General features: G+C 61.9%; 77 protein-coding genes and 1 riboswitch (1 of these 78 only partly in view). Of the genes, 38 read left to right on the top strand and 39 right to left on the bottom strand.

The window, feature by feature from the left end; all coding sequences use genetic code 11:
* Window positions 1–575 precede the first annotated feature (575 nt).
* Window positions 576–1,862 (bottom strand): type II toxin-antitoxin system HipA family toxin, encoded by a 1,287-nt coding sequence (locus tag HX851_RS02545; protein ID WP_177056960.1) that lies wholly within the window; start codon window positions 1,860–1,862, stop codon window positions 576–578.
* Window positions 1,855–2,172 (bottom strand): helix-turn-helix domain-containing protein, encoded by a 318-nt coding sequence (locus HX851_RS02540; protein ID WP_057008794.1) that lies wholly within the window; start codon window positions 2,170–2,172, stop codon window positions 1,855–1,857. Before HX851_RS02540 ends, HX851_RS02545 begins: the two co-directional genes overlap by 8 nt.
* Window positions 2,173–2,810: 638 nt before the next feature.
* On the opposite strand from HX851_RS02540, the gene HX851_RS02535 reads away from it, so the two are divergent.
* Window positions 2,811–3,434 carry an HAD family hydrolase gene (locus tag HX851_RS02535; RefSeq protein ID WP_177064858.1) on the top strand — a complete coding sequence of 208 codons (624 nt, stop codon included), beginning with the start codon at window positions 2,811–2,813 and terminating at the stop codon, window positions 3,432–3,434.
* Window positions 3,435–3,450: 16 nt separating this feature from the next.
* On the opposite strand, the gene gltS is transcribed toward HX851_RS02535, so the two are convergent.
* Window positions 3,451–4,662: a sodium/glutamate symporter gene (gene gltS, locus HX851_RS02530; protein WP_177064856.1), complete on the bottom strand. Its 1,212-nt coding sequence runs from the start codon at window positions 4,660–4,662 to the stop codon at window positions 3,451–3,453.
* Window positions 4,663–5,064: 402 nt separating this feature from the next.
* Here gltS and mexE point away from each other — a divergent pair, with 402 nt between their 5' ends.
* The 8 genes from mexE (at window position 5,065) to HX851_RS02490 (ending at window position 18,796) form a co-directional block, all read left to right on the top strand.
* Entirely contained in the window at window positions 5,065–6,321 is a 1,257-nt protein-coding gene (mexE, locus tag HX851_RS02525) for a multidrug efflux RND transporter periplasmic adaptor subunit MexE (protein WP_177056963.1), read from the top strand.
* A 12-nt stretch (window positions 6,322–6,333) separates the two neighbouring features.
* Entirely contained in the window at window positions 6,334–9,513 is a 3,180-nt protein-coding gene (locus tag HX851_RS02520; protein ID WP_177056964.1) for an efflux RND transporter permease subunit, read from the top strand.
* Complete coding sequence (locus HX851_RS02515; RefSeq protein WP_177056965.1) at window positions 9,510–10,934, top strand: efflux transporter outer membrane subunit; 1,425 nt, start codon at window positions 9,510–9,512, stop codon at window positions 10,932–10,934. The genes HX851_RS02520 and HX851_RS02515 overlap by 4 nt, the downstream gene beginning before the upstream one ends.
* Window positions 10,935–11,181: 247 nt before the next feature.
* Window positions 11,182–13,287, top strand: a complete 2,106-nt coding sequence (locus HX851_RS02510; protein WP_177056966.1) for an EAL domain-containing protein — start codon at window positions 11,182–11,184, stop codon at window positions 13,285–13,287.
* Window positions 13,288–13,402: 115 nt separating this feature from the next.
* Complete coding sequence (locus HX851_RS02505; RefSeq protein ID WP_177064854.1) at window positions 13,403–14,302, top strand: bestrophin family protein; 900 nt, start codon at window positions 13,403–13,405, stop codon at window positions 14,300–14,302.
* Window positions 14,303–14,378: 76 nt separating this feature from the next.
* The gene (locus tag HX851_RS02500; protein WP_177056968.1) at window positions 14,379–15,434 is read left to right on the top strand and encodes a HEAT repeat domain-containing protein; all 1,056 of its coding nucleotides are present in this window, start codon (window positions 14,379–14,381) and stop codon (window positions 15,432–15,434) included.
* A gap of 189 nt (window positions 15,435–15,623) precedes the next feature.
* Entirely contained in the window at window positions 15,624–17,126 is a 1,503-nt protein-coding gene (locus HX851_RS02495; RefSeq protein ID WP_177056969.1) for an ATPase domain-containing protein, read from the top strand.
* A complete protein-coding gene (locus HX851_RS02490; RefSeq protein WP_177064852.1) occupies window positions 17,123–18,796 on the top strand; it encodes an ATP-binding protein in 1,674 nt (557 codons plus the stop codon). The genes HX851_RS02495 and HX851_RS02490 overlap by 4 nt, the downstream gene beginning before the upstream one ends.
* A 21-nt stretch (window positions 18,797–18,817) precedes the next feature.
* On the opposite strand, the gene HX851_RS02485 is transcribed toward HX851_RS02490, so the two are convergent.
* From HX851_RS02485 to HX851_RS02465, 5 genes are all read right to left on the bottom strand, one after another.
* Window positions 18,818–19,195 (bottom strand): response regulator, encoded by a 378-nt coding sequence (locus tag HX851_RS02485; protein ID WP_177064850.1) that lies wholly within the window; start codon window positions 19,193–19,195, stop codon window positions 18,818–18,820.
* A 65-nt stretch (window positions 19,196–19,260) separates the two neighbouring features.
* Complete coding sequence (locus tag HX851_RS02480) at window positions 19,261–20,454, bottom strand: hybrid sensor histidine kinase/response regulator (RefSeq protein WP_177064848.1); 1,194 nt, start codon at window positions 20,452–20,454, stop codon at window positions 19,261–19,263.
* Entirely contained in the window at window positions 20,448–21,053 is a 606-nt protein-coding gene (locus tag HX851_RS02475; protein ID WP_177056973.1) for a chemotaxis protein CheB, read from the bottom strand. Before HX851_RS02475 ends, HX851_RS02480 begins: the two co-directional genes overlap by 7 nt.
* The gene (locus HX851_RS02470) at window positions 21,050–21,865 is read right to left on the bottom strand and encodes a CheR family methyltransferase (protein WP_177056974.1); all 816 of its coding nucleotides are present in this window, start codon (window positions 21,863–21,865) and stop codon (window positions 21,050–21,052) included. The genes HX851_RS02475 and HX851_RS02470 overlap by 4 nt, the downstream gene beginning before the upstream one ends.
* Window positions 21,865–25,356, bottom strand: a complete 3,492-nt coding sequence (locus HX851_RS02465; protein WP_177056975.1) for a response regulator — start codon at window positions 25,354–25,356, stop codon at window positions 21,865–21,867. The genes HX851_RS02470 and HX851_RS02465 overlap by 1 nt, the downstream gene beginning before the upstream one ends.
* Before the next feature lie 257 nt (window positions 25,357–25,613).
* Here HX851_RS02465 and HX851_RS02460 point away from each other — a divergent pair, with 257 nt between their 5' ends.
* From HX851_RS02460 to HX851_RS02435, 6 genes are all read left to right on the top strand, one after another.
* A complete protein-coding gene (locus HX851_RS02460) occupies window positions 25,614–25,970 on the top strand; it encodes a response regulator (protein WP_177057186.1) in 357 nt (118 codons plus the stop codon).
* Between the two features lie 140 nt (window positions 25,971–26,110).
* A riboswitch (cobalamin riboswitch) is annotated at window positions 26,111–26,335 on the top strand.
* Between the two features lie 98 nt (window positions 26,336–26,433).
* Window positions 26,434–26,619 (top strand): CbtB domain-containing protein, encoded by a 186-nt coding sequence (locus HX851_RS02455; RefSeq protein ID WP_177056976.1) that lies wholly within the window; start codon window positions 26,434–26,436, stop codon window positions 26,617–26,619.
* Window positions 26,620–26,648: 29 nt separating this feature from the next.
* Window positions 26,649–27,350, top strand: a complete 702-nt coding sequence (locus HX851_RS02450) for a CbtA family protein (protein WP_177056977.1) — start codon at window positions 26,649–26,651, stop codon at window positions 27,348–27,350.
* Window positions 27,347–27,790, top strand: coding sequence for a cobalamin biosynthesis protein (locus tag HX851_RS02445; protein ID WP_177056978.1), 444 nt, complete (start codon window positions 27,347–27,349; stop codon window positions 27,788–27,790). Before HX851_RS02450 ends, HX851_RS02445 begins: the two co-directional genes overlap by 4 nt.
* Window positions 27,791–27,835: 45 nt before the next feature.
* A complete protein-coding gene (gene cobM / locus HX851_RS02440; protein WP_177064846.1) occupies window positions 27,836–28,582 on the top strand; it encodes a precorrin-4 C(11)-methyltransferase in 747 nt (248 codons plus the stop codon).
* A gap of 14 nt (window positions 28,583–28,596) precedes the next feature.
* Entirely contained in the window at window positions 28,597–29,028 is a 432-nt protein-coding gene (locus HX851_RS02435) for an NUDIX hydrolase (protein WP_177056980.1), read from the top strand.
* A gap of 188 nt (window positions 29,029–29,216) precedes the next feature.
* On the opposite strand, the gene nfuA is transcribed toward HX851_RS02435, so the two are convergent.
* Complete coding sequence (nfuA, locus tag HX851_RS02430) at window positions 29,217–29,801, bottom strand: Fe-S biogenesis protein NfuA (RefSeq protein WP_177056981.1); 585 nt, start codon at window positions 29,799–29,801, stop codon at window positions 29,217–29,219.
* Window positions 29,802–29,934: 133 nt separating this feature from the next.
* Window positions 29,935–32,226, bottom strand: coding sequence for a fatty acid cis/trans isomerase (locus HX851_RS02425; protein WP_177064844.1), 2,292 nt, complete (start codon window positions 32,224–32,226; stop codon window positions 29,935–29,937).
* Window positions 32,227–32,378: 152 nt separating this feature from the next.
* Here HX851_RS02425 and metH point away from each other — a divergent pair, with 152 nt between their 5' ends.
* Window positions 32,379–36,089, top strand: a complete 3,711-nt coding sequence (gene metH / locus HX851_RS02420; protein WP_177064842.1) for a methionine synthase — start codon at window positions 32,379–32,381, stop codon at window positions 36,087–36,089.
* 189 nt (window positions 36,090–36,278) lie between these two features.
* Window positions 36,279–36,497: a DUF2970 domain-containing protein gene (locus HX851_RS02415; RefSeq protein WP_177056984.1), complete on the top strand. Its 219-nt coding sequence runs from the start codon at window positions 36,279–36,281 to the stop codon at window positions 36,495–36,497.
* Window positions 36,498–36,542: 45 nt separating this feature from the next.
* On the opposite strand, the gene HX851_RS02410 is transcribed toward HX851_RS02415, so the two are convergent.
* Window positions 36,543–37,616: an ABC transporter substrate-binding protein gene (locus tag HX851_RS02410; protein ID WP_177056985.1), complete on the bottom strand. Its 1,074-nt coding sequence runs from the start codon at window positions 37,614–37,616 to the stop codon at window positions 36,543–36,545.
* A 681-nt stretch (window positions 37,617–38,297) separates the two neighbouring features.
* Here HX851_RS02410 and HX851_RS02405 point away from each other — a divergent pair.
* Both HX851_RS02405 and HX851_RS02400 read left to right on the top strand, forming a co-directional pair.
* A complete protein-coding gene (locus HX851_RS02405) occupies window positions 38,298–39,956 on the top strand; it encodes a nitrite/sulfite reductase (RefSeq protein ID WP_177064840.1) in 1,659 nt (552 codons plus the stop codon).
* The gene (locus tag HX851_RS02400; protein WP_177056987.1) at window positions 39,940–40,434 is read left to right on the top strand and encodes a DUF934 domain-containing protein; all 495 of its coding nucleotides are present in this window, start codon (window positions 39,940–39,942) and stop codon (window positions 40,432–40,434) included. The genes HX851_RS02405 and HX851_RS02400 overlap by 17 nt, the downstream gene beginning before the upstream one ends.
* Window positions 40,435–40,474: 40 nt before the next feature.
* Here the strand turns inward: HX851_RS02400 and HX851_RS02395 are convergent, their stop codons facing one another.
* Together HX851_RS02395 and sohB are read right to left on the bottom strand one after the other, a co-directional pair.
* The gene (locus tag HX851_RS02395) at window positions 40,475–45,328 is read right to left on the bottom strand and encodes an NEL-type E3 ubiquitin ligase domain-containing protein (protein WP_256262737.1); all 4,854 of its coding nucleotides are present in this window, start codon (window positions 45,326–45,328) and stop codon (window positions 40,475–40,477) included.
* A 140-nt stretch (window positions 45,329–45,468) separates the two neighbouring features.
* The gene (gene sohB / locus HX851_RS02390) at window positions 45,469–46,491 is read right to left on the bottom strand and encodes a protease SohB (RefSeq protein WP_177056989.1); all 1,023 of its coding nucleotides are present in this window, start codon (window positions 46,489–46,491) and stop codon (window positions 45,469–45,471) included.
* A gap of 206 nt (window positions 46,492–46,697) precedes the next feature.
* On the opposite strand from sohB, the gene HX851_RS02385 reads away from it, so the two are divergent.
* Complete coding sequence (locus HX851_RS02385) at window positions 46,698–47,408, top strand: histidine phosphatase family protein (protein WP_177056990.1); 711 nt, start codon at window positions 46,698–46,700, stop codon at window positions 47,406–47,408.
* 57 nt (window positions 47,409–47,465) lie between these two features.
* Window positions 47,466–47,780: an SCP2 sterol-binding domain-containing protein gene (locus tag HX851_RS02380; RefSeq protein WP_019409572.1), complete on the top strand. Its 315-nt coding sequence runs from the start codon at window positions 47,466–47,468 to the stop codon at window positions 47,778–47,780.
* 121 nt (window positions 47,781–47,901) lie between these two features.
* Here the strand turns inward: HX851_RS02380 and HX851_RS02375 are convergent, their stop codons facing one another.
* Genes HX851_RS02375 through HX851_RS02350 form a run of 6 tightly spaced genes read right to left on the bottom strand, consistent with a single transcriptional unit; the run spans window position 47,902 to window position 54,118 of the window.
* Entirely contained in the window at window positions 47,902–49,437 is a 1,536-nt protein-coding gene (locus tag HX851_RS02375) for an ABC transporter substrate-binding protein (RefSeq protein WP_177064836.1), read from the bottom strand.
* Window positions 49,434–50,447: an ABC transporter ATP-binding protein gene (locus HX851_RS02370; RefSeq protein WP_177064834.1), complete on the bottom strand. Its 1,014-nt coding sequence runs from the start codon at window positions 50,445–50,447 to the stop codon at window positions 49,434–49,436. Before HX851_RS02370 ends, HX851_RS02375 begins: the two co-directional genes overlap by 4 nt.
* Window positions 50,444–51,430 carry an ABC transporter ATP-binding protein gene (locus HX851_RS02365; RefSeq protein WP_177064832.1) on the bottom strand — a complete coding sequence of 329 codons (987 nt, stop codon included), beginning with the start codon at window positions 51,428–51,430 and terminating at the stop codon, window positions 50,444–50,446. The genes HX851_RS02370 and HX851_RS02365 overlap by 4 nt, the downstream gene beginning before the upstream one ends.
* Entirely contained in the window at window positions 51,427–52,284 is an 858-nt protein-coding gene (locus HX851_RS02360; RefSeq protein WP_177064830.1) for an ABC transporter permease, read from the bottom strand. Before HX851_RS02360 ends, HX851_RS02365 begins: the two co-directional genes overlap by 4 nt.
* Window positions 52,281–53,228: an ABC transporter permease gene (locus HX851_RS02355; RefSeq protein ID WP_177064829.1), complete on the bottom strand. Its 948-nt coding sequence runs from the start codon at window positions 53,226–53,228 to the stop codon at window positions 52,281–52,283. The genes HX851_RS02360 and HX851_RS02355 overlap by 4 nt, the downstream gene beginning before the upstream one ends.
* Window positions 53,225–54,118 carry a proline iminopeptidase-family hydrolase gene (locus HX851_RS02350; protein ID WP_177056996.1) on the bottom strand — a complete coding sequence of 298 codons (894 nt, stop codon included), beginning with the start codon at window positions 54,116–54,118 and terminating at the stop codon, window positions 53,225–53,227. The genes HX851_RS02355 and HX851_RS02350 overlap by 4 nt, the downstream gene beginning before the upstream one ends.
* 170 nt (window positions 54,119–54,288) lie before the next feature.
* Between HX851_RS02350 and HX851_RS02345 the strand changes: the two genes are divergently transcribed.
* The 5 genes from HX851_RS02345 to HX851_RS02325 all read left to right on the top strand — a co-directional run bounded on the left by HX851_RS02345 (window position 54,289) and on the right by HX851_RS02325 (window position 59,443).
* Entirely contained in the window at window positions 54,289–55,053 is a 765-nt protein-coding gene (locus tag HX851_RS02345) for a LuxR family transcriptional regulator (RefSeq protein ID WP_177056997.1), read from the top strand.
* Between the two features lie 90 nt (window positions 55,054–55,143).
* Window positions 55,144–56,043, top strand: coding sequence for a proline iminopeptidase-family hydrolase (locus HX851_RS02340; protein ID WP_177056998.1), 900 nt, complete (start codon window positions 55,144–55,146; stop codon window positions 56,041–56,043).
* Between the two features lie 268 nt (window positions 56,044–56,311).
* Window positions 56,312–57,379 carry a phosphotransferase family protein gene (locus HX851_RS02335; RefSeq protein ID WP_177056999.1) on the top strand — a complete coding sequence of 356 codons (1,068 nt, stop codon included), beginning with the start codon at window positions 56,312–56,314 and terminating at the stop codon, window positions 57,377–57,379.
* A gap of 25 nt (window positions 57,380–57,404) precedes the next feature.
* Window positions 57,405–58,172, top strand: a complete 768-nt coding sequence (locus tag HX851_RS02330) for an SDR family oxidoreductase (protein ID WP_177057000.1) — start codon at window positions 57,405–57,407, stop codon at window positions 58,170–58,172.
* A gap of 155 nt (window positions 58,173–58,327) precedes the next feature.
* Entirely contained in the window at window positions 58,328–59,443 is a 1,116-nt protein-coding gene (locus HX851_RS02325; RefSeq protein ID WP_177064827.1) for a Gfo/Idh/MocA family protein, read from the top strand.
* A gap of 181 nt (window positions 59,444–59,624) precedes the next feature.
* Here the strand turns inward: HX851_RS02325 and HX851_RS02320 are convergent, their stop codons facing one another.
* The gene (locus tag HX851_RS02320) at window positions 59,625–60,638 is read right to left on the bottom strand and encodes an ABC transporter substrate-binding protein (protein WP_177057002.1); all 1,014 of its coding nucleotides are present in this window, start codon (window positions 60,636–60,638) and stop codon (window positions 59,625–59,627) included.
* Window positions 60,639–60,804: 166 nt separating this feature from the next.
* Window positions 60,805–61,272, bottom strand: a complete 468-nt coding sequence (locus HX851_RS02315; protein WP_177057003.1) for a hypothetical protein — start codon at window positions 61,270–61,272, stop codon at window positions 60,805–60,807.
* Window positions 61,273–61,879: 607 nt separating this feature from the next.
* On the opposite strand from HX851_RS02315, the gene HX851_RS02310 reads away from it, so the two are divergent.
* Together HX851_RS02310 and HX851_RS02305 are read left to right on the top strand one after the other, a co-directional pair.
* Window positions 61,880–62,110: a hypothetical protein gene (locus tag HX851_RS02310; RefSeq protein WP_177057004.1), complete on the top strand. Its 231-nt coding sequence runs from the start codon at window positions 61,880–61,882 to the stop codon at window positions 62,108–62,110.
* Between the two features lie 81 nt (window positions 62,111–62,191).
* Window positions 62,192–62,605: a hypothetical protein gene (locus HX851_RS02305; protein ID WP_177057005.1), complete on the top strand. Its 414-nt coding sequence runs from the start codon at window positions 62,192–62,194 to the stop codon at window positions 62,603–62,605.
* Between the two features lie 65 nt (window positions 62,606–62,670).
* Here the strand turns inward: HX851_RS02305 and HX851_RS02300 are convergent, their stop codons facing one another.
* The 16 genes from HX851_RS02300 to HX851_RS02225 form a co-directional block, all read right to left on the bottom strand.
* The gene (locus tag HX851_RS02300) at window positions 62,671–63,912 is read right to left on the bottom strand and encodes a methyl-accepting chemotaxis protein (protein WP_439899212.1); all 1,242 of its coding nucleotides are present in this window, start codon (window positions 63,910–63,912) and stop codon (window positions 62,671–62,673) included.
* A gap of 653 nt (window positions 63,913–64,565) precedes the next feature.
* Window positions 64,566–64,970 carry a TraR/DksA family transcriptional regulator gene (locus HX851_RS02295; protein ID WP_177057007.1) on the bottom strand — a complete coding sequence of 135 codons (405 nt, stop codon included), beginning with the start codon at window positions 64,968–64,970 and terminating at the stop codon, window positions 64,566–64,568.
* A 436-nt stretch (window positions 64,971–65,406) separates the two neighbouring features.
* A complete protein-coding gene (locus HX851_RS02290) occupies window positions 65,407–66,444 on the bottom strand; it encodes an ABC transporter permease (RefSeq protein WP_017127302.1) in 1,038 nt (345 codons plus the stop codon).
* A gap of 60 nt (window positions 66,445–66,504) precedes the next feature.
* On the bottom strand, window positions 66,505–68,076 hold the full coding sequence (locus HX851_RS02285; RefSeq protein WP_177064825.1) for a sugar ABC transporter ATP-binding protein: 1,572 nt from the start codon (window positions 68,074–68,076) through the stop codon (window positions 66,505–66,507).
* 78 nt (window positions 68,077–68,154) lie between these two features.
* The gene (locus HX851_RS02280; RefSeq protein WP_177057009.1) at window positions 68,155–69,093 is read right to left on the bottom strand and encodes a sugar ABC transporter substrate-binding protein; all 939 of its coding nucleotides are present in this window, start codon (window positions 69,091–69,093) and stop codon (window positions 68,155–68,157) included.
* A gap of 89 nt (window positions 69,094–69,182) precedes the next feature.
* Window positions 69,183–69,368 (bottom strand): hypothetical protein, encoded by a 186-nt coding sequence (locus tag HX851_RS02275; RefSeq protein ID WP_177057010.1) that lies wholly within the window; start codon window positions 69,366–69,368, stop codon window positions 69,183–69,185.
* A 302-nt stretch (window positions 69,369–69,670) separates the two neighbouring features.
* Complete coding sequence (locus HX851_RS02270; RefSeq protein WP_177057011.1) at window positions 69,671–71,377, bottom strand: AMP-binding protein; 1,707 nt, start codon at window positions 71,375–71,377, stop codon at window positions 69,671–69,673.
* A 23-nt stretch (window positions 71,378–71,400) separates the two neighbouring features.
* A complete protein-coding gene (locus HX851_RS02265; RefSeq protein ID WP_177064824.1) occupies window positions 71,401–72,699 on the bottom strand; it encodes an acetyl-CoA C-acetyltransferase in 1,299 nt (432 codons plus the stop codon).
* Entirely contained in the window at window positions 72,696–73,601 is a 906-nt protein-coding gene (locus HX851_RS02260; protein ID WP_177057013.1) for a MaoC family dehydratase, read from the bottom strand. The genes HX851_RS02265 and HX851_RS02260 overlap by 4 nt, the downstream gene beginning before the upstream one ends.
* A 3-nt stretch (window positions 73,602–73,604) precedes the next feature.
* Window positions 73,605–74,957, bottom strand: coding sequence for a 3-oxoacyl-ACP reductase (locus HX851_RS02255; protein WP_177057014.1), 1,353 nt, complete (start codon window positions 74,955–74,957; stop codon window positions 73,605–73,607).
* A gap of 30 nt (window positions 74,958–74,987) precedes the next feature.
* The gene (locus HX851_RS02250; protein ID WP_177064823.1) at window positions 74,988–77,549 is read right to left on the bottom strand and encodes an acyl-CoA dehydrogenase; all 2,562 of its coding nucleotides are present in this window, start codon (window positions 77,547–77,549) and stop codon (window positions 74,988–74,990) included.
* 317 nt (window positions 77,550–77,866) lie between these two features.
* Window positions 77,867–79,324 carry an outer membrane protein transport protein gene (locus HX851_RS02245; RefSeq protein ID WP_177064822.1) on the bottom strand — a complete coding sequence of 486 codons (1,458 nt, stop codon included), beginning with the start codon at window positions 79,322–79,324 and terminating at the stop codon, window positions 77,867–77,869.
* A 122-nt stretch (window positions 79,325–79,446) separates the two neighbouring features.
* On the bottom strand, window positions 79,447–79,971 hold the full coding sequence (gene praB, locus HX851_RS02240; RefSeq protein WP_177064821.1) for an alkane oxidation protein activator PraB: 525 nt from the start codon (window positions 79,969–79,971) through the stop codon (window positions 79,447–79,449).
* Between the two features lie 143 nt (window positions 79,972–80,114).
* A complete protein-coding gene (gene praA / locus HX851_RS02235) occupies window positions 80,115–80,606 on the bottom strand; it encodes an alkane oxidation protein activator PraA (protein ID WP_177064819.1) in 492 nt (163 codons plus the stop codon).
* A gap of 135 nt (window positions 80,607–80,741) precedes the next feature.
* Complete coding sequence (locus HX851_RS02230; protein WP_177064817.1) at window positions 80,742–82,019, bottom strand: alkane 1-monooxygenase; 1,278 nt, start codon at window positions 82,017–82,019, stop codon at window positions 80,742–80,744.
* Between the two features lie 274 nt (window positions 82,020–82,293).
* On the bottom strand, window positions 82,294–83,289 hold the full coding sequence (locus HX851_RS02225; protein ID WP_177064816.1) for an alpha/beta fold hydrolase: 996 nt from the start codon (window positions 83,287–83,289) through the stop codon (window positions 82,294–82,296).
* A gap of 259 nt (window positions 83,290–83,548) precedes the next feature.
* Here HX851_RS02225 and HX851_RS02220 point away from each other — a divergent pair, with 259 nt between their 5' ends.
* Genes HX851_RS02220 through HX851_RS02210 form a run of 3 tightly spaced genes read left to right on the top strand, consistent with a single transcriptional unit; the run spans window position 83,549 to window position 86,876 of the window.
* Window positions 83,549–85,111, top strand: coding sequence for a flavin-containing monooxygenase (locus HX851_RS02220; RefSeq protein ID WP_177057021.1), 1,563 nt, complete (start codon window positions 83,549–83,551; stop codon window positions 85,109–85,111).
* Window positions 85,108–86,010, top strand: a complete 903-nt coding sequence (locus tag HX851_RS02215) for an SDR family NAD(P)-dependent oxidoreductase (protein WP_177057022.1) — start codon at window positions 85,108–85,110, stop codon at window positions 86,008–86,010. The genes HX851_RS02220 and HX851_RS02215 overlap by 4 nt, the downstream gene beginning before the upstream one ends.
* Window positions 86,011–86,045: 35 nt before the next feature.
* Window positions 86,046–86,876: a metal-dependent hydrolase gene (locus HX851_RS02210; RefSeq protein ID WP_177057023.1), complete on the top strand. Its 831-nt coding sequence runs from the start codon at window positions 86,046–86,048 to the stop codon at window positions 86,874–86,876.
* A gap of 74 nt (window positions 86,877–86,950) precedes the next feature.
* On the opposite strand, the gene HX851_RS02205 is transcribed toward HX851_RS02210, so the two are convergent.
* Window positions 86,951–88,102 (bottom strand): HlyD family secretion protein, encoded by a 1,152-nt coding sequence (locus HX851_RS02205; RefSeq protein WP_177064815.1) that lies wholly within the window; start codon window positions 88,100–88,102, stop codon window positions 86,951–86,953.
* Window positions 88,099–89,760, bottom strand: coding sequence for an MFS transporter (locus HX851_RS02200; RefSeq protein ID WP_177064870.1), 1,662 nt, complete (start codon window positions 89,758–89,760; stop codon window positions 88,099–88,101). The genes HX851_RS02205 and HX851_RS02200 overlap by 4 nt, the downstream gene beginning before the upstream one ends.
* A gap of 344 nt (window positions 89,761–90,104) precedes the next feature.
* Between HX851_RS02200 and arnC the strand changes: the two genes are divergently transcribed.
* The 7 genes in view from arnC to HX851_RS02165 are tightly spaced (each overlapping or abutting the next) and all read left to right on the top strand, a layout consistent with a single transcriptional unit that may run on beyond the window.
* Window positions 90,105–91,118 carry an undecaprenyl-phosphate 4-deoxy-4-formamido-L-arabinose transferase gene (gene arnC / locus HX851_RS02195; protein ID WP_177057025.1) on the top strand — a complete coding sequence of 338 codons (1,014 nt, stop codon included), beginning with the start codon at window positions 90,105–90,107 and terminating at the stop codon, window positions 91,116–91,118.
* On the top strand, window positions 91,115–93,106 hold the full coding sequence (gene arnA, locus HX851_RS02190; RefSeq protein ID WP_177064814.1) for a bifunctional UDP-4-amino-4-deoxy-L-arabinose formyltransferase/UDP-glucuronic acid oxidase ArnA: 1,992 nt from the start codon (window positions 91,115–91,117) through the stop codon (window positions 93,104–93,106). The genes arnC and arnA overlap by 4 nt, the downstream gene beginning before the upstream one ends.
* A complete protein-coding gene (gene arnD, locus HX851_RS02185; protein WP_177057027.1) occupies window positions 93,106–93,990 on the top strand; it encodes a 4-deoxy-4-formamido-L-arabinose-phosphoundecaprenol deformylase in 885 nt (294 codons plus the stop codon). Before arnA ends, arnD begins: the two co-directional genes overlap by 1 nt.
* Window positions 93,987–95,636 (top strand): lipid IV(A) 4-amino-4-deoxy-L-arabinosyltransferase, encoded by a 1,650-nt coding sequence (arnT, locus tag HX851_RS02180; protein WP_177057028.1) that lies wholly within the window; start codon window positions 93,987–93,989, stop codon window positions 95,634–95,636. Before arnD ends, arnT begins: the two co-directional genes overlap by 4 nt.
* A complete protein-coding gene (gene arnE, locus HX851_RS02175) occupies window positions 95,633–95,977 on the top strand; it encodes a 4-amino-4-deoxy-L-arabinose-phosphoundecaprenol flippase subunit ArnE (RefSeq protein ID WP_177064813.1) in 345 nt (114 codons plus the stop codon). Before arnT ends, arnE begins: the two co-directional genes overlap by 4 nt.
* Entirely contained in the window at window positions 95,974–96,381 is a 408-nt protein-coding gene (arnF, locus tag HX851_RS02170) for a 4-amino-4-deoxy-L-arabinose-phosphoundecaprenol flippase subunit ArnF (RefSeq protein ID WP_017127326.1), read from the top strand. Before arnE ends, arnF begins: the two co-directional genes overlap by 4 nt.
* On the top strand, window positions 96,378–97,372 hold the 5' portion of the coding sequence (locus tag HX851_RS02165) for a UDP-glucose dehydrogenase family protein (protein WP_177057030.1). 373 nt of this gene lie beyond the right edge of the window; 995 of the gene's 1,368 nt are visible here — the first part of the coding sequence; it begins with the start codon at window positions 96,378–96,380; its stop codon lies beyond the right edge, outside the window. The genes arnF and HX851_RS02165 overlap by 4 nt, the downstream gene beginning before the upstream one ends.

Raw genomic sequence — 97,372 nt, 5'->3', positions numbered from 1 at the left:
GTTTGGTAGGGGCAAGTCCACCCACACACACAGTGGAGTGAAGGTAGGCCGATGAGATGCTCTCCTCGGCAGAGATAGATGAGCACTAGGCTGGCGCCAAATTAAGCGCACAGAAATAGGCAGCGTGTCGCGGCCATCCCTGCGCCGGCATCGAGTGATAGCTAAATAATGCCAATGCGCACAGATAAGGGCAACAAGTCAGTACAAAATTGTATTATTTTTGACAAATGGTCAGCGCCGCTGATTGGCACATTGGGATACCCACCCTAGCGTGGCTACCCAAAGATGCAGGAACATACTATGTCGCAAAGGCGTGTTTGAGGTTCGCTTCCGATCCAACATTCGTGACTTCGGATCAGAGCTGGTGTTTGCCAAGGAATGAAGCGTCAACGGTAGCGGCCACGCTCACTGTGTGTACCAAGGCGATATCCCAACTCAATCAGGTGAGTTTAAGGCTCAAATCAATACCAGGCCTTGGTCATCCGGCAAGACCCACGTCTTCGGCGGCACAGGGCCCTACGTGCTTGAGGCACACGGCAGCATTGATTATGAGAGTCGCCCGCTCCTCCCGATCTTCAGCGGCGACCGCTGCCCGCATGACCGCTGTGTAACCGAGCTACGTTCTGATCGATGCGGCCTTGGATCGTGCGCAAGGTGTCTTGAGTAATAACCTGTGGGCATAGGTTCTCGGCGATGCTTGCAAACCGGCTCGCCACATCGCAAATGCCGTCAATCATTCTGCCGGCAACGTCCGGGGGCACCTCGGCTTCCTCGGCAAGCCGAAGCATTTGCGTGCGGGAAATCGACAGGGCTTCCCCCATCACATCCATCTGGTGATATCCACTTGGCCCCTCGCAGAAGGTCACGTCGTAAGCCGGCGACAGTCTCCACTGACCGTCTTGCGACATGATGTAGGCAAAGTTCTTGGGATGATCGTCTCTGTTGTTGAACGCAACGTTGAAGACGGCACGTTCGAAGGCCACCGCCATCTCTCGCACGTCGTTGGTACACATCTGTGTTGCCCGCAAGAAGTTGACGTAGTCCAACACCCCCGGAGACCGGTAATTTGCCCCCGTAAAGGCCGCTAGGCTTTGCATGGGTACGCGCAGACCATCCCGACGGTCAAATCGCTTACTGGCAAACGCTGCCAACCCATTAGGCAGACTGAAGTACTGCGTGTCAGGGGTCTCGATGCCGCACATGCGCAGGCACTCGGCGTAGACCATTTCGATAGCGCACACCTCGGCATGCTCTTCTTTCGCCGGGAACTTGACCAACCAAGCTTCAAAGCCCGCCGTAACGGCAGTGGTAAAACGGCCAGTTTCTGGATCGCGATAGACGAGGGCCTTAGGCCTTGCACCTTGAGGCGAGCCACCCACCAGCAGCAACGTCTGCAGGAACTCGCCACCGTCTCCATGGAGCACTTCCTGCACTTCGGCGGCAAGCTGCTCCAGCGGGATATGGACTTCAGACTCCTGCCCTTCTGGTGCCACGGGCTCAAACGTTATGGCCCCCATTGCATTGCTACCGATGTAGGCTAGCCGTTCCAGTGAGCCGATGCGCGCCGTGGTGAGCCCGCGGCGCCTGAACATACGGTCCATCAGTAACATGCCCCACCCATCGGGCAAGGAGTCGTAAACAGGCCCTGGCAAGTACAGTTGGTGGTCTGGAAAATCTTGGCGCAACTGAGCCCCCACCAACGGGAGCGTGTAGGAGGACAGTTCCAAGCCCCTTTGCCTGGCTTCATTGCTGTACTCGAACACGATCAGCGGGCGACCGGTCAAGGCGGTCGTGGAGACCAGCGTCCCCCATTGCCATCGCTCACCCCAGCCCTCGTAGAAGACGTTCACCTGCTCAAGCATTGCCGGACTTCCTCTTTGAACGGAGACGATTGGCGCTGTTTTCGTAGCGCCGAATATCCTCGATGCTGTCCAGCTTTGGCAGGAACAGGCCTTCAAGTTCCTTGGTTCGACCAAGAGCCATCGCCACACGAACGACGTTTTCGAATCCGACATTGCGCCCTGCTTCAAGGTTGGACACCGTGTTTGTGCCGATGCCGGCACGTCCGGCCAAGTCGGCTTGTGTCATGTCCAGCGCCAAGCGCTCTGTGCGCAAGCGATCGCAGAGGCGCTTGACGACTTCGCTCGGCTTGCTGAAGCTTAAATCCAACATAGTGTGTACCTAGCCCATTCTGTGCCAGTTAGTTCCCAAAATTATAGAATTAACGCATAGCCCTATCAAGCAACTTAATTCACTAAATCTGTGCCTTATCGCTTAATTTCTAGCTTTAGCCACAATTTAATGGACTTATCTACCATAAAGCGAAAGGGCCGGGAGAACTATTTGGGCCTGCTCAGAACCGTATTTTGGATGAAGGTTTGCCTTCCGCCTGAGCCCGGTGAGCGTTGGGGGCAAAAATGGGGGCAAGCTAGAAATTTCTCGACCTGAAACCACCGTCCCAGAGCCAAGTCAAAATGTTTTTTGGGGATCTGGCCCGCAGCCCTCTCCTCCCGAAATTTCCGGTGAAAAGCCAAGTTGCTCCCATTTTCTACTGCCCGCATGTGCTCGGCCCATCGGGTCTGCCAGCGTCGCTTGGTAATACCTACATAGAAGAAGCCGTCATCAGGGTAAGAGTTTCCCATTCCGAAAATATGCTGGTATAGAGCGTAGGCCTTATCCGGCCATTGCCTGGGCGCGAGCAGGTAATGAGCTGGAATGGAGAATAAGGTACTAGGGAAAGTCCAAATGTTCTGCGGGGATCCGGATAGTCTCTGACGATAAGGTGCTCGCCCCCCCCATGGAGGATACGCATGACGATTCGCGCAGTGGTTTTCGATTTCGGCGGTGTCTTGTTCGACTGGAGTCCGCAGCACCTGTACCGCCAGCTGATCGCCGATGAACAGGAAAGGCAGTGGTTCCTGGACAATATCTGCACCCAGGAATGGAATACCGAGCAGGACGCCGGCCGCACGCTGGCCGAAGCTACCCGGACCCTGATTGCCCGACACCCGCGACATGAACCCCTGATCCGCGCCTATTACGACCGCTGGCACGAAATGTTGCGTGGGCCGCTTCCCGGTGGGGTGGCCATCCTGGAAGCCTTGCATGAAGCCCGCATGCCGTTATTCGGCTTGACCAACTGGTCGGCCGAAACCTTTCCCTATGCCCGGGCCAACTATGCCTTCCTGCAGCGCTTTCGCGACATCGTGGTGTCCGGCGAGGTGAAGCAGATCAAACCCGACGCGCAGATCTACCACCTGAGCCTGAGCCAGGTTCGTACACACCTGCCGGATATCCAGCCGAACGAGCTGGTGTTTATCGATGATGTCTTGACCAACGTGGAAGCGGCCGTCGCCCTCGGCTGGCAGGGCATTCACCATGTGTCCGCAGACGCTACGCAACGGCGTCTGCGTGAACTGGGCGTGCACTTCTGACGCGGGCCCCGGCCCGTCAGGCCACGCTACCCACAAACGGCAATGCCAGGTACAGCTTGATCACGATGGCATTGGCGATATCGATAAAAAACGCCCCGACCATGGGCACCACCAGGAAGGCGATCCGCGACGGGCCGTAGCGCTGGGTCACCGCCTGCATGTTGGCGATCGCCGTGGGCGTTGCCCCCAGGCCAAAGCCACAATGCCCGGCGGCCAGGGCCACGGCATCGTAGTTGCGGCCCATCACGCGGAAGGTGACGAAGATGGCGAACAGCGCCATCAGCACCGCCTGGGCCGTCAGCAGGATAAAGATCGGCAAGGCCAGTGCCGCCAGGTCCCAGAGTTTCAGCGACATCAGCGCAATGGCCAGGAACAACGACAGGCTGACATTGCCCAGCACCGATACCTCACGCTCGAACACCTCGTGCCAGCCCAGCGCCGACAAACCATTGCGCAGCACCACGCCGACAAACAGCACACAGACGAAGGTCGGCAGCTCGAGCGCCGTACCCTTGATCAGTTCGCTGAGGAAGTTGCCGGCCAACAGGCTGATGGCAATCAATGCCAGTGTCTCTATAAAGGACCCTGGCGTGATCATCCGCTCGCGCTCTGGCTGTTCGAAGCCCTTCGGCATGCTCGGGACTTCATTGACCACCCCCTGGGTCTTCACGCGCTTGAGCAGCAACCTGGCCACCGGCCCGCCGATCAGGCCACCCAGCACCAGGCCGAAGGTCGCCGAGGCCATGGCCAGCTCCGCCGCGGACATCACCCGATATTGCTCGGTGAACACCGAACTCCACGCGGCACCGGTACCGTGACCGCCCGACAGGGTGATGGAGCCGGCCAGCAGGCCCATCAGCGGATCCAGGCCCAGCGCGGCGGCCAGAGAGACACCGAGGGCGTTCTGCACCACCAGCAAACCGACCACCACCAGCAGGAAAGTCCCCAGCACCCGCCCGCCTTTCTTCAGGCTGGTGAAGTCGGCGTTCAGGCCGATGGTGGCGAAGAAAGCCAGCATCAGCGGGGTCTGCAGGGAAGTATCGAAGCCCACCTTGAAGTCGAAGAATACCCGCAGGAGCAGTAGCACCAGCGCCACCACCAGGCCGCCGGCAACGGGTTCGGGAATATTGTAGATGCGCAGGAAACCGACGCGGGCACAGAGTCCACGGCCAAGCAGCAGCACCAGGGAAGCCGCTACCAGCGTGCCGTAGAAGTCGAGTTGAACCATAGGGAGAATCCTCGGTAATTATTTTTGTCTGACAAAGTTCCGGGCAAAGTCGAGCCATCCTGGCAAGTTGCGTGTCAGGGTCTGAATCGGCATTTTCGTGTCGCTGAATTGTACTGACCCGTCTCGCCAGCGATGTAGGCCTTGTTCCCATCCCGCATCGGATAATTCTGAATATTCGAATCGACCGGCGTAGGATCGTCTCCGCCAGGGGCTGTTGCATTCCTGGCAACAGTGATTTGCGCTTTCTGTAATGGATAGGTTGCTAACGGAAGGTGCATGCTAGGGGGCTGGATTCGGTTTGATATCATTCCGGATGATAGTTACCTTCGCTTCATTCGATTCGTGTGCGATCAACGCCCACAGCATGATCCGCCCATCTCAATAGATTGGCGGACTCCCCCCATGGAACAGTCACTTAAACTTTTGCGCTTCCCCCTGGCTGCCCTGGCAGTCGTCGTGATGAGCGCCTGCGGTAAAGCGCCCGTGGCGGCAGGTGGTGCGATGCCGGCAACCAAGGTCAGCGTGGCCAAGGTCATCGAACAGCCCGTCAATGAATGGGACGAGTTCACCGGGCGTCTCGAAGCCCCGGAAACCGTGGAAATCCGCCCTCGGGTTTCCGGCCAGATCGACCAGGTGGCCTTCACCGAAGGCGCGCTGGTGAAGAAAGGCGACCTGCTGTTCCAGATCGACCCACGCCCTTACCAGGCCGAAGTCCATCGTCTCGAAGCCCAACTGCAGCAGACCCGTGCCACCGCCAGTCGCACCGCCAACGAAGCCGAGCGTGGCAAGCGCCTGTTGACCAGCAACGCGATCTCCGCGGAACTGGCCGACACCCGCACCAGCACCGCGCAGGAATCCAAGGCCGCGGTCGATGCGACCCAGGCCCAACTGGACCTGGCCCGCCTGAACCTGAGCTTCACCCGTGTCACCGCGCCGATCAGCGGCCGTGTCAGCCGTGCCGAAATCACCGCCGGCAACATCGTCACCGCCGATGTCACGCCGTTGACCAGCGTGGTTTCCACCGACAAGGTCTACGCCTACTTCGACGCCGACGAGCGGGTCTACCTCAAGTACACCCAGCTGGCGCGCCAGGGCAAACGCGGTGCGACTACCCCGGTCTACCTCGGCCTGTCCAACGAAACCGGCAACCCGCACCTGGGCCAGATGAACTTCGTCGACAACCAGGTCAACCCACGCACCGGCACCATCCGCGGTCGCGCCGTGTTCGACAACAGCGATGGCAGCTTCACCCCTGGCCTGTATGCGCGCCTGAAGCTGGTCGGCAGCGGCACCTACGCCGCCGTGCTGATCAACGACGAAGCGGTCGGAACCGACCTGGGCAAGAAGTTCGTGCTGGTGATGGACGCCGACAAGAAGACCGCCTACCGCTCGGTCGAGCTGGGCCCGAAAATCGAAGGTCTGCGGATCGTGCGCAGCGGCCTGAACAAGGATGACACCGTCATCGTCAAGGGCCTGCAACGCGTCCGTCCGGGCTCGCCGGTGGATCCTGAAGTGATCCCGATGGCCAGCAAGGAAACCCTCGCCGCTCTGGCAGAACAACGACAAACCCTGGAAGCCAGCAACCTGCAGCAGGTTGCGCCGGCCAAAGGCGCAGCGGCCCCGGCTAACAAGCTGGCCGCAGCGACTCCACGCGGTTAAGGGATACACACGATGAATTTTTCCCAGTTCTTCATATCAAGACCGATCTTCGCGGCGGTACTGTCGCTGCTGATCCTGATCGCCGGTGCGATCTCGCTGTTCCAGTTGCCGATCAGCGAATACCCGGAAGTGGTACCACCGACCGTGGTGGTCCGTGCCAACTTCCCGGGCGCCAACCCCAAGGTCATCGGTGAAACCGTGGCCGCGCCCCTGGAACAGGCCATCACCGGTGTCGAGAACATGCTCTATATGTCCTCGCAGTCCACCGCCGACGGCAAGCTGACCCTGACCATCACCTTCGCCCTGGGCACCGACCTGGACAACGCGCAGGTACAGGTGCAGAACCGCGTGACCCGTACCGAGCCGAAACTGCCGGTCGAAGTGACCCGTATCGGTATCACCGTCGACAAGGCTTCGCCCGACCTGACCATGGTTGTGCACTTGACCTCGCCGGACAAGCGCTACGACATGCTCTACCTGTCCAACTACGCCTTGCTCAATATCAAGGATGAGTTGGCCCGCCTGGGTGGTGTCGGTGACGTGCAACTGTTCGGCATGGGCGACTATTCCCTGCGGGTATGGCTCGATCCGAACAAAACCGCATCGCGCAACCTGACCGCCACCGATGTGGTCAACGCCATTCGCGAGCAGAACCGCCAGGTCGCGGCCGGTCAGTTGGGCGCGCCTCCCGCCCCAACCGCCACCAGCTTCCAGATGTCGATCAACGCCCAGGGCCGCCTGGTTTCCGAGGAAGAGTTCGAGAACATCGTGATCCGTGTCGGTGACGATGGCGAAATTACCCGTCTCAAGGACATCGCCCGTGTCGAACTCGGCTCCAGCCAGTACGCCCTGCGCTCGCTGCTGAACAACCAGCCGGCGGTGGCGATCCCGATCTTCCAGCGTCCAGGCTCCAACGCCATCGAGATTTCCAACGAAGTTCGCGCCAAGATGGCCGAGCTGAAGAAGGACTTCCCCGAAGGCATGGACTTCAGCATCGTCTACGACCCGACCATCTTCGTGCGCGGCTCCATCGAAGCGGTGGTGCACACCCTGTTCGAAGCGCTGATCCTCGTGGTCCTGGTAGTGATCCTGTTCCTGCAGACCTGGCGTGCCTCGATCATTCCGCTGGTCGCCGTGCCGGTGTCGCTGATCGGTACCTTCGCGATCATGCACATGTTCGGCTTCTCGCTTAACGCGTTGTCGCTGTTTGGCCTCGTACTGGCGATCGGTATCGTGGTGGACGACGCCATCGTTGTGGTGGAGAACGTCGAACGTAATATCGGCCTGGGCCTCAGTCCGATCGAAGCCACCAAGCGCGCCATGCGCGAAGTGACCGGCCCCATCATCGCCACGGCGCTGGTGCTCTGCGCGGTGTTTATTCCGGCGGCCTTCATTTCCGGCCTGACCGGTCAGTTCTACAAGCAGTTCGCCCTGACCATCGCCATCTCGACCGTGATCTCGGCGTTCAACTCCCTGACCCTGTCGCCGGCCCTGGCCGCGGTGCTGCTCAAGGATCACCACGCCCCGAAAGACCGCTTCTCGAAGGTCCTCGACGCGCTGCTGGGTGGCTGGCTGTTCCGTCCGTTCAACCGCTTCTTCGACAAGGCCAGCCATGGTTATGTCGGTACCGTGACCCGTGTCATCCGCGTCAGCGGCGTGGCCCTGGTGCTGTATGCCGGCCTGATGGTCCTGACCTGGCTCGGTTTCTCCAGTACGCCGACCGGTTTCGTGCCCGGCCAGGACAAGCAGTACCTGGTGGCCTTCGCCCAACTGCCGGACGCCGCCAGCCTGGACCGCACCGAAGACGTGATCAAGCGCATGTCCGACCTGGCCCTGAAACAGCCTGGCGTGGAAAGTGCGGTGGCCTTCCCTGGCCTGTCGATCAACGGTTTCACCAACAGCCCGAACGCCGGCATCGTGTTCGTGACCCTCAAGCCGTTCGACGAGCGCAAGGACCCGAGTGAATCGGCCGGCGCCATCGCCGGGGCCTTGAACGGCAAGTTCGCCGGGATCCAGGAAGCCTACATGGCGATCTTCCCGCCACCACCGGTACAAGGCCTGGGCACCATCGGTGGGTTCCGACTGCAGATCGAAGACCGGGGCAACCTGGGCTATGAAGAGCTGTACAAGGAAACGATGAACATCATCACCAAGAGCCGCAGCGTGCCGGAGCTGGCCGGGTTGTTCACCAGCTACACCGTCAATGTGCCGCAGGTGGATGCCGCCATCGACCGCGAGAAGGCCAAGACCCACGGCGTGGCCGTCAGCGACATCTTCGATACCCTGCAGGTCTACCTGGGTTCGCTGTATGCCAACGACTTCAACCGTTTCGGTCGCACTTATCAGGTCAACGTCCAGGCCGAACAGCAGTTCCGTCTCGAATCCGACCAGATCGGCCAGTTGAAAGTACGCAACAACAAGGGCGAGATGATCCCGCTGGCGACCTTCATCAAGGTCAGCGACACCTCCGGACCGGATCGCGTGATGCACTACAACGGCTTTATCACCGCCGAAATCAACGGTGCCGCGGCACCGGGCTACAGCTCCGGCCAGGCCCAGGCAGCGATCGAGAAACTGCTGAAAGACGAACTGCCCAACGGCATGACCTACGAGTGGACCGACCTGACCTATCAGCAGATCCTCTCGGGCAATACCGCACTGCTGGTGTTCCCGCTCTGCGTACTGTTGGCGTTCCTGGTCCTGGCGGCACTGTATGAAAGCTGGAGCCTGCCACTGGCGGTGATCCTGATCGTACCGATGACCCTGTTGTCGGCGATTGCCGGGGTGATTGCCTCCGGTGGCGACAACAACATCTTCACCCAGATCGGCTTGATCGTACTGGTGGGCCTGGCGTGCAAGAACGCGATCCTGATCGTCGAGTTCGCCAAGGACAAGCAGGAAGAAGGCCTCGATCCGCTGAGCGCGGTACTGGAAGCCTGCCGCCTGCGTCTGCGGCCGATCCTGATGACCTCCGTGGCGTTCATCATGGGTGTGGTCCCCCTGGTGTTCTCCAGCGGTGCCGGTGCCGAGATGCGTCATGCCATGGGTGTGGCGGTGTTCTCCGGGATGCTCGGCGTGACCTTCTTCGGTCTGCTGCTGACCCCTGTGTTCTATGTATTGATCCGCCGCTCCGTCGAGCGCAGCGAAGCTCGCAAGGCGGCCAAGGCCCTCAAGCTGGAGGCGCAACAATGAGCAGTATGAAGGCCTTTCTCCCGAGCCTGCTGGTACTGGCGCTGAGCGCCTGTGCCGTCGGCCCGGACTACAAGACCCCTGACACGGCGGCGGCGAACATCACCGCCGCCACCGATGGCAGCGCCGGCCAGAAGAATTTCGACCGCGCGCGCTTCGAAGGTATCTGGTGGCAACAGTTCGACGATCCGACCCTCAACCAGTTGGTGACCCAGTCCCTGGCCGGCAACCGTGAGTTGCGCGTCGCCTTCGCCCGCCTCAAAGCGGCGCGGGCGATCCGCGATGACGTCAGCGATGACGCCATGCCGACCATCACCAGCCGTGCCAGCGCCGATCTGGGCAAGGGCCAGGTACCGGGCCAGACCGAGAGCCGGGTCACCAACGAGCGCTATGACCTGGGCCTGGACATGGCCTGGGAGGTCGACCTGTTCGGCCGCATCCAGCGCAGCCTGGAAGCCGCCGACGCCGACCAGCAGTCGGCCGAAGCCGATCTGTACCAGTTGCAGGTGACCATGATTGCCGAGCTGGTGGATGCCTACGGGCAACTGCGCGGCGCGCAATTGCGGGAAAAGATCGCCCTGGCCAACCTGAAGAACCAGCAGGAATCCAAGGGCATCACCGAAAGCCTGCGTGATGCCGGTGTCGGCGACCAGCTCGATGTGGTCCGTGCCGATGCCCGCCTGGCGGCGGTCGAGGCCAGCGTGCCGCAACTGCAGGCCGAACAGGTCCGCGATCGCAACCGCATCGCGACCCTGCTTGGCGAGCGCCCGGACACCCTGTCGGTGGACTTGGGTCCAAAGGACCTGCCGGCGATCTCCAAGGCCCTGGCCATCGGCAATCCGGGTGAGCTGCTGCAACGCCGTCCGGACATCCTCAGCGCCGAACGCAAGCTGGCCGCCGCCACCGCGCGGATCGGCGTGGCCAAGGCCGACCTGTTCCCACGGGTCAGCCTCAGCGGCTTCCTCGGTTTTACCGCCGGACGTGGTTCGCAGATCGGCTCGTCGGCCGCCAATGCCTGGGCCCTCGGCCCGAGCATCACCTGGCCGGCGTTCAACCTGGGTAGCGTGCGGGCCCGTCTGCGCGGTGCCAATGCCGAAGCCGAGGGCGCCCTGGCGACTTACGAGCAGCAAGTACTGTTGGCCCTGGAAGAATCGCAGAATGCCTTCAGCGACTACGGCAAGCGTCAGCAACGCCTGATCTCGCTGATCCGCCAGAGCGAGTCGAGCCGCACCGCCGCCGACCTGGCCGCGATCCGCTACCGCGAAGGCACCGTGGACTTCCTGGTGCTGCTCGATGCCCAGCGTGAACGCCTGGCCGCCGAAGACAGCCAGGCCCAGGCCGAAACCGACCTGTATCGCGGCATTGTCGCGATCTACAAGGCCCTGGGTGGCGGCTACGCGCCGCAGACCGTCGCCAGCAACTGATTCAAACTCTCCCGGTTGGATGCCCCTCCAACCGCTTCGGCCCCGTAGCCCATTGGTCGCGGGGCTTTTTTTCGTCCATGGAAAATCGTGGCAACCACCTCGGGTGCCGGCCGTCCGGGCCCCTTGACCTCAACGCATTTTAAACCGGCGATTTGGCCTTTTCGGGCCATCTCGCGATATGCTCGCCTCCGGGGTCGCTGCTGGCCATGTGCCCCGACAGGACTGAAGGTCTTAAAGGGGTGGGGCAATGTCGCAGTCAGTCTTCAAGTTGTTTCTGACCAATCGCCTGGCGGCGCTGGCCGGCGCCGACTCGTTGCGGGCCATTCGCGAAGGCCTGCTCTGGCTGTTGCCGTGCCTCCTGGTCTCGGCGGCGTTCCTGGTGCTGTCGGTCTGCGCTCGGCTGCTGGGCGCTCCGGATGAACTGGTGAGGTTTCTCGCCGGGCTGCATGAAAAGATCAGCGGCACCCTGCCCTTGCTGGTCGCCGCCTCGATCGGCTACATGCTGGCGATCCGCTACCGCTTGCCGCAAGTGCCGGTGGCGTTCCTGTGCCTGATCCATGTGGTGATCGCGATCTACCTGCTGCAGGACTATCCCCGGGCCGCTGCAACCCTGGTGCTGTTTATCGCCATCGCCTCGCCGCTGGTGAATGTGCCGATCATTGCCTGGCTGTATCGCCGGCCATGGCTGCGCCTGGTTCGCGAGAACGTGGTCGGCTACAACGTTCGCGACAGCATCAACGTGGTGATTCCGGGTCTGCTGACCGCGACGATGCTGGCGATGGTGCTGTCGCTGCTGCTGGAAATCCCCAGTGTCGCGCAGATGCAGGTGCCCTTCGACCTGACGGCACTCGACCATCCCTATGGCTATGGCCTGCTGATCAGCGCGACCAACTCGATGCTGTGGTTCTTCGGCATCCACGGCGCCCATGCCATGCAGCCGCTGTTCAACGTCCTTGATCTGGCGGTGACGATCAACCAACTCAATGTCGCGGCCGGCGAGCCGGCCCGCTATATACTCAACAGCGGCTTGCTGGGCTGCTTCGCCTTCACCGGTGGCTCCGGCGCTTCGCTGTCGCTGATCGTCGCCATCCTGCTGTTTTCCCGCGACCGTTCCCTGCGCCTGCTGGCGCTGGCCGCGACACCGTTGTCGCTGTTCAACGTCAACGAGATCCTGCTGTTCGGGCTGCCGATCATTCTCAACCCCAGGCTGTTCCTGCCCTTCCTGCTCGCACCCATGCTCAATACCGTGCTGGCCGTGGCTGCCGTGCATGCCGGCTGGGTCGCGCCCGTGGTGACCGGCATGCCGCTGACTTCGCCGGTGCTGCTCAATGCCTACCTGAGCACCAACGGCGACTGGGCGGCGGTTGTCCTGCAAGCGGTACTCGTGGCTGTCGGCACCCTGGTGTACGCGCCGTATGTGATTGCCCTGCATCGCCAGCAGGACGAGGAACAGAACGTCTACATAAGGTCCTTCGATACCACCTTTCGCAGCCTCGAAGAAAAAGGCCGGCTGTTCGAACTCGACCCGGTGGTTGCCTCACACCGCAACGAGGCCCGGCGCGCCGAGGAACTGGAACGTATCCGACTCATCAGCGAATATGAATTCCACCTGGAATTCCAGCCGCAGATCTCCAAGGTGACCGGCCTGTGCACCGGCTGCGAGGCCTTGATGCGTGCCCGCGACAAGGAGGGACGCCCCCAGCAGCCCTGGGAATTTCTCAAGTGGCTGGCCCAGGCCAACCTGATGGCCGATGTCGACCTGTGGGTCGCCTCCCAGGCGCTGGAGCAATACCGGCGCTGGCAGAAAATCGGTTTCGAATTGCCGATGACCATCAACGTCACCGCCGCGACCCTGGGCATGCCCGAGCAAGGCGAACGCCTGCTGGAGATTCTTGCCCAGGCCCACGGGCGGATTTCCGTCGAGTTGACCGAGGATGCCCTGGTCGGCGACGTCCAGTTGATCCACAAGCTGATCGAGCGCCTGCACGGCTTCGGCGCCAAACTGTATATCGACGATTTCGGCACCGGCTATTCGGCCCTGAGCTACCTGCACCAGTTCAGGATCGACGGCATCAAGATCGACCGCAGCTTTGTCGTCGCCCATCGTCATCCCAACGGCGCACGGGTGCTGAGCGGCATGCTGCGGCTGTGTGAAACCCTCAACCTGGATATCATCGTCGAGGGTGTGGAAACCCGGGAGCAGTACGACGCCTTGCAGTCCTCCAGCGAACTGATGATCCAGGGCTGGTATTTCAGCAAGGCGATCGTTGCCGAACAGATGCCGGCCTTTGTACGGCAACGCCAGCAGCAGGCTGCCGGCGAACAACTGCTGATACTGCCGAACAGCGTATGATGTTGTCGATGATAGATGGCCTCGATCAAAGTGTCGGGCAGAGCGATTGGACAAGCAGGCCGCCGACTTCTAGTCTGGCTCGGCGTATCCCCCGCGCTGCTGCCAGTCCCTTCCCATGATCGTGCGTCCCAAGCCGAACCTGATCGGCATCCTGTTCTCCCTGAAAGGCTCGATTGCCAAGCGGATTGCCCTGCGCAGCCTGCTGGTGACCTTGCTGGCTTCGGTCATTGTACTGGTGGAAACCTGGCACCCGGCCTACTTTTCCAAGGTCAACGCCACCCCGTTCACCCTGCTCGGGCTGTCGCTGTCGATCTTCATGAGCTTTCGCAACAACGCCTGCTATGACCGCTGGTGGGAAGGCCGCAAGCAACTGGGACAGATGATCATCGAGGTGCGTTCGCTGATCCGCGAAAGCCAGGTGTTCACCGATGCTGTCGAGCGCCAGGCCCTGCTGCGCGATCTCTGCGGCTTTGCCCATGGCCTGATCGCCCGCCTGCGCCTGGAAGACGAACGGGCAGCCGTGGACCGGTGGGCTACGCAGCCGCCGTCACAGAATCATCCGAATGTCACCGACCACCTCTTGCAGCAAGTCGGCGCACGCTGCTCGCGTCTGGCGCAACAGGGCCTGCTCAGCGAATGGCGCTATACCGTGTTTGCCGCCCGTCTGGCCAGCCTGAGCCAGGTCCAGGCCAGTTGCGAGCGGATCAAGCACACCCCGCTGCCCTTCCCCTATACCCTGCTGCTGCACCGTACGATCTATCTGTTCTGCATCCTGTTGCCGTTCGCCATGGCCGAACCCCTGGGCTGGCTGACGCCGGTGTTCACCGCAATTGTCAGCTACACCTTCTTCGGCCTCGACGAGATCGGCGACGACCTTGAGGACCCGTTCGGTTTCGATGAGAACGACTTGCCGTGCAATGCGCTGCTGCGCACGATCGAACGGGAGATTCTCGCCAGCCTCGGCGAAACCGACCTGCCGCCGCAGCTGGAACCGATCGAGTACGTGCTCAACTGATCGCGGGTTTGACTCCGCAGCGCTCCTGACCGAAGCTGACAGCTTCAGGAAAAGCCTGCCAGCTCACGGACACTGCATGACGAAGCCCCGCCGTTACCTGCTCATCAGTCTGCTTGCACTACTGATCCTGGGCCTTGCCTGGCACTGGATGCGCAGTCCGACGGCGGTCCCCGCGAAAACCCCGCATGTCAATTACGGCCGTGCCCTGGAACAGGCCCACAACGGCCAGCCGGGCGCCGCGCGGGTGCTCTACCAACAGCTGGCGCGCACCGACCTGTCGGATATCCGCCGTGCGGCGCTGCATGCCGAGCTGCCCAACTATCCCAGTCCCCAGGCGTTGAAGCTGGCCGATGCGGATCTGCAGAACCCTTCCGCGCTGGTACGCGAGGCGGCGATCCAGAGCATTGTCGGCCTGGTGCCAGGCGCCCAGCGCAGCCTGTTGCTCGGGCCGGTGCTGGAGGACAGCGAGCAGGAGGTACGCTTTGCCGCGGCCAACGCCATGCTCGGCTTGTCGCCGGACGACCAGGGCCTGTATTTCGGCCCGCTGCAACAGGTGGTCGACGAATATGAGCGTACGCTCAAGGCCCAGCCGGAAAGTGCCGATGCGCAGTTCCAGCTGGCCCGGCTGTACCTGCATGAAGGGCAACTGGATGAGGCCCAGCAGTCGCTCGAACGGATTTCGCAGATGGAGCCGAACAACCTCAAGGCCGTGGTTGCCCAGGTCGAACTGCTGGACAAGCGCGGCCAGCCGGACCAGGCCCGGCAACTGCTGGCCAGACAACTGGAGGTGCAGCCGCAGTCGGCGTATCTGCAGCACGCCCTGGGTATCTGGCTGCTGCACCACGGCCAGACCGAATACGCCCTGCTCGGTCTGGCCAAGGCCGTGGAGCTGGAACCGGACAACACCGAATACCGTTACAAGCTCGCCACCACCCTGCATGACCTGCACCAGCTCGAAGCCGCGCAGCGCCAGCTCGAAGAACTGGTCCAGCGTCACCCGGCGAACCGCAAGGCCCGCGTGCTGCTGATCAACTACTGGAAGGAAAGCGGCCAGTTGCAGAACGTGCAGATCCTGCTGGCCCAGCTGGAACAGCAGAATCCCGACGATCCCGCCCTGCAACAGGGATTGTAGTGTGGGAACGGTGCTTGCCCGCGAAGATTTTAGCGCTCTCAAGCGCCTCTTCGCGGGCAAGCCCGACTCCTACGGGCCCGCGGTATATGAGAGATCGAGCTCAATCGGCTGATAGCACAAGTATTTTGAACCGCCATCAACGCCGAAGGTCCAGTACAAGACCACTCCTGGGTCACAAGAGGTCTGGACTTGACCACATCATTTGCATCCATCACGACCAAAGCCGCCACCGGTATCGAAGGCCTGGACGATATTCTGTCCGGCGGTCTGTCCCGCGGGCATGTGTTCCTGCTCGAAGGCGAGCCCGGCACCGGCAAGACCACGGTAGCCCTGCATTTCCTCCTGGCCGGTGCCCGTGCCGGAGAACGCTCGTTGTATATCACCCTCTCGGAAACCGAGCGCGAACTGCGCCAGGGCGCCCGCTCCCATGGCTGGACGCTGGACGAGCATATCGATATTTTCGAGCTGACGCCGCCGGAAAGCCTGCTCAACGCCGATCACCAGCAAAGCCTGCTGTACTCCTCGGACCTGGAGCTGGGCGAGGCCACCAGGCAGATATTCGAAGTGGTAGAACGGGTCAAGCCGACCCGCGTGGTGCTCGACAGCCTCTCCGAAATCCGCCTGCTGGCCCAGAGTTCGCTGCGTTACCGACGGCAGATCCTGGCGATCAAGCACTACTTCGTGCGGTATGACGCCACGGTCCTGCTGCTCGACGACCTGACCACCGAATCCCTGGACAAGACCGTGCACAGTGTCGCCCATGGCGTTATCCGTCTCGAGGAACTGACGCCCAACTACGGTGCCGAACGGCGCCGGGTGCGGGTGGTGAAATACCGGGGCCAGAAGTACCGCGGCGGCTACCACGACTTCACCATCAGTGGCGATGGCGTGCATGTGTTCCCGCGCCTGGTGGCGGCCGAACATCGCGGCCAATATGTACGCCAGCAACTCACCAGCGGCATCGCCGAGATGGATGCGCTGCTGGGCGGCGGTATCGAAACCGGCTCCAGCACCCTGATCCTGGGTCCTGCTGGCACCGGCAAATCGCTGATCGCGATGGTCTTTGCCGCGGCAGCCGTGGCCCGTGGGGAAAAGGCCGCGCTGTTCATTTTCGATGAAGAGCTGGGCCTGCTGTTCGAGCGCATGAGGAATATCGGTATCGATCTGCAGATATTGCAGGAAACCGGCAACCTGCTGATCGAACAGGTCGATGCCGCCGAGCTGTCCCCGGGCGAATTCTCCCATCGGGTCAGGCGTTGCGTGGATGAGCGCGGCATCAAAACCGTGGTGATCGACAGTATCAACGGCTACCAGGCGGCCATGCCGGAAGAAAACGCGCTGATCCTGCATATGCATGAACTGCTGCTGTACCTCAATCGCCAGGGCGCCGCGACCTTCATGACCGTCGCCCAGCACGGACTGGTCGGCGACATGCAGGCCCCGGTGGACATCACCTACCTGGCCGACACCGTGATCCTGCTGCGTTACTTCGAGGCCCTGGGCAAGGTGCGTCGGGCCATCTCGATCATCAAGAAGCGTACCGGCGCCCACGAATCGACCATTCGCGAGTACCGCATCAGTGGCCGTGGCATGACCATCGGCGAGCCCCTGGAAGCCTTCCAGGGCGTGCTGCGCGGCGTCCCCACCTATCTTGGTGAAGGCCTGCCGTTGCTCAAGGAAGGAGGCTTGTGACCCTGGCGGATGCGGTTTCCGAGCGGGCGATCATCCTGGCCCCGTGGGGTCGCGACGGCCAGATCGCGCGGATGATCCTCGATGAAGCCGGCTTCCCCGGGGTGATCGCCACGAACCTGACGGCCTTGTGCGGCGAGCTCGGGCGTGGCGCCGGCCTGCTGATCGTGGCGGCCGAAGCCCTGCACGAGACGGACCTGGAGCCTCTGCTGAAGCACCTGCAGGAGCAGCCGGCATGGTCGGACCTGCCCATTGTGCTGATGACCCACCACGGCGGTCCTGACCGACCGCCCTCTTCCCGGCTTGGCGCGCAACTGGGCAACGTCAGTTTCCTGGAACGGCCCTTTCACCCAGTGACACTGATCAGCCTGGTGACCTCGGCCATTCGTGGGCGACGCCGGCAGTACGAGGCCCGCGACCGTCTCATCGACCTGAGCCAGAGCGAGCGGCGCCTCAAGGACACCCTGGAAACCCTGGAACAGCAGGTCGAGGAACGCACCGCGCAACTGCGCCATAACGAAGAAGCACTGCGCCAGTCGCAGAAGATGGAGGCGGTCGGCCAGTTGACCGGTGGCATCGCCCACGACTTCAACAATATGCTGACCGGTATCATCGGCAGCCTCGAGTTGCTCAAGCGGCGCCTGGCACGCGGACGCCTGGAAGACCTCGACAGCCTGATCGACCTCGGCGTGACCTCGGCCAACCGCGCTGCCGGCCTGACCCATCGACTGCTGGCATTTTCCCGACGCCAGTCGCTGGATTCCAAGCCGGTGAACATGAACGACCTGGTCCGGTCCATGGGCGAGTTGCTGCATCGCAGCCTCAACGAAAGCATCGACCTGCAGATGATCCTCGGCGAACCGTTGTGGACCGCCGAGGCGGACCCCAATCAGCTGGAAAGCGCCCTGCTCAACCTGGTGCTCAACGCCCGCGACGCCATGCCCGATGGCGGGCACCTGCAGGTGGTCACCTTCAACCAGGCCCTGGGCCTGGCGCTCAGCGAAACCGAGGGCCACCTGGCGCCGGGTGACTACGTGGTACTGCAGGTCCGCGACAGCGGCTGCGGCATGCCGGAAAGCGTGATCAGCCGGGCATTCGACCCGTTCTTCACCACCAAGCCCATCGGTCAGGGCACCGGTCTCGGCTTATCGATGATCTACGGTTTCAGCAAACAATCCCACGGCCATGTCTCCATTGACAGCACCCCGGGCCAGGGCACCTCGGTCAACCTCTACCTGCCCCGCTACAAAGGCAGCGCGGCGACCCAGGATGACACGGTGCATCTGTTGCAGGCGCCGCACGCCGAAGACGGCGAAACCGTGCTGATCGTCGAAGACGATCCGGCGGTACGGGTATTGGTCTGCGAGGTATTGAGCGAGCTGGGCTACCGCTTCGTCGAGGCGGCAAATGCCGACGCCGCCATGCCGATTCTCGACTCCAACCAGCGTGTCGACCTGCTGATCAGCGATGTCGGCCTGCCGGGCATGAACGGCCGGCAACTCGCTGAAATCGGCCGGCAACTGCGGCCCGGGCTCAAGGTGCTGTTCATCACCGGTTATGCCGAGCACGCCGCGGTGCGTGGCGGATTTCTCGACCCGGGCATGCAGATGATCACCAAGCCCTTCACCTTCGACCTGCTGACGGCCCGGGTGCGGGAAATGATCAATGCCTGACGGGGCCTGCGCACGCGGGCCTCAGGACAGCAGGCGCTGGATCTGTTCCTGCAGCGTATCGAGGTCGAAAGGCTTGGCCAGGATCGGCGCGGTACGGGTGATCGGGCTGTCCGTCTCGAGAATCTCGGCCGGATAGCCGCTGATGAATATCACCTTCAGGTCCGGACGCAGCTTGATTGCCGGTTCCGCGATGTCGACCCCGGAAATCCCGCCGGGCAAGCGAAAATCCGTGACCATCAGGTCCAGATTCGGCTTGGTCGCGAGGATCTTGAAGGCCTCCTCGCCGTTTTCGGCCTGGAGGACCCGGTAGCCTTCACCGGCCAGATAGTGCGACAACACCAGCAGGATCGAGGCATCGTCTTCGACGATCAGGACGACGTCTTGTGCATCTTCACTCATGGAAAGCCTTCATTCTCAAGATTGCTGCCAATACGACCGTCCACTCGGCGAGAGGTTGCGTCGCTCTACGGGTTTTCCTGCAACGGCAGACAAACACAGAAGGTGGCGCCTTCGCCAAGGGCGCTCTCTAGCGTGATAGTGCCACCATGGGCACTGACAATCTGTTCGGAAATAAACAACCCCAACCCGAGTCCCGCAGCCACATGGCTGGCCGACACCCGTTCGAACTGCTGGAAGATGCGTTTCTGGTTGTCCTCGCTGATCCCGATGCCATGGTCGCGGACCTCCACCCGCGCCTCGCCATCCTGCGTGTAGACTCGTACATCGATCGGGCTTTTCGCGCCGTAGCGCACGGCATTGGTCAGCAGGTTGGAGATCACCTGCTCGATGCGGAATTCGTCCCAGTAGCCCACTATCGGCCCCGTGGCCTGGAAGTTGAGCGTCGACTCGGCGGCCTCCACCTGGGGGACGAAGCCCTCCAGCAACTTGGCCACCCGTTGCGAAAGATCGAATCGGCTCGGGCGGATCGACAGCTTGCCGGTGCGGATGCGCGAGACATCGAGCATGTCCTCGATCAGCCGGATCAGGCTCTTGATCTGCCGTTCATCGCGCTCGACCATCGCGTGCATCTTGTCCAGGGTGAACGCCGCGGCGTTGTCCTTGGCCAGGTGCATCTTGCGCAACTGGGTTTCAAGGATCAGGCCGTTGAGCGGCGTGCGCACCTCATGGGAAACGATCGACATGAAGTCGTCGCGCATGCGGATCGCGCGCTGCAGCTCTTCCTGGGTTGCCTGCAATTCCTTGAGCAGTGCCTCCTGTTCGCGGCGACTGTGCTCCAGGGCCTCGACCTGCTGCTTCATGGCCTTGCTCTGGCGGTAGAGATCGACGAAGACGTTGACCTTGCTCTTCACCGCCTGGGTGTCGAGGGGCTTGTAGAGAAAATCCACCGCACCGCTTTCATAGCCCTTGAAGGCATAGTTGAGCTCACGCCCGGCGGCACTGACAAAGACGATGGGAATGCTGCGGGTCTTCTCGGTGCCACGCATCAGCTCGGCCAGCTCGAAGCCGTTCATGCCCGGCATCTGCACGTCGAGAATGGCCATGGCGAACTCGTGCTGCAACAGCAGGGATAGCGCCTCATCGGCCGACAAGGCCTTGTAGACGGTGCGGTCCTCGCGCTTGATCAGCGCTTCCAGCGCCAGCAGATTTTCCGGCAGATCGTCGACGATCAGCAGTTTGGCCTGGATAGTACTTAGCATGCGATTCGTTCCAGCTCGACAAGCAGACGGCCGATGCCGCGCAGAGGGAGAATATAGTCAGGTTCGTGCAAGGCCAAGGCGGCTTCGGGCATGGTCGCCACCCGTGCCTCGTGCGGGTCCTGCACCACGGTCAGACCGCCCAGGGCCTTGACCAGGCTCAGCCCACGGGCGCCGTCATGATTGGCGCCGGTCAGCAACACCGCCATCAGCCGCGCGCCATAGGCATCGGCGCAGGACTCGAAGAGGTAATCGATGGAAGGACGTGAATGGTGCACACGCTCCTCGCGACTGAAAGAAAAGCTGCGGTCGCGCTCCACCGACAGATGATAACCGGGAGCCGCGAAATATACCGTCCCCGGACTCACCGGCTCCTTGTCGTCAGCCTCCTTGACCGGCAGCGACAGGCGCCGGGAGAACACCTCCGCCAGCTGGCTGCGGCGCTGTTCGGGCATATGCAGCACGACAATGATCGGCAGGCCGAAACCAACCGGCAGCTCGCTGAACACGGTCAGCAAGGCCTCGACACCGCCGGCCGAAGCGCCGACCGCAATGGCGTCGACACGCTGTCGCTGGGTGAACTCAAGGGCCAGTCTGCTCATAGCTTGCGATAGATCCGCTCTTGCTTGATCAGGGAGTCGAACTGCTTGCCAAAGGGCGAGAAGTCCAGGGTTTCCTTGCTGCCAAGCACCAGGAAACCACGATGGCAGAGCGATTCATGGAACAACCCAAAGGCACGATCTTGAAGTTTTTTATTGAAGTAAATCAATACATTACGACACGAAATTAATTGAGTTTCTGAGAATACGCTATCGGTTGCCAGGCTGTGGTCGGCAAAGGTCACGTTCTCCCGCAGCGTCTTGTCGAAAATCGCGTAGCCGTAGGCGGCCGTGTAGTATTCGGAGAACTCCCGCTGGCCACCGGCCTGCAGGTAATTCTGGGTATAGGCACGCACGTTTTCCAGGGAGAAAATGCCTTGCTTGGCCTTTTCCAGGGAGCTGGGGTTGATGTCGGTGGCGTAGATGATCGTGCGCTCCAGCAAGCCCTCCTCACGCAGCAGGATGGCCATCGAATAGACCTCCTCACCCGTACTGCAACCGGCGATCCAGATCTTGATCGACGGGTAGGTCTTGAGCAACGGCACCACTTCCTCGCGAATCGCCAGGAAGTGGCTGGGATCGCGAAACATCTCGCTGACCGGGATGGTCAGGAACTGCAGCAACTGCATGAACGCCGTCGGATCGTGCAGCACGCGCTCCTGCAGGGCCGAAACCGTCGCGCAGTCGAACTGGCGCAAGGCGTGATTGACCCGGCGCTTGATGGAGGCACCGGAGTAGTCGCGAAAGTCATAGCTGTACTTGAGGTAGATAGCCTCGATCAACAGACGCAGTTCAATGTCGAAATTTTGCTCCACTAGATCCTTTCCATTTTCGGCAGCCACACGCGGATCAGCGAGAACAGTCGATCCAGGTCGATGGGCTTGGCCAGGTAATCGTTGGAACCGGCCTGCAGGCAGCGCTCCTGATCATCCTTCATGGCCTTGGCCGTGATCGCGATGATCGGCAGCTTGCGCCAGCGTGGGTCCTTGCGAATCTCCACGGTGGCTTCGTAGCCATCCATCTCCGGCATCATCACATCCATCAGCACTAGGTCGATGTCATCGACTTCGTTGAGTTTTTCAATCGCCTCGCGGCCGTTACGGCCGATTTCGACAAGGGCGCCCTTGTGTTCCAGGGCGCTGGTCAGGGCGAAGATATTGCGCACATCGTCGTCCACCAGCAGGATCTTGCGGCCCTCGAAGACCTTGTCACGGCTGCGGGCGGTCTTGAGCATGCGTTGACGTTCATGGGACAACTGCGATTCGACTTTGTGCAGAAACAATGTCACTTCGTCGAGCAGGCGCTCCGGCGAGCGGGCGCCCTTGATGATGATCGAGCGCGAATATTTGCGCAGGTCGGCCTCTTCATCGCGGGTCAGGTTGCGGCCGGTATAGACGATCACCGGCGGAAAGGCGCGGATGTCTTCTGTAGACATGCGCTTGAGCAGTTCGTTGCCGAGCATGTCCGGCAGCTTGAGGTCGATGATCATGCAGTCGTAGACATTCCCGCGCAGCAGATCCAGGGCATCCTGGGCGAAACCGACGGCGGTGATCTCGATATCCTCGTCACCGATCAGCCGCGCGATGCTGTCACGTTGCAGATCATCGTCCTCGACCAGCAGTACCCGCTTGACCTTCTGGGTCAGCTTGGCTTCGAGCCGGGAGAAAATCTCCTTGAGCTCTTCGCGGGTGGTCGGCTTGACCGCATAACCCATGGCGCCCATGTGCATGGCCGCTTCGACGCGGTCTTCGACGGAAATCACGTGCACCGGGATATGCCGGGTCGCGGCCTGCTCCTTGAGGCGTTGCAGCACCGTCAGACCGGAATGATCGGGCAGGCGCATGTCCAGCAGGATGGCATCCGGGATGAACTGCGCCGCCAGGCCGAAACCTTCGTCGGCCGCATGGGCGACCAGACACTGGTAGCCCAGTTCATGGGCCAGGTCATAGAGAATCTGGGCAAAGCTCGGTTCGTCCTCGATCACCAGGATGCAACGCGTACCGAACGGCGCCTTGTCACGGTCGTCGGCAAACCGGGCAACCGGCGTCTCGATCGCCACGACAGGTTCGCTGCGCACGGTGGCGACCATGACGGACGGCACATGCGCCGGGACTGGAGCAACCGGGGCTCCTTCCTGGACTTCGACATAGCGTTCCGGCAGCGCCAGGGTGAACACACTGCCCTGGCCGGGCTCGCTGGCGACACTGATCGAACCGCCGAGCAAGGCGGCCAGGTCGCGGGAAATGGACAGGCCCAGGCCAGTCCCGCCGTAACGGCGATTGGTGGTGCCATCGGCCTGGCGGAACGCTTCGAAGATGCTTTCATGCTGCTCGCGGGCAATGCCGATCCCCGAATCGCGTACCGCAAAGGCCACCCCCACGCCCGGCCGGGCAGAGACACTCAGGCTGACCTGGCCTTTCTCGGTGAACTTCAGCGCATTCGACAGCAGGTTCTTCAGTACCTGTTCCAGGCGCTGGCGGTCGGTGAACAGCATCGCCGGCGCACCGTCCTGGATATCCACGGTGAACTCCAGTTGCTTGTCACCCGCCAACGGCAGGAACAGATCGCGCAGCCCCTCCACCAGCCGCGCCACACTGGTGTTCTCCGGGCGCACCTCGAGTTTGCCGGCTTCGACTTTGGAAATATCGAGGATGTCGTTGATCAGGTTCAACAGGTCATTGCCGGCGGAATAGATCGACTCGGCGAATTTGACCTGCTCGTCGGTGAGATTGTCCTGGGGGTTCTCCGCCAGCAGCTTGGCCAGGATCAACGAGCTGTTGAGCGGCGTGCGCAACTCATGAGACATGTTGGCGAGGAATTCGGACTTGTACTTGCTCGACCGCTGCAGTTCCTCGGCACGCTCTTCCAACTGGGACTGGGCCTGGTTCAACTCGCTGTTCTTGTGGTCCATGGCATCGCGCTGCTCGGCCAACGCCAGGGCCTGCTCGGCCAACTGTTCATTGGTCTGCTCCAGCTCGGTCTGCTGGGTCTCCAGATGAACCTGGGACTCCTTGAGCACCCGTGACTGTTCCTCCAGCTCTTCGTTGGCGGTCTTGAGCTCTTCCTGCTGGACCTGCAATTCTTCGTTCAACTGCTGGGTCTCGGCCAGGACCTCCTGCAGGCGCTGGCGATAACGGGCGGCTTCGATAGAGGTGCCGATATTGTCGGCAATCAGGTCGAGCAGCTCGATGTCGCGCTCGTTGAGCCCGCGCAGGAAGCCCAGTTCGATCACGCCGTTGACCCGGTCGTCATTGGTGGTCGGCACCACCAGCACGCTGCGCGGTGAACCATCGCCGAGACCGGAGCTGACCTTGAAGTAGTCGATCGGCACTTCGTCGAGGCGAATCAGTTGCCCCTGGGTCGCGGCCTGGCCGACAATGCCTTCGTCGGTAAAGATCGATTGCTCCTGCTGTTCCTGCTCGCGGGAAAAACCATAGCTGGCGACCCGCTTGAGGCCACCATGGTCTTCACGCACATAAAGCGCGGCCACCGAGCTGCCCAGGTACTGGGCGCAGAATTGCAGGATATTGCGCCCCAGCAGGTTGAGGCTGAGCTGGCCGAGGACCTGCTCGGCCAGCTCGGTCTGGCCGCTGCGCAGCCACGCCTGCTTCTCCAGTCGCTCCGCGCTCTTTAGTTGTGACGCGAGGTTTTTACTGTAACTATCTGAAAGACTTATTAAATCCTTTCGACCAATATAGGCCAGCAAAGCACTCAGCCCGAGCACAAAGACCAGGTAGAGAGCAATGGTCCAGATCGTCGTGCGGCTGACATCTTCGTTGCGCGCAAGGCGCAATTGCTGCTCGGTATCGACGGCATTCTCATACTCGGCGCGAATCTCGTCGCTCAGGCGCTTGCCACGTCCGGCCTTGACCGCACCGCGATAGTCGCCATTGGAGCGCTGCAGGTCGATCATCGATTGCGCGTACTCGGTCCAGGCCCCTTGCAGCGCCTCGATGCGCCGGAACCGGTCAACCTGCTGGGGATTGTCCGCCACCAACTGCTGCAACCCGCGCAACTCGGCAATGATCTTCGGCTTGGCGACCTCATAGGGGTCGAGGAAATGTTCATCGCCGGTGATCAGGAACCCGCGCATGCCGGTTTCCAGGTCGACGGACAGCTTCATCGCCTCGTTGGTACTGTTGATCACCCGGTCGGTGTGTTCGACCCACTGGATCACCGACAGCAGATAGGTGATCAACGAGACGAAAAACACCGCGCTGAGCACGCCGACACCCAGCGGCAGACTGACGTTGCGACTCAGGAGTTTGCGAAAGCTGTGCTCATCAACCGAAGACGGTGAATTCATTTCGGGCCCCGGACGAAGTGTTGAAAATAAAGGAGTTTGCCGTAATTCCGAGCAAAAGATCTATTTTTCTCACAGCGTAGAAGGCAATTTCAGACCCCGCACTGCCCTCCATCAAGGAGAACCGCTATCCTGCATGCTTTGTACAGCCGCGTTTTTTTGTACAACGACGGGAACTTGTGCCGATCGGCGGCTTACTGATGCTAGAGGCGGGCATTTTTCACCCTCCTGCCCATCTTCATTTTTCTGGGAAGTCCACTATGTGCGCAGCAGACGCCACCATCCTCGTTGTCGAAGACGACACCATTGTCCGCATGCTGATTGTCGATGTGCTGGAGGAACTGGAGTTCAACGTACTGGAAGCCAGCAGCAGCGATCTGGCATTGGCGTTCATCAACGACATCAGCAGGTCGATCGACCTGCTGATGACAGATGTCGGCCTGCCCGGAATGGATGGCCGTGAACTGGCAACAGCAGCGCGAAAGGTGCGACCAGGGTTGCCGATCCTGTTTGCCAGCGGTTACGCCGAAAGCATCGAGATACCGCCCGACATGCACCTGATCGGCAAGCCTTTTTCTATTGATCAACTAAGAAACAAGATCAAATCAATTATTTAACTCATTGATTTTGTTTATTTTTATATTCTAGAAATCACTTTAAGTTGCACTCTCGCCCGTCCCTCCGGCCGCCCGCCCGAGGCACCGCAATACGTAACCGGCATCCGCTTTTATTGACGCGCCGGGTAACCGCATGTTTTCCTAACCGCCTTGTTCTGGGTGCCCTTCACAGGGTGAAACGGGAAACCGGTGCGTCGGCCGATCTTTATCGAGCCTGGCAACTCCGGTGCTGCCCCCGCAACGGTAAGCGAGAGAAGCGTCAGATCCACTGTGCCGTTAGCGGCATGGGAAGGCGACGCTTGAAGGTCCGAGCCCTGCCCGGATCCCTCGCAAGCCCGGAGACCGGCCCGGAAATATCGAATAACAAACCTGCGGTGGGCAGGCGCTGTTGAAACCTCCGGGCACCCGCTCGCCGAGGTTTTTTCGCGCTTGGCCGCCTGCTGACATTTCAGAGGGAAGGGCCATGTCGATCACCACCACCAGCCACTCGAGCGCTGCCACCACCACCCGGAGCCAACGCATCGTCGCCGCCATCGGCGCCAGCGTACTCGGCGCACTGCTGGTCTATTTCGCCGGTTTCTCGCATATCGAAGCGGTCCACAACGCCGCCCACGATACCCGTCACAGCTCCGCCTTTCCGTGCCATTGAGCCCTGGCCTGACCATAGAGAATACCGACATGATCAAGCGTATAGCCCAAACAGCGGGTTTCACCGGCCTGCTGGCGGCATTGCTGCTGACCCTGCTGCAGAGCTTCTGGGTCGCCCCGCTGATTCTCCAGGCCGAGACCTACGAGAAAGCACCCGCCACCGAGGTACACGAACACGCCGATGCGGCCATGGCCGGTCACACTCATGATGAAGAAGCCTGGGAGCCGGAAGATGGCTGGCAGCGCGTGCTTTCCACTACCGGCGGCAACCTGGTGGTCGCGGTCGGCTTCGCCCTGATGCTGGCGGGCCTCTATACCCTGCGCACACCGAACCGCACTTCCCAGGGCCTGCTCTGGGGCCTGGCCGGTTATGCGACCTTCTGCCTGGCGCCGACCCTCGGCCTGCCGCCGGAGCTGCCCGGCACCGCCGCGGCGGACCTGCTGCAGCGGCAGATCTGGTGGGTCGGCACCGCGGCGTCCACCGCGGTTGCCATTGCCCTGGTGGTCTTCGGCAAGCATTGGGCGCTCAAGGTACTGGGCGTGGCGATTGTCGTGGTGCCCCACGTGATCGGCGCACCGCAACCGGAAGTTCACTCCAGCCTCGCGCCGGAGGAACTGGAAGCGCAGTTCAAGATCGCTTCGCAACTGACCAACGCGGCATTCTGGCTGGCCCTGGGCCTGATCAGCGCCTGGTTGTTCCGGCGCAAGGCCGACGATCATTACTCGGCATGAGTGAAACCCTGGCGACGCCAATCCTCGCGGTTGGCTTTGGCTGCCGGCAAGGTTGCAGCGCGGCGACCTTGCAGGCATTGCTTGAGCAATCGCTGCTGACCCATCAGATCGACCTCACGCAGATCAAGGGCTTGGCGAGTATTGATGGTAAACGGCAAGAGCCGGGGCTTCTCGAACTGGCGCAGCGCTTGAATCTGCCTTTGCTGTTCTTCAGTGCCGATGAACTGGCACCTTACGAACCGGGCCTGAGCCATCGATCCAGCCTGGCCTTCGAACGTACCGGCTGCCATGGTGTCGCCGAAAGTGCCGCGCTGGCTCTCGCCGAACGCCTGGGCCAAGCCTGCGCGAGCCTGCTTATTTCACGCCAGAAACATCCGTTGGCTACCTTTGCACTGGCCTGGACCGGGCAAAACCCTCGACAATCCCCTCCTCCTGCATGAACATTGTTCATGTAAAGCCTTGCGCAGACCCGTTCAGAGAGTGTCATGACCGTCTATTTCATCGGTGCCGGCCCCGGCGATCCGGAACTCATTACCGTCAAGGGCCAGCGCCTGATCCATCGTTGCCCGGTGATCATCTACGCCGGTTCGTTGGTACCTGAAGCGGTGCTGGAAGGCCATAGCGCGATGCAGGTGGTCAACAGCGCCGAACTGCACCTGGAACAGATCATCGACCTGATCAAGGCGGCCGACGCCCTGGGCCAGGATGTCGCGCGAGTGCACTCGGGAGACCCTTCGCTGTATGGCGCCATCGGCGAACAGATCCGCCACCTGCGCGAACTGGGCATTGCCTTTGAAATCGTCCCAGGGGTGACCGCGACCGCGGCCTGCGCGGCCTTGCTCGGTGTCGAACTGACGCTGCCGGATATTTCCCAGAGCGTGATCCTCACCCGCTATGCCGACAAGACCGCGATGCCGGCCGGCGAAGAACTGGGCAACCTGGCCCGGCACGGGGCGACCATGGCGATTCACCTCGGGGTCAATCACCTGGCCAGGATCATCGAGGAACTGCTACCCCATTACGGTGTGGATTGTCCGATCGCGGTGATCCATCGTGCGACCTGGCCCGATCAGGACTGGGCCCAGGGTACGCTTGCCGATATCCTGGCCAAGGTCGAGGCCAAGGGCTTTCGCCGCACGGCGCTGATCCTGGTGGGACGCGTACTGGGCAGTGACCACTTCAGCGAATCTTCGTTGTACCGTGCCGGCCATGCGCATCTTTATCGGCGTTGAACTGGAGAATCCCGATGTCCGAACAGCTGTTTTCCGGTGCCAAGCTGGCGCTGATCTGCGGTGACGAGCTACTGACCTATCTGCGCGACATGAAGGACAGCATCCCCTACCCCGGACACTGGGACTTTGCCGGTGGCGGTCGCGAAGGCGATGAAACGCCGAGCGAATGCGCACTGCGGGAGCTGGACGAAGAGTTTTCCCTGCAGATCGACGCCGAACGCATCGAATGGGCCCGGCGCTATCCCAGTGTCACCCAGCCCGACACCCATTCGTGGTTTCTGGTGGGGCAACTGGAGTTGGCGGAAATCGAGGCGATCAGCTTTGGTGACGAAGGCCAGTACTGGCGGATGATGTCGATTGCCGAGTACCTGGAGCACCCGCTGGGGGTGCCCTATTTGCAGGAGCGGTTGCGCCATTACCTTGAAGGTCGTGGATTGGTTTCGTAGTTTTGTGGGGATATCGGTGGCCTCTTCGCGGCCAAGCCCGGCTCCTGCAGGAACGGCGCCAGGCCTCAATACTCATGTGGCGGCGCGAATGCGGCGGAGCAGCCACAACCGATCCCGCATAAAAAAACGGTGCTCACGGGCACCGTTTTTTCATTCAACCGGACGCAGCGAACGCCCTGCTACCGGACTCAGTAGTAGGCGTTTTCTTTCTGCGTATGGTCGGTCACGTCACGTACGCCCTTGAGTTCGGGAATACGTTCGAGCAAGGTCCGCTCGATGCCTTCCTTCAAGGTCACGTCCGCCTGGCCGCAGCCCTGGCAACCACCACCGAACTGCAGCACGGCGATACCGTCCTCGACCACCTCGATCAGGCTGACCTGGCCGCCATGACTGGCCAGACCCGGGTTGATCTCGGTTTGCAGGTAGTAGTTGATACGCTCGTTGACCGGGCTGTCGGCGTTGACCATCGGCACTTTGGCGTTTGGCGCCTTGATGGTCAGTTGGCCGCCCATGCGGTCGGTGGCGTAGTCGACCACCGCATCGTCGAGAAAGGCTTCGCTGAAGGAATCGATCCACGCGGTGAAGCTTTTCAGCCCCAGCGCGGTGTCTTCAGGCTTTTCCTCGCCCGGTTTGCAGTAGGCAATGCAGGTTTCGGCGTACTGGGTACCCGGCTGGGTAATGAAAACGCGGATGCCGATCCCCGGGGTGTTCTGCTTCGACAGCAGATCAGCCAGATAATCGTGGGCGGCATCGGTAATGGTTATGGCGCTCATGGAATCTCCTCACAGACTTGACGCCAGTTTACGCCAATCGGGCCGCCGGACAAAGTCCTAGTATTTTTGTCGGAAAAGCGGCAGCCGCATGGGGGCACACATGAGCCCCGCTTCCCGGTGATGCCCGACTCCCTCAGAGGTTCTCGTAGCGATTCATGTCCAGCACTCCGGCATTGACCGGGTCGGTTTCCTGCAGGTAGGTCGTCAGGTCGTGGAAGTACTGCCAGAACTGCGGATGACTGCGGCGAATCCCCCAGCGCCGGACGATCTGCTCGAATCCGGCGGCATCCTTGACCTGCTCCATGGCATCGACAAACGCTGGCACCTGCTCGGCGGGGATATTGAACATGAAATTGGGATAGCTGGTGAGAATCCCCGGGTAGATAGTCACCGTATCCAAACCCGGCTGATAGCGGTAGGCCTCGCCGAGCATGAAGGCCACGTTGCTGTGGGCGCGATTGCGCAGCAGGCTGTAGATCTCACGCTTGCCGTCACGGGTCTCGATGCGCAGCATCGTCGCTTCCGGCAACTGGTCGATGACCTTGAGCCCGGCGGCCGGCCGCGAGGTCAGGCGACTCAGGGACTGTTCGGCCTCCTGCAAAGCCGGGGCGATATTCGGTCGTGAACAATAGGCACCCTCGCAACGATTGATCGGATCGGGATGGGCATTGAGATCGCCGTAGCGTGTCATCAACTGCCTGGCGAAATCGAGTTTCGGCTCCTTTTCATCGAGCTTCAGGGCACTTGGCTTGTCGTCGTCGATATTCTCGTAGTCCAGCCACATCTTCAGCTTGCCGCTGTTCTGGTACCAGTCATCGAGGTAGGCCTCCCGGGAATCCGCCGGCATCAGGCGCAGGAAGTTCTGTTCGGCGCCGTTGCGGATCAGGTCGAAGTACAGCCGGGTCTGCGCCTGGTGCGAGACATTGCCGAATACGTCGAAGTTGACCGCCAACTGGTAATAGGTGCGCTCCAGCAACGGATAGTCGAACAGCCACATGGTCTGCGGGACTTCGCCAATGAGCCCCTTGCTGACGGTAGCGCTGTCGAAGTGGCGGAAAATGCTCAGCAAGGCGTTGTCATTGCCGGCCCACAGGCTCGACCAACTGGGCGCCGGCACCCGCGCGTAGGCGTCCTTGCGCAGGGCTTCATACTCGTTGCGTTTGTCGCGATAGGCCAGCCACAGGCTCAGCACGCTGCCGACATCGTCGTTCTGCCCGGGCATCGCCAGCAACGGCGTGGCCGCGCCGCGATAACTCGGATCGGTGATATACAGGTCGTGCTCGGGCGCCTGGAACAACGCCCAGAAGTTGTCGCGAATCACATCGGTAGCAATCTGCCCACGACAGACCGGCCCACGGATAAAGGTGTCGACGAAGTACTCGGCGTTATCGAGCATGAACTGGTAGCGCGCCGCCGCCGGAATCGCCTCGAAGGTCTCGAACGGGTTGGCCCGACGCTGCGGGCCGTAGCCCGGCAAGGCGGTCACCTGCCAGTTGCCGCTGTAGAACAGGGTCTTGACCCGGGCCATCTTCGCCGCGCTGAGGGCGTAGGTGATATGAGTCTTGTGGACGATCACCCCCTGTACCGGCCATAGCCGGTAGTACACCTGGGTCCCCGGGTCATCGTTCGGCCGCCGGGTATTGATCAGATCGATCGGCTGGCCGCTCGGCGTGCGCGAACGCACCCACTGGAAAAAGTGACCCGGCTCGCCACCTTCAAAGTAGATATGCGCCAGGAACCAGTGCTCGTAGAGCCAGCGCCCCACCAGGCTTTCCCTTGCGCCCGGGGCATTGAGCAGGTTTTCCCATTGGGCGATCTGCAGTGACTCCCGGGCACTCGGCGCCAGGGCCTGGGCATCCATCGGCGCACCGGCGGCCAGCCAGCGCTGCAGTGTCTGGTATTGCTGGTCGGTCAGGCCGGTCACGGCCAGGGGCATGCCTTCTTTCGGGTGCGCACCGGCGTACGCGTCGAACTCGCCGGGCATTGGGCACATGTTCTCGCGGTTCAGGCCCAGCACGATGTCTTCCGGCAGCTTGGCATTGGGCTGCAACGGCGCCCGGTGCCCCAGTTCCAGCATGCGCGCCATCAGGGCCGCCTGGCTGCCCTGGGCATCCAGCACCGAATAGAACTTCTTCTGCTGCCATTGCCGCGGAGTCTGGGCGTCTATGTACAGCCGGGTCGGATGCGAGGCCTTGCTGCGGTCGCCGTTGTACACCGGGATCTTCGACGCGCCGCGCGCCGCGCCCTCGGCACTGCCCAGGTTGAGCTGGCAGGCCGCGTCATAGCAGGCATGGCAGGCCACGCATTTCTCGGTAAAGATCGGCTGGACATCACGGGTATAGGAGATCGTCGGGACCGGGCTCTGCGCCTGAGTGGCACTACTGAGCAACAGCAGTAGAAAAGCGCTGATAAAGCGGTACGACATAGCCCTGATCCTGAAAATAAAAACGCAATGATTCTACAGCGTCATCGCCTTTTAAACATGAGCGATATTCATGCAAAACCCGGACACACTCTAAAAGAGTACAGGTTTGCTATTATCGCGCCTCTTCTGTGTCCGTCTTTCCAGGTAGTCCCATGTCCGATCGCAGTGCTCGCCTACACGCTCTCCAGCAAGCCCTCAAAGAACGCATCCTGATTCTTGATGGCGGCATGGGCACGATGATCCAGAGCTACAAGCTTGAAGAGCAGGATTATCGCGGCAAACGCTTCGCTGACTGGCCAAGCGACGTCAAGGGCAACAACGACCTGCTGGTCATCACCCGCCCGGACGTGATCGGCGGCATTGAAAAAGCCTACCTGGATGCCGGTGCCGACATCCTGGAAACCAACACCTTCAACGCCACGCGCATCTCCATGGCCGACTACGGCATGGAAGAGCTGGCCTACGAATTGAACGTCGAAGGCGCACGACTGGCGCGCAAGATAGCCGACGCCAAGACCCTGGAGAACCCTGCCAAGCCGCGCTTCGTCGCGGGTGTACTCGGCCCGACCAGCCGCACCTGCTCGCTGTCGCCGGACGTGAACAACCCCGGCTACCGCAACGTCACCTTCGACGAGCTGGTGGAGAACTACACCGAGGCCACCAAAGGTCTGATCGAGGGCGGCGCGGACCTGATCCTGATCGAAACCATCTTCGACACCCTCAACGCCAAGGCGGCGATCTTCGCCGTGCAAGGGGTGTTCGAAGAGTTGGGCCTCGAACTGCCGATCATGATCTCCGGGACCATCACCGATGCCTCCGGCCGTACCCTGTCGGGCCAGACCACCGAAGCCTTCTGGAACTCGGTGGCGCACGCCAAGCCGATCTCGGTCGGTCTGAACTGCGCCCTCGGTGCCAGCGAACTGCGCCCGTACCTGGAAGAACTGTCGAACAAGGCCAGCACCCGTGTTTCCGCGCACCCGAACGCCGGCCTACCGAACGAGTTCGGCGAGTACGATGAACTACCGGAAGCAACCGCCAAGGTCATCGAAGAATTCGCCCAGAGCGGCTTCCTGAACATCGTCGGCGGTTGCTGCGGGACCACTCCCGGCCATATCGCGGCCATCGCCAAGGCGGTCGCCGGCTACGCGCCACGGGTCATCCCGGATATCCCCAAGGCCTGCCGCCTGTCCGGCCTGGAACCGTTCACCATTGATCGCCAGTCGTTGTTCGTCAACGTCGGCGAGCGGACCAACATCACCGGTTCCGCGCGCTTCGCCCGGCTGATCCGCGAAGACAACTACACCGAAGCCCTGGAAGTCGCCCTGCAGCAGGTGGAAGCCGGCGCCCAGGTAATCGACATCAACATGGACGAAGGGATGCTCGATTCGCAGAAGGCCATGGTGACCTTCCTCAATCTGATCGCCGGTGAGCCGGATATCTCCCGTGTGCCGATCATGATCGACTCCTCCAAGTGGGAAGTGATCGAAGCCGGCCTCAAGTGCATCCAGGGCAAGGGCATCGTCAACTCCATCAGCATGAAGGAAGGCGTCGAGCAGTTCATTCACCATGCCAAGCTGTGCAAGCGCTATGGCGCCGCCGTGGTGGTGATGGCCTTCGACGAAGCCGGCCAGGCCGACACCGAGGCGCGCAAGAAGGAAATCTGCAAGCGCTCCTACGACATCCTGGTCAACGAAGTCGGCTTCCCGCCGGAAGACATCATCTTCGACCCGAACATCTTCGCCGTGGCCACCGGCATCGAAGAGCACAACAACTACGCCGTCGACTTCATCAACGCCTGCGCCTATATCCGTGACGAGTTGCCCTATGCGCTGACCAGCGGCGGCGTGTCCAACGTGTCCTTCTCGTTCCGTGGCAACAACCCGGTGCGCGAGGCGATCCACTCGGTGTTCCTGCTGTACGCAATCCGCAACGGCCTGACCATGGGTATCGTCAACGCCGGCCAGCTGGAAATCTACGACCAGATCCCGGCCGAATTGCGTGACGCTGTCGAGGACGTGATCCTCAACCGCACCCCGGAAGGCACCGACGCCCTCCTCGCCATCGCCGACAAGTACAAGGGCGACGGCAGCGTCAAGGAAGCCGAGACCGAGGAATGGCGCGGCTGGCCCGTCAACAAGCGCCTGGAGCACGCGCTGGTCAAGGGCATCACCACGCATATCGTCGAGGATACCGAGGAATCGCGTCAGTCCTTCAAGCGCCCGATCGAAGTGATCGAAGGCCCGTTGATGTCCGGCATGAACATCGTCGGCGACCTGTTCGGCGCCGGGAAAATGTTCCTGCCCCAGGTGGTGAAATCCGCCCGAGTGATGAAACAGGCGGTGGCTCACCTGATTCCGTTCATCGAACTGGAGAAAGGCGACAAGCCGGAAGCCAAGGGCAAGATCCTCATGGCCACGGTCAAGGGCGATGTCCACGACATCGGCAAGAACATTGTCGGCGTGGTCCTCGGTTGCAATGGCTACGATATCGTCGACCTCGGCGTGATGGTGCCGGCGGAGAAGATCCTGCAGGTAGCCAAGGAGCAGAAGTGCGACATTATCGGCCTCTCCGGCCTGATCACTCCGTCACTGGATGAAATGGTCCACGTCGCCCGCGAAATGCAGCGCCAGGATTTCCACCTGCCACTGATGATCGGCGGCGCGACGACCTCCAAGGCCCACACGGCGGTGAAAATCGAGCCGAAGTACAGCAATGACGCGGTGATCTACGTTACCGACGCCTCCCGCGCCGTGGGCGTGGCGACGCAACTGCTGTCCAGGGAACTCAAGGCCGGTTTCGTCCAGAAGACCCGCGAGGAATACGTCGAAGTCCGCGAGCGCACCGCCAACCGCAGCGCCCGTACCGAACGCCTGAGCTACGCCGCGTCGATTGCCAAGAAACCGCAGTTCGACTGGAGCAGCTACCAGCCGGTCAAACCGACCTTCACCGGCGCCCGGGTGCTGGACAATATCGACCTCAAAGTCCTCGCCGAATACATCGACTGGACGCCGTTCTTCATCTCCTGGGACCTGGCCGGCAAGTTCCCGCGCATCCTCGAAGACGAAGTGGTCGGCGAAGCCGCTACCGCGCTGTATGCCGATGCCCGGGAAATGCTCGACAAACTGATCAACGAGAAGCTGATCAGTGCCCGCGCCGTGTTTGGCTTCTGGCCGGCCAACCAGGTGAAGGACGATGACCTCGAGGTCTATGGTGAAGACGGCCAGCCATTGGCCAAACTGCATCATCTGCGCCAGCAGATCATCAAGACCGATGGCAAGCCGAATTTCTCCCTGGCCGACTTCGTCGCACCGAAGGACAGCGGCATCACCGACTATGTGGGTGGTTTCATCACCACCGCCGGGATCGGCGCCGAGGAAGTGGCCAAGGCCTACCAGGACAAGGGCGACGACTACAACTCGATCATGGTCAAGGCCCTTGCCGACCGTCTGGCCGAGGCCTGTGCCGAATGGCTGCACCAGCAGGTCCGCAAGGACTACTGGGGTTATGCCAAGGAAGAGCAACTGGACAACGAAGCGCTGATCAAGGAGCAATACAGCGGTATCCGCCCTGCTCCCGGCTATCCAGCCTGCCCGGACCACACCGAGAAAGGTACGCTGTTCTCCCTGCTGGACCCGGACGCCAGCGAAGGCAAGGCCGGCAAGAGCGGCGTGTTCCTCACCGAGCACTATGCGATGTTCCCGGCAGCGGCGGTCAGTGGCTGGTACTTCGCCCACCCGCAGGCGCAGTATTTCGCCGTGGGCAAGGTCGACAAGGACCAGGTGGAAAGCTACACCGCACGCAAGGGCCAGGACCTGAGCGTCAGCGAGCGTTGGCTGGCGCCGAACCTCGGCTACGACAACTGAGTCCTTACTGATCGCTCCCACGCTCTGCGTGGGAATGCAGCCCGTGACGCTCCGCGTCACCGTGCAGAGCGGACGCGGAGCGTCCAGTGAGGCATTCCCACGCTGGAGCGTGGGAACGATCAGTGTGGGAACGATCTCGCGGCTGATAATTGTCTATGCTCTCCACACACAGACCTGTGTGGAGGGCTTATGAACGACCCGATCGACAACAAACCCCCGACCTTCTGGCAGATGCTGCACAGCGTGATGGCGGCTGCCTTCGGCGTGCAAAGCGGGAGAAACCGCGCCCGCGATTTCACCCACGGCAAACCTAGCCATTTCGTCATCCTGGGCATCCTGTTCACCGCCGTGTTCGCACTGGCGCTGTTCGGCATCGTGAAACTGGTGCTGCTGTTTGCCGGTGTCTGATATCCGCGGCACCTTGCTGCGTGACTGCGACCGGCAACGGTGTGTTCAGGGCAACACGGTTTTCAGCGAGAAGGGATAACGGTAACTGTCCGGTTGGCCGCGGGCACTCAGTTTCCTGAAGTTGACGTGATAATCATCCGTGCCGCCAAGGCTCAGCAGGCGTTTGGCCTGTGCCCTGTCGATCAGTTGAAGCACCGGTATCTGGCGTTCCCGGCCACCATGACGGGCGAAGTCGATGCCGTCGGCATCGTCACGCAGCAGCACCATCGCCCAGGCCCCCAGGGTGAAATGCCCGGCCAGCAACACGCTCAGGCGTCCGTCGATACGCGCCTGAAGAATCTGCGGGGAGCTATTGACCGCACTGAACAGCACATCCCGCCCCGGCTGGCGTCCCGCTTTTTCAACGGCGTCCATGACACCCAGGGCCATTTCGTCATTGGCGGCCCACACCAGCGTAGCCTGCGGGTAACGCCGAATCATCTGCTCGGCCTGATCGAAGGCCCGTTGGCGGCTCCACTCGCCATAGACCAGTTGTCGCAAGTGCACCTCGGGATGCTCGGCCAAGGCCCGGCGCAGACCTTTTTCGCGCAGTTGCGAGGCCGGCGTCAGCTTCATGCCGGCAAAGGCCAGCAGTTCGATGGGTTGGCCGGGCGCCTGCAAGGTACGCAGGCGGATCAGCTCCTGAAGCATCAGGTAACCGCCCTCCTCGTCGTTCTGCATCAAGCTGCCGAGCAGTTCGGGGGCCGCCCCCAGATGCTCGCTCTGATCGGCCGTCAGCGCATTGTTGACCAGGAACAGCTTCACCCCGCTACCCTGGGCCATCCGCAGGATCTGTGGAGCAATGTATTGTTCATTGACGAACAGCAGGTAGTCGGGCCGTTGCGCGGCCTGCAGGATGTCGTGGGCCTGGGCGATGCTGGTCTGCGGGTTGCGGTCGGCGTAACGCACTTCCAGTTGCAGGCCGAGATTGCGCGCCGCCGCCTGCATGAAGTCGCTGTAGCTGCGCCAGAAGGGCTCGGTGCAATAGCCGGGATTGAGAAACACCACGGTCGTGGCCTGGGCCACTGCCCAGAATGGCAGGCTCAGGATCAACAACCCTTTGCAGAGAGTCTTCAGCATGTCACCGCGCCCCGGAAAATAGCGGCGCATGATAGCAAGCAAAATACCCGGACACCGCGACAGATCATCGAAATTGTCCGACGATTCGCGTCATTACACCGTGATGAGCAGGCATCGACGCCCTCCTCTGTGGAAACGAACTTGCTCGCGGCAGGCGTCAACGATAACCCCGGGCCTGAAACAGACAGACGGTACCCTGATGTTTATCGCCGGAACGCCACCGGGAACAAGCTCGCTCCCACAGTGACGGCAGATTGTGCTTCAGTGCAGCGGCAGTGAATGCCGCGTTATTTGTGGCTGACCCAGAACACCGCGGTGCCCACCACCAGGATGATCAGGAACAGGATCGCCCAGGCATCGACCGTACTGTCGCTTTTCCTTGCTTTGGTTGAATTGCCCATCGCATCGCCTCTTGTCGGTTTTATCGGTGATTGCTCGAAGACTCACCGATAGTTAAGACGACAATTGCCCCTATCACAACCAAGGTCTTTGCCGGGCGAACCTGCTTATCGATTCTGGTTATGTTCATATTCAAAAACATCACTTTTGCGCATAAATGCAAACTGCTATCTTGCGCCGGCTCCTTGCAGGAGTGCGCGGCCGTGCGCGCGGAATTGTTCAGGTAACGTGACTGCGCTTGTGCTTTCGCGGGACCTATAAAAGCCTGAAAACAGGATCAATATGTACGTATACGACGAGTACGATCAGCGGATCATCGAGGACCGCGTCAAGCAGTTCCGTGATCAGACCCGACGCTATCTGGCCGGTGAACTGAGTGAAGAAGAGTTCCGCCCTCTGCGCCTGCAAAATGGCCTTTATATCCAGCGTTTCGCGCCGATGCTGCGTGTCGCCGTGCCCTACGGCCAGCTGACATCACGGCAGACGCGGATGATGGCCAAGATCGCCCGCGACTATGACAAGGGCTATGCCCATATCAGTACCCGGCAGAACGTCCAGTTCAACTGGCCGGCACTGGAAGACATCCCCGATATCCTCGCCGAGCTGGCGACCGTGCAGATGCACGCGATCCAGACCAGCGGCAACTGTCTGCGCAACGTCACCACCGACCAGTTTGCCGGGGTGGCCGCCGATGAGTTGGTCGACCCGCGCCCATGGTGCGAGATCGTTCGCCAGTGGACCACCTTCCACCCTGAATTCGCCTATCTGCCGCGCAAGTTCAAGATCGCGATCAACGGCTCGACGTCCGACCGTGCCGCCATCGAAGTCCACGATATCGGCCTCGAGCCGCTGTACAACGCTGCCGGCGAGTTGGGTTTCCGCGTGCTGGTCGGCGGTGGCCTGGGCCGTACCCCGGTGGTCGGCGCCTTTATCAACGAGTTCCTGCCATGGCAGGACCTGTTGAGCTATCTGGACGCCATCCTGCGGGTCTACAACCGCTACGGCCGTCGTGACAACAAGTACAAGGCGCGGATCAAGATCCTGGTCAAGGCCCTGACCCCCGAGGTCTTCGCCGAGAAGGTCGAGGCCGAGATGGCCCACCTGCGTGGCGGCCAGACCACCCTGACCGAAGCGGAAGTGCAGCGCGTCGCCAGGCACTTCGTCGATCCGGACTACAAGGCGCTGGACGACCAGGCGGCACAACTCGCCGCCCTGGACCAGCAGCACCCCGGCTTCGCCCGCTGGCGCACGCGCAATACCCTGGCCCACAAGAAGCCCGGTTATATCGCCGTGACCCTGTCGCTCAAGCCTACCGGCGTTGCCCCGGGCGATGTCACCGACAAGCAGTTCGAAGCCATCTCCGACCTCGCCGACCGCTATAGCTTCGGCCAACTGCGCACCTCCCACGAGCAGAACATCATTCTCGCCGATGTCGAACAGCGCCAGTTGTTCACCCTCTGGGGCGAACTGCGCGAACACGGTTTCGCCACGCCGAACATCGGCCTGCTGACCGATATCATCTGCTGCCCGGGCGGTGATTTCTGCTCCCTGGCCAACGCCAAGTCGATCCCGATCGCCGAATCGATCCAGCGCCGTTTCGACGACCTGGACTACCTGTTCGACATCGGTGAACTGGACCTGAACATCTCCGGTTGCATGAACGCCTGCGGTCACCACCATGTGGGTCATATCGGCATCCTCGGGGTGGACAAGAAAGGCGAAGAGTTCTACCAGGTGTCCCTGGGTGGCAGCGCCAGCCGCGATGCCAGCCTGGGCAAGATCCTCGGCCCGTCCTTCGCCCAGGACGACATGCCCGACGTGATCTCGAAGCTGATCGACGTGTACGTGGAACAACGTACCGAAGACGAGCGCTTCATCGACACCTACCAACGTATCGGCATCGACCTCTTCAAGGAACGCGTCTATGCAGCGAATCATTAAAAACAACGAGGTCATCGACGAAACCTGGCACCTGCTGCCCAAGGACGCGAACCTCGACGGCATTACCAACTGCGACGACCTGATCGTGCCGTTGGCCCTGTGGCGCGAGCACGCTCACGCCCTCAAGGCCCGCGACGGTGGCCTGGGCGTGTGGCTGGACGCCGATGAGGAAGCCGAGGAAATCGGTGATGACCTGCAGCACTTCCAGGTGATTGCCCTGAACTTCCCGGCCTTCACCGACGGCCGTAACTACTCCAACGCCCGCCTGCTGCGTGACCGCTACGGTTACAAGGGCGAGTTGCGGGCAATCGGCGATGTCCTGCGCGACCAGCTGTTCTACCTGCGTCGTTGCGGCTTCGATGCCTACGCGCTGCGGGCCGACAAGGACCCGTACGAAGCCCTCGAAAGCCTCAAGGACTTCTCGGTGACCTACCAGGCCGCCACCGACGAACCGCTGCCGCTGTTCCGTCGCCGTTGAGCCTGTCCGGCCCGGGCGTATACCGCGCCCGGGCCGACATTCATGCATCAAGCTCTTCCTCTGGAATCCTCGCCAGTGTTTTTCCGGTCAGTACCAGTGCTTCATGGGCCTGCGCCTCCCGCCATGCCTTGAGCTGATCGCCCATCTGCGCCTCCAGTTCAATATCAATGAACTCATGCCAATCCGGACTGCTTCTGCTGGTACGCAGGGAATCCAGCGCGCAGACAGCCTCCTGATGCTGCTCGTCGATGTCCTTGAACGACGAAGGGTTGTGCTCTTTCAGGTAGTCGATCCAGAACTCGCGATTCGCCAGGGAGCGCGCATAGGCCGGGGACTGCTCCCGGGCCAGCACCCTCGCATGGGCCCTGTCCAGATCCTGCTCCGTCACTCGGGCCAATTCGGTAAACGTCATGTGTCCAGGCTGGCCCGGCAAGCGAAGTCGCTCCTTCAGGCCAATGCGATAGGCCAGCCTCACCTCAACCGGATCGACCCGCGCCGCGCCGGCCACCTTCAATCGCGCCTCGATATCCGCCTGGGCCAGGGCCTCGACCTCATCCAGGCGCCACAGGCCTCGCGCCAGCCTGAGCAGATTCAGCTCGGTCGCGGCCGGGGTGCCCGCAGCCATTGCCCTAGCCTGATTCACCAGGACCCTGACCTCCATGTCGCTGAAGACCAGTTCCGCGCCATCGGAACAGGTTTGCGGATGGGAGGCCGAAACAAACAACTCTTCACGCAATTCAGTGTATTGGCTGGCCGCATCCACGACCTGCCAGACCCTCAGACTTAGATCCTGGCGTGCCTCGCGGTATTCGGCGGTGCCCGTCAGGTCCGCCAGTAGTTTGAAAAAGTCTTCGGAGCCCTGCTGCCGATAAAGCAACTGCCACTGTTGTTCTTTCGGGATCTTCTGCTCGGCGGGCACCGCATCCAGCCAGTGATCGCACTCACGCAACGACGGCGTTCGGCGTACGGCATGGGGGCGCTGCCGGCCTGGGGTATCGATGCCGAAGTTGATGCCGGTTTCGCGCTCGTAACGTTGCAAACGCCGCATGCCCTCAGCGGAAAGCGGTGGATTGTCATGCAGGTGGGTAACCCGGTTGATGGAGGCCGGTCCGGAGTACACGGCCTCGGGGATCGTCGAGATCCGGTTGTCGCGCAAGTCCACGCGTTGCAGGTTGCGCAATCCCGACAACCCGACAGGCCAGCGGTCCAGCTCCGCATGACGCAGTAACAAGCTCTCCAGTTCGCTCATCTGGCTGACATCAGGCGGCAGGAACAACGGATTGTCGGAAAGGTTGAGAAATTTCAGCCGAGTCAGGCGGGCCAGTACGGCGGATGCCTCGGCATTCAGCACAATCTGGTTGCCGGGCAGGTGCAGATGGGCCAGCTCGGACATGCTCCCCAGTTCCTCCGGCAGGCTGCTCAGATGGTTGAAGCCCATGGACAGCCAGCGTAGCTGCCTGAAGCGCGATAAAAATGAAACTTCGCTGCTGGCGACAGCCATGTCATTCATGAACAGAAAGCCCACATGGCTGAAGTCGGCAGTGATCGCCGGCAAATCCCCGACACGCATGCCCAAGAGGTCCAACTCGTAGAAGTACTGCCCAGCCAACAGATTGCGGTTGGACTGTCTTCTCCAGCAGGCCAGGATCGCATCGGCCACCCGCTGCTTGTTGTCGAGGGCCACGGGCGCGACCTGCAAGGTGCCGCGCACACGTCTCCAGGTCTGGCGCTGTACCCACTTGTCCAACGTGGCAAACAACAACTCATACTCCTCTCGCAGGCGTTCGAGTTCCACCAGGCAGGCAGACTCGGGCAGGTGCAGTGCGGTGAGAAAACTCCCCACCTCTTCCGAGGAAAATCCCGGATACAGGTCGCGCACACGACCGATCAACCGTTCGGAATAGCCCAGGATCCTGCCGCCGTCACTCATCGGGTAGCCGATGCGACCCGAGGCCAGGCGCATCGGCGGCCTGAATCGACGACTGAGAGGAGCCAGGCCCAGTGTTTCCTGGGCGGCATGAGGGTCTCGGGCAATCTGGTCGACAATCTGCTCCTTGAGCCATGTGCCCCGCCTGGCGCCGCCGAGTCCAAGGGCAACGCTATCGGGCTCCGGCAAGGCACGAACCATGGCGTCGAAAATGTTATCCGCCCGGCCCAGGAAAATCCCCGAGTGATCGAACGCGTTGTACTCCCGACCGACCTTGAGAATCACCCGCGGCGTGGCGATATCCGGATCCCCCACCCGTTCAGCGGCCTCGCTGGTAAAACGCAGTTTGCGCAGCTCGATGCGCAACCCGCTGCCCGGCCAGCCCGGCAATCGTCCAAGCGTATGCAATGCGAGACGATCTGCCTCGGCATATTGCGGCGCCAGCAAATACCAGCTCTCGCACACACGGTTAAGCTTCAGTTGCTTGAAGTACCAGCGGATCTCCTCCGAGAAGCGCAGCGGCACCCGTTCGTTGAGAAGAGCGAGTTCGGCGCTGCTGGCGTGGGCGATCAACTCCCGTGCGACACTTCCCGGCAGCCCGGGGAAGACCCCGAGAATACGATTGACCCTGGCATCCCCGGTTTTCTCGCTCGCGACATATAACTCATCGAACAGCCATTGCCGTCGTTGTCCGGCCCATTGCCTGAGGTGCTGGCTCAAGAGCCGGACACGCATCCCGCTCTCCGCCAGATCAGCGCCGAGCAACGTGTGGCGCTCGGACTGACTGAGCATGTTCAGCGTCGACTTGAGGAGGTCACCATTCTTGAGCTGTGGCTCGATGATCTGCAGCGAGGAGAACTGTTCGGAGGCACGTCGACCATACTCCCCCATGATTTCACCCGAGCCATCGAGCACCTGGATAACGCGGTTTTCCGGCCAGTCGGGCAGTGATGTCAGCACCCGCAAGCGCAGATCGCCCTGCTTCAGCGTGCGCGAGATAGCGTCGGGCACCTCGCTGATAAAATCGCTGATGGCCTGGTCGATCCGGAAGCGCTTGATGGTATCGAGCATCAGCGCGGGTACCGGTTGATTATCCGCCAGCGCCTTGCGCAACACACTCTCCTGGGCGGAGCACAACTGACGGATCTGCAAGCGCACCTGGTTACCGAGCCCGACCATCGGTTCACCGAGACGCCGGAACAATTGCTCCACGGGCCAGTCCGCCACCCGCTCGTAAATCGTTTGCCAGACACCGGTACGGTTGTATTTGAGTGGCACGGCGTGGAGCGGTCCGCCAGCCGGGTGTTCAATCTGCCATTGCAGGCGAGCCCTGTCATACCTCACCGCATAGAGTTTCCCTGCCATTGGTAGATAGAGATCACCCTGATACGGATAGAGCCCCAACTCATTGGCCAGGAGATCCTCCGGCAGCAGGACGTCCCGCTCGTAGGGAACAAGATCGGCCTTCCACAATCGACGCCCGCCTTCCGGCGCCTCAACGGAGACCAGGGCGTCGACGGATGCCGGGGCCAGCGTCTTGAACAGGGCGCTGCCGCCCTTTACCACCCCGGCCCCGGCCGCCAATAGCGCAATGTCTTCAGCCACCCCCAGCAGGTAGCCGAGAGCCTCGCGTTTTTCTCCCAGTTGCCAGGCCGAAAACCCGTCATAGACTTCCACGACCATCTTCACCACGGCCGCCGCCAGGATGATCTGGCCAATCACTGGCACGAACGACAAGGCCAGCGCCAACAGACTCAAGCCGGCTTCACGGTAGGCGTCCAGGCGTGCCTGGCGCACCCGGGCGTCGACATCGGCCGTGGGTACCGCCAGCAATCGCGCGTGTGCCTTGATCTGCGAATGGCGCTGCCGCTGAAAGCTCTCGAACAGATCACCGTCGATGGGTACTTCGATCAACGGGATGTATTGGAAAATTGCCGGCACGGGCAACCACTTGTGGTCCAGGGACAACAAACTGGCCTTGAGGGTGCGAAAGAACCGCAGCCGGTGGTTCTCGGGGACAAAACGGGCAAAAAACTGCTGGTAGGACGGATCCCGGAGTTTCAGGGTCAGGTCATGTTCAAAGAGTACAAAGTGGCTGTAGCGCTTCAAGGGGCCACGCGGATCATCCGGAATGTAGGCAATGCAGGGCAATGTCGAGCCTTCCACCAGCTTCGCGCCCATGACCACCCATCCACTCAGCTCGATATCGAACATTTTCATCCGACTGCAATGCAGCAGTTCACCGCCGAGCTTCAAGCCTGTTTGTCCGTTGACCAACTCCCCGAGCAAAGCGTAGGTCTGCGCCGTGATCTCGCCCTTCATGTAGGCGATATCGGCGGTCACCGCCAGCGTCTGTTTGTCATACTCGGCAAAGTGCCGCTTGACCGACGAAGCCCCATTGGCTGACGGCTGATCGAGAGGGTTGAACACACTGTCGATATGCGCCTGATACAAGCCCCCTAGGTCCAGGGCTCGACAGGCCCAGGCAAAGTCTTCCGGTGTCAGCGACGTCTTGATGCCCGCGGCGCCACCGGGAAACTGGATAACGGCCTTGTCTTTCAGTGCCCCTTGCTCGGCCTCGTCGGCCTCGAAGTTCTGCAAAGCCGCCTCCAGCAGTGTCTGGCTGTGGGCAAAACTGTAGAGTTTGTCCTCGAAGATACTGGACAGGTAAGTGGCATCGATCCTGACAAACCGGGCGTCTTGCAACGCCTGGTCGCGGTTGAGCTGTCGCTCCAGCGCCTGGACCAGACGCGGCATGCAGAACACGTCGATTTTCTGCAACTGCGCCATGATCTGCCGGACTTCATGTCTCGACGTCTCCAGCGCCAGCAGGTGCTCGCGAAACAGCAGGCGTATTTCCGGAGCGGCCTGATAGAGCCAACGGGGAATCTTTTCCCTGACCGTATCGAAATGAATGCCCGCCGCGGCAGGTGCCGGGCCTGGCTCAATGACGTTTGTTTTTTCCATGGCAATCAACCTGGATATCCATTAGAGGCTCCAGCGTATTGATCGCGCGACAGGAAACAGGGGTACTTATAGCTGGTGGGTCAGTAGCGGGCGGGATGACCTCCATCGATGAATACCGATGGAGGCCAATCGGCGGGGTCTTACCAGAAACGCTGCTGGGTCAGGCGACTCCAGGCGTTGAGCAGCACACGTTCGATGGAGCCGCTGGCGGCCAGCCCGACACGTTCCTGCAGGCTCTTGCGCTCGGCGTAATGCAGATGGAACAGTTCGGCCGCCTTGGCGCGTTCGGCCAGGTATTCGTCACTGGTGCGCAACTCATCGACCAGTTGCTTGTCCAGCGCGGCAATACCCAGCCAGACCTCGCCGGTGGCTACATCGTCGATGGCCAGTTGCGGGCGGTAGCGGGAAACGAAGTTCTTGAACAACTGGTGGGTGATGTCCAGGTCTTCCTGGAACTTCTCGCGGCCCTTGTCGGTGTTCTCGCCGAAAACCGTCAGGGTGCGCTTGTATTCGCCGGCGGTCAGCACTTCGAAGTCGATATCGTGTTTCTTCAGCAGCTTGTTGACGTTGGGCAACTGCGCCACCACGCCGATGGAACCGAGCACGGCAAAGGGTGCGCTGATGATCTTCTCGCCGATGCAGGCCATCATGTAGCCGCCGCTGGCCGCGACCTTGTCGATGCACACCGTCAAGGGCACGCCGGCCTGGCGGATACGCGCCAGTTGCGAGGAGGCCAGGCCATAGCTGTGAACCATGCCGCCACCGCTTTCCAGGCGCAGTACCACTTCGTCCTTGGGGGTTGCCAGGGTCAGCAGGGCGGTGATTTCGTGACGCAGGCTTTCGGTAGCCGACGCCTTGATATCGCCGTCGAAGTCCAGCACGAACACCCGTGGCCTGGCCTCCGGCTGTTTCTTCTGTTTCTTGTCGTCCTTGCCCTGCTGCTTGCGCAGCGCCTTGAGCTGGTCCTTGTCGAGCAAGGTCTGCTCCAGGCGCTCGCGCAGGCCCTTGTAGAAATCGTTGAGCTTGCTGACCTGCAACTGGCCGGCGGACTTGCGCCGCCCTTTGCTGCGCAATGAAGCCGCGACGACCAGCACCACGACGATGGCGATGACCAGGGTGACGGTTTTAGCCAGAAAACTTGCGTACTCTGCAAGAAACTCCACGGTGACTCCTTAAAAACGAGGCTACCCCCGGCTTTGGGGGCGTGATGCCTCAAGCATACCGTCGGGACAGCCCTGCGGCCAGCCACCGTCATGCCGGGAAACAAGTCTCTAACAAACATTTCAAACGAGCGTATGTTTTTTCATTGACAGGCTTCCGGCATCCTCATAACCTCGCCAGAACTTCAACGTACCGGGACGACGCGGACGTGGGCAGTATCTACCTGATTCGACATGGCCAGGCCTCCTTCGGTGCCGACGACTACGATGTCCTGTCGCCGGTCGGCGTGCGTCAGGCGCAGATCCTCGGCCAGCACCTGGCCGAGTTGGGCCTGAGCTTCGACCGCTGCCTGGCCGGTGACTTGCGCCGCCAGCAGGACACCGCGTCCCTGGCCCTGGAGCAGTTCGCCCCTGTCGGCCTGCCGGTGCCGCCGCTGGAGATCGACCCGGCCTTCAACGAGTTCGATGCCGACGCGGTGATCCGCGCCCTGCTCCCCGGCCTGCTGCCGGACGAACCCGAAGCCCTGCACATCCTGCGCAATGCGGCGCAGAACCGTGGCGAGTTCCAGCGTATCTTCGCCCTGATCATCGAGCGCTGGCTCGATGGCAGCCACGATCCGTCAGGCCTGGAAAGCTGGCTGGAATTCGTCGACCGTGTCCAGGCCGGACTGCAGCGCATCCTCGACAGCGCCGACAACACCCGCAAAATCGCCGTATTCACCTCGGGCGGCACCATTACCGCCCTGCTCCACCTGATCACCCGGATGCCCGCACGACAGGCATTCGAGCTGAACTGGCAAATCGTCAACACCTCGCTCAACCAACTCAAGTTCCGTGGTCGCGAGGTGGCCCTGGCTTCCTTCAACAGTCAAACGCACTTGCAACTGCTGAAGGCGCCGGAACTCATCACCTTCCGTTGAGAACCGGCCAACCGTGACCCTTGGGGTCGCTGTCATCACCCATAAAAGGATCGATCCATGACTTCTGTAGCCGATGCCGTACAAGCAATGAAAGCCAAATTCAACCCAGCCGCCGCTGCCGGCCTGGATCTGGTGTTCGGTTTCCGTATCGACGACACCAAGAACTTCTCGCTGGTCGTCAAGGACAGCACCTGCGAACTGCTGGAAGGCGAAAACCCGGACGCGCAAGTGACCCTGGTGATGGACGGCGAAACCCTGGAAGGCATCGTCAGCGGTGAAACCGACGGCATGCAGGCCTTCATGGGCGGCAAGCTGCGCGCTGAAGGCGACATGATGCTGGCCATGAAGCTGAGCGAGCTGTTCCCGTCCTGACAGGCCCATTGTAGGAACTGGCTTGCCAGCGATAGCGACCTGACAGCCGACATCTTCGTCGCCTGAAACACCGCCATCGCCGGCAAGCCGGCTCCTACAAGGTCTTCGACTCAGCCAGCCATCAGTTGCTGGCGACCTTGTCATCCTTCTTCACGGTCTCCTCCAGCGAGAAACGGCCCAGCGGGTTCTGCTGGAAGTTCTCGATGTTCTTGCGCGAGATGTTGATGTACGGGCTGTAATACAGGTCTATCCAGTTGACATCAGCCTTGGCCATCTTCTGCAGGTCGATGTACATCTGCTTGCGCTTGACCGGATCGCTCTCGACACGTGCAGCCGCCACCAACTCCTTGACCTTCTCGTTTTTATAGCCGGTCATGTAGTTGTTGTTGGTGTCGTGACCGAGGACAAAAGTGGTCTTCTGGTCGGCGTCGAGAATGTCGTTGGTCCAGTACATCACCGACAGGTCATAGGCGCCGTCGATCAGCATCTGCCAGCTCTGTGTCGGGTCGACTTTCTGCAGGTTGGCGGTGACACCGACCTTGGCCAGTTGCTGCTGGACCATCACGGCGATCTGCTCGTCCGCCTCGTTACCGGCGTTGACCACATAGTTCAGCTTGAGGTTCGAAGCCCCGGCGTCGCTCAGCAGTTTTTTGGCTTTCTCCGGATCGTAAGGGCGCTGCAGGTTGTCCGCGTAGTGGTATTGGCCGCCCTTGGGAATGTAGGAATAAGCCACGACACCCTTGCCGAAGGTCACGGTGTCCACCAGCGACTTCTTGTCGATCGCATAGTCCAGGGCCTCGCGCACCTGCGGCTTGGCCAGTTCGCCATGGGCATGGTTGATCAGCAGGTGGTCTTCGCGGGTCGAAGGGTCGAGGTGCACCACCAGGTTCTTGTCTTTCTGCAAGGCGTCGACCCGCGAGAACGGCACGAAGATCGCCGAATCCAGCTCGCCGGCCTGGACCTTGAGCATGCGCGTGTTGTCATCGGGGATGGAGATCCACTCCACGCCATCCAGGCTGACGCTGCCGGCCTGCCAGAAGTCCGGGTTCTTCTCCAGGACCACGCGATCGCCGCGAATCCATTCCTTGACGGTAAAGGCACCCGAGACCACCGGCTTTTCGGCGTAGGCATCCTCGCCCATCTTCTCGATGGCCTTTTGCGACAGCACCGAGGCGGTTGGCGAAGCCAGTTGCGAAACGAACGGTACCGACGGGGTCTTGAGGGTCACCACCAGGGTCTGCGGGTCCTTGGCCTCGGCCTTGTCGATCAGCTTGTAGGAGTCGCTCCACAGCGACGCCTTGTTGTCGCGGATGCGCAACAGGCTGAAAGCCGCATCGCTGGCGGTGATCGCCGAGCCATCGGAGAACTTCGCCGGGCGCAGCTTGAAGGTGTAGGTCAGGCCGTCGGGCGAGGTCGTCCAGCTTTCCGCCAGCCCGGGTTGCAGTTGGGTCCCGGCCTTGTCGACGCGCACCAGGGTGTCGTAGACGTTGGCGAACACCCAGGTATCGCGGTTCTGCGCACTCTTGATCGGGTCGAAGGTGGTGCTGTCTTCCCGGCAACCGATGGTCAGCACGCCCGCGGCTTGCGCCACGCCTGCAGCCAACGAGCAGACGGCCAGGGTGGCCGCGCTCAACAGTTTCAAATGCCTGGATCTCATGCGTATAACTCCCTGTTAATCGATGGTGGGTTTAGGGTTTGCGACAGCGGTTCTTCGAGCACACAGCTGTAGCGCTGGTGCGCGAGGTAATGGGTCGGCGGCGGTGCTTCGGCGCAACCTGGCCGGGCGAGGCGACAGCGCGGATGAAAGGCGCAGCCGCTGGGGGCGTTCAGCGGGCTCGGCGGCTCGCCGGGCAAGGGTTCGGCCGGCAGCCGGCGGTCCGGGTCGATATCCGGGATCGAGTTGATCAATGCCGCCGTGTAGGGATGGCGCGGCGCGCTGAAGACCGCTTCGACGCTGCCTTCTTCGACGATCTGTCCGAGGTACATCACCGCGACCCGGTCACACAGGCGTCGGACGATGGCCAGGTCATGGGCGATGAACAGGATCGACAGGTTCAGGCGCTGGCGCAGTTCCAGCAACAGATTGATGATCTGGCCCTGGATCGACACATCGAGCGCCGCCACGCATTCGTCGGCAACGATGAGCCGCGGCTCCACCGCCAGGGCCCGGGCGATCCCCACCCGCTGGCATTGTCCACCACTGAGGCTGCCCGGCTTGCGCCCGGCCAGTTCCGGCCGCAGCCCGACCAGGGTCAGCAGTTCCTCGACCCGTGCCGGAATCTGCCCGGCGCTCACCTTGCGTTGTACCCGCAACACTTCGGCAAGGGTTTCGCCGATACTCAGGCGTGGATTGAGCGCGGCATAGGGGTCCTGAAAGATCATCGCGGTCTCCCGCCGCAGGCGTTCCAGCTCGATCCCGTGGCCCTGGGCGACATCCACGCCGTCGAACAGGACCTGGCCGGCGGCGATATCGTTGAGCCGCAGGATGGCCCGGCCAAAGCTGCTTTTGCCGCTGCCGGATTCGCCAACCAGTCCCAGGGTTTCCCCCGCCCCCAGGCTCAGGGAGACGCCGTTGACCGCCCTCACCCATTGCCGGGTCATCCCCAGGAAGCCGCTGCCTTGCGCGGCAAAGCGCACTTGCAGGTCCTTGACTTCAAGCAGGCTCATGGCTGACCTCCCAGCGCCAACGGATAATGACAGGCCACCCGCTGTCCGTGCTCGATGGCCCGCAGCTCCGGTAGGGTGTCATGGCAATCGGGCCCCAGGTGCTGGCAGCGCGGATTGAAACGACAGCCCGTCGGCAAGGCGCCGAGCAAGGGCGGTTGGCCACCGATGGTGCGCAACGGCTCCTGCCCTGCACCACCGGCCGGCTGACAGGCCACCAGCCCGGCGGTATAGGGATGACGCGGGCGGGCCAACAGATCGCGCTTGCTGCCGTGCTCGCACAGGCGCCCGGCATACATCACGGCAATCGAATCGCAGGTCTGGGCCACCACGCCCAGGTCATGGGTGATCATGATCAGCGACAGCCCGCGCTGGTCCCGCAGGTCGAGCAGCAGCCGCAGGATTTGCGCCTGTACCGTCACATCGAGGGCGGTGGTCGGCTCGTCGGCGATCAACACCCTGGGCTCGCAGCCCAGGGCCACGGCAATCATCGCCCGCTGGCGCATACCGCCGGAAAATTCGTGGGGATAGTTGTCGACGCGGCGCTGTGGATCGGGAATGCCCACCTGCCGCAGCACCTCGATCGCCTGCGCGCGGGCCTCGCGACGCGAGCACTGCTGGTGCTGGCGGATACCCTCGCCGATCTGCTCGCCGATACGCATCAGCGGATCGAGATGGCTGCCGGGATTCTGGAACACCATGCCGATCTGTCGTCCGCGCATCGCCCGCATGCCGGCCTCGTCCAGCGCCAGCAGGTTGTGCCCGGCCAGGTGCACGCCACTACCTTCGACACGGAGACTGGTGGACGGCAGCAGGCGCATCAGGGCCCGGCAGGCCAGGGTCTTGCCCGAACCGCTTTCGCCGACCAGGCCAAGGATTTCCCCTTGCGCCAGGTCGAAGGACAGGCGATCGACCAGGGTCAGCGGGGTCGGGCCGTTATGGGCCAGCACACTCAGGTCGCGAACTTGCAACACCGGCGAACTCATGTGCGTTCCCCCATGGCTTCGGCGACACCGTCCGCCAGCAGGCTGAAGCCCATGGCCAGGGTGACGATGGCGATGCCCGGAAAGGTGCAGATCCACCAGGCGCTGGTAATCAGGCTTTGCCCCTCGGCGACCATGGTGCCCCATTCCGCCGTCGGCGGTTGCACACCCAGCCCGAGGTAACTGACGGCCGCGCCATTGAGCAGCACCAGCACCGCATCGGACATGGCGAATACCACCGAACTGAATAACGCATTGGGCAGCAGGTGCCGGAACAGGATGCGCCCATGGCCGAAGCCGAGGCTTTTCGCCGCCAGGGAGAAGTCGCTTTCCTTGAGGATGAGGATCTGCGAGCGAATCAGTCGCGCATAGGATACCCAGCCGACCAGGGCCATCGCGATATAGAAGCTGGTCAGCCCGGGGCCGAGAATCGCCATGATCGCCAGCATCAGTACCAGGAACGGAAAGGCCAGGACGATATCGATCAGACGCATGCAGAGGGTATCGAAACGACCGCCGATATACCCGGACAACGCACCGACCACCGTGCCGATCAGGAACGGGAAAATCACCCCGAGTACCGACAATTGCAGGTCGACCCGGGCGCCCCAGATCACCCGCGACAGCACGTCGCGACCAAAGTGATCGGTACCGAACGGATGAGCCGCGCTCGGGGCCAGCAGACGTACATCGGTGTTCTGCAAAATCGGGTCGTAGGGCGCGATCCACGGGGCGAAGAGCGCCAGCACCAGCCAGCCGCCGAGAATCGCCAGGCCGAGATACATCGCCAGCCGACCGTTGCGCAGCCGCAGGCCGAGGGCATCGCGCCGCGCCACCATGGCCCCTGCGCTGCTCATCGGACTTTCACCCGCGGATCGATCGCCACGGTGGCCACGTCGGCGAGGAAGTTCACCGCCACCGTCGCCAGCGCCAGGACCATCGCCACGCCCTGCACCACCATGTAGTCACGACCGAAGATCCCGCGCACCAGCAACTGGCCGATGCCCGGAATGGCGAACAGACTCTCGACCACCACCGTGCTGCTGATCAACCAGCCGATATTTACCGCCAGCAGGTTGACCGTGGGCACCAGGGAGTTGGGCAGCACATGCCGGCGCAGGATCGCCCCATCGGACAAGCCCCGCGCCCGCGCGGCGGTGACATGATCGGCCTGCAACTCCACCAGCATGCTTGCCCGCAGATTGCGAATCAGCACCGAGGACAGGGCCAGGGCAATGGTCAGGCAGGGCAGCGCCAGGTGATGCAGCTTGTCCAGCCAGTCACGTCCGTAGCCGGTCACCGGAAACCAGCCCAACTGCACGCTGAACACCAGGATCAGCATGATCCCCAGCCAGAATGCCGGAACCCCGAGGCCACTGGTGGTGAACACCCGCACCAGGTTATCGACCCAGCCCCCCTTGTGCCGGGCGGCCAGGGTCGCCAGCGGGATCGCGATCAGCAGTGCCAGGACAACGCTCCCCAGGACCAGGATCAGCGTCGGCTCGATACGGGTGGCGATCAGCTTGAGGGTGTCGACCCGGTACTGGATCGATTGCCCCAGGTCGCCTTGCAGCAGGTTCTTGAGGAAATAAAGGTACTGCATCGGCAGCGGCTGATCGAGACCGAACTGGGCGCGAATATTGGCCAGCGCCTCCGGCGTGGTCCGCGACCCCAACAGCGCCCGCGCCGGATCGCCGGGAATCGAGCGGATCAGGACGAAGGTCACCAGACTGATGCCGAACAGCACCGGCAGCAATTGCAGCGGCCGGGTCAGGATAAAGCGATAGCGCTGCAGGTTCATGCAGCGCCCCGATGGCGTTGCAGGAAATCGAGCAGGACCGGGAAGTAGGCCTGGGGCTCCTCGTAGAACGGCATATGGCTGCTGTTGGGGAACACATGCAACTCGACATCCCGCAGCGCACGTTTCATCCGATAGGCACAGGCTGGGGTCAGTTCGTCGTGCTGGCCGGTGGTGATCAGCACCGGCATCGCGAAATCGGCCATCTGCTCGATGCGGTTCCAGTCCTTCAGGTTGCCGACATAGAGGAATTCGTTGGGCCCTTGCATGGCTTCGTACGGCCCCATGTTCCAATCGTCCAGCGAGCGCTTGACCGGCGCCGGCCATTCGTCGAGGCGGCACACATGCCGGTAGTTGAGCAGGGTGATCGCCGCCTGGTACTGCGGGTGATCCAGGGTGCCCATGGCTTCATGGCGCTGCATCATCGCCACGGTTTCGCTGCCCAGGGCGGCACGCAGGCGCTCGAGTTCCTGGGTCAGGTGCGGGATATCGCCGACGGTGTTTTCCAGTACCAGGGTCTTGAGGTGCTGCGGATGATGGATCGCGTACTCGATGGCCAGCCAGCCACCCCAGGAATGCCCGAGCATATGCACCGGGCCCAGCTCCAGGGCCTGGCGTACGTGCTCGACTTCGGCGACATAACGGGTGATATCCCACAATGCCGGGTCGCTGGGGCGGTCGGAGGCACCGGTCCCCAACTGGTCGAACGCCACCACCCGCAAGCCCTTTTCCTTCAGCCAGCCATGGGCATCGCGCAGGTAGTCGCATGGCAGGCCGGGGCCGCCGTTGAGGCACAGCAGCACCTCATCGCCACTGCCGTAGCTATAGACCACTACACTGTGGCCATCGACTTCAAGGGTGTAACGCTGATCCGGTTCCAGTTCGTACCACATGGCCACTCTCCCTGTTGCAGGCTCTTGTAGCCTGTCGGCTTCACCCTAGCGGGGAATTTCCGAGCCCATAAGCTAGCAATTCTTATAGGTTTGGTCTGGCTGTCCCTCGCCACGGCGTGGCATTCTACTTGCTTGATTTCAGGATTGAAATTTATTCAGGAGAGGAAAGGATGCAGGTCAAATTCTCTGAGGTCGATACCCGTCGCTTGTCCGGCAACAACATGGACGAGCTGATGGACAACGCGCTGATCCTGGCGGGCCACCTGGGATTCGACGCCCTGGTGTACGACTACACACCGGTGCCGCTGGACCATGACGGCAGCATGATCACCCCGTCCGTGCTCAAGGTCCGCAACACCCCGTCGGACTGGCACTCGCTCTGGTGCGAGCAGGGTTTCTACCAGATAGACCCCGTGCAGCACCTGGCGTTGAACACCGTTTCGCCCTTTGTCTGGTCCTATCGCCCCAAGGCCGAAACCGCTCTGCAGAAGGTCATCGACCAGCGTCATTCGCCCGTGACCAGCTACCTGCATGACCGGCAGATGACCTGCGGCGTCAGTGTGCCGATCCACCTACCGAAGGGCGGCTTCGCTTCGTTGACGGGGCTGCGCAGTGGCAACGGTAAATACGTCTTAAAAGATGCACGACAAACTCTTACGGATTTCAGCGTCATTTCCCACGCACTACAGGAAGCCGCCTACCCTTTATTCAGCCCGGAAATGCGCGTATATCCGCATATTCGCCTGACCCGGCGTGAACGCGAATGCCTGCAATGGGCGGCCGAGGGCCTGACCGCCAAGGAAATCGCCGAACACCTGCATCGTTCGCTGGCCACCGTGACCCTGCACCTGACGTCCGCCATGCACAAGTTGGGGGCAAAAAACCGCGTACAGGCGGTACTGCGGGCCGTGCATTACCGACTGCTCGACAGCTGATCCGGCAAAAACCTATCAATTCACCTAGTTATGCCAGTGAACAAGTTTCGCTATCGTGCCCTGAATCGTGCATTCAGGGAGTCTGAAGAAATGGAATTCAACGAAATACGCGAAGGTTTTGCGGACTTCGGCCCGTACCAGACCTGGTACCGCGTCACCGGCGACCTGGCCAACGGCCGTACGCCCCTGGTGATCCTCCACGGCGGCCCGGGCTGTACCCATGACTATGTCGACGCCTTCAAGGACATCGCCGCCAGCGGCCACGCGGTGGTGCATTACGACCAGTTGGGCAACGGCAAGTCGACCCACCTGCCCCATCAGGCTCCGTCCTTCTGGACCGTCCAGCTGTTCCTCGACGAACTGGACAACCTGCTCGACCACCTGGGCATCCGCCAGCACTACGTACTGCTGGGCCAATCCTGGGGCGGCATGCTCGCCAGCGAACACGCGGTGCTTCAACCGGCAGGACTCAAGGCCATGATCCTCGCCAATTCGCCCTCGTGCATGCGCACCTGGGTCAGCGAAGCCAATCGCCTGCGCGAGCAACTGCCGGCGAGTGTCCAGCAGGCCCTGCTCAAGCACGAACAGGCCGGCACCTACAACGACCCGGAATACGTCGAGGCGTCACGGGTGTTCTACGACCGCCATGTCTGCCGTATCACCCCCTGGCCGGATGAAGTGGCACGTACCTTTGCCCAGGTCGATGCCGATCCGACCGTCTATCACACCATGAGCGGTCCGACCGAGTTCCACGTCATCGGTTCGCTGAAGGACTGGACCGTCATCGACCGCCTGCATCGGGTCAAGGTACCGACCCTGGTGATCTCCGGACGCCACGATGAAGCGACCGAAGCGGTGGTCCGCCCCTACGTCGAGAAGATCGCCGGCGCACGCTGGGCACTGTTCGAAGATTCCAGCCACATGCCCCACGTCGAAGAGCGCCAGGCGTGCATGGGCACGGTTCTGCAATTTCTCGACGAAAGCCTCTGACCCCCCTCTGACGGCACTGCAAAACCTGTAGGAGCCGGGCAACAATGCGAAACCTGTAGGAGCCGGGCTTGCCCGCGAAGCCTTTAGCGATCTTGAGGCCCCTTTCGCCGGCAAGCCCGGCGCCCGCACATTTGCATTCGCGCATCAGGAACGCTGATTATCCTGCAACACGCAGACCTATAAGGCCGGGTCTTGCTTGTGACCCTGCCGGGTGAGCATTAGATTAGTCAATAATCTCTGGCCTCCAGAATAAGCAGAAGGGATAAGCATGGCGCTTACTGACCAGTCCACCCGTATCCGGGCCGGCGAAGAACTCGATGCCGGCCTGATCGATCCGTACCTCAAGGCGCATATTCCGGGCCTCAGCGGCCTGCCGAGCATCAGCCAGTTCCCCGGCGGTGCCTCGAACCTGACCTACCTGATCCAGTACCCCGAGCAGGAGTTCGTCCTGCGACGACCGCCGTTCGGCCACAAGGCCAAGTCGGCCCACGACATGGGGCGTGAATTCCGCATCCTCAACCAGCTCAAGGACGGCTTCCCATACTGTCCGAAAGCCTATGCCCATTGCACCGACGAAAGCGTGATCGGCGCCGAGTTCTATGTGATGGAACGGGTCAAGGGCATCATCCTGCGCTCCGACCTGCCGCCGGAGCTGGGCCTTGATGCCGCCCAGACCGAGACCCTGTGCAAGAGTTTTATCGATCGCCTGGTCGAGCTACACCGCGTCGACTACAACGCCTGCGGCCTGGCCGACCTGGGCAAACCCGAAGGTTATGTCGCACGACAGATCCGCGGCTGGAGCGAGCGTTATGAAAAAGCCCTGACCCCGGACGCGCCGAGCTGGGAAACGGTCAAGGCCTGGCTGAACGACAAGATGCCCGCCGACCATCCGACCTCGAGCATCGTCCATAACGACTATCGTTTCGACAACGTCATCCTCGACCCGCAGAACCCGATGCAGATCATCGGCGTGCTCGACTGGGAACTGACCACCCTCGGCAACCCGCTGATGGACCTGGGCAATACCCTCGCCTACTGGATCGAGGCCGGCGACCCCGCGCCGGTGCAACTGATGCGCCGCCAGCCCAGCCATGCGCCGGGCATGCTCAACCGCCGCCAGTTCGTCGACTACTACGCCGAGCGCTCGGGCCTGTCGATCGACAACTTCGACTTCTACTACACCTACGGCCTGTTCCGCCTGGCCGGCATCGTGCAGCAGATCTACTACCGTTTCTTCCACGGCCAGACCCAGGACAAACGCTTTGCGCAGTTCATTCACATGAACAAGCTGCTGGAGCAGATGAGCCTGCAAGTCATTCATAAATCCAGCCTCTGACCGCGACTACAACAAGGGAAAAACCATGTCCAAGACTCAGTTGTTCGACCTCGACGGCAAGATTGCCTTTGTCTCCGGCGCCAGCCGCGGCATCGGTGAAGCCATCGCCCGGTTGCTGGCCCAGCAAGGTGCCCATGTGATTGTCTCGAGCCGCAAGCTTGACGGCTGCCAGCACGTCGCCGACGCGATTATCGCCGACGGCGGCAAAGCCACCGCCATCGCCTGCCATATCGGCGAAATGGAACAGATCACCCAGGTCTTCGCCGCCATCCGCGAACAGTTCGGACGCCTGGATATCCTGGTCAACAATGCCGCCACCAACCCGCAGTTCTGCAATGTGCTGGACACCGACCTCAGCGCTTTCCAGAAGACCGTCGACGTGAATATCCGCGGTTATTTCTTCATGTCGGTGGAAGCCGGCAAGCTGATGCGTGACAACGGCGGCGGCAGCATCATCAACGTGGCGTCGATCAACGGCATTTCCCCCGGTGTGTTCCAGGGCATCTATTCGGTGACCAAGGCCGCGGTGATCAACATGACCAAGGTCTTCGCCAAGGAATGCGCGCAGTTCGGCATCCGTTGCAACGCCCTGTTGCCGGGCCTGACCGACACCAAGTTCGCCTCGGCCCTGGTCAAGAACGACGCGATCCTCAAGACCGCACTGCAACAGATCCCGCTCAAGCGTGTGGCTGATCCGAGCGAGATGGCCGGTGCCGTGCTGTACCTGGCCAGCGATGCATCGAGCTACACCACCGGCGTTTCGCTGAACGTCGACGGTGGTTTCCTGTCCTGAGATCGTCACGCTGGAATCGAGGCAGCCTGCGGGCTGCCTTTTTTATGGGCGTCGTGAGGTTTCTATGAGGTTAAAATGAGGCTTTACTGTTTGAATCGAGCGATTTTGTATTCCATAAATAGCCCTCCAGATAACAACCATAAAAGGGCTTGGCGATGCGCGAACTTGGCATAGGACTGATCGGCACCGGATTCATGGGGCGCGCCCACGCGCTGGCTTTTCGCAATGTCAGCGCGGCCTTCGAACTGCCGCTGCGCTTGCGCCTGAGCAGCCTCGCCGACGCCGATGCCCAGCGCGCCGCGTCCTGCGCCAGGGCCTGGGGTTTCGAGCAAGGTCACGGCGATTGGCAGCGCCTGATCGACGACCCCGACGTGCAACTGGTCGCGATCACCACGCCCAACCACCTGCACTTCCCCATGGCCATGGCCGCGCTGGCCGCGGGCAAGCCGGTATATTGCGAAAAACCTCTGGCGGTCAGCCTCGAGCAAGCCAGCCAGATGCATCAGGCCGCCCGCGATGCCGGCGTGGTCACGCGGGTGGGCTACAACTACCAGCACAACCCGATGATCGTCCTCGCGCGGGAGATGATTCGCAACGGCGAGCTGGGTGAGATCATCAGCCTCCAGGGTGAATTCAGCGAAGACTTCATGGCCGATCCGGCCTCGCCCTGGTCCTGGCGCTGCGATCCGCAGCACGCCGGCGGTGCCCTGGCCGATCTCGGCAGCCATCTGCTGGCACTGTCACGTTATCTGCTGGGGGATATCACCACTGTCTGTGCCGACAGCCAGACCGTCCATACCCGGCGCCCGGCCAGTGCCGACAGCGACGAACAGCGCCAGATCGCCGTCGATGACCAGGCCCATGCCTTACTGCGCTTCGCCAACGGCGCCCGTGGCACCTTCAGCAGCAGTTGGCTCAAGCACGGCTACAAGAATCACCTGAGTGTGGAGATCAGCGGCACCCGTGGCACTCTGGCATTCGATCAGGAACGCCTGAACGAATTGCGCCTGTGCCGTGCCGGCCAGGGCGGTTTCCAGCGCTTGCTGGCCGGCCCGAACCTGCCGGGGTATGCCGCGTTCAGTCCGGCGGCCGGGCACCAGTTGGGCTACAACGAGCTGAAGACCCTGGAAATCCATGCCCTGATCCAGGCGCTGGCCGGGCAAGGCCAGGAAGGCCCCGACTTCGAAGAGGCCTGGCAGGTCGAAAGGCTGGCTGCGGCAATTCGTCTCGCCGCCCGCGAAAGGCGCTGGGTGAATATCGACGAGTTATAGGACGCGCTCATTGCCTGAGTGCTTTATTGCTGCGTCCTGTTCAATGTGTTCGCCTGCAGCATCGGTCACGGCCATCTATGCCGAGTTCGCCCACGTGTCCCCGGCGTATTACCTGGGGACGCCACGGACCTTCGAACTGGCGGTGCAGACGCGCTTCTGAGTCACGCGGTGCCAGCCTGCCCTACAGGCTGGCACTGACCTTGTCGGCTACGTCCCTGGGCACCCATGCCTGCCAGACCTGCGGATGCTCCTTGAGAAATGCCCGGGCCACCTGGGCCGGCGGTTGACGCTCGTCAGCCATCTTCGCCAGCGCCTGGTTCAGGAGATCGATGGGCAGGTCGACCTTGGCAAAGAAGGCCACCACTTGCGGGTGCTGTGCCTTGAACGGCGCCGACACACCGATACTCAGCTTCGACGCCAGGGAGCGGGTCGGCTGGGGATTGGGATTATCGGCATCGGTCAGGGTCTTCCAGGCCTCGGCGTCAAACGCCGGCTCCTGCAACTGCACCAGCTTGAACTTGCCCAGCAGCGGTGTCGGTGACCAGTAATAGAACAGAATCGGCTTGCCACGGCGAATCGACGAGGTGATCTCGGCATCCAGTGCCGCACCGGAACCGCTGCGAAAGTTCACGTAGCTGTCGCTCAGGCCATAGGCCTTGAGCTTCTGCTTGTTGACGATCTCGGAGGTCCAACCGATCGGACTGTTGAGAAACCGCCCCTTGTCAGGCGACTCGGGGTCCTGGAACACGTCCTTGTAGCGCTTGAGGTCTTCGACGCTGCGCAGGTCCGGCGCCAGTGGCTTGATGCCTCGCGCGGGGTCGCCCTTGATCACATACTCCGGCACCCACCAGCCTTCGGTGGCGCCCTTGACGGTGTCGCCCACCGCCACGACCTCTCCCGCCGCCTCGGCCTTGACCCAGACCGGGCTGCGACCGGCCCACTCCTCGCCGATCACCTGGATATCGTTTTTTGCCAGGGCGGTTTCCAACGTCACGGTGGTGCCCGGCAGCGTATCCGTCGGCAAGCCGTAGCCTTTCTCGACGATGTAACGCAGCAACTCGGTAATCAGGCTGCCGCTTTCCCAGTTCAAGTCGGCGAAATGGATCGGCGGGGGCGCTGCCTGGGCCGACAGCGGCGCGATAGTGACGCAGAATACGGCCAGGGCGCCGGCCAGCCGCGCGCGAAATCCTTTCATGGGTCTACCTCTGTCGCTGGATACCTTTCGACGGAGAGCCGAAAGTCTCTGAATAATCAGTCAACAGACTTTAGTAGAGGTTCCAGGCCAGGCGAGTGCCGATTTATTCCATGTCCCGCATCTGAAGTTTCTGCAACTCCTGTCAGCCCCTACTGACACTCTTGACTTACTCGCTGGCCTTGAAGGTCAACTCGCCCTTGCGCCACTTCGCGGCCTTCTTGGTCACGTCCTTTAGAGTCTTGGTCAGGCCTTCCTGCAACTGCTCGTGGGCGGCGAAGACCATCACCACTGCGTGCCCTTCCTTGAACAGGATGGCATGCCCCAGTTCCGTGGTGACATAGGCATAGTCACCCAGGCCATAGACCGTCAGCTTGATTTCACGAAACTTTATATCGAACTTGCCACCTTCGCGGCTGGGCAATACTGCCGCCCGGAAGTGATCGCCGACTTTCAGTTCAAGACGCTGCTTGTCATCGACCACCAATGCGCTTTCGGTGTCGATTTCGGCAATATAGATGCCTTCGGCGGTTTGTTCGGTGATGTAGATAAAACGTGATTGGAACTGCTTGACCAGTTTGGCCCGCAGATCGCCCAGTACAAACAACGCATGCATATCGAGATTGCTGACTGCCAACGAAAAACCCTCAAACCCAAAAATGAAGCCGCCCGCCATGGACCGGGCAGCTCAAGACATTCGGCGACTGCCGACAGTGACTCACTGGAAACCCTGATGACTGCAAATCGGCCTCGCGCAGGCCCCTCGGGGGAACACAGGAAGACTAAAGGATCCAAAACCCCGTGACTTCTGCGAACAATCACCAGAGCGTGAAGGAAAACACCGTGTATCACTGACTCAAGGAAGTGAGACAGGGAAGTTACGGGGAACCCCTTCCTGAAAAAGCGTAGTTTCCGATGCGCAAGTTGAAAAAACGCCCCGAATGAAACAGATGTCGGGGCACTGGCCGATTCTAGAACACGTCGGCCCGCCGCGGCTAATCAAACCACCACCATTGGGTATCAGACAAGACAAAAAGTACTGATCGGTGTCTGGTTTGCCCCTTATCCACACAAGCTCCGGGAGAAATCTCCAGCCTTGCCAGCCCTTCACGGTTTGGCCTGTCGATGAAAGCCCGCCCCGTGGCAACAACTGCCATACTGCGCGCACAACAGGAACGACTTCCGTTCGCGCGTAGACAACGTACGTTTTTAGCAGCAGAACCACCTCCAAGGGAAGGCCATACGTGACGGAATTTGATATCGGCGAGTTTTTCATCCGGGGCGAAGCCAGAGAGATCGAAGGCGAGTTCCAGGCAGTGATTGTCATGCGGGCCAAGCCACCACTGACCACCCTCACCCACCATCAGGTCGAGAAGGATCGCTGGTTCAAGACTTCCGAACTGGCCGCCAGCGCCGCCAGGGAAGCGGCCAAGGCCTTGAAAGCCGCCGTCGATGGCGGTGCATTGAACAACTGAGGGCTGCGCGGGTGGGCGACGACTCAAGGATAAGGTAACGGCGCCGATACACTGGCAAGAATTCATTCAAGGCCATCGACCATGATCAACCTGAATTCACTCTCGGTGCCAATGCCCTCGCTGACCAACCGAAGTGATGAGACCGATGCTTCGGATACGCCCCTTTCCATTCGCTCTCTGCTGGGTGAGGATCCGGACACCGACTCCAGCCCATCGTTGGTTGGCCAGAGCATGGCCGGCAACGAACTGGCGGCGAAGAATCGCATCAAGCAGCTCAAGAAACAGCTGGAGCAATTGCAGCAGAAATTGCGCATGGCCAATGCCCGCCTGGCCGCGATCAAGAATGGTCGTTATCGTACCGAAGCGGCACGCAATGCGGCCGCTATCCCGGCCCGTGCCGAGGTCATGGCCCTCAACAGCGCCTTGAGCAGCACCAGCACCGCCCTGTTCATGGCGGAAAAAATCCTTTCGGGGATGGTCAACATTACCGTCTGAAGCCCACTCAGGACAGCGACTCGAGCACGTAAAGCCGGTGCTCGGATCAGGCCTGGGCGCGGCCCTCAGCGCCTGCGTGCCGCCTGGGGTGCGTTTTCCGGCTTGTAGCCCAGGCGCAGGCCGCCCCAGTGCCGCCCCTTGACCATGATCGGCACTGACAGGTCATGCATCAGTTCGCCAGTATCGCGAGTATAGGTCTGCAACAGCACCGGTTGCTGGTGGCTGCCACAACGAATGCCGGTGCGATCATCAAACTTGCGCTTGGTCCGGTTCTGCAGGGTGTCTTTCGCCACATCGCCGGTCAGGGGCTGGGAAAAGGCCTGGTTGTGGGTCGGAACATAGCCCTGGGGCGTGCAGGCGATAGCAAATACCAGGCCCTCGTGACGACTCAACAGCGGCTCCTGGATCGCCGGCAGGACCTGGTCGGTATAACGGTCGAAGCGTGTCTGGAACTTCGCCGGCGAGGTATTGGCAATCGCCTGGTAGTTGCGGTCGAACAGGTCGTCGAGGCTGACCCGGTTTTGTTCGATATCCGCCTCGAAGCGCGCGGCGATCTGCCCGGCACCCTCACGGGCAAGGTCATAGACTCGCTGGTGATAGTCGTCCAGACCGACTTCGGCGAGGCGCTCGCTGATGGTTTCCGCCTGCCCCTCCATCTGCACGGCGGCTTCGGCCAGGCTGCGGGTCTGCTGGTCGCTCACCGCCAGGTCGCTGCGCATCTGCTCCACCGCGGTAAACAGGCTGCCCAGTTGCTCGCGGTTGTTATGTGCACCACGGGCGATTTCGCTGACCTGGCTTTCGACACCGGCAGCCAGGCGGGCAATATTTTCCAGATGCCGGCCGGTATGTTCGACCTGCTCGACGCCGCCGTCGAGGTCCGTGGACAGTTGCCGGATCTGCTGCACCACCTGGGCGGTGCGTTGCTGGATATCGGCAACCATCACGCCAACCTCGTCGGTGGCTGTCGCGGTACGCCCGGCCAAGCCACGGACCTCATCGGCGACCACGGCAAAGCCGCGCCCGTGCTCTCCGGCGCGCGCAGCCTCGATGGCGGCATTGAGTGCCAGCAGGTTGGTCTGGCTGGCGATCGCCTGGATCACCAGGGTCACCCGCTGGATTTCCTCGCTGCGCAGGCTCAGGGCCTCGATCAGCTCCCGGCTGGCGTTGGCACGCTGGCTGAGCTGGTGCATGCGGGAGATCGACTCCGACAGCACGGCATGCCCTTCGGCGCTGCTCTGGCGGGCTTCACTGGCGGAACCGAGTGCTTGCTGGCTGAGCAGTGAAGTGGCTTGTTCGGTGTCGATCATCACTTCGGCACTGCTGACGATCTGCGCCGCGGCGCCGAGTTGCGACTGCAGCTTGCCGGCCAGTTGCCTGACCGAAAAGGCTACGCCGGCGGCGGACAAGGCGTTATGGCTGGTCGCGTAGGACAGGTCACGGGTCAGCTCGCCCAAGGCGCTGTTATCAGGAGCGGCGGCGACCGATGTCCGGCTTGAACGGAACCGGGGCAGCCAGACCAGCAGCAGCGCCAGGGGCAGGCAGACCGCCAGGGACCAACTGGCATAGGCCATGGCCGCCAGCAGCAATGTCAGTCCGACACTTTGTATCAGCGGTACCCACCAACGCGAAGGGGACTTCGACTGCACTTCCGATTGCGCCGGGACCCCGGACAGAATTCCTTCTCCAGACATGTGCGTTACCCACTTTCAGCTTCTAGTTGTTTTCCTGCATTAAACGCCACTACAAGGCCATTAGCCATGGTCCGTTAGTTGTAATCGGCAAGGGGAGTGAGAAGGCTGAGAGTGACGCGGGGGATATCAGGAGAGTCGATCGTTCGATCGTTCCCACGCTCCTGCGTGGGAATGCCTCACTGGACGCTCTGCGTCCGCTTTGTGACGCGGAGCGCCACGGGCTGCATTCCTTTGCTGCGCGTGGGAACGATCGATCGACAAGGGCCGGATCAGGCCTGGCGCTGGTGCTTGTCGATCTGCTCGTGACGCTCTTGAGCTTCGATGCAGTATTTGGTGGTCGGGCTGATCAACAGGCGCTTGAGGCCGATCGCATCGCCACTGTCGTCACACCAGCCGAAGGAGTCTTCGCGAATGCGATCCAGGGCCTGTTCCAGTTGCGGCAGCATGCGCTGGTCGCGGTCAATCGCATTCACCAACCAGGTGCGCTCTTCTTCAACGGACGCGGCGTCGGCCGGGTCTGCCGGGGTATCGAGGCTTTCGATGGCAATACGGTTCTGCTCGATACGCTCGTGGGTTTCGACTTTCATTGCCTGCAGCAGCTCGGTGAAGAAAGCCAGTTGCTCGGCGTTCATGTAGTCGTCCGCCGGCATGGCCAGCAACTTTTCCTTTGTCATTGATTTCTCTATAGAAAATACGTGCATTAAGGCGAATTAGGGAGCGTCCTGGGCACCTGAGGGGATGCACAGAAAGGCGCCGTCCATTCCAAGCGCCACCCGGCACTCAATTTACGAGGGGCGGCAGTCTAAGGCCGAGTTATCGAGTCAGCAACTGAAATGACAGCATAATCGTCCGATAGCCCCGGGCAAGCGCCCTGGCGCCCTTCCCATGGACGCGTATCGGAGTGTGTTTATAACAAGAAATTCCGTTCCGTGCCCGCATTCAGGGGACAAACGGCAAAACCGGAGGGAATGGGACCGTCCGCAAGGACACCGTAACCTGGGACGACCGGCTCCGCAACGCCATGTGGGAGGGGGCTTGCCCCCGAAGCTTTCGGAGGCCTCTCGGGCCCCTTCGTGGGCAAGCCCACTCCCTCAACCTCTCCTTGAGGACTCAGCGCTTGAGCTTGCGTTTGTTGCGGTACTGGTCGATCACCACCGCGATCACGATGATCAGGCCCTTGATGATGTCCTGGATATAGGCATCGACGCCGACAAAGGTAAAACCGCTGGCCATGACCCCGAGGATCAGTGCACCGATCACCGTGCCGGTAATGCGCCCCACCCCGCCGGCCAGGCTGGTACCGCCGATAACCGCCGCCGCAATCGCGTCCAGCTCATAGGACATGCCCATCCCCGCCTGCCCGGTTGCCGCCCGGGCCGAGGCCACCACGCCGGCCAGCCCGGCGAGCAACCCGGCAATACTGTAGACGATCACCAGGTGACGCTTGACGTTGATCCCCGACGTGCGGGCCGCCTGCATGTTGCCGCCGATGGCGTAGGTGTACTTGCCGTATTTGGTATAGCGCAGGGCGATATGGAAGATCACCGCCACCACCAGGAAGATGATCACCGGCATCGCCCCGTGGCCGATGGCCGTGTAGGAGTCCGAGAGCATGCTCACCGGTTGCCCTTCGGTGTAGTAGCGGGCCAGGCCGCGGGCCGAAACCATCATGCCGAGGGTGGCGATAAAGGGCGGAATCCCGGTCACGGCGATGATGCTGCCGTTGATCGCCCCCGCCAGCAGCCCGACACCCAGCCCGGCCACCACCGGTATCCACACTGGCAGGTCGGTCAGCGAAGGAAATACCGCCCGGGAAAAATCCGAGGTCTGCGCCAGGCTGGCGGCAATCATCGCCGACAACGCCAGCACCGAGCCGGACGACAGGTCGATCCCGGTGGTAATGATGACCTGGGTCACGCCGATGGCCAGCAGGCCGATCACCGAGACCTGCAGGATCATCAGCACCAGGCGCTGGGAGTTCATCAGGAAGCTCTGGTCACGGACGATCCAGCCGAACAGCTCGAAGACCAGGCCGATGCCGATCAGCACCAGGAAGATACTCAGTTCGGTCGGTAACCGTCGCCGGTGCTTGATCGGTGCCAGGGCGGGCTTGTTGTCCGCCGGTTTGTTTTCCAGGACTGCACTCATGACCGCTTATCCTCTCTTGCCACCGGCAGGCCCCGGTACGCGGCGCCCGCCTTGATATAGTCAGTGAATCGCCGAGATACCCGACGCCAGTTGCATCACGCGCTCCGACGTGGCCTCGCTGCGATCCAGGGTGCCCATCAGGTCGCCTTCGTGCATGACCATCACCCGGTCGCTCATGCCCAGCACTTCCGGCAGTTCCGAAGAAATCATGATCACCGCCATGCCCTCGCTGGCGAGGTAGGCGATCAGGCGATAGATCTCGGCCTTGGCCCCGACGTCGATGCCACGGGTCGGCTCGTCGAGGATCAGCACCCTCGGGTTGGTCATCAGCCAGCGCGCGAGCAAGGCCTTCTGCTGGTTGCCGCCGGACAGGGTATCGATGCACTGTTCCAGGGACGGGGTTTTGACCCGCAGCTTCTTGCACATGTCCTCGCACAGCGCGCGCAGGGCCTTCTGCTGGATAAAGCCGTTGCCGACATAATGCGGCAGTACCGCCATTTCCATGTTTTCCAGCACCGACAGGCAAGGAAACAGGCCGCTGAGCTTGCGATCCTCGGTCAACAGTGCAAAGCCCTTCTCGATCGCCAGGTGCGGATCGCTGACCCGCAGCGGCTTGCCGTCCAGGCGGATCTCGCCGCCGCTGGCCGGGGTGATGCCGAACAGGGTTTGCGCGACATTGGTCCGTCCCGAGCCCATGAGGCCGGCGATCCCGAGGATTTCCCCGGCATGCAGGTCGAACGATACGCCCTGGAAGACTCCATCCAGGCGCAGGTCCCGCACCGACAGCAACAAGTCGCCGACGGGCTTCTCGCGCACCGGGAACAACTGGTTCAACTCGCGTCCGACCATCATCGAGATCAGGCTGTCGCCGTCCATGCTGTCGGCCCGTTGCAGGCCGATGTACTGGCCGTCGCGAAATACCGCGACTTCATCGGCGATGCTGAAGACTTCGTTCATCTTGTGGGTGATATAGACGATGCCCTTACCCTGGGACTTGAGGTCGGCGATGATCGAGAACAGGTGCGCGACCTCCTTCTCGGTGATGGCCGAGGTGGGCTCGTCCATGATCAGTACATCCGAATCGTAGGACACCGCCTTGGCGATCTCGACCATCTGCCGTTCGGCGATGCTCAGGTTGCCCACCAGTTCTTCCGGATCGAGGTTGATTCGCAGGCGTTCGAGCAGGCGCGCGGTGCACCGATGCATTTCTCGATGATCAACCATGTGGAAGCCGTTGAGCTGTTCGCGACCGATCCAGATGTTCTCGGCGATGCTCATGTGCGGCATCAGGTTGAGTTCCTGGTGGATCATCGCGATCCCCGACTGCAACGCCGCCAGGGGCGTGTCGAAGGTCACCGGCTTGCCGCGCAGGCGCAATTCGCCGGCGTCCGGCTGGTAGATGCCGGCGATGATCTTCATCAGGGTCGACTTGCCGGCACCGTTCTCACCCATCAGCGCCAGGACCGAACCGGGGCGAACCCGCAGTTGTACATTGGACAGGGCAATCACACCGGGAAAGCCCTTGCTGACGTTGACCACTTCCAGCAGGTAGGGCGCGTCGGCAGCCGTTGCGTCGACGGTGGACGCAGGGGATGCCTGTGGTGTGGACGCAGCAGTCGCGCTAGCGAGCATGGTCGGGTACTCCTCGGCTCGGGGTGGGCAAGGCGCCATCGGCACCCTGCCGGCTTATTGTTGTTATGGACGCCAAGCTTATTTGAAGTCCTTGACGTTTTGCGGGGTGATCAACTTGTACGGCACCCAGACCGCGGCTTCCACCGGTTGCTTCTTGATCATCTTCACCGCGGTGTCGATAGAGCCATCGGCCTGACCCTTGGCATCCTGGAACACCGAGACGGTCATATCGCCTTTCTCCACGGCCCGCAAGCCATCCGGCGTGCCATCGACCCCGGCGATCAGCACGCTGCCCTTTTTCACCCCCGCCTGATTCAGCGCCATGGACGCGCCGATGGCCATTTCATCGTTGTTGGCAACCACCGCATCGAATTTGCGGCCCTGGGTCAGCCAGTCATTGGTCAGGGTCATGCCCTTGTCGCGCAACCAGGTACCGGTCTGCTCCTGGTCGATCTTGATGTTCGGGTACTTGGCCAGGACTTCCTTGACGCCCTTGGTACGGTTGGTCGTGGAGTTGTTGGCCAGGTCGCCGAGCAGGATCACGATATCGCCCTTGCCGCCCAGCTTGTCGGCGAGGTACTGCATCTGCATCTGACCGGCTTCCAGGTCGTTGGAAGCGACGGTGACCACACCCTTGGGCAGGTTCAGGTCATCGGGGCGGCGGTTGACGTAGACCAACGGGATACCGGCCTTGACCGCGGCTTCGGTGATTTTCTTCGTGGCCGCGGTATCCACCGGGTTGACGACGATGGCGTCGACCTTCTGGCTGATAAAGCTTTCCACCTGGCTCAACTGCTTGACCACGTCGCTGCGGGCGTCTTCGAACTGCAGCTTGACGCCGTCGGGCATCGACTTGGCCTTCTTGTCCATGTTCTCGCGCAGGTAGGTCAACCAGGTGTCGTCGAACTGCGACATGCTGACGCCGATCTTCAGGTCGGCCATGGCCGCGCCGCTGGCGAACATCAGGGGCAGTGACAGCGAGAGCGCCAGCGAAGCGAAACGGATCTTGGTGTTCATGAATATTCTGTCTCCACAATTCTTGTTGGTTTTATGGGCGAAGCCTTTCAGAGCACTGCATCATTTCGGAGCATGATTTCAGAACAGGGTCAGGAGGCCGTCGGCAGGCGCACGATCGGCGCACCACCGATGCAGCAGACCACGGCGCCCTTGCGTTCAACGCACAGCAGCTTGAAGATCGAGAGAATCAAAACGGGAATGCGGGCGCGAGGCAGGTCGCGTTGCGGGTGTGGCGAGGCAGGTGAAACACGAAGCGCGGGAGTGAAGGTTTTCATCGACGGCACCTGTTGTTTTTGTTGGTCCGCCCGCGATCCATTCCAGAAGCTGAATCGTCGCGCAACGGTAAGTCGGCAACCTGGAAATGACTTTATTGGAAAATAATTTCCATATCAACAGATTTTAGAATTATTTATTCTGCCGAAATCGAAACCGTTAAACAGGCGGGCGGAGCCCAAGATCACAAGCCAGCGCGGTGATAGGGAAATGAGGGATTGTCTGGAAATGGGTGGGTGGTGTTGAGGGCCCCTTCGCGGGCAAGCCCGGCTCCTGCAGGATCGCAGGAGCTCTGGCTGTTGATCTACCCCCGCAAAGCCCGGCGCAACACCTTGCCCACGGTAGTCTTGGGCAGTTCCTCGACGCGGAACTCGACGATCCTCGGCACCTTGTACGCCGTCAGATACTCCCGGCAATGCGCCAGCAACTGCATCTCGGTCAGTCCCGGATCCTTGCGCACGACAAAGATCTTCACCCGCTCCCCGGTCACCTGGTCCGGCACCCCGATGGCCGCCACTTCCGCCACGCCGGGATGCAAAGCCACCACATCCTCGATCTCATTCGGGTAGACGTTGAAACCGGACACCAGGATCATGTCCTTCTTGCGATCCACCAGGCGGATGAAGCCCTGTTCGTTCATCACGCCGATATCCCCGGTCGACAACCAGCCGGCGGCGTCCAGCACCTTGGCAGTTTCTTCCGGGCGCTGCCAGTAGCCTTTCATCACCTGCGGCCCACGCACCTGCAACTCGCCCTCCTCGCCGATGGCCGCCAGCGAACCATCCTCGCGGGCAAACCGCACCCAGGTCGACGGCAACGGCACCCCAATGGTCCCGCTGAAATCGCCCTCGCGCATGCGCTTGATATCGATAGGACTGATACTCACCACCGGCGAGCATTCCGTCAGTCCGTAACCCTCGATGATCGGTACCCCGGTCACTTCCTTCCAGCGCCGCGCCACCGCCGTATGGGTCGCCATCCCGCCGGCAATCGCCAGCTTCAGGTCGGAGAAGTCCCGACCACGGAACGCCTCGTTCTCCAGCAGCCCGTTGAACAGGGTGTTGACCCCGACAATCCCGCTGAACTTCTCCTTGCGCAGGATCATCTGCACCCGTTTCACATCCCGCGGATTGGCGATGAGGATATTGCGTCCGCCCAAGCACATGAACATCAGGCAGTTCACCGTCAGCGACAACACGTGATACAGCGGCAACAGGGTGACATTGGTTTCCTGCTGGCTCTCGTCCAACTGGTCGCCGACCCAGGCCTTGGCCTGCATCAGGTTGGCGAGGATATTGCGATGGGTCAGCATCGCGCCCTTGGCATCGCCCGTGGTACCGCCGGTGTATTGCAGGAAGGCGATATCGTCGTGGACCAGGGCGACGTCCCTGGCCTTCAGGTTCCTCGCCTGTTTCATCATCGTCGGGAAGCGGATCGAGCCCGGCAGGCTGAAGCGCGGCACCTGCTTCTGCACATGGCGCAGGACGAAATTCAGCGCCGCGCCCTTGAGTGTCCCCACCAGGTCGCCGATCGCCGCCACCACGATGTTCTTCAGCGCGCTGCCCGGCATGGCCTGTTCCAGGGTATGGGCAAAGTTCTCGAAGATGACCACGGTCTCGGCACCGCTGTCCTTGAGCAGGTGCTTGAGTTCATGGGCGGTGTACAGCGGGTTGACGTTGACCACCACCGCGCCGACCAGCAGGGTGCCGAACAGGCAGATCGGGTATTGCAGGCAGTTGGGCATCATCAGCGCCACGCGGTCGCCCTTCTGCACACCCCGCGATTGCAGCCAGCCGGCAAAGGCAAAGACCTGTCGCTCCCACTCGTCATAGCCCATTTCGGTGCCGATACTGACGTAGGCCACCCGTTGGCGGTACTTCTCCACGTGTTCGAGAAACACCTCGCGCAGCGACGGGTAGCGGTCGATCTCGGCCTCGACATCCGCCGGCACGCCGGGATGGTAGGCGCTCAACCAGACACGTTCGATGGCAGGCAGGTTCGCGACACTCATGGCAGTCTCTCCTTGTTGTTGTTTTATTTTTCGACAATGGCGGTCACGCCCAACCCGCCGGCGGCACACACGGAAATCAGCCCGCGGCCCCCGCCCTTTTCGGCGATGGCCTTGGCCAGGCTGGCCAGCAGCCGTGCGCCAGTGGCGGCGAATGGATGCCCGCAACCCAGCGAGCCGCCATTGACATTGAGCCTGTTGCGCTCGATGGCCCCCAGCGGCGCGTCCAACCCGAGGCGCTCGCGGCAATAGTCCGGGTCTTCCCAGGCCTTGAGCGTGCACAGCACCTGCGCGGCAAAGGCCTCGTGGATTTCATAGAAATCGAAGTCCTGCAGGCCCAGACCTTCGCGAGCCAGCATCCTGGGCACGGCGTAGGCCGGCGCCATCAGCAGTCCTTCGCTGCCATCGACAAAATTCACCGCCGCCGTTTCACCGGTGCGCAGATAGGCCAGCACCGGCAGATTGTGCGCCGCCGCCCATTCCTCGCTGGCCAGCAGCACCACCGAGGCGCCATCGGTCAATGGCGTCGAGTTGCCGGCGGTCAGGGTGCCATTGCGCCGGTCATACGCCGGCCCCAGCCCCGCCAGTTTTTCCAGGCTGGCATCGGCCCGCAGGTTGTTGTCGCGCCGGAGTCCGCGATAGGGAGTGATGAGGTCGTCGAAAAAACCGCGCTGGTAGGCCGCATGCAACAACTGGTGACTGTTGAGGGCCAGTTCATCCTGGGCCAGACGCCTGATCTGCCAGCGCTTGGCCATTTCCTCGCAGTGCTCGCCCATGGACAAGCCCGTGCGCGGTTCGCCATTGCGTGGCAGCAGCGGCTTGAACAACATGGAAGGACGCACGCCGAGCAGGCTGCGCAGCTTGCCCGCGACGCCCTTGTGGCGATTGGCCTCGAGGAGGATCCGACGTAGCGATTCGTTGATCCCGATGGGCGCGTCCGAGGTGGTGTCGGCGCCCCCGGCGATCCCCACTTCGATCTGCCCCAGGGCAATCTTGTTGGCCACCAGCAGTGCCGCTTCGAGGCCGGTGCCACAGGCCTGCTGGATGTCATAGGCAGGCGTCTGCGGCGACAAGGTGGTGGACAGCAAGGTCTCGCGGGCCAGGTTGAAGTCGCGTGAATGCTTGATCACCGCACCGGCGGCGAACTCCCCCAGGCGCTGGTCATGCAGGCCATAGCGGTCCACCAGGCCCTGCAGGGCGGCCACCAGCAGGTCCTGGTTGCTGTCATGGGCGTAGACCGTATTGGAGCGGGCGAAGGGAATGCGGTTTCCGCCGAGAATGGCCACCCGGCGTACCGGGGCCGGATTGAAGCTGTACTCACTCATGAACAGGTTCCTTCGGTTCGAGCGCCGTGGATCAGCACGCCGCGCATATGCGGCTTGTCCCCCGCCGCCGTGCGCACTTCGAATGTGTGGCGGGCACCCGCGGCTGGCGCCTGCCACAGGGTCGCACTGCCGGGCAGGAAAATCGGCAGCTTGAACTCGCAATCGAGCTCCGCCGCCGCCAGTGCGTAGGGTGGCTGCTGTGCCGCCAGGGCCCGGCCCAGGGTCCACATGCCATGGGCAATCGGTCGTTTGAAACCGAACAGGCGCGCCCCCGGCCAGGACGTATGGATCGGGTTGTGATCCCCCGAGACCCGCGCGAACCGCCGCCCCAGGTCGGCCGGCAGGGACCAGCGCTGGGTCCGCAGCAGTGTCGTCCCGGGCAGTTCCAGCGCGCCCTGCCAGGGCTCGCCGAGCGGCGCGGCAACGCCACGGCGCAAATACAGGCTCTCGCTCTCCCAGACCAGGCCGCCGCCATGGGCCTGGGTCACGATCGACAGCGCCTGGCCCCTGGGATGCGCCATCCAACGCTCACAGTGCACCTGCAGACGCAAGGCCTGGCCCGCCTCCAGCCGCCGGTACTGACGGATCCGGTTGGCCAGGTGCACCATGCCGCTGGCCGGCCAGGGAAAGGTCGGACTGGTCAGCAGCAACAAGTGCAAGGGGAACGCCAGAGTATGCACGAACGACAGCGGCACCCCGTGCTCACGGCGAAAGCCGCAGGCCCGGGCATAGCGCTCGATGTCCGTCGTCCGCAGTTCCACCACCGGGCGCACCAGCCGCTCTGCCGGCAGGTGTGGCAGCGCCTCGGCCCTGGGCTTGCGCAAGCTGCGCAGAGCGCTCCACAGCAAGCGGGCAGTGGACGGCAGCGGATCGATGATGCGAATAGTCGAATCGGTGTTCATCGCTCAGGCTCCCAGCAGGCTTTGTCCGCAGACACGGACCACCTGGGCGTTGATCCCGCCGGATGCCGGATGCGCCAGCCAGGCGATGGTCTGTGCCACGTCCTCGGCCTGCCCGCCCTGGGCCAGCGAATTCATGCGCCGACCCGCCTCGCGAATCAACAACGGGATCTTCGCGGTCATCTGGGTTTCGATAAACCCCGGTGCCACGCCGTTGACCGTCACCTGCTGGCGCGCCGCCAACGGCGCCAGGCTCTGCACCAGGCCGATGACCCCGGCCTTGGACGTCGCATAGTTGCTTTGTCCCAGGTTCCCGGCGATCCCGGAAATCGACGAGACGCAGACGATCCGCCCGCCGGGATTGAGCCCCTGCCCTTCGAGCAACGCCGTGCTCAGCCGCAACGGCGCCTCCAGGTTGACCGCCATGACCTTGCGCCAGGCGGCCTCGGTCATCTTCGCCAGGGTCTTGTCCTGGGTGATGCCGGCGTTATGCACGACGATATCGAACGCACCTTGCTCGCCGACAAAGGCCAGCAAGCGCTCGGCGGCCTGGGGTGCGGTGATATCCAGCGGCAGTGCACTGCCCTGGAGCGAACCGGCGACTTGCTGCAACTCGGCCTCCACCGCGGGGATATCCAGGCAGATCACCTCGGCTCCGTCGGCGGCCAGTACCTGGGCGATGGCCAGGCCGATGCCACGGCAGGCGCCGGTGACCAGCGCCCGGCGCCCCGTCAGCGGCCGATCCCAGTCGATGGCCCTGGGCACATCCACCGGCTCGACAATCCGCACCACCTGCCCGCAGACATAAGCGGAGCGCCGTGACAGGAAGAATCGCAGGCTGCTGTCCATTTCCGTTTCGGCGCCCGGCTCCACGTACAACAACTGGGCAGTGATCGCCCGCCGCAGCTCCTTGCCGAGGGACCTCACGAAGCCTTCCAGGGCCCGTTGCGCCACGGCCTGGGCCAGCTCCTTGCAGTGTTCCGGCGCGGTTCCCAGCACCAGCACCCGCCCGTGGTGGTTCAGGCGCCGTACGTTGGCATGGAAGAACCGGTACAACTCGTCCAGTTGCGCGATATCGGCAAGGCCGCTGGCATCGAATACCAGGCCCCGGACCTTGACCGTGGACGGGGCATCGATGCTTGCCGCCGTGGCCGGCACGGTCTCGGTGGCGGCGAAGATCCGCTGCAGCTCGCCGAGCAGGCGCCCCTGGGGCGCGGCGGCCAGCACCACCGGGTTGAGGCTGTTGCCCGCCTGTCCCTGGCGATAACGCTGCAACGGCAGCGGTTGCGGCAGGCCGACCGACTGGGCCAGCCGCCGGCCCCAGGGTGAATTGACAAAAGCAAGGTAACCGTCAGACATGAAAGGATTCCGCTAAAGGCCAGAGAAAGATCAGTACGCACTGTCGTCGGCGACGGTGCCCTCGCTGAGGGTCGAGCGCCGTCTGGCCATGGGCTTGGCTGTCTGTTCGGGGTGCGTCTGGTCGAGGTGCGCCTGGCGTCGCTGCAAGGCTTCCAGCAGACCGAAATCCTGCGGAAAGTCGTCGACCTGGATCGCGTGGTCGCCGTACTCGACATACCGCCCGAGCAACTGGTCCTCGTCCGTACTGATCAGTTGCAGTTCCAGGGCCTTGGCCCGCCAGATCACAAAGGCTTCGCGGGAAATCGGCAGCGGCGCGATCACGCCCTGGCGGATCGCCGGCTTGAGCCGCGCCTCGATCAGTTCCACTTGTGGCAGCAGGCGGAACGCCAGTTCGCCATAGGCCAGCTTGTCGATATCCGGATGCGGGATATAGGAGTCGGCCAGCAGCCGGTCGCGGGTTGCCCCGGGTAGTTGCACCAGGTCGGCCACTTCCCCGAGCAGGCGGTCGGACGGTTTGCGCAGCGGGATGCCGAAGGGAAAGCTCAGCCCCCGGATAACTCGGGCAGCGGCTTTCGACGGATAGTTGTCGAGGACTTCGGCAAGGGCTTCATGGGCTCGCAGCAAGGCATCCTGGGCCGCCCAGTGCACCAGCGGCAGATCGGCCTGGGGACGCCCGTCATCCTCGAAACGCTTGAGCACGCAGGACAGGATATACAGCTGCGAGAGAATATCGCCGAGTCGGCCGGTGATGCTTTCCTTGCGTTTCAAGGCACCGCCGAGCACGCCCATGGAAATATCCGAAGCCAGGGCCAGCACCACCGACAGCCGGTCGACCTGCCGGTAGTAAGGCGCCAGGGCCTTGTCGGTGCCGGCCGGAGCATTGAGCAGGCGCCCGCCGCTCAAGCCATGTGCCGCCGCACGCACGGTATTGGCCACGACAAAGCCGATATGCCCGAACATTGCGCTGTCGAACGCTTCCAGCCCGGCGCGTCCCGGCTCGCGTGCGGCTTCCATTTCGCGCAAGACATAAGGATGGCAGCGGATCAGCCCCTGACCGAAGATGATCAGGCAGCGGGTCATGATGTTCGCCCCTTCCACGGTGATCGCGATCGGACTTTGCTGATAGGCCCGTGCGAGGAAATTGTTCGGGCCCATGCAGATGCCCTTGCCGGCGACGATATCCATGCCGTCGTTGACCACGGCCCGGGCCTGCTCGGTGACATGGTATTTGGCGATGGCCGAGATCACCGAGGGCTTTTCCCCGGCGTCCAGGGAAGCCACCGACACCTTGCGCACCGCATCACAGGCATACAGGTGACCGGCCATGCGGGCCAGGGGTGCCTGCACGCCTTCGAACTTGCCGATGGGCAGGCCGAACTGCTTGCGCATCGCGGCATAGGCCGTGGTGCCGCGCACGGCGACCTTGGCCAGGCCGACGTTGGCCGACGGCAACGAGATCGCCCGCCCGGCCGCCAGGCACTCCATCAGCATGCGCCAGCCGTTGCCGACCTGGTCGCGCCCGCCGATCACCCAGTCCAGGGGGATGAACACATCCTTGCCCTGGGTCGGGCCGTTCTGGAACACCGCGTTGAGCGGCCAATGCCGGCGGCCGGTCTGCACGCCTTCATGGCGGGTGGGAATCAAGGCACAGGTGATGCCCAGGCTGCCCTTGCGGCCGAGCAGGCCCTCGGGGTCTTCGGCGCGGAACGCCAGGCCGAGCACGGTGGCGACAGGGCCCAGGGTGATATAGCGCTTGTCCCAGGTGACACTGAAGCCCAGCACTTGCTCGCCCTCGAACAACCCTTTGCAAACCACGCCGACATCGGGGATGGCCCCGGCGTCGGAACCGGCATAAGGGCTGGTCAGGGCGAAACAGGGAATGTCCTCGCCCCGCGCCAGACGTGGCAGGTAGTGCTCGCGCTGGGCCTCGGTGCCGTAGTGCAGCAAGAGTTCGGCCGGCCCCAGGGAGTTGGGCACCATCACCGAAATCGCCGCGGCCGAGCAGCGGGTCGACAGCTTCATCACCACCTGGGAATGGGCATAGTGGGAGAACCCCTTGCCGCCGTATTGCCGGGGAATGATCATGCCGAGGAAACCGGCCTCCCGGGTGTATTGCCAGGCCTGGGGCGACAGGTCCTGCCAGACCTGGGTGGTTTCCCAGTCGTTGGCCATATCGCAGAGGGTTTCCACTTCGTTGTCGAGAAACGCCTGTTCCTCCTGGCTCAAACCAGCCGGCGCGGCCTGCAACAGACGCTCCCAGCGCGGCTTGCCGCTGAACAGTTCGGCGTCCCACCAGACGGTGCCCGACTCGATGGCCGCGCGCTCGGTGTCGGACATCGCCGGCATGATCTGGCGAAACAGCGCCAGGGCCTTGCGGGTCAGCAAGCTGCGACGCACAGGCTTGATAGCCAGGATCAGCGCCGGCAGCACCACCACGATTGCCGCCACCGCCGCGCCCAGCGGTCCGACCGCATTGAACAGATAACCGCCCGCCAGCCACACCAGCCCGGCTCCGAGCCACAAGCTCGCCGGAGACTGTCGATACGCAAGGACCAATGCCCCCGCAACTGCAATCAATAACCAGGAAATCATGCGCACACCCCTTGTGTAATACGAGACAAACCGCCGATGCCGCTTATGCCCGACATCCTTGATCAGCCGCCCGAAGCGGCTCGCAGGTTTTACCTTACAAAGAATAGAGACGTTTTAAAATTATTTTTTAAATTAATATTTATCAAAAACACAAAACGAAAAAACCGACCCGGTCGGTTCTTGGAAGGCAGGAAATCGGGAGTCGCGGGTACTACGACGACAATGTCGAGAAAGGCGGCTCCGGACGGACTTCAGCCCCCGGCCCTCTCCACATCGTCGTCGTACACAGCACCTTGTCGTTGCGTTGAAGACGCGGATCAGAACTTGTAGGTTGCCGACACGCTGACCACATCACCGGAGGCTTCCGCCTCTCCATCCAGGCGTCCACCGCCAAGACGAGGCTGGTTCTGCGTCTTGACATTGACCTTTTCCACGAACTGATGAGAGTACGCGGCATCAACGCTCAAGCCAGGAATGGCTTTTACGTCGTAGCCGGCACCCAATGCCAGAAAGTAGCGATCACCATCTGGAATCCTCGGATCGCGGGTGGTGTTGCGGGTCGGCGTCTGGTCATAGGCAACCCCCGAACGCAGCGTCCACTGATCGGTCAACTTGTAGTCGCCGCCCAGCGAGAACATCCAGGCATCACGATAGTTGTAGGGAATGGAAACAATGACATTGCCGTTGGATTTCAGCGTCAGATCCTTGAACGAAGACCACTGGGTCCACATGGCACTGGCGCCCAGGGTGAACCGATCATTGAACTGATGGACCCAATCGAATGCGGCTGTTGCCGGAATATCCAGTTGGGTGCTGGCTTTCGCTCCATCCGGGAACAGCTTGAGACCCGGATAAGCCTGCTCAGGCAAGGTGACGTTGCCACCAAAGGGGCTTGGCTGAGTCATTGCCAGATAGGAAAACGCATCGGATCGGATGTTGTAGTCACCCGTCATCTTGTTTTTGATCTTGGCGTGATAATTCAGGCCAAGGGAGTCACGGTCCGTGGGTTTCCAGACAATCCCCGTAAACCAGCCCGCCGACACGTTATCGACCTTTACCCGCATCAATGCTTCACCGATGCCCGATGGCAGGTTGGCACCCGCGAACGTCGGCGAGCCCGACACGGACGCTGCGGCCAGCAAGTCGATATTCTGGCTCACAAAACCCTGGCTGCGCTGCACGATAACGCCGCCACCGATGGAGAAGTCATCCCTGACCTTGAACGACAGGGAGCCGGTCAAGCCAACGGTTTCAATCTTGGTATCCACGGCGAAGTCACGCAGTTTCGAGTCTTCATTCCAGGTAGTACGCATCCCCTGGGGAACAACCTGGCTCAAACCAAAGGCGAACCGATCGCCAATTGGAATGACCATGAAGCCCGTGGGCACCCAGGCGGTAAAACCACCCTGCCCGCCATCGTCGGTCACGAGGTTGCGCACACCGGGGTCAAAACTGCCGTCAGCGGCAACCGGCGTATGGGTAACTTCATTACCCTGATAGTCGTAGGCCTTGCCGCTGTATTTGATCTTGATCCGTGCGTAGTCCACGGTCATTTGTGCAACAGAATGGTCAACAAAGGCCATGGCTGCCGGGTTGTTGTAAGCCGAACTCGGGTCGTTCTTGAACAACGAGCCACCGCCAAATGCGCGCCCCCAACCGGGTGCGCCGAATGTCGGAGTCGAGAAGCCGCCAGCCTGAACCGGTCCCGTCACCATCAGGCCGCCCAGCAATGCGAGCCCGATGAAGGCCTGCACCTGTTGTTTCTTATTATTCATGCCCCACTCCTTATTATTATCTGCTGCTATCGGCACTGCCGATCCGCCTTGTTGCAACAGGCGCCTCTTTCGAGGCGCTTGTATTGCTACGGGGTGATCAACCCTTTACGGAGAGACTGCTATCAAGGTGTAACGGTGATGCTGCTGGCAGTGACACTCAGAGCGTCGACATAGCAGTTCTGATCGCCGGTACCAGTGGTGTGGCCAGTGAGCGTCTGGCCGGCAGTGGCCAGTGACAACACGTGACTCGTAGCATTCCAGTTCAGGCTGAGAGAGCTTGGGCCACACTGAGTCGCTGGATACAGGAAGGTTTTGGCGATGTTGTAACCCACATTGGTCACCGACGCAGTCGTACCGCTGGTGGCGGTCAGGGTCCAAGGCAGACCGGTCAGAACCGGCACGCCGCACAGGCCACCACCGGTCAGGCTTGCTCCGGTAATACTGGCGACGCCGCCGGTGACCGTGCCGGTGAAGGTGATGCCGCAGGTAATCGCACCACCAAAGGACGATGGCGACCGAACGGTGATGGACCCCGCCGTGGTAGAGAACGGGCCATCCGGATTGATAGTTGAAGCAGTTGCCATGGATGCAGCGCCCAAGCAAACAGCGATGGCAGTTACAGACACGAGAGTTTTGATGCCTTTCATTGTTGTTTTTCCTCACATGTATGGCGATTCATTTCGCCGGGGTTAATGGCCTTTTGAGACGACACGGAGTACCTCAACTGCGACCGAGCTTCCCTTTCCAGCCAAACTTTCATGATTCCTTGTCCTGCTTGAACAGCCGCGACTCAGGGCACTACCCGGAAGGTCGGCGGCATCTGGATCGAAACCGTCTTGATGGTGCAGCCACCGTCCAGCGCGACATTGGCCGCCTGGAGTTTTCCGGTGCTGTTGCTCCAGGTGCCTTCGGCCGTGGTCGGCCCGCAATCACCGCCCACCAGGGGCGCGTGTACCGTGACCTGGATGCCCGACATCGCCCCGCTGGTTTCATCCTTGGCGATCAGCTTCCAGGGCAGATGAGTGGCCTCGACCTGACCGCACTTCAGGCCGCCGTCGAATCCCACCTTCTCGACACTGACATAGCTGCCGTCGGCGCTGATCCGGCCACTGACCTCGATGGTGCAATCGGCATTGATGATGCTCTTGGCAAAACTGATGGGGCCCTTGGCGGTGAACTCGCTATTGACCGGTTCGATACGCGCCGCGGCGAACGCCGGTGCCACCTGGGACAAACCCAGCAGCGCGGCAACTATCCGAACGGTTAACAGAACTTTCTGCATGGTTGACGTCCTTCTCGTTACTTATTGTTTTTATGGGTCAACTTCATTGTTTCGGGAGAAGGCACTGCCGAAATTCGGCGCGCCAGCTCCCGTCATGCACACTTGAAATCGTGGGCATGTTTGCAACTGATCCATTCAATCGGTGTGACGAGTACCGTACTGCTGAAGTAATTGCTTGCGTTTCGACGGCTGCAGGTTGGCCAGCCGGACATCTCCCGCGTAGTGGGCCAGCACCCGATGATCCATCAGGCGCCGCCACAGGAAGGGTACGTAGGCCCAGACAATCATGCTGGCGTAGCCGTAGGGCAGCTGCGGTGATTCGTCGAAATGGCGTAGCGCCTGATAACTGCGGGTCGGATAAGCATGGTGATCGGAGTGCCGTTGCAACTGGAACAGAAAGATATTGGTGACAATACGATTGCTGTTCCAGGAGTGCCGTGGCGAACAGCGTTCATAACGCCCGTTGGGCAACTTCTGACGCAACAGACCGTAATGTTCTACATAGTTCACCACTTCAAGTAGCGAGAAGCCGTAGATACCCTGGATCACCAGAAACGGAATCACCGCCACGCCCAACCAGAGAATCAAGCCGCTCCACAGCACCACACTGAACAACCAGGCCGTCAGCACGGTGTTTTTCCAGTGCAGGGTCGCCAGGCCCTGCTTGTGCAGGCGCTCGCGCTCCAGATGCCAGGCCGAGCGCAGGCTGAACCAGACCGAGCGCGGCAGGAAGCTCCAGAAGCTCTCGCCCAGACGCGAGCTGGCAGGATCCTCCGGCGTCGCCACCCGTACATGGTGGCCGCGGTTGTGCTCGACGAAGAAGTGCCCGTAGAAGGTCGGCGCCAGGGCCAGCTTCGCCAGGAGCTGCTCCAGGGGCCTGGTCTTGTGTCCCAGTTCGTGGGCGATATTGATCGCGATACCGGTCGCCGCCCCCGTGGACATGGCCATGCCCAAGTAGGTGAACCCGACGACACTGTCATGCGCCAGGGTCCGTTCGGTGATAAAGCCCGCCAGGCCGGCGAGACCGCCTTGCAGGTGCAAGGCCTGGCTCAGTCGCAGCAGGCCGCCGCCGATGATCCAGTCGATGCCGCTGACCGCCATCCAGGCCGTGCTGATCACCGACAGGCACATCAGGGCGACGCAGGCGTAGATGATCCAGCGGTAGTAGGTCTGTTTTTCAAGATCCGGAACGATGGTTTCCGGTGGATTGCTGCGATCTTCGCCAAGCAGGCCGTCGATCATCGGGATCAGGCCGAAGATCACCAGCACCCCGCTCCACCACAGGGACTGCACGCCGGTGATGATGGCGAAGATCCCGGACAGCAGCGGCGTGGCCATGGGCAAGGTGCCCAGCCACCAGAGGTGGCGCTTGCCGTCGGTCCAGATACCCGGTGCCGCCAGCGTGGAGTTCATGGCAGCCTCCGCTGGGTCGGTACCGGCAGGATCGCGAAGAACAAAGCCATTACGGAAGTCGAACGCTGCCCCGGGCAGCGGGCAGGATCAAAAAGACAAAATGCTTCAAAAGGCGTTATTTTCATTATTCTAATCGCTCAATTGCATTTTTAAAAAAAACATTCAAAACATTTTTTTAAATAAATAGCCCGAATTCGATAGCTCGTCAACTATTTTTTTGGATCCATTTTGAATGTCGTTCGTGAAGCCGTTCGGCGCAGTGGGAGAACCGCGTTCAGGAAGGCGTTGCCGCCGGGGTTGCGGGCTGCGGGATGTTGTTACCTTGTTGCGCGATGACCCGGGCGGCGACATTGCGGACCATGGCAACCACCGGTTCGACCGCTGTGATCGGCAGCATGTGCCCTCGCCCCTCGAGGATTTCCAGTTGAATGCCCGGCACCAGGGCCGCCATCGACTCGCCGTGGCGGCGATAGTCCAGCACCTCATCCCGTGAGCCGTAGATCAGGCCCACCGGCAGCCTCAGTTGCGCATAACGCTTGAGCATGTTCAGCAAGTCGTCATTGACCGTGGCGATTTCACTGGAGGCGCAATAGAAGTTGCCGGAACGCATGCCGAGCAGCCCGCCACCGCGCTCGGCAAAGTCCGCCGGGGGCGGATCAGGGGCAAATACCGCCTTCAACAGACTGCCACGCCCGAGCATGGCCATTGGTGCGGCCAGGGTCAGGGCGACCCAGCGCCTGATGAAGTCGGGCCTGACGCCCAGGGACAGGAACACCAGGGGCAGCATGCGCTGCGGATGGGTCAGGGGGGCCACCAGGACCAGTCCGGACACCCGCTGCGGATGATCGAGGGCCAGCGACAGGGCCAGCGCACCGCCCAGGGAATGCCCGACGATCAATGGCCGTTCCAGGTGCAGGGTGCGAATCAGCTCGGCGATCAGGCCGGCCTGCGCCGCGATGCCCACCCCCGCGCCCTTCGAACGGGTCGAATAACCGGAACCGGGGCGATCCAGGGTGATCACCCGGAACTGCTCGCGCAATCGCGGTGACAGTGAATGGGTAAGGTTGCGTGCGCATCCGGACAAACCGTGGATCAGTACCAGCACCGGTCCCCTGCCCTCATCCACGTAATGAATGAGTTCGCCGCCGACTTCGAGGAAGCGGCCGTTGGCCGGCACCGCACTCTCGATCCGGCGATTGATCCGGGCACTGATGGCCCAGAGCCCCGCACTGACCAGTAAAAAAGCAACAAGCGCTACGGCCCATCCCATCACGTCAGCCCTCTGCATCCCTGCGGCCCGGCATGGCAGCCGGAATTGGCTCCTGTCGTGGCGATATCTCCCGACGCCGGATAACGCCTCCCATCGGTCCGATGGGTCAGCCAATCCGTACAGACCACTAGCGTAGGCGATATTTTCAGGTAGATTATTTAAATTAATTTTTAAAACAATTAATTTAATTATGCAATGCTGAGATTTCATCCAGCGACGAAACTGAATGCCAGGCGTCGCCACAATCGAGGTACACACCATGAATGCGTACTCGTCACCCCCCGCAGGCTGCGAATCCGTGGATATCGCCATCATCGGCTCCGGTTTTGCCGGGCTCTGCATGGCTATCAAGCTCAAGCAGGCTGGAATGGCCGACTTCTTTATCGCCGAGCGGGCCGGTTCGCTCGGCGGCACCTGGCGCGACAATCATTACCCCGGCTGCGCCTGCGACGTGCAGTCCCACGTCTACTCCTTTTCCTTCGCGCCCAATCCGGACTGGAGTCGGCAATTCGCCCCCCAGGCGGAGATACGTGCCTATCTGGAGCGCTGCGCCCGGGATTTCGGGCTCGAACCGCACCTGCGCTATAACATGGGGCTGGACAAAGCCGTGTTCGACGAGGCGCGGCAGCGCTGGCACCTGCGCTTCTGCGACGGCCGCGAAGTCAGCGCCCGGGTGCTGGTCTCCGGCATGGGCGGCTTGTCGCGTCCGGCACTTCCGGACATCCCGGGACTGGAGCAGTTCACCGGCAAAAGCTTTCACTCCCAGCACTGGGATCATCAGTATCCCCTGGAAGGCAAGCGTGTCGCGGTGATCGGTACCGGCGCCAGCGCTATCCAGTTCGTGCCGCAGATCGCCCCGCGAGTGGCGCACCTCACGCTGTTCCAGCGCACGCCGCCGTGGATACTGCCCAAGCCCGATCGCGCGCTGTCGAGCGTCGAGCGCTGGCTGTTCAAGCACCTGCCCTTCACCCAGCGGCTGGCCCGCTCGGCCATCTACTGGCTGCTCGAAAGCCGGGTCATCGCCTTCGCCCATCAACCGAAGCTGATGAAGGTGGTGCAGAAAATCGCCCTGCGCCATCTGCACAAGCAGGTCGCGACACCGACCCTGCGCACCACCCTGACGCCCGACTACACCATCGGCTGCAAACGCATCCTGATCTCCAATGACTACTACCCGTCCCTGACCCGCAGCCATGTGAAAGTGGTGAGCCAGGAGGTGCTGCGAGTCGAAGCCGATGCCGTGGTGACCGCCGACGGCGTGCGCCATCCCGTGGACTGCCTGATCTACGGCACCGGCTTCCAGGCCACCGAGCCCCTGCCCCGTGGCCTGCTGATCGGTCGCCAGGGCGTCGATATCCTGGATACCTGGGCCGATGGCGCCCATGCGTACCTGGGGACCTGCCTGCCCGGCTACCCGAACTTCTTCATGATCATCGGCCCGAACACCGGCCTGGGCCACAACTCGATGATCCTGATGATCGAAGCCCAGGTCGACTACATCCTCCAGGCCCTGAAACAGATGCGCGATCGACAGATCGACGCGCTGGAGGTCAGGCCGCTGGTCGAAAGCCGGTACAACGACCACCTCCAGCAGCAACTCAAACGGGCGATCTGGTCCACCGGCGGTTGCCGCAGCTGGTACCTGGACCCGCGTACCGGCAAGAACACCACGCTCTGGCCGGGCTCCACCTGGCGCTTCCGGCAAGTCACCCGGAGTTTCGAACTCAGGGACTACCTCACCTCGGGAGCACTCCACACGCCCGCCGCCGCGGCCACCTCGACCGCAACCGCCATCGAACCCGCACGAGGCAGTCACTCATGAAGACATTCGACGCCAAGGTCGCCGCCATCACCGGCGCCGGTTCCGGCATGGGCCGCGCCCTGGCCATTGCCCTGGCCCGCGAGGGCTGTCACCTGGCGCTGGCGGACAAGAACGCCCAGGGACTGGAGCAGACCCAGGCCCTCGCCCGCGCCGCCGCGCTATTGCCGCTGCGCATCACCTCGCAGGTGCTGGATGTGGCCGATCGCGTGGCCATGTTCGACTGGGCCGCCGCGACCGCTGCCGAACACGGCAGCATCAACCTGATCTTCAACAATGCTGGCGTAGCGCTGTCGAGCACCATCGAAGGGATGAGCCTGGAAGATCTCGAATGGATCATCGGCATCAATTTCTGGGGCGTGGTCCACGGCACCCAGGCCTTCCTGCCCTACCTCAAGCAGTCCGGCGACGGGCATGTCATCAATACATCGAGCGTGTTCGGACTGTTCGCCCAGCCGGGCATGAGCGGTTACAACGCCAGTAAATTCGCGGTTCGCGGCTTTACCGAGGCGTTGCGCCAGGAACTCGACCTGATGGATTACGGCGTCTCGGCCACCAGTGTCCATCCGGGCGGAATCCGCACCGATATCGCCCGCTCCACGCGCATCAGCGACAACGTCAAGGGGCTGCTGATCGAGAACGAACAACAGGCCCGGGCCGATTTCGAGAAACTGTTCATCACCAGCGCCGAACAGGCTGCCCGGGTGATCCTGCAAGGCGTGCGCAAGAACCGCCGGCGCGTACTGGTCGGGCGTGACGCCCACGCACTGGACCTGTTGGTACGCCTGCTGCCCGCCGCCTACCAGGCCCTCGTGGTGTTTATCAGCCGGCGCCTGTCGCCTCTGGGCAGGCACAAGAACAAGACCACGGCCTATGACGCCAAGGACTCGGGCGGGATCTGAACGCCCTCGCCCCTTCTATATCAGGAGTACCAGCCATGCTGCCGATCCGCCGCGACATCCATCCCGAACTGCCTGCCGACCGTATCAAGAACTGGCATGCCGAGGGCCCCTGGGTCACTCATTTCTTCAATGCGTTGTCCTTGCTGTTTCCCTCCGGCGAGCTGTTCTTCATGGACAGCGTGCGCCATTACCGCGACCAGGTGCACGACCCCGAGCTGCGCCAGGCGATCCAGGGTTTCATTGGCCAGGAAGCCATGCACAGCCGCGAACATGTGCGCTACAACGACCTGCTGCAAGCCGCCAGCCTGCCCGCGCACAAGCTGGATCGGCGCCTGCGCTTCATCCTCGATTTCCAGAAGAAGCATTTTGCGCCCTCCTTCAACCTGGCGATCACCATTGCCCTGGAGCACTACACGGCGATGCTGGCAGACCTGCTGTTGCGCGATCCCAGCCGCTTCGGCGATTCCGTCGAGGGCTATCGGCAGATGTGGACCTGGCATGCCCTGGAGGAAACCGAGCACAAATCGGTGGCCTTCGATGTCTGGAACAGCGTGATCAAGCCAGGACCGAAACGCTATCTGCTGCGCACCGGCGCCATGCTCTCGACCACGCTGCTGTTCTGGCTGGTGGTGTTCGATTTCCATGTGCGCCTGCTGATCGCCGACCGCAAGGCCGGTCATCAGCGGCAGGGGCTGTGGCGCATGGTCAAGTACCTGTTCGGCTGGCGAGGGGTGTTTCCCCGGATCGCCCTGCCGTGGCTGGACTACTTCAAGCCTGGTTTCCATCCCTGGGACCATGACAACCGCGCCCAGCTGGAACGTATCGACGGGTTGATGGACGCCATTCGGGCGCAGGCGGGCAAATAGATAGCGTTGAGGCGGATGCCGCCATCGCCGGCAAGCCGGCGATCACCGCACAGCGGTGCCCTGCCAAGCGGTGCTTAAAACGTGTCGGCCTCGACCGACTTCAACTCGCTACGGGTATCGATGCTCACCACCACCGACATGCCTGGCCTCAGCCGCCGGGCTTCTTCCTGGCCGGGATCGATGGTGATCCGTACCGGCACCCGCTGGGCGATCTTGACGAAGTTGCCGGTGGCGTTGTCCGCCTGCAGCAGGCTGAATTCGGAGCCGGTCGCCGGCGCGATGCGCTGCACCCGCCCGGTAAAGCGCCGATGGTTGAGCGAATCGACGGTAAAGCTCGCGGCCTGCCCCTCGCGCACATCGGCCATCTGCGTCTCTTTCATATTGGCGATGATCCATTGCCGATCCGGCACCAGCGCCATCAGTTGCGCACCGGAGTTCACGTAGGCGCCCAGCCGCACGCCGATCTGCCCCAGTTGCCCGTCCCGTGGGGCGAGAATCCGCGTATTGGACAAGTCGATGCGCGCCAGCTCGATCGCCGCCTCGGCGTTGGCCACGGCGGCCTCCAGGGAGCCTCGATTGACGATCACGGTCTGCAGGTCCTGCCGGGAAATCTCCAGCGCGGCCTGGGCCTGGGCGATAGCTGCCTGGGTCTGGGCATTGTCGGCGCGGGTCACGTCCAGTTCGCGACGGGACACCGAGCCATCGGCGATCAACGCCTGGTTGCGCTCCAGGTCCGCGGCACTCTTGCGCGCCTGGGCCTTGCTGTTGTCGAGCGCGGCCTGGCGCTGGGCGATGGTCGCCTCGGCGCTGCGTCGTTGCTGCTGGTTGTTCGCCAGGGCGGCTTGCTGCACCGCCAACTGGGCCTGCGCCTGATCCAGGTGTTGCTTGTAGATCCGGTCATCCAGGCGCACCAGCAGATCACCGGCCTTGACGAACTGGAAATCCTGCACCGGCACTTCGAACACATAACCGCTCAGTTGCGGCCCGATCAGCGTGACCTGCCCGCGCACCAGGGCGTTCTCGGTACTTTCGATGGCGCTGCTGAACGGCGGCAACTGCCAGGCGTAGAGCACGATCAGCACACCGACAATGGCAATCGCGGCAAATCCCAGGGAAGAGATGATCCGCACCCGCAGCGAACGTGGCTCGGTCGATGAAGCCCCCGGCGGCGTGACGCCTTCGGGAGTGGCGGCAATGGCGTTGGTGGTGGTTGCAGGTTCAGTCATTGTGAGGGGGCACCGCTACTGGGGGTGGAAGATGGAACGTTACGGGCGATCCGGCGCGTGGTACTCATCAACCACAGGCTGCGGGCAAAGATCCACAACATGGTGAGCACGGCGATCACGGCAATCAACATGAACACATCGTTATAGGCCAGGACATTGGCTTCACGGGTCGCCGCCGTCGCCAGCGCGCGCATGCCCTGGGTGGTGCGCAAGGAGGGATCGAAAATGGTCGAGGCATAGCCGGCGGCGGAACCCTGCACCCGCGCGGCCACCAGCGGGTCAAGCAGGGTCAGGTGCTCGACGATGCTACTGGAATGGATTTTCTCGCGCACCACCTGGAAAGTCCCGAGCAGCGCCGAGCCGATCAGGCCGCCGAGGTTGTTGCAAATCCCGAAGAGCACCGAAAAGCTGACCAGGTTGCGTGGATTGGTGATGACATTGCGGGTGCCCAGGGCCATGGTCGGCCCGAGGAAGAAAGTCCCGCCGAACGCCAGCAGGAACTGGCTGAAATACATGTTGGCCGGGCGGGTCAGGTTGTTCGAGAAGCTGTCCATGGACGAGCCGACCGCCATCAGCGCCAGGGAAATGATCAGCGGCATGAACAGATGGTCGGGATGAATGGTCAGGGCGCTGACCGCCAGCCCGGCGATACTCCCCACCAACATGACCAAGTATAGGCTGCGCATCTGTTCGTTGCCCATGTTCAAGGCCTGCAGGAACCCCACCGCGCCGGTGGACTGCTCCGACAACACCATGCGGATCAGGATCACCGCCAGCCCCAGGCGGATCATCGCCCCACTGCCGAGCCAGCGGGTCATCAGCATCGGGTTGCTGCGGTTATGCTCGATGGCCAGCCCGGCCAGGATCAGGACGATCGACCCGGCGCAAGCGAAACCGATCCACGGAGCTTCCAGCCACCAGTCGATCCGCCCGAGGGACAACACCGCGCACAGCAGGGCCACGCCCGTGGCGAGCACCGTGAAGGTGAGGAAATCCAGCTTTTCGAAGGTCTTGAAGCGGTCTCCTGGCGGCAACTTGAGCAGGAATACGCAGCCCAGCGCCGCCAGGGCCAGGCCCAGTTCGAAGAGATAGAGCCCGCGCCATTCGGCGATCTGCAGCAGGTCCTCGGAAAACAGCCGCGCCAGCGGCAGGGCCAATTGCGAGGTGCCCAGGCCCAGCACCAGGGCCTTGAGCCGCCACTTCGCCGGAAATGCCTGGATCATGTAGTACAGCCCCAGTGAACTGAGCGCCGCGCCGACCATGCCGTGGGCCGCCCGCACGGCAATCGCCGAGCTGAGGTCGTTGACGAACAGGTGGCCGAAGGTCACCAGGGCATAGAGCACCAGGAACACCTCGGTAAACGCCCGCAACCCGAACTGCTGACGAAACTTCACCAGCAGCAGGTTCATCGAGACATTGGTCATCACGTAGGCCGCCGGCAGCCAGGCCATTTCCGCGGTGGTTGACCCCAGTGCTCCCTGCAGATAAGGCAGGTTGGCGATCACCAGGGAATTGCCCAGCCCGCCGGTCAGCGCCACCAGCAGCCCGACCAGCGCAAAGGCCCAGCGCTTGCGGGTCGAATGCAGCGGTGTCGAGGGCGAACCGGGCAGACTGGGGCGCTCGTGGGGCTGCCAGTTGTGCGGCGTATAGTGATTCACCATTTCCTGAATAAAACCTGTCTATATGTCAAAAAGGACACGTTGTTGATCCATCTTTCATAGGCTTTTCACATTTCTACGTTTAACGTAGACCCTGTCCACCCCCCTACATCAGGGATTTGATGAAAAATCATGCACATAACGCTGTTGTACACCTTTACCTTTCACAGTTTTAGGCTTTAATCGCCGTATGCCAGTTCATGTATTCGGTATTCTCCCACGGGTTTTTCCCGTGTCGGCCGCCGTGACTGGCACAGGTCGATTTGCGCGTATACAAATCCGACCTGCCACACGATGACACAGATCATCGTCTGCACTACTGAAACCATTCTGGAAAGAAGCCTTTGAAACCTTATCCAATCCAGCGCGTATCGATCGTCATACCGGTCTACAACGAAGAACAGAGCCTGCCCGAGCTGTTGCGTCGTACCGAAGCGGCTTGTGCGCAACTGACCCAGGACGTCGAGATCATCCTGGTCGATGACGGCAGCCGCGATCGCTCCGCCGACATTCTCCAGGAAGCCGCCGAACGCGAAGGCAGCCCGGTCGTTGCCGTGATCCTGAATCGCAACTACGGCCAGCACGCCGCGATCATGGCCGGTTTCGAGCAGTCCACCGGCGATGTGGTGATCACCCTGGACGCCGACCTGCAGAACCCGCCGGAAGAGATTCCGCGCCTGGTGGAACAGGCCGCGCTGGGTTACGACGTCGTCGGCACCGTGCGCAACAACCGCCAGGACTCGGCCCTGCGCCGCTGGCCGTCGCGCCTGATCAACCTGGCCGTCCAGCGCTCCACCGGCGTGGCCATGAGTGACTACGGCTGCATGCTGCGCGCCTACCGCCGCAGCATCGTCGACGCCATGCTCGCCTGCCGCGAGCGCAGCACCTTTATCCCGATCCTGGCCAACAGTTTCGCCCGCCACACCACCGAGGTGCTGGTGCAGCACGCCGAGCGAGAACACGGCGACTCGAAATACAGCCCGATGCGCCTGATCAACCTGATGTTCGACCTGGTCACCTGCATGACCACCACGCCCCTGCGGCTGTTGAGCATCATCGGTTTCAGCATGGCCGGTCTCGGCGCGCTGTTCGCGCTGATGCTGATCGTCCTGCGCCTGATCTTCGGCGCCGCCTGGGCCGGTGACGGTACCTTCGTACTGTTCGCCGTGCTGTTCGTGTTCACCGGTGGCCAGTTCATCGGCATGGGCCTGCTGGGTGAATACCTGGGCCGCATGTACAGCGATGTCCGCGCCCGCCCACGGTTCTTTATCGAAAAAGTAGTGCGCAGCCAGCCCTCTTCCAGCAGCGCCACCACTGAAACCTCTTCTACTACTACCTCCAATCAGGTCGCATCATGAATCCGAAAGCTGTCGTCTTCGCCTATCACGATATCGGTTGCGCAGGCATCGAAGCCTTGCTGAACGCAGGCTATGAAATCGCCGCTGTGTTTACCCATGCCGACGACCCGAAGGAAAACGCCTTCTACGGTTCCGTTGCCCAACTGTGCGCACTCAAGGGTATCCCGGTCCATGCACCGGAAGACGCCAACCACCCGCTGTGGATCGAGCGCATCGCCAAACTGAGCCCGGACTTCATCTTCTCCTTCTACTATCGCAACCTGCTCAGCGAAGAGCTGCTGGCTACTGCCAAGAACGGTGCATTCAACCTGCACGGCTCGTTGCTGCCACGCTATCGCGGCCGCGCTCCGGCCAACTGGGTGCTGGTCAACGGCGAAACCGAAACCGGCGTGACCCTGCATCGCATGGTCAAGCGTGCCGATGCCGGTGGCATCCTGGCGCAGAACCGCGTCGCCATCGAACGTTCCGATACCGCCCTGAGCCTGCATGCCAAGCTGCGCGACAGCGCTGCGAACCTGCTGCGCGACGCCCTGCCACAACTGGCCCAGGGCAAGCTGAGCGAAACCGCCCAGGACGAATCCAAGGCGACCTACTTCGGTCGTCGTACCCCGGCTGACGGCAAGCTGGTCTGGAGCAAGCCTGCCGAAGAGCTGTTCAACCTCGTGCGTGCGGTCACCAAGCCGTATCCGGGCGCGTTCTGCGCCGTGGGCGAGCACAAGCTGATCGTCTGGGGCGCCGATGTCGTCAAGGGCAACGAAGGCCTGGCCCCGGGCCGTGTGATCAGCGTCGACCCACTGCGTATCGCCTGTGGCGAAGACTCGCTGGTGATCAACGCCGGCCAGCGTAACGAGAACGGCCTGTTCCTCAGCGGCCCGCAACTGGCCAACGAGCTGGGCCTGGTCGACGGTTCCGTGTTGCGTGGCGCCGAGTCGGGCCGCAAGCCACGTCGTACCCGCGTACTGATCCTGGGCGTCAACGGCTTTATCGGTAACCATCTGTCCGAGCGCCTGCTGCGTGACGACAAGTACGACGTCTACGGCCTGGACATCGGTTCCGATGCCATCGAGCGCCTGCGCAGCCACCCGAACTTCCACTTCGTCGAGGGCGATATCAGCATCCACTCCGAGTGGATCGAGTATCACATCAAGAAGTGCGACGTGGTCCTGCCGCTGGTGGCCATCGCCACCCCGATCGAATACACCCGCAACCCGCTGCGCGTATTCGAACTGGACTTCGAGGAAAACCTGAAGCTGGTCCGCTACTGCGTCAAGTACAACAAGCGCGTGATCTTCCCCTCGACCTCCGAAGTCTATGGCATGTGCCAGGACAAGAACTTCGACGAAGACACCTCGAACCTGATCGTCGGTCCGATCAACAAGCAACGCTGGATCTACTCGGTTTCCAAGCAACTGCTGGACCGCGTGATCTGGGCCTACGGTGCCAAGGGCCTGAACTTCACCCTGTTCCGTCCGTTCAACTGGATGGGCCCGCGCCTGGACCGCCTGGATTCGGCGCGTATCGGCAGCTCCCGCGCCATTACCCAGCTGATCCTCAACCTGGTTGAAGGTACACCGATCCGCCTGTTCGACGGCGGCGAGCAGAAACGCTGCTTCACCGACATCGCCGACGGCATCGAAGCCCTGGCGCGTATCGTCGACAACGAGAACGACAGCTGCAACGGCCAGGTCATCAACATCGGTAACCCGGACAACGAAGCCAGCATCCGTCAGTTGGGCGAAGAGCTGCTGCGTCAGTTCGAGGCCCACCCGTTGCGCGGCAACTTCCCTCCGTTCGCCGGTTTCCGCGATGTCGAGAGCAAGGCGTTCTACGGTGCCGGTTACCAGGACGTGGAACACCGCAAGCCAAGCATCGAAAACGCCAAACGCCTGCTGAACTGGGAGCCTACCGTCGAGATGAGCGAAACCATCGGCAACACCCTGGACTTCTTCCTGCGTGAAGCCATGCTCGAAATCGCGGACAAGCGCTGATGCAGGCTGGACTTCGCATCGATGTGGACACCTATCGCGGCACCCGTGAGGGTGTCCCGCGGTTGCTGGAACTGCTCGACGAGGCCCAGGTCAAGGCGACGTTCTTCTTCAGCGTCGGACCGGACAACATGGGGCGCCACTTGTGGCGCCTCATCAAGCCACAGTTCTTCCTGAAGATGATGCGCTCCAAGGCTGCCAGCCTTTACGGCTGGGACATCTTGCTGGCCGGCACCGCCTGGCCGGGCAAGCCGATCGGTCGGGACCTGGGGCATCTGATGCGCCAGACCCTGGCCGCCGGCCATGAAGTCGGCCTGCACGCCTGGGATCACCATGGCTGGCAGGCCAATGCCGGACGCTGGAGCGAGGCCGAGCTGATCGAACAGATCCGTCGCGGCGTCGACTGCCTGAGCGATATCACCGGGCAAGCCGTCGAATGCTCGGCCACCGCCGGATGGCGGGCGGACGAACGCGTCGTGCAAGCCAAGGAGCATTTCGGTTTTCGCTACAACAGCGATTGCCGCGGGCACGGTCTGTTTCTGCCAAGGTTGGCGGACGGCAGCCCGGGTACTCCGCAGATTCCCGTGGACCTGCCGACCTTCGACGAAGTCGTCGGAGCGGACCTGGCCGCGAAAGATTTCAATGCGTTCATTCTCGACCGGTTCAGCCCGGCGCGATTGAACGTCTACACCATTCACGCAGAAGTAGAAGGGATTCTGATGGCAAACGATTTCCGTCAGCTACTGGCCCAAGCCAGCGCACGTAATATTGAGTTCCAACCCCTGGTCAATCTGCTACCGGCCCAGCTGGACCGATTGCCCGAAGGCCGGCTGGTGCGCGGCAACCTCAGTGGCCGTGAAGGCTGGCTGGGGGTACAGCAGGGATGACCAGACGCTGGGCTTTGCCATTACTGTTCCTCGCTTTCCTGCTGTTTTATCTGGCGCCGCTGGCCACCAACGGCATGTGGATCCCGGATGAAACCCGCTACGCACAGATCGGCCAGGAGATGCTCCTGCGTGGCCACTGGGCCGCGCCGCACTTCATGGAACTGCGCTACTTCGAGAAACCGATCGCCGGCTACTGGATGATCGCTCTCGGCCAGGCGATCTTCGGCCATAACTTCTTCGGCGTGCGCTTCGCCTCGGCGCTGAGCACCGGCCTGAGCGTGCTGCTGGTCTATCTGCTGGCCGGGCGGCTGTGGAACGATCCGCGCAAGAGCTTCGCCGCTGCCGCGCTGTTCATGAGCTTCGGCCTGATCGCCGGACAGGCCGGCTACGCCAACCTCGATCCGCAGTTCACCTTCTGGGTCAACCTGAGCTTCGTCGCCCTGTGGTTCGCCATCGACAGCACCACGAAAAAAGCCCGCCTGCTGTCCTGGGCCGCGCTGGGCTTCGCCTGTGGCTGGGGCTTCATGACCAAGGGTTTCCTGGCGTTGCTGCTGCCGGTGCTGATCGCCCTGCCCTACATGATCTGGCAAAAGCGCTTTCGCGAGCTGGTGGGCTACGGCCTGGTCGCGGTGCTCGTGGCGGCAGTGGTCAGCCTGCCCTGGGTCATTGCCGTGCATCTCCAGGAGCCTGACTACTGGCGGTTCTTCTTCTGGCACGAACATATCCGTCGTTTTGCCGCCGAAGACGCCCAGCACGATCGCCCGTGGTGGTTCTATCTGCCGTTGATCGTGCTCTCCAGCCTGCCATGGGCGGCCTATTTCCCGGTTGCCCTCAAGGACGCCTGGAAGGCCCGGGGCCAACGAACCACCGTGTTCCTGTTGTTGTGGCTGTTCCTGCCGCTGGCGTTCTTCAGCCTGAGCCGGGGCAAGCTGCCGACCTACATCATGCCGTGCCTGATGCCGCTGGCCCTGCTCATGGGCCATTCGCTGATGGAGCGCATTGCCCGCTCCGAAGCCTCGGTCCCACGTTTCAACAGTCTGCTCAACCTGGTGCTGGGCCTGCTCGCCGCAGCCGCGCTGGTGTTCTTCCAGTTGAAGAAACCGTTCTACGACAACGAGCCCTTTCACCTGTCACTGCTGTGCCTGATGATCGCCGGCTGGATCGTGTTCAACGCCCTGTCGCTGTTCAGGCCGCTGCAGTGGTGGGCCCTTCCTGCATTGGGCATGGGGCTGCTGGTGGCCCTGGTGCCGGCGGCCATGCCCAGCGTGGTCGTGCATAACAAGATGCCGGACCAGTTCATCGCCGAGCATGTGCAAGAGCTGAGCAAGAGCAACCGTCTGCTGAGCAACGACCTCGGCGCCGCCTCGGCCCTGGCCTGGCGCCTGAAACGTACCGATATCACCCTTTACAACACCCAGGGTGAATTGAAGTACGGCCTCGGCTACCCGGAAGCCGCCGAACGCACCCGAGATATGACCCAGATCCAGTCCTGGATGGACGACGCCCGCCGTGAAGGCCAGGTCGGCGTGGTGATGCGCGTCAAGGATGAGGAAGAACTGCGTGAAATCGATAAATTGCCCAAGGACGGCACGCGTTACGAAGAAGGCAACATCGTCATCCTGATTTTCCCGCAGAGCGCCCCATGACCCTGATCCTTCTCCTCGGCGCCTGCCTGCTGACGTGCCTGGGCCAGGTGGCCCAGAAGTTCGCCGTCGAAGGCTGGCGCGAGACCTCCATGGGCATGCTGGAAAAACTGCGTTCGCCCTGGTTGTGGCTGGCACTGGTCAGCCTCGGCCTCGGCCTGCTGGTGTGGTTGCTGGTCCTGCAACGGCTGGAGGTCGGGATTGCCTATCCGATGCTCAGCCTGAATTTCGTCCTGATCACCCTGGTGGCGCACTACCTGTTCAAGGAATCGATCGACCGCCGTCACTGGCTTGGCGTGGTCCTGATCATTGCCGGCGTGGTACTGCTGGGGCTGCATCTATGAACCTGTTCCGTGGCTTCACTTTCGCCGGCGCCAGCGTCCTGCTGGTCAGCAGTGCCCAATTGGGGATGCGCTGGAGCATGACCCGCCTGCCCGAGCCGAGCCAGTGGCTGGATGCGTTGACCACCGGCGACGTCTCCCTGGTGGCGCTGGCCGTGGTCGGCGCGGCGATCCTCGCCTACGCCCTGTCGATGCTCTGCTGGCTCGCCGCCTTGCGCGACTTGCCGTTGGGTCGCGCCTACTCGTTGCTCAGTGTCAGCTACGCGCTGGTCTACCTGCTGGCCGCCAGCCTGCCGTTCTTCCACGAAAGCTTCAGTCTTTCCAAGACACTGGGGGTGGCACTGGTCATCCTCGGCGTTCTCACGATCAACTCTCCACGTATACCCCGTCCTAGGGACTCCGTATGAAAATCAGCGTAATTGGTAGCGGTTATGTAGGCCTGGTACAGGCGACTGTTCTGGCCGAAGTCGGTCATGACGTCGTGTGCATGGACGTTGACCAGAACAAGATCGATTTGCTGCGCAAGGGCCATATCCCGATCTTCGAACCAGGGCTGGAGACCATGGTCAAGAGCAACCTGGAAAGTGGCCGCCTGCATTTTACCAGCGACGAAAAGCTGGCGATCGAACATGGCCAGGTGCTGTTTATCGCCGTCGGCACGCCCTCGGACGAGGACGGCTCGGCCGACCTCAAGTACGTGCTGTCGGTGGGCGATGCAGTGGTCCGGCATCGCTTCGAGCCGCTGATTCTCGTGGAAAAATCCACCGTGCCGGTGGGCACCGGTGACACCCTGCGCGCCCATATCGAAACCGCCCTGCAGAAAGCCGGCCGCGCGCTGGAGTTCGATATCGTCTCCAACCCGGAATTCCTCAAGGAAGGCTCGGCCGTGGAAGACTGCCGGCGTCCGGACCGGATCATCATCGGCTGCGAGCGCGAAGAAGTCCGCGAAGTCATGCGCGACCTCTACGCCCCGTTCAACCGCAACCATGACCGCATCATGTTCATGGACCTGCGCAGCGCCGAACTGACCAAGTACGCCGCCAACTGCATGCTGGCGACCAAGATCAGCTTTATCAACCAGATCGCCGAGCTGGCCGAACACCTGGGCGCGGACATCGAAGCCGTGCGCATGGGCATCGGCGCCGACCAGCGTATCGGTTACCACTTCATCTATCCGGGCTGCGGCTACGGCGGTTCGTGCTTCCCCAAGGACATGCGCGCCCTGATCCACAGCGCCCAGGCGGCCAACTGCTCGAGCGACCTGCTGCAGGCGGTGGAAGCCATCAACGAACGGCAGAAACACAAGCTGTTCGACCGCATCAATGCGTTCTACAAGGGCGACCTCAAGGGCAAGACCTTCGCGCTCTGGGGCCTGGCCTTCAAACCCAACACCGACGA

It is taken from the genome of Pseudomonas gingeri (assembly GCF_013385635.1).
GTDB classification, from domain to species: Bacteria; Pseudomonadota; Gammaproteobacteria; order Pseudomonadales; family Pseudomonadaceae; genus Aquipseudomonas; species Aquipseudomonas gingeri_A.
This window is presented reverse-complemented; position numbering and strand designations above follow the sequence as displayed.

What these genes read in the sequence shown, in the direction of transcription:
- HX851_RS02480 (WP_177064848.1), bottom strand. Translation starts at nt 20,454, where the DNA reads ATGCTAAGTACTATCCAGGCCAAACTGCTGATCGTCGACGATCTGCCG.
- HX851_RS02295 (WP_177057007.1), bottom strand. Translation starts at nt 64,970, where the DNA reads ATGACAAAGGAAAAGTTGCTGGCCATGCCGGCGGACGACTACATGAAC.
- HX851_RS02425 (WP_177064844.1), bottom strand. Translation starts at nt 32,226, where the DNA reads ATGTCGTACCGCTTTATCAGCGCTTTTCTACTGCTGTTGCTCAGTAGT.
- HX851_RS02515 (WP_177056965.1), top strand. Translation starts at nt 9,510, where the DNA reads ATGAGCAGTATGAAGGCCTTTCTCCCGAGCCTGCTGGTACTGGCGCTG.
- arnE (WP_177064813.1), top strand. Translation starts at nt 95,633, where the DNA reads ATGACCCTGATCCTTCTCCTCGGCGCCTGCCTGCTGACGTGCCTGGGC.
- HX851_RS02275 (WP_177057010.1), bottom strand. Translation starts at nt 69,368, where the DNA reads ATGAAAACCTTCACTCCCGCGCTTCGTGTTTCACCTGCCTCGCCACAC.
- arnF (WP_017127326.1), top strand. Translation starts at nt 95,974, where the DNA reads ATGAACCTGTTCCGTGGCTTCACTTTCGCCGGCGCCAGCGTCCTGCTG.
- HX851_RS02250 (WP_177064823.1), bottom strand. Translation starts at nt 77,549, where the DNA reads ATGATTTCCTGGTTATTGATTGCAGTTGCGGGGGCATTGGTCCTTGCG.
- HX851_RS02535 (WP_177064858.1), top strand. Translation starts at nt 2,811, where the DNA reads ATGACGATTCGCGCAGTGGTTTTCGATTTCGGCGGTGTCTTGTTCGAC.
- HX851_RS02225 (WP_177064816.1), bottom strand. Translation starts at nt 83,289, where the DNA reads ATGGGATGGGCCGTAGCGCTTGTTGCTTTTTTACTGGTCAGTGCGGGG.
- HX851_RS02465 (WP_177056975.1), bottom strand. Translation starts at nt 25,356, where the DNA reads ATGAATTCACCGTCTTCGGTTGATGAGCACAGCTTTCGCAAACTCCTG.
- HX851_RS02330 (WP_177057000.1), top strand. Translation starts at nt 57,405, where the DNA reads ATGTCCAAGACTCAGTTGTTCGACCTCGACGGCAAGATTGCCTTTGTC.
- HX851_RS02290 (WP_017127302.1), bottom strand. Translation starts at nt 66,444, where the DNA reads ATGAGTGCAGTCCTGGAAAACAAACCGGCGGACAACAAGCCCGCCCTG.
- HX851_RS02370 (WP_177064834.1), bottom strand. Translation starts at nt 50,447, where the DNA reads ATGAGCCTGCTTGAAGTCAAGGACCTGCAAGTGCGCTTTGCCGCGCAA.
- HX851_RS02475 (WP_177056973.1), bottom strand. Translation starts at nt 21,053, where the DNA reads ATGAGCAGACTGGCCCTTGAGTTCACCCAGCGACAGCGTGTCGACGCC.
- HX851_RS02500 (WP_177056968.1), top strand. Translation starts at nt 14,379, where the DNA reads ATGACGAAGCCCCGCCGTTACCTGCTCATCAGTCTGCTTGCACTACTG.
- HX851_RS02340 (WP_177056998.1), top strand. Translation starts at nt 55,144, where the DNA reads ATGGAATTCAACGAAATACGCGAAGGTTTTGCGGACTTCGGCCCGTAC.
- HX851_RS02460 (WP_177057186.1), top strand. Translation starts at nt 25,614, where the DNA reads ATGTGCGCAGCAGACGCCACCATCCTCGTTGTCGAAGACGACACCATT.
- HX851_RS02205 (WP_177064815.1), bottom strand. Translation starts at nt 88,102, where the DNA reads ATGACTGAACCTGCAACCACCACCAACGCCATTGCCGCCACTCCCGAA.
- HX851_RS02305 (WP_177057005.1), top strand. Translation starts at nt 62,192, where the DNA reads ATGATCAACCTGAATTCACTCTCGGTGCCAATGCCCTCGCTGACCAAC.
- HX851_RS02405 (WP_177064840.1), top strand. Translation starts at nt 38,298, where the DNA reads ATGTACGTATACGACGAGTACGATCAGCGGATCATCGAGGACCGCGTC.
- HX851_RS02260 (WP_177057013.1), bottom strand. Translation starts at nt 73,601, where the DNA reads ATGAACACCGATTCGACTATTCGCATCATCGATCCGCTGCCGTCCACT.
- HX851_RS02325 (WP_177064827.1), top strand. Translation starts at nt 58,328, where the DNA reads ATGCGCGAACTTGGCATAGGACTGATCGGCACCGGATTCATGGGGCGC.
- HX851_RS02505 (WP_177064854.1), top strand. Translation starts at nt 13,403, where the DNA reads ATGATCGTGCGTCCCAAGCCGAACCTGATCGGCATCCTGTTCTCCCTG.
- HX851_RS02380 (WP_019409572.1), top strand. Translation starts at nt 47,466, where the DNA reads ATGACTTCTGTAGCCGATGCCGTACAAGCAATGAAAGCCAAATTCAAC.
- praA (WP_177064819.1), bottom strand. Translation starts at nt 80,606, where the DNA reads ATGCAGAAAGTTCTGTTAACCGTTCGGATAGTTGCCGCGCTGCTGGGT.
- HX851_RS02365 (WP_177064832.1), bottom strand. Translation starts at nt 51,430, where the DNA reads ATGAGTTCGCCGGTGTTGCAAGTTCGCGACCTGAGTGTGCTGGCCCAT.
- praB (WP_177064821.1), bottom strand. Translation starts at nt 79,971, where the DNA reads ATGAAAGGCATCAAAACTCTCGTGTCTGTAACTGCCATCGCTGTTTGC.
- HX851_RS02395 (WP_256262737.1), bottom strand. Translation starts at nt 45,328, where the DNA reads ATGGAAAAAACAAACGTCATTGAGCCAGGCCCGGCACCTGCCGCGGCG.
- HX851_RS02280 (WP_177057009.1), bottom strand. Translation starts at nt 69,093, where the DNA reads ATGAACACCAAGATCCGTTTCGCTTCGCTGGCGCTCTCGCTGTCACTG.
- HX851_RS02435 (WP_177056980.1), top strand. Translation starts at nt 28,597, where the DNA reads ATGTCCGAACAGCTGTTTTCCGGTGCCAAGCTGGCGCTGATCTGCGGT.
- HX851_RS02510 (WP_177056966.1), top strand. Translation starts at nt 11,182, where the DNA reads ATGTCGCAGTCAGTCTTCAAGTTGTTTCTGACCAATCGCCTGGCGGCG.
- HX851_RS02350 (WP_177056996.1), bottom strand. Translation starts at nt 54,118, where the DNA reads ATGTGGTACGAACTGGAACCGGATCAGCGTTACACCCTTGAAGTCGAT.
- HX851_RS02415 (WP_177056984.1), top strand. Translation starts at nt 36,279, where the DNA reads ATGAACGACCCGATCGACAACAAACCCCCGACCTTCTGGCAGATGCTG.
- HX851_RS02265 (WP_177064824.1), bottom strand. Translation starts at nt 72,699, where the DNA reads ATGAGTGAGTACAGCTTCAATCCGGCCCCGGTACGCCGGGTGGCCATT.
- HX851_RS02400 (WP_177056987.1), top strand. Translation starts at nt 39,940, where the DNA reads ATGCAGCGAATCATTAAAAACAACGAGGTCATCGACGAAACCTGGCAC.
- HX851_RS02230 (WP_177064817.1), bottom strand. Translation starts at nt 82,019, where the DNA reads ATGAACTCCACGCTGGCGGCACCGGGTATCTGGACCGACGGCAAGCGC.
- cobM (WP_177064846.1), top strand. Translation starts at nt 27,836, where the DNA reads ATGACCGTCTATTTCATCGGTGCCGGCCCCGGCGATCCGGAACTCATT.
- metH (WP_177064842.1), top strand. Translation starts at nt 32,379, where the DNA reads ATGTCCGATCGCAGTGCTCGCCTACACGCTCTCCAGCAAGCCCTCAAA.
- HX851_RS02455 (WP_177056976.1), top strand. Translation starts at nt 26,434, where the DNA reads ATGTCGATCACCACCACCAGCCACTCGAGCGCTGCCACCACCACCCGG.
- HX851_RS02545 (WP_177056960.1), bottom strand. Translation starts at nt 1,862, where the DNA reads ATGCTTGAGCAGGTGAACGTCTTCTACGAGGGCTGGGGTGAGCGATGG.
- HX851_RS02270 (WP_177057011.1), bottom strand. Translation starts at nt 71,377, where the DNA reads ATGAGTGTCGCGAACCTGCCTGCCATCGAACGTGTCTGGTTGAGCGCC.
- arnA (WP_177064814.1), top strand. Translation starts at nt 91,115, where the DNA reads ATGAATCCGAAAGCTGTCGTCTTCGCCTATCACGATATCGGTTGCGCA.
- HX851_RS02255 (WP_177057014.1), bottom strand. Translation starts at nt 74,957, where the DNA reads ATGTCTGACGGTTACCTTGCTTTTGTCAATTCACCCTGGGGCCGGCGG.
- HX851_RS02320 (WP_177057002.1), bottom strand. Translation starts at nt 60,638, where the DNA reads ATGAAAGGATTTCGCGCGCGGCTGGCCGGCGCCCTGGCCGTATTCTGC.
- HX851_RS02245 (WP_177064822.1), bottom strand. Translation starts at nt 79,324, where the DNA reads ATGAATAATAAGAAACAACAGGTGCAGGCCTTCATCGGGCTCGCATTG.
- HX851_RS02445 (WP_177056978.1), top strand. Translation starts at nt 27,347, where the DNA reads ATGAGTGAAACCCTGGCGACGCCAATCCTCGCGGTTGGCTTTGGCTGC.
- HX851_RS02410 (WP_177056985.1), bottom strand. Translation starts at nt 37,616, where the DNA reads ATGCTGAAGACTCTCTGCAAAGGGTTGTTGATCCTGAGCCTGCCATTC.
- HX851_RS02485 (WP_177064850.1), bottom strand. Translation starts at nt 19,195, where the DNA reads ATGAGTGAAGATGCACAAGACGTCGTCCTGATCGTCGAAGACGATGCC.
- HX851_RS02355 (WP_177064829.1), bottom strand. Translation starts at nt 53,228, where the DNA reads ATGAACCTGCAGCGCTATCGCTTTATCCTGACCCGGCCGCTGCAATTG.
- gltS (WP_177064856.1), bottom strand. Translation starts at nt 4,662, where the DNA reads ATGGTTCAACTCGACTTCTACGGCACGCTGGTAGCGGCTTCCCTGGTG.
- HX851_RS02215 (WP_177057022.1), top strand. Translation starts at nt 85,108, where the DNA reads ATGAAGACATTCGACGCCAAGGTCGCCGCCATCACCGGCGCCGGTTCC.
- arnT (WP_177057028.1), top strand. Translation starts at nt 93,987, where the DNA reads ATGACCAGACGCTGGGCTTTGCCATTACTGTTCCTCGCTTTCCTGCTG.
- arnD (WP_177057027.1), top strand. Translation starts at nt 93,106, where the DNA reads ATGCAGGCTGGACTTCGCATCGATGTGGACACCTATCGCGGCACCCGT.
- mexE (WP_177056963.1), top strand. Translation starts at nt 5,065, where the DNA reads ATGGAACAGTCACTTAAACTTTTGCGCTTCCCCCTGGCTGCCCTGGCA.
- HX851_RS02375 (WP_177064836.1), bottom strand. Translation starts at nt 49,437, where the DNA reads ATGAGATCCAGGCATTTGAAACTGTTGAGCGCGGCCACCCTGGCCGTC.
- HX851_RS02360 (WP_177064830.1), bottom strand. Translation starts at nt 52,284, where the DNA reads ATGAGCAGCGCAGGGGCCATGGTGGCGCGGCGCGATGCCCTCGGCCTG.
- HX851_RS02285 (WP_177064825.1), bottom strand. Translation starts at nt 68,076, where the DNA reads ATGCTCGCTAGCGCGACTGCTGCGTCCACACCACAGGCATCCCCTGCG.
- nfuA (WP_177056981.1), bottom strand. Translation starts at nt 29,801, where the DNA reads ATGAGCGCCATAACCATTACCGATGCCGCCCACGATTATCTGGCTGAT.
- HX851_RS02450 (WP_177056977.1), top strand. Translation starts at nt 26,649, where the DNA reads ATGATCAAGCGTATAGCCCAAACAGCGGGTTTCACCGGCCTGCTGGCG.
- HX851_RS02300 (WP_439899212.1), bottom strand. Translation starts at nt 63,912, where the DNA reads ATGATCGACACCGAACAAGCCACTTCACTGCTCAGCCAGCAAGCACTC.
- HX851_RS02210 (WP_177057023.1), top strand. Translation starts at nt 86,046, where the DNA reads ATGCTGCCGATCCGCCGCGACATCCATCCCGAACTGCCTGCCGACCGT.
- HX851_RS02540 (WP_057008794.1), bottom strand. Translation starts at nt 2,172, where the DNA reads ATGTTGGATTTAAGCTTCAGCAAGCCGAGCGAAGTCGTCAAGCGCCTC.
- HX851_RS02220 (WP_177057021.1), top strand. Translation starts at nt 83,549, where the DNA reads ATGAATGCGTACTCGTCACCCCCCGCAGGCTGCGAATCCGTGGATATC.
- HX851_RS02345 (WP_177056997.1), top strand. Translation starts at nt 54,289, where the DNA reads ATGCAGGTCAAATTCTCTGAGGTCGATACCCGTCGCTTGTCCGGCAAC.
- HX851_RS02520 (WP_177056964.1), top strand. Translation starts at nt 6,334, where the DNA reads ATGAATTTTTCCCAGTTCTTCATATCAAGACCGATCTTCGCGGCGGTA.
- HX851_RS02335 (WP_177056999.1), top strand. Translation starts at nt 56,312, where the DNA reads ATGGCGCTTACTGACCAGTCCACCCGTATCCGGGCCGGCGAAGAACTC.